Here is a 115343-nt window from a genome sequence, read left to right on the forward strand (position 1 = left end):
GTTCTACAACTTAAAATTACCTTACACTTGTAATCAAAATCTTGTTCAGTTTTCAAAGATCTACTCTTGATTGTTGCCGTTTGATTCTTCCTTAACGCAACATATATAACTATACTACGTTGTGCTTTCAATGTCAACAGATAAACTCAATTATTTTAAATTTATTTGTTAGCAATCGGCAAAACCATTATTGCAACATCAAATATAATACAGTATTTTGCACTTTAGTGCAAGAGCAATATTTATGATAATTAACTTAGTTCATAATCAGTGACTTATTAATTATTATCAAATCATTTTTCTCTCTCACTGAGCATTTACTACTATACATGCGCTCAAATACTTTGTCAACACTTTTGGTCAAAAAAGGTCAAACTTTTTTCAATTTTTATTTTCCATCTAATAAATGAACATAATCGGACAAGTGATCAATCTTTACAAAAGCTACTCTAACAATGTTTCAAATCATTTTTGTACAAATAAAAAGAGATGATCAAAATCATCTCTTTTTCTATCAAACAAATCTATTTTTTATTATCTTCATCCTGTGGATTATCAGAATTATCTTCTGGTCTCATAGTTGGGAACAAGAGAACATCACGAATGGATGGTGCGTCAGTCAAAAGCATTACCAAACGATCAATTCCAATTCCTAATCCACCTGTAGGAGGCATGCCATACTCAAGTGCTTCGATAAAGTCTTCATCGATACCCTGAGCTTCATCATTCCCCTCTTCACGTTCCTTAGCTTGAGCTTCAAAACGTTGACGTTGATCAATTGGATCATTTAATTCAGAAAAAGCATTAGCATATTCATTACCAAGAATATATAATTCAAAACGGTCCGTAAATCTTGGGTCATCAGCATTTTTCTTTGCCAAAGGAGAAATTTCAATTGGATGACCATAGACAAACGTTGGCTTCTTTAGCTTTGGTTGAACGAACTGTTCAAAGAAAGCATTAATGATATGACCAACTTTCCAGTATGATTCATAGTGCACACCGTGTTTATCAGCCAACTTCTTAGCGTCATCATCCGACATCTTAGGCCAAAAATCAACTCCCGTATATTTTTTCACGGCATCAACCATATGAATTCGATCGAATTCTTGGTTCAAATCAACTTCTTCACCCTGATACGTAACCTTACCATTATCACTAACGGCTTTGGCAGCGGCTCTAAAAATTCCTTCAGTTTCATCCATTACATCATGAAAATCAAAGTATGCAGCATAGGTCTCAAGTTCAGTAAATTCAGGATTGTGTTCCTTATCCATCCCTTCATTTCTAAACACACGGCCAATCTCGTAGACACGTCCCATGCCACCTACAATCAAACGCTTCAAATGAAGTTCCAGTGCAATTCGCAAATATAAATCAATATTTAAGGCATTATGATGAGTTATAAATGGACGAGCGGATGCTCCACCGGCAGTAGTGTGTAATACTGGCGTCTCAACCTCAGTAAAGTCCATCTTATTATCCAAAAAGTTTCGAACTGCCTTAATAATTTTACTCCGCTTCTGGAAACGCTCAAAACTATCACGATTTGAGATTAAATCAAGGTATCGCTGACGATACTTTTGTTCCTTATTTTGTAATCCGTGATACTTATCAGGAAGTGGACGAAGTGCCTTTGATAGGAAAGTAATGGACGTCGCACGAACGGTTAGTTGCCCCATGTCTGTCTTAATTACTTCACCAGTAAAGCCAAGAAAGTCCCCGATGTCAGCACGTTTAAAGATATGATACTGTTTTTCTCCAACAACGTCTTTTCGAACGTAAACCTGGATTTTACCCGAACGATCAAGGATATCGGCAAATCCAACTTTACCTTTGCCCCGTTTAGCTACCATTCGCCCAGCAATCGTAGCCTTGACATCTTTTTGTTCTAATTCTTCCTTATCGTACTTATCAAACTCTTTGTCTAAATCTTTTGCCAAATAAGTTGGCTTAAAGGCATGACCAAAAGGATCAATTCCCTCATCTCGTAGCTCTTGCATCTTTTCTCTACGAACTTTTAATTGGTCATTCATTTTCTTCTCTTGTGCCAATTCAAATCCCCCAAACTAGTAACTTACATTCATAATAACATAGTTAAGCATCGTAATTATGCATTTTTCCGTGCGTTTCTCATCGCATCTTTTTCTAGAAAATCATCGAAGATCTGGTCCATCTCTGCTTCAGACTCAGCATTGTTTAACTTCACTTTGGTTCGAGCCGAATGAGAAATTCCTTTCAAGTAATAAGCTGCCTGACCTCTGAATTGTCTTGGTCCAACGTATTCACCCTTAATTCGAACCAGCCCATGCAAGTGTTCCTTAGCAGTGTTGATTTTTTCCTCAACACTTGGTTCCGGGATTAATTCGCCAGTTGCTAGATAGTGCTCAGTTTGCCTCAAAACCCAGGGATTTCCTTCAACGGCACGGCCCATCATTACTGCATCACAACCTACTTCATCAATCATTTGTTTAGCCTGTTGTGGAGTAGTCACGTCACCATTTCCAATGAACGGAATCGTCAATGCATCGGCAACTTCTTTTAAAATCTCCCAGTTAGCATGACCGGTATACATTTGTTTTCTAGTTCGACCGTGCATCGCAACAGCAGAAGCCCCAGCCGCCTCAGCAGCAAGCGCATTTTGCACCGCATAAACATGATCCTCATCCCAACCAGTTCGCATCTTAACCGTTACTGGCTTTTTAACGGTAGCAGTTACATATGACACCATTTCATAAACCTTATCTGGATCAAGGAGCCACTTAGCCCCGGCATCGGTCTTAACGACCTTATTTACGGGACAACCCATGTTGATATCGATAATATCAGCAGCCGTCTTCTGATCAATAAACTTAGCAGCCTCCACTAAAGTTTCTTTGGTTCCACCAAAAATCTGAATACTCATTGGATGTTCATTAGGATCAACGTTAACCATGCTTAACGTTTTTTTGTTGTTATACATAATTCCACGATCGGAAATCATTTCACAGACAACTAATCCCGCACCAAACTTTTTACAAATGATTCTAAAGGCTGAGTTCGTAACTCCAGCCATTGGAGCTACTACTAATTGATTTGGAATCGTTACGTTTCCAATTTTCCACTCCATTTTTTCACCTCATCTAAATTGTTTCCAAACATTTTATATAATACCATACCAGTACAAAAAAGAGCGAACCGTATGACAGCACGCTCTTTGATACTACTTATCCTTCTCATTCAGTAAATCAACTAATTCATCTTCCGAAAAGTTATACTTTTTACCACAAAAATTACATACAACCTGTGCCCCATGATCTTCATCAATCAATTGCTGCAGATCCTTCTTACCAATTCCCGCAATGTCTTTGGCAAATTTTTCTTTGGAACAATTGCAGACAAATTCGACTGGCATATGATCAACAACGTCCAGATTATCCGTGCCAAATAACTCATCCAAAATGTGGTCAGGATTAGGATCCTTTTCTAACATGGACGAAATACTGAGCGCATTCTTTAAAGTCTGCTCCAACTTATCAATTGCCTCATCAGAAGCACCAGGCATAACCTGTATCAAGTATCCCCCGGCACTTTGGACGTTGTTTTCTCCGTCAATGTCAACCGAAACTCCAACGGCTGATGGAATCTGTTCTGACTTTGCTAGATAAAAGGTAAAATCATCACCAATTTTACCGCTTGCGAGTGGAACATCACTAGTGTAGGGCTCACTTGTTCCCTGATTTTTAACGACTTCTAAAAAACCATTCGTTCCTACACCTTTAGAAACATCAACTTTCCCATCCTTTGTGAGTGGCAAGTTAACGTGAGGATGCTGAATGTATCCCTTAATGTGTCCCTTAGCATCAGCATCAATAACCATTCCGCCGACTGGACCACGTCCATTTAAGCGAACGGTCATGCTTTCTTTTCCCTTTAACACTGAGGCCGACAGCATCAAGGTTGCGGCAATCGTTCTTCCAAGTGCTGCCGTTGATGTACTCCAGGTATCATGAATTTTTTGAACATAACTGACAATTCCAGTCGCGTTTAAGCCGTAAACCCGAAACATCCCATCTTTGGTAAGTGCCTTAACTAATACATCATTTTTATCATTCATTTTATTCCCTCCTTAGATTAAAAAAGAACGTGGGCTTTGATCCCAACGTTCTTTTCGTTTATTGATCTTGATTATCAGAATCTTGGTGATCTGAATTACTATCATGATTTTCATCGTGTTTTTCTTCAGAATGATCAATTTCTTGTTCAAGTTTCTTTTCGTGCTCGTGCTCCTTAGCGTCAATGACTTTCTTAGCTTGTTCAAAGGTTTCATTTTCACTAGGGTACTCATCACTATTGGTTGAATGTTCAGGCATTTTACCGGTCTTGTAGAGACTCAAAATTTCCTTTTCATCCAACGTCTCGTATTTAAGCAACGCATCCGCAATTGCCTTGTGCTGATCACGATGACCCTCAATAATCTCCTTAGCTTCACTATGAGCTTCATCAATAAAGTATTTCACTTCATCATCAATCTTAGCTGCGGTTTCCTGTGAGTACTTAGGAGCAGCGTATGGATCTTGGTTAGGACTTTCGAGTTCCACGGTTCCAATCTTGTCACTCATTCCATATTGAGTAACCATGGCACGAGCAAGATTAGTGGCTTGCTCAAAGTCATTTGAAGCACCTGATGATTCAGAATGGAAAACGACTTCTTCAGCAGTTCTACCACCCATTAACCCAGCTAATTGTTCTTGAGCGTTCTTCTTTGAGATCAATTGTTGGTCTTCCTTAGGCAGCATGATGGCATATCCACCAGCACGACCTCTTGGAACAATGGTAACCTTATGAACAACTCGAGCGTCATTTAATACTAAACCAACGATGGTATGACCAGCTTCATGGTTAGCCACAATTTGACGTTCGTGTTCGTTAATAACCTTATTACGTTTAGCCGGTCCAGCAATAACACGATCCTCAGCTTCATCCATATCAGCCGCATTAATCTCATTATCACCATTTCTCGCGGCCAGTAAGGCAGCTTCATTTAGCAAGTTCGCTAAATCAGCACCAACAAATCCGGGAGTCTGTTTAGCAATTTCATGAAGGTCAACATCAGAAGCAAGTGGTTTGTCTTTGGCATGAACTTTCAAAATTGCTTCTCGTCCACGAACATCAGGTTGACCAACTAAGATTTTCCGATCAAAACGACCTGGACGAGTTAAGGCTGGATCTAAAACATCAGAACGGTTCGTGGCGGCAATGACAATAACACCTTCATTACCAGTAAAACCATCCATTTCAACCAACAACTGGTTAAGGGTTTGTTCACGTTCATCGTGACCGCCACCCATTCCGGATCCACGTTTTCGTCCAACGGCATCAATTTCATCAATAAAGATGATGGCCGGTGAATTCTTCTTAGCTTGAGCAAACAAGTCTCTAACACGACTCGCACCAACCCCAACGAACATCTCAACGAAATCAGACCCTGATAATGAGTAGAATGGAACGTTTGCTTCACCAGCAACCGCCTTGGCTAACAGCGTCTTACCAGTACCCGGAGGTCCCTCAAGCAAGACACCTTTTGGTATAACGGCACCCAGCTTAGTAAACTTCTTTGGATCCTTTAAAAATTCAACAACTTCGACCAGTTCTTGTTTTTCTTCATCTTCACCAGCAACGTCACTAAACTTAACATTACTCTTAACTGGTTTAGCCTGGCTCTTTCCGACTTTCATGACACCACCAGCGCCACCACCTGCTCCACCAGCTTGCTTCATCATAATGTAGAACAAGTAAATGAAGATTAATAATGGTAGAACTGATATTGCTAAGTTTAACCAAAAGCTATTCGATTGTGTTTCTTTAGTACTCATCGGCACCTTATTCTTATTAGCTAACTTGGTAATCTGACTAACCGATGAGTCATTCTTTAAAATGCTAGTAGTGAATCCATTTACCTTAGTGTAAGTATTGTTGCTCGACTTGGTAAGTTTTCCATTACTAAAATTAAGCGGAATTCCGTTATTTTTCTGCTTAACATTTTGGGGCTTCTTGTACTGACCAGTTATTTTATATACACCGCCAGAAGGTTGAACAGAGAAGTTTTTAACCTTGTTCGTCTGCAAATCATTTGTAAATTGACTTGAACGAATTCCCTGAGTTTGAGTGCTTTGTGATCCGCTGCCACCACCAGTGACAAGCATAATCACACCCATGACAACCACAAAGATGATGATATAAAATAGGCTACTCTTAAAAAGCCCATTTTTATTATTTTTCATTTGTGCCTCCCAATCTAATTTCTCGAAAAGATAACAAATAGAATGTTATCACTTTTACTTTAAATGGACGACCGTTTAGGCCGAATAAATTGAAGGTTTTAAAATTCCAATGTACGGTAAGTTACGATAAAAACCCTTGTAATCAAGTCCATAACCGACAATAAATTCATTTGGAACGTTAAAACCCACATAATCTGCCTTGGCAGGGACAACTCTTCCCTCAGGTTTATCAAAAATGGTACAAACTTTAATTGAATTAGCTCCTCGATCTGAAACCAAATCCTCAAGAAATTGAAGGGTGCGTCCTGTATCAATAATATCTTCAACAAAAATGATATCGCGGCCACTAACATCACCATCAAGATCACGGATGAGCTCAACTTTTCCGGTTGAAGCAGTCCCACCCTTATAGCTTGAAACATCGACAAAATCAAGATCTAGGTATATGTCCATCTGGCGAATAATATCGCTCATAAATAACACTGCCCCAGTCAGCACACAAACCACTAGTGGCTTTTTGTCTCGATAATCATTACTTAACTGCTTCCCTAGCCTTTTTACTGCAGAAGCAATGTCTTTTTGACTATATAAGACCCGCTCAATATCGTCATTCATTTGTTATATCCTTTCGCGTAATTAAAAGTTCATACCCGTGAGTTGCACCCTTAGGCAACCACTTGCTTTCCTTATAACCAATGACGGCCAACACACTCTCCTTACTGTCCACCAGTACTTGCACGTGACGTCGCTTGGCACTTGGAACTTTCTGATTAATTAACAATCTTCTTAAACTCTGATGACCGCCATTCTTGAGTTCAACGGTATCATCCGGTTTAAAGGCTCTTTTGGACAAGGGAAACTGGGAGTCCGCCAAATCAAAATGACTTCGACGCCAAAAGTTTCCCTTTGGAACATGATTTTCATCAAAAATACCAAAATTAAATCCATTAACGTTGCGGTTCCACTGGTTTAATTCTACCACAAACGAACTTTCATCACGGTGATCATCGTAATTGTTAGGAGATTGTTTAAAAAACATGATTTTATTATAACTTTTTTCAAAAAAATAAGCATTTGAAATTCGCAATTTTCCCTGTGGTTTTCCAAAATCTTTAACTAAAGTCAAAATTTCAGCAATTTGATTATCAGAAAGAGTAACCGTTGACGTCAACTGTTTTAACAATGCGCGAAGTAAAATGGAAAGTTGATTAATTGACGTTGTATCGTACTCGGCACTTACGCAGTCTCTTTTAACCTTTAAGTCATGTCTCAAAAGATCGGCTTGAGCGAAACCACTTGATCCGTCGAGTTCCGACTGCAAATTACTAGCAAACTTAGCAAAATGAGAGATAACATTAGGATTTTCTTTAATTAATTCTGGTAAAACCTGGTTGCGAATCCGATTACGGAGGACCGTATTTTCAAAGTTAGTTTTATCATCATACCATGTTAACGAATGATTTTTAGCATACAAACGGATGGATTCTTTCGAAAACTGTAGTAATGGTCGAACCATCGTTCCTCCATTAAAGGGATGACTCTCTTTAATTCCTTGAACCTCAAACAAATTCCCACTGCGAATGAGTTTCATAAGGATGGTCTCGGCTTGATCATTTTCTTGATGAGCCGTTAACAAGACTGAAGCATTAAAATCATTCATGACTTCCGCAAAAAAATGATAGCGAAACTTACGAGCTTGATTCTCCACCCCACTACTAATCTGGTCGTGATTCCAATTGCCAACCCGCAAATCAAGGTGGTGTTTCTTACAGTAATCAATCAGAAACCGTTCTTCAACCTCACTTTGTTTTCGTAAATGATGGTTAACATGAGCAACAATAATATGAGGTTTAAAATCTTTTAAGTGTTGGAGTAAATCTAACAAAGCCATGGAATCAACTCCAGTTGAGACCCCAATCACAACATTTTCGTCTTTTTTCCACCATTGTTTCTTCTTAACCAACGAATTAATTTGATTACGTAAATTCAAATTAACCTCCAAAACAAAAAAGCCGAGCAATCTGCCCAGTTATTCGTTCATTAACTACGACGACCACCACGACCGCCGCGTTTTCCTTCTGTGTTTTTCTTAATGACGGACATCCGACTTTCGCTTTCTTTCATGAAGTCTGAAAGCAAATCATCAAAGCTTTCATTCTTACCCTTATGGCCATTACGATTGTCGCGGCCACTGCGATGTCCATGATTCCCGTTATTTGAGTGCCCGTAGTGTGAATGCTCATCATGATTATGTTCACCATGATGTTGATGTGATTCTTTTTCTGGATGATCGGAAGCTTTGCGAATTGATAGGCCAATCTTACCATCATCCCCAATACTCAAAACCTTAACGGTCACTTCATCGCCAACCGACAGAATATCATGAATATCTTTTACGTAACCATCAGAAACCTCACTGATATGAACTAGTCCAGTCTTATGATCGCCTAGATCAATGAAAGCTCCAAAATTAGTAATTCCTGAAACTTTCCCAGTGACCTTCTCTCCAACCTTAATTGTCATAAAAAAGCCATTCCTCCTAATAAATGTTGTGTTAATTATAACATAATCCTTTAAAGTAAAATAAAAGAAGATTACATCCTAGTAATCCTCTATTCATTACCAATCTTACTATTCTGTGGGAAACTGTAAACAGTTTCGCCTGGTTTTGTATAATAATATTTAGCTCGCATCAATTCTTGAAGATAATTCTTGTTATTTAAAAGCTTAATTTGTTCATTAAGATTCTTTTCTTTTTGTTTTTCAACCTGGTAATCTTGTTTTTTTCTGGTAATTTGGGCATTCACACCGTGAATTTGATTCATTCCACTAACAATTTGCCACCCGAGCGCCAAAAAAGCCACGGCAAATATTGCCACGAGAGCAACCAGTCGCTTGGTTCTTTTACTTAACTTCTTATTATCTCTTTGATGTTGGTTTGCTTTACTTTTCCTTGAAGCAGAATTCAAGTATTCAACGTTGTTATTTCTGTTCATCAGGAATGCCTCCACGAATTTATATGAACATAGTACCACATGTAAAGCCAGAATATAATATTAATTCAACAATAATTATTCTAATTCATCATTTTCAGCCCGATAGTCACGATCATAGGTTTCACTGATGGTCTTATACATCGTGTCTGAATCAGACTTTTTGGTGGTATCTAACAGTTGTAGCACCTCTACGGTTAAATTTTTATTTCCAAACTTAATCAGAATTTGATCGCCAACCGAAACCTTACTTGATGATTTGGCTGGCTCGCCGTTTACAAAGACTCGCCCTTGATCGGCAATCTTTTTGGCAACTGGACGACGTTTTATAATCCGTGAAATTTTTAAAAATTTATCAATTCTCATTTTTGCTTATCTCCTACAAACCGTTTCATAATTGGAACCATCGCTAACTCCGAAGCAGTCAAAACTTTTCCTTTCAGACACATTCCTAAAAACACGAATGCCCCAATCGGAATAACAATCATTAATTTAATAACATCCACCAGTCGACTGGTATCTCCAAGGACGTGGTTCAATCCGAATTCAGTTAAAACAACGACAATCACCATTACCATACTGATTAATGATACCTCTAATAGGAACTTCCAACTAAAAATGTGCTCATGAACCCGCTTTGGACTAGTATACCAGTTAACTAATAACACGATTAACAGAGCAATGATAGTTGATAATGAAGCACCAATGATCCCGAAATGAATTACGCACCACTTAGTGATCATTATTTTACAAATTAGACCCAACAAAATAGCGGTCACCGTACTTTTAAAGTCATCAATACTCTGTAAAACCGAGTTAAGGGCTGTCACCATCGTAGCGAAGAGGATGCTCAAACAGTATACCGAAAGCGTGATGTCTAAATCATAACTCCCAAACAAGAGATGATTTAATTGAGGCATAATACTAATCAGTCCGAAGGTAACTGCCATCGTCACTACCAGTGTAATGCGCATACTGTGTTTTACAAGGGTCTTAAATGACCTTTCTTTTCCAGCATGATGATAATACGCCATCTGCGGCAAGACGGTTGAATAAATGGCCGTTCCAATCACTAATCCTAGTTGAACAATGGGCTGAGCGCGATCATAAATCCCCTTTTGGGTCTGAGCCATTAGATTACTTACACCACTTACTACCAGCCCATTTTTTACCGTAAATGAATCGACCAACTGCATTAACACCATTAGAGCAGCTAAAACACTAAGCACACCACCCTGTAAGATGATTTGCTTCGCTAATTTCAGGTAGTTAAATTTCAAATCTTGAAAGTGAAAATGAGCAAGTATGTCACGTGCATAATATCCCAAGATAAGTGCTGAAAAAATCGCTGCTAATGGAGCCGATAACATTGCTAACGTCCCCATCTTATATAAGTTCCAATGCTGGACGGCTGCTAAATAGGCTACCACAATGATCATTGAAACCCGCACAAACTGCTCTACCACTTGAGAAGTCGCCGTTGGAATCATCTGCATGCTAGATTGAAAGTACCCCCTCACATCCGCTAAGAGGGGCATCAACAAAAACATCCAGCTTACCGCTTGAATTACGGGTTTTAATTCAAAGTCTCCCATTAAAGCAGCAATTTCTGATGAAAATAACTGTAATCCGCCAAAAACAACCACCGAAATGATCATTAAGATCACCATGATTTGGAAAAACAACGTTTGTTTCTCCTCTTCAGTCTCCCGTTCCACAATCATCTTGGAAACAAACGCTGGAAGACCGGTCAAGGCAAACGCAACCCCAATCCCATAAATAGGATAAACCTGCTGATAGATGTAAAATCCAACGTTTCCAACAAAATTTTCCAGTGGAATCCGATAAACGGCACTTAGTACCTTTGAAATAATGGCAGCTACCGAAAGGATCAAGGTTCCACTAACAATCTTTTTACTTGTCTTTTGATTCATGTTCTTCTTGATCCAATCTTATTTTACTCAAGCTTTTGACAAATTGATAAAGCTGTTTCAACCAATCGGCATCTTTCATCGTTGGTTGAACAACTAACTTAATTTGAAAACACCCGTTAACCACTTTCACTGAGGAACGAAAATCCGTATCAGCAATGGCTTTCAAAATTTCTTTACTAGTGAATTTTTGGGTTCCTACCTTACTCATGGTAACGGTTAAATTATTTTGATCTTTGCGAATTTTATCAATCAGATCATAATCGGCAAGCATCTTAATGCGGTCAATTTCAAGCAGATTAGCTACTTCATCAGGATATTCACCAAACCGATCAATTAAATCACTTTGCAGTTCGGTAAATTGTTCCTCACTATCCATCTGTCGGATTCGCTTGTATAATTCAATCTTTTGTTGCTGATCCTCAATGTAAGTCGCCGGAAGATAAGCTTCAATCCCGAGTTCAACCTTTGAATCAGACTTTTCAACCACGCGATGCTGGCCCTTCTTCTTGGAGACAGCATCAGACAACATCTTAGTATACATATCATAACCAACTGAATTAATAAAACCGTGCTGCTGCTTTCCGAGCACGTTTCCAGCCCCACGAATCGAAAGATCACGCATGGCCACCTTAAATCCTGAACCCAATTCAGTGAAATCCTTGATGGCTTCTAGTCGATTCTCAGAAACTTCGGTCAACACTTTATTTGGCTGATACATAAAGTAAGCTTGTCCTACTCGATTACTTCGACCAATTCTTCCCCGAATCTGATAAAGCTGGGAGAGTCCCATCCGATCCGCATCCTCAACGAACAGGGTATTCGCATTAGGAATGTCAACTCCCGTTTCGATGATGGTCGTCGTAACCAACACATCATAATCTCCGTTAACAAAGTCGTACAGGATCCCTTCCATTTGATTTTCGGACATCTGGCCGTTGATGGAAGCAATCCGCGCATCAGGCAAAAGGGTTTGCAACTTGTCGACCGTCTGATCAATATCTTTTACCCGATTGTGCAAATAAAAGACCTGTCCTCCACGTTGCATCTCCCGTCTGATTCCGTCCACAATCGAACCCTCATTTTGTTCCATCACGTAGGTTTGAATCGGATAGCGATTAGCCGGAGGCGTTTCAATGACTGATAGGTCACGAACGCCCATCATTGACATGTTTAAAGTCCGTGGAATTGGTGTGGCAGTTAGCGTCAACACATCGACATCCGACCTCAATTCCTTGATTTTTTCTTTGTGTTTAACCCCAAATCGTTGTTCCTCATCGACGATTAAAAGACCTAAGTCATTGAACTTCACGTCTTTAGACAGCAAACGGTGGGTGCCAACCACGATATCAATTTTTCCGTCCTTTAGGTCTTGAATGGTTTGGCGGGTCTGTTTGGGCGTGTCAAAACGCGAGAGAACTCCGATTTTAACAGGAAAACCATTAAATCGTTCAACCATGGTCTCATAATGTTGTTGAGCTAGTACCGTTGTCGGCACTAGAAAAGCCACCTGTTTCCCGGCTTCAACGGCTTTAAAGGCCGCTCTCAAGGCTACCTCAGTTTTCCCGTAGCCCACGTCTCCAACCAGTAAACGGTCCATCGGATGGGGACTCTCCATGTCTTTTTTAATTTCATCAGTACTTCGAAGCTGATCGGGTGTCTCCGTGTATGGAAACGCCTGCTCAAACTCAGCCTGATATTGATCATCAACCGGAAAGGCATAACCCGACTCGGCCTCCCGTTTGGCGTACAAGTCAACCAGATCATCAGCAATGTCTTCCACCTTAGAAGCGACTGACCGTTTGGTCTTGGCCCATTCCGTTCCACCAAGTTTATTAATCTTTGGATGTTTATCTTCAGACGAAACGTATTTTTGTACCAAATTCAGTTGGTCAACGGGAACGTAGATCTTAGCACCCTTTTGATAGGTCAAGGTCATATAGTCCTGATGTCTGCCATCGACTTCCATAGTCTTCATCCCATCGTATCGTCCAATTCCGTGATTAACGTGAACAACGTAGTCACCGGGTTTTAAATCGGTATAGCTTTTGATTCGCTCTGCATTAGAAAAGGTCTGTCTTCTAACTCGTTTCTTTTTCCCTTGTTCATTCACCCGTTTAAACATATCTGATTCAGAAACAATCGCTAGGTTAGCGGCCGGCAAATCAAAGCCATTTTTTAGGTTAGCTGAAACAATCTGAGTCTTTCCCTTAATAATGTTATCAGTGGTTGATTGAATGGCATCAACACCAAAATCACTCAACGTTGACGCAACCTTTTCCACTCGTTTTTCATCACTAACGGCAATGACCACGGTTCGTTTCTCAGCTTGATAACGTTGCATTTCTGCTTTAAACATCGGCATTTGTCCAAAAAAACGCTGCATTGGGTGAACCTTGATGTCGATGATGTCAGAAAGCTTCATTCGCCCTAGTCCCTTTTGAAACAGAGAAAATAAAAGGGTCGCATGATGGTCACTGCTAGTAACCGTTCTAAAATTAAGCGACAGTTTCTGGTCAGAAAACAGTTCATGATTATCTTCAACTGAATCACGCCAGTTCTGTTCGTCACTTTCAAGTTGCTTATTAGCATCCCTTATGCGACTGTAGTCATCATAGACTACCATCCCATTTTCAGGTAAATAATCTAAAATTGAGGTTCCCTTTTCAAAAATAAACTGACTATACTCACTCCATTTTTGGTCAATCGATTGGCCTTTGAGCCCGTCAATCACCTGTTGAATGTTATCAACTAAAACGTCACTGCCGTCGTCTTTGATGGTTTGGTTCAATCGTTTGGAAAGTTCCTTGATTCCATGCTTGCGATCGCTTTCGCTGGGTAAAAAATCAGAAGCTGGCAACACACTAATATCATCAATATTTGCCACACTTCGTTGGGTAGCAGCATCAAAATAACGCATGGAATCCACTTCCGTATCAAAAAAATCAATCCGAATTGGATAGTCCGAATTAAGCGGGTAGATATCCAAAATTGACCCACGATTAGCAAATTCACCGGGAGCGGAAACCATGTTCTTCTTCTCGTAACCCATTTGAACCAACTGTTGTTGAAGTTTTATAAGGTCCAAGTCGTCTCCAACCTTGAAGTGTAATTTGGCTTGATTAAAACTAGCTGGCTCTGGTAGATATCGTTTAAGACCAGCCGTTGAAACAATCACCACCACTGGTTTCCCTGACTCAAGCGCGTTTAGGGCCCGCACTCTTTGAGCTCGATACTGCGGAGAGCTGGTTGCAATCTCTGCCGCGACGAGTTCTTCAGCTGGGAACTCAAAGACCTGATCTGAATCCATTACTTCATTAAAAGACTCGGTAATTTGATCCGCATGGTTCATCGTATCGGTTACGTATATCGTAGGTTTTTGCTTATCATTAATTAATTGTTTTAATAATAGAGTACGAGCGGATCCACTAGTCCCAGTGATCAGTTGCTTGGTATCAGGATCAAGGTTTGAACTGATTTTTTCATACTGTGGCATTTCTTTTAACGTTTCATCTAGCTTCAAAAACTCATCTCCTCTTTTATTAATTATACGAATTAATTAAACTGATTTTCTAACTTACTGAATGGAGTACCAGAAACCCACTCGTCTAATGCTTTAACCGCATGATCCTCCGCTTCTAAAAACGGTGCCCGTTGTTCCAGACTAAATTTACTCAAGACATAGTTCACAACACTTTCACGTTTGGGATGACTGGTTCCAATCTTAATCCGATTAAACTGATCGGTCCCAAGGTGCGCAATGATACTTTTAATTCCATTATGACCACCAGCCGAACCGTGGTTTCTTAGCCGAATTCGTCCCACTGGTAAATCCATGTCATCGTAAACAATCACTAAATCATCAAGATCTAATTTGAAAAATTGCATCAAGGGATGAACTGCGCGCCCTGAATCATTCATCATCGTCATTGGTTTGACTACCATTACCTTTTCACCATTGACTATTCCCGTACCATACATGGCATCCATCTTTTGTTTATTAATCGTAATCTGGTTTTGATCAGCAAACTTATCAACCACCATAAACCCCGTGTTATGCCTAGTACCATCAAATTCAGCACCAACGTTGCCTAATCCCACAATCATTTTCATTACTATTGTCTCCCATTTACTTCTAATTAACCTAAAATGGCCGAAATGAATAATTACTCACTCGGCTTAATCATGTTTATTGTATCATAATAGATTAACGATTTGAGCTGATCCCGTACCATTAAGAATATGGTTCTGTATAAATAAATTCGTTCATGATATAATCGGTTTGTGAACAAACTAATTTCAAAAGGGAGAAATATTATGGCTGAAAAACACGAAAAAGTTGTTTTAGTTGGTGATGGTGCCGTTGGTTCATCATACGCATTCGCAATGATGCAACAAGGGATCGCCGAAGAATTTGTCGTTGTTGATATCGACAAAAACAGAACTGAAGGAGACGCATTGGACCTTGAAGATGCCCAACCTTTCACTTCTCCAAAAAAGATCTACTCTGGTGACTACAGTGACTGTAAAGACGCTGATTTAGTTGTGATCACTGCTGGAGCTCCACAAAAGCCCGGTGAAACTAGACTTGACCTGGTTAACAAAAACTTGAAGATTTTGACTACCATCGTTAAGCCAGTTGTTGATTCTGGTTTTGATGGAATCTTCTTAATTGCTGCTAACCCAGTTGACATTTTAACCTACGCAACCCAAAAGATTTCTGGCTTTCCTAAAAACCGTGTCTTTGGTTCAGGTACATCACTTGATACCTCACGTTTCCAAGTTGCCGTTGGTAAGAAGTTAAACGTTAACCCACAAAGCGTTAATGCTTACGTTATGGGTGAACACGGTGATTCAGAATTTGCTGATATTGATGAAGCTTCAATCGGAAACGTTCCATTGGTTGAATTTGCTAAACAAAATGGTGTTAGCAAGGACGACTTATTGAAAATGGAAGACGAAACTAGAAACAAGGCCTACGACATCATTAACAAGAAGGGTGCTACTTTCTACGGAGTTGGAACTGCTTTGATGAGAATTTCAAAGGCCATTTTAAGAGACGAAAACACCGTTTTACCAATCGGTGCCCCAATGAATGGTGAATACGGTTTGTCCGATATTTACATTGGAACTCCTGCCATTGTTAATGCTTCAGGAGTTGACAAAGTCCTTGAAGTTCCATTAAGTGATGACGAAAAAGACAAGATGAGTGCTTCAGCTAAAACTTTAAAAGAAACCATTGCTAAAGGTATGAAGACCATCAACCTTTAAAAATAAGTTTAAAAAGAACAGACATTTATGTCTGTTTTTTTATGCTCCCAGTTATTTTGTGTTAATATTAATTAGAAATTACTTATGTGAGGAGCCTTAGCCATGATTTTGCAATCTTTAGTTAAACCTAAAAGTGACCTGATTACTGTTGATGAAAACACTGATCTCGACACCGCATTAAAATTAATGGAAAAGAATCATTTTCGTTGCATTCCCGTTTTAGATGCCACTCATAAAGCCTTCAAGGGTAACATTTATCGCATGCACATCTACAAACACGAAGCCGATGGCGGCAAGATGTCCGACTCGGTTATGACCCTGATTAGAAACGAAACTAAATTTGTTAACCTGAATTCAGCTTTTTTCAAGGTCTTCTTTACGATTAAGGATCTTCCATACATTGCCGTTCTTGACGAGTTCAACAATTTTTATGGCATTTTAACTCACACGAAATTGATGGAAAGCTTGTCACAATCATGGAACGTGAAATTTGGTAGCTACGTGATTTCAGTTGTCTCACCTGGTGAACGTGGGGACTTAGAAGAGATGGCTCACATTATTACTAGATATACCGCCATTTCAAGTGTGATCAGCTTGGATTCAGTTGATCGTTCTGGTAAAACGGTCTATCGAACCATGTTTACCCTCCCGTCTAAGGTGACTAAGGATCGTCTGGACCGCATCATTGCAGCTCTAGAACGAAAGGGATTCAAAGTTCCAGAAGTTGAAGATCTAAAACAAGAATCAAAAGAAACTCCAATCGAAGAAAATTAGATACAAAAAAGAACGTGGAATAATTCCACGTTCTTTTTTGTATCTTATGTATCATCAGACTTCGTGCGTGCTCTGACTGAGCCCTAGACTTAAACTAAGACCAGCATCAACTTTTCTCATGATATCTTTACTTAAATGAGTGACATGATCTTTAAGACGCTGCTTATCAATCGTCCTAATTTGTTCTAACAGAATCACCGAACTCTTCTCAATTCCGGCATTCTGAGGTGTAATACCCACGTGAGTAGGCATCTTTGGCTTAGTAATCCGAGCCGTAATTGCGGCTACAATCACAGTGGGACTATAATGATTTCCAACGTTATTTTGGACTACCAAAACTGGTCGCATTCCACCCTGTTCAGAACCAACGACTGGAGATAAGTCTGCATAGAAAATATCGCCACGTTTAATTTCAACGTTTTCCATAGACTATTCCTTCCGCATAAATAAACTTACAACCGTGACTTCTCGTCTTCATAATTGTCAAAGAGCCGTCTTGCAATCTCATCCTCACATGGAGAATATTCATCAACAATTATTGAATTTAGATTGGCCATGATTGAGTAGCCATAAATTAAAGAATTAATTAGAGGGTCTTTATCAAACGAGTCACAGTCCATGGCAACTTTGTGGTTGTCAAAAGAAAGTCCTAGTTTGGTGAAATATTCTTCATTTTTCTGAGACCAAATAGCATCAATCGTGTATTTGTATGTCATGGAGAACTCCTCCTTACAAATAGTTACTTCAAATGATTACTTGATTTATACACCCGTGGTAATCGATCCGAATACCCACATGCAATCTCATAGTGAATGGTATGACAGTAGTCGGCAACGTCTTGGAGAGTAATAGTATGACCGTGATCAGTTCCCACCAAGGTCACCTTTGTTCCAATTGGCAACTGATGTGGTAACTTCACCATCAGTTGATCCATACATACTCTTCCGACAATTGGACAATACTGTCCATCTACTAGAAGTGAAAATCCCTGCATCGAGCGACGAACTCCGTCTGCATATCCAACAGGAACCGTTCCAATCCACTCCTTTGAGTTGGATGTATAAGTTGCACCGTATCCAATTGAACGACCAGCATTAACTTCTTTAACGTAAACTAACTCACTGGTAAAGCTCAGTGCTGGTTTCAACTTAAATGGTGAAGCAATCTCAACCCCCGATGGATTCAAACCATAGCCAGCCACTCCAAAGCGGACCATGTTTCCACCCGCTGCTTTATGCCACATACTAGTAGCTGAATTTGCCACGTGAACATAACGAGGTTTATCGGGAATCGCAGTCATCAATTCGTTAAAATTATCCAATTGATACTTAAAATAATCATCATTAGCGCTATCTGCGGTAGAAAAATGAGTAAATACTCCCTCAAAGTCAATATACTCGCTAGTTCGGTTCAACTCAACTATTGCATCTCTAACTTCTGAAACAGTTTGGAGTCCGATCCTTCCCATTCCGGTATCCAAAGCCAAATGAACCCTAATCTTGTTCTTTAATTTCAGTTGCTCAGCTAACTTAGCTGCCTGCTTAATCCAATCAATCGAACTCACCGTAACCGAAACATTGTACTTCGCAATTAATGGAACATTTGAAAGGTCACAAAGACCCAAAACAAGAATGGGTTCAGACACAAATCCAGCTTCTCGAAGCTGAATTGCTTCGTCTAAAATGGCAACACAAAAACCAGTAGCTCCTGCTTGTTTAGCAATCCTCGCCACTTGAACCGCACCGTGTCCATAAGCATTAGCTTTGACGACCATGAATAGATCCGACTTGGCATCCAATCGTTTTCGTTCCTCACTAATGTTATGAAAAATGGCATCTTCATCAATAACTAGTTGTGCATTTCGATTTCTTCCCACTGCCATAACGTATACTTCCTCGAATAAAGTACTATCTAATTATTCTTTGATAATTATTATAACACTTAATAAATTAATTTTCTAAATAAAAGAGAGAACCAAGAAGGCTCTCTCTTTGCTACTTATTCTTAATAACAAAATTCTTTGATTTACCGTGGTTACCACCATTATGACCTCGTGAATCACGACGTCTTGAGTCGTGACCACCGCGATGATTGCCAAAGCGTTTGTGACTGTTCCGGTCATTTCTCTTACCGCGATAACCGCCACCACGATGACCACCAAAGCCACCATGATTTTTAAGTGGTTTTTCGGCCGTAATGTGAACCTTAACCTGATCTCTTGTCATGTCATTCAAAAGAGCAGAAACCAAATCGACACTGTCATACTTTTCAAGGAGCTTTTTTGCGACCTGCTCAAACTTGGCAGTATCCGTCTTCTTTACTAACTTTTCAATATCATCTTCAGCAAATTTTAACTGACCAGCAAGGGCTTCGTCTTCTGAAGGTGGCTTTAAAGGAAGCATCCTTACCTTGGTAAGTCGTTCAATTCCTCTTAAATAACTCATCTCATTTGGAGTGACAAACGTTACTGAGGTACCATGATGACCGGCACGACCAGTTCGTCCAATTCGATGGACATAACTTTCTGGATCTTGTGGAATATCAAAGTTATAAACGTAAGTGACACCCGAAACATCAATTCCTCTAGCAGCCACATCAGTAGCCACTAAATAATTAATCTTGTCGTTCTTAAATTCGTTCATAATCTGAGTTCGCCGTTTTTGGGTTAAATCACCGTGAAGACCGGCTGCCCGATAACCACGCGCAATCAATCCCTTAGAAACTTCGTCGACTCGTCGTTTAGTTCGACAAAATACGATGGTAACCTTAGGTGTTTGAACGTCAAACAAACGGGTCATCGTGTCAAACTTTTCGTTATCTTTAACCTTAACGTAGTACTGATCAACTAGGTCAGTGGTTAATTCCTTCGACTTAACCGTGATCTGCTTTGGATCTCTCATGAACTGAACCCCAACTCGTTTGATTGGTGCTGGCATGGTTGCTGAGAAAAGCAAAGTTTGCCGATCTTCTGGAATGTTCTTAATGATGCTTTCAATATCATCTAAGAATCCCATGTTAAGCATTTCGTCGGCTTCATCTAACACTAAGTACTTAACGTGTCCTAGTTTTAAGGTGCGACGATTAATGTGATCAAGAATTCGTCCTGGAGTTCCCACCACAATCTGTGGCTTCTTCTTCAAATCTCTAATTTGCTGGCGAATATCTGAACCACCATAAACTACTTGAACTCGAGCTCCTTCAACGCCACCAAGACGTTGCATCTCTTTTTGCGTTTGAATGGCAAGTTCTCTAGTTGGTGAAATTACAAGTGCCTGCACATCTGGATTATTCAGATCGATTTCTTGCAGGATTGGAAGGGCAAACGCAGCCGTTTTCCCAGTTCCAGTTTGAGCCTGTCCAATAACATCCTGACCCTTTAACAATAATGGAATTGTCTGAGCCTGAATTGGAGTGGGTTCGTCAAAGCCTGATTTTTCCACGGCTTTTAATAGACTATCAGATAGTCCTAAATCTTTAAACTTCAAATGTGTTCCTCCTATTGAAACTACAATTGTGAATTCAATGATTTGCTTGGAAAAAATCCGTTTTCCATAATGCGCAAATCGTCTGATTCACATTTATTTCTATATTCTTCAGCGATTACGTGTCTAAAACATATTACACCATCTGGCCTAATTTCACAAACCGAAGAACCTATTCTAACGCTTTTAAAACTCGTTCTAAGTGAATTCCGTGACTCCCTTTTAACAAGACTTCATCCCCAGTAGATAACTGGGAGTCTAGGCTTTTAGCTAATTGATCAAGCTGATCAACCGGATAATAATGGAGGGCATTTTGATTGGGATATTTTTTTTGCAACATTTGATATAAAGACTTCATAAGTGGTCCAACTAGGTAAACCTGGTTAATCAATTGCGGATCGATTGCATCAGAAATATCCTCATGCATCTCCACTCCCTTATCACCAAGTTCCAGCATGTCACCTAAAACTGCAACTCGCTTCCCTTGTAAATGAGTGGATTGAAACGCCTTTAAAACGGCTTTTAGAGCTGATGGGTTCGAATTATATACGTCACTTAAAATCATTTCACCATTTTGACCTTTAACCCATTCAGTTCGATTATTAGTAAAACTGGCATGGTCTAGTGCTGATTTCATGTTGGCCGGCAGGATTTCCGCTAGTTCACCAACTTCAATGGAAGCAAGGGCATTGTTGACGTTGTAGTCACCAATTAGCGGAATGGTGAATTTCATGTTTCCAAACCGATTGGTCTTAAACGTCGTTTCGTGGTCGCCGTCATAGACATCCTTTGGGTAAATATCGTTAGTGTCTTTTCTTCCAAAGGTCAACTTTTCAACGTCAAGTGATTTAGCCCGTTCGTTTAATAAGGGTTCATCACCGTCATAGACAAACACCCCATCTGGCCTAAGTCCATGGGTAATCTCCATTTTGGCATCCGCAATCTTAGCACGGGTTCCGAAAAACTCAATATGAGCTTCCCCAATCATGGTAATGACGGCGATGTCAGGCTTAACTAGCTTACTTAAAAAGTCAAGTTGGCCGGGTCGATCCATCCCCATCTCTACCACCAAATATTCTGTGTTAGATTCCATGGAAAGGATCGTAATTGGGACTCCAATCTCATTATTAAAGTTAGCCTGCGTCTTAGTAACATTAAACTGAGTGGCAAGAATTGAAGCAATCATGTCTTTAGTAGTGGTCTTGCCATTACTTCCGGTAATTGCCACCACTTTAGGGTTAATCTTATTTAAATAGTGTCGACTGAGATCCTGTAGGGCTTTTAGTGTGTCATCGACTAAAATAACCGGAAAATCCTTCGGAACATCACTAATTCGACTTTGACTCCAAAACGTTGCGTTAGCCCCGTTTTTGATGGCACTAGCAATGAAATCGTGCCCATCGTGATTCCCAGTGAGTGGAACAAAAAGATCATGCGGTTTTAACTTCCGACTATCAAACGAAACTCCCGTTATTTCAACGTTTTCGTATTTTTTTGAATTCAAGTCACCATTAACGGATTTTGCAACCTCTAAAAGGTTCATTTTCATAACAAAAACTCCTCTTAATTCGATGTAAATGCATTTAAAGTATATCAGAAAAAAATCAATAAAAAAGCGACTCAGCTGGTTTAAACCAAATCGTTTAATTCTCCCTCATCATCAACGTCTCTTTGAAGTTCCCACGTTTTAGTGGAAATATCATAAGTAATTTGACCAACTTTAAAGGCTCCACTTTTCAACTGGTCATAAGAGTTCCAAATTACCTTTGGAGATCGTTTTTTGTGTCTCATTAAGGGAATCTCAAGCTTCGGTCTCTTCACAACTATCATATCATACGGAATAATAACTCCTGTAATTCCCAGTTTTAACAACTTGGTCATGGTACGTTCGTCGATATCCCTAAACGGCACTGACTTTACGAACATTCGTCTACTGTTCCACTGCTTTTTTAGATGCCGTTTAATGCAGACAGCTAAAATTTGATTAATGACACTAAAATGACGCATGTATACCTTTGTAAAGCCAGTGGATTCACCCAAAAACACAAATTGATTCTTCAATTTAACCGAAAACGGACTCGTTTGATTGAGTGGGATACCCATGTGACTCAAGTACAATAAATCTGCGATTTCATCCTCATTTAAAGAGTCCAAATCCTCCCGGTTTCTAAAATCAACCCATTTCTTGGTACTAATTTTATTGTTAATCATGTACTCTCTAATTTCATTTTGACCGGTAATTAAATCAAATTTAGTGGACATATTGAAATCATTTGCGTAACGATAATCATCATTTAACAAAATAATATTTTGGGGATCGTTCTTAATTCCGTTTAAAAAATCCGACGGAAGAATTCCCCAACTGTAGGCAAAATTTTTAACTGGATTAACCTGAAAATACACTGTGTTAATTAACATATTTGTCTTGCTCCAATCCCTATTACCCCTTTCACCATAAAATAAGATTTTAATAACCATTTTTCCAACTCACGTCATTTTCTTACGTTATAATTAGCATTCATTTTTATATATATGGAGTTCAATTACTGTTAATATAGTAATAACGATTTAAATTTCGGGAGTGTGGATTATGAAAAAAACTAACGTTTTATTTGTCTGCTTGGGGAACATATGTCGATCTCCCATGGCAGAAGCAATGTTTAAAAAAATGCTTATAAATAAAGGACTTTCAAATCATTATTCAGTAAGTTCAGCTGCCACCGAAAACGATGAGGCAGGTAGTCGTCCTCATCCTGGTGCTCAAAAAACCATGGACGCTCATCACTTGGATTATAGTGGGAAACAATCCCATCCAATCACCGCTTACGACATCGATAATGCTGATTACATTATTACCATGGATGACTACAATATCAGTGATCTTAAAAAGATGATTCCCAAAAGTCAATGGAATAAGCTTCATTTATGCATGGACATTGTTCCCGGTAAAAAGGGAGTCAACATCGTTGATCCTTGGTATACCCATCGATTTGAGGATACCTATCAAATGCTGGATCAATCTTTGCCCTTGTGGCTAAAGTACATGCAAGAACATCATAACAGCAAACAGGAAGGAAGCGAATCATTTGAATCAGAATAAAGCCCCAATCTCTGATCCGGTTCCTTCAGAAATATGGCACAAAAACCTAGTAGCACTATGGTTTGGGATGTTCATGAATGGATTAGGTTTTAGTGAAGTCATGCCTTTTCTCTCCTTGTTCATCGCTACCCTAGGCCACTATAATTCTAGTCAACTAAGTATCTATAGTGGGCTTGCTTTCTCAGCCTCTTTCATTGTTACCGCCGTCGTCTCTCCCATTTGGGGATCTTTGGCTGACAGATACGGACGAAAAGTGATGCTTTTACGAGCATCACTTGGAATGGCAATCTGTCTAATATTGATGGGCTTTGTTACTGCTGTTTGGCAGTTAATTGCCCTTCGATTTATTCAAGGAATCTTCTCTGGATACATGAGCAATGCCAACGCCTTACTTGCGACTCAGGTACCAAAACGAGAAAGTGGGAAAGCCCTTGGAATTTTAACCACCGGCAACGTCTCAGGAACCCTTTTTGGTCCCTTCATTGGCGGAATCTTAGCTTCTGTCTTTAGTTATCGTCTTACCTTCTTCATTACTGGTGGTTTACTCATTTCCGTCTTTTTTGTCACGCTATTTTTCGTTAAAGAACACTTTAAACCGGTTGCAAAAGAAGATAACCTATCTACCAAACAGGTTATTTTCGAACTTTCAAACGTCAAACTGATTTTTGGAATGTTCTTGACCACCCTGATTATTCAAGCCTCTAATTTCTCCATTTCACCCATTCTGTCACTGTACGTCAAAGAAATCATGCACAATAGTCCTCAAGTTACCTTTTACAGTGGAATTGTTGCCGCAGTTCCGGGAATTGCCACGCTTTTTGCCGCCCCCAAACTGGGAGCATTAGGCGATCGAATCGGGACTTCAAAAATTATGCTAGGCGGTTTCATCTTTGCCATCTTGGTCTACATCCCCATGGCGTTTGTAACCAACGTCTGGGAATTAATGGGACTCAGATTTCTGATTGGAATCTCCAACGCCTGTATGTTACCTGCCGTTCAAACCATTTTAGCTAAAAACACCCCATCTAACGTTACTGGTCGGATTTTTAGCTGGAACCAGTCCATGCAAGCAGCTGGAAACTGTATCGGACCCATCATCGGCTCCATTGTTTCTTCTTTGTTTGATTACTCAAGTGTGTTCATTTCAACCGCAATCCTTGTCTTCATTAACTTCTTGTTAGTATTAAACGAAACCAGAAACGAACAGAAGACCGTAAACTAAATTTAGACAAAAAAAGAGCCAACTAGAAGTTGGCTCTTTTTATTTATTATTATTTGTCGGCAAGACCATATTTCTTGTTGAAACGATCGACCGCACCATCTGCTTGGTTGAACTTTTGCTTACCAGTGTAGAATGGATGTGAATCAGATGAAATTTCAACTCGGATTAATGGATAAGTGTTGCCGTCGTCCATTTTGACGGTTTCATCAGAGGTTGCAGTTGAACCAGTAATGAACTTAAATCCAGTACTTGAATCTTGAAAAACAACTTGATGAAAATCTGGATGAATTCCTTTTTTCATAATATTTCGCTCCTTTTGCCCTAAACACAGTTCAGAGATTGATTATCGAATATAACATCAACCATAATAGCTTAACATTATTTTTTGACGTACGCAATAGGACCCAGGAGTTAGTCGTCCTGGTCAATCATCTGGACGTTAGCGTGTAGATTGGTTAATTTATTAGTAATATTATCATATCCGCGTAAAATATTGTCCGCATTTTCAATGACGGTCTTACCACTAGCCATCAGCCCAGCAATGACCAAGGATGCCCCAGCGCGGATCTCTCCGGCTTGAACCGTTGTCCCATGGAGGTTCTCACTCTTACTGATAATAATTGAATTATCAGTTGGATTGACCTTGATATTAGCCCCCATCTTCTGGAGCTGGGCAATGTGATTCTGACGTTCCGGATAAATCGTATCGTGAATCACACTATCCTCGTCTGCTTTAAACAGCATGGGGGTAATTGGTTGTTGTAAATCCGTCGCAAATCCTGGAAACGGTGCCGTTTTAATCTCGATACCATTTAATTTCCCAGTCTTTGGAACATAAATACTGTCTTCGCCAACTTCTAATTGAACGCCGGCTTCAATCAACTTAGCTGTGTAGGCTTGTAAATGCTCAGGAATTACGTTCTTAACGTTAATTCCCTTCCCAACAGCGGCGGCTAACGTCAAGTATGTCCCCGCTTCAATTCGATCAGGGATAATCGTATGCGTCGCCTTGGCCTGGAGATGATCAACGCCTTGAATCCTGATGACGTCGGTCCCAGCTCCTCTGATCTTAGCTCCCATACTATTCAAAAATGATGCAATATCAATAATTTCCGGTTCTTTAGCGGCATTACTAATGGTAGTAACCCCATTAGCCTTTACCGCTGCCAGAATCGTGTTGATCGTTGCTCCAACCGAGACCATGTCAAAGAAAATTGAAGCCCCATGAAGTCCATTTTCCGTTGCATTAATATCGACCGAATCATCACTTTCATTGACTTCTGCACCCAAGGCCTTAAAGGCGCGAATGTGCTGGTCAATTGGCCGTGGTCCGATATTGTCTCCACCAGGGAAACTAATCGTGGCACGATGAAACTTGCCAAGAAGCGCTCCCATAAAATAATAGGAAGCACGTAGACTTTTAATTGCTTTACCGGGCAACTCACCCTCAAGTATACTAGTTGGATCAATGTTTAAGACACCATCTGAAAAATCAGATGTTACGTTCATCGACTGGAGGATTAGCATGAGATTATGCACATCCAAGATATCGGGAACCATGTCAAGTTCCACTGGACTATCCGCCAAAATAGCGGCCGGTATCAAAGCGACCGTACTATTCTTAGCTCCGCCAACGGTGACGTCGCCATATAGAGGATGTCCTCCTGATATTTTTAGTATCGTCATAATTGGTAATCCTCACTTATATCATATCTTTTAATAATAATCATAGGAAAGTTTTCACCAAAACACAATACAAAATCAGAAATTATTTTATTAAGATTATAAAGAAGCCTGGTTACTTCTTGTGATTATGCATGTGTTCTTTGTCGGCAGCGGCGACAAACGCCTTGAATAATCCCTCGGGACGATTTGGCCGTGATAAAAATTCGGGGTGGTATTGTGCTGCAACATAAAATTTATTGGCTGGAACTTCGACCACTTCAACCAAGTGATCATCTGGTGAGGTCCCAGAAATAACTAAGCCAGCATCTTCCAAGTCTTTTCTAAATTTATTATTAAATTCATAACGATGACGATGACGCTCTGAAATTTCCTTTTTGTTGTCGTATGCGGCGGCGGCTTTACTCCCTGCTTTTAACTTAGTCTTATAAGCACCCAAGCGTTGGGTTCCACCAGCATCAGTAACATCATTTTGATCGGCCATGAGATCAATCACATTGTGCTTAGTTTGCGGATCAAATTCAGTTGAGTTGGCATCCTTATAACCCACAACGTCTCTAGCATATTCGATGGTAGCAATCTGCATTCCAAGGCAAACACCTAAATAAGGAACATCATTTTCTCTAGCATATCGAGCGGCTTGAATCATTCCTTCGACCCCTCGATTACCAAATCCACCAGGAACCAAGATTCCGTCCATTCCCTTTAACTTCTTAGAAACGTTGTCTCTGTTAATCGTACCCGCATCAACCATGTGAATGTTAACCTTATCGTCAGCAGCATAACCAGCATGTTTTAAAGCTTCATTCACGGACAAGTAGGCATCATTTAGATCAACATACTTACCAACAATGGCAATGTTAACCTCGCCCTTGAGATTTCTGATGTGCTTCTCCATCTTCTTCCAATCTTTCATGTCAGCCTCTGGAGCTTTAACGTTAAAGTGCTTTAAAATCTCATCGTCCATGTCTTGTTTTTGAAAACTAAGCGGGATTTGGTACAAGTTAGGAGCATCGATGGACTCGATGATATCCTTAACCGGAACATCACAGAACATGGCAATTTTTTTCTTCATCTCATCACTAACTGGTTTCTCAGCACGAAGAACCAACATATCGGGTTGAATGCCAATTCCCCTTAATTCTTTAACACTGTGCTGGGTTGGTTTGGTTTTCATTTCCTTTGCGGCGTGCAGGTACGGAACAAGCGTAACGTGAATATAAAAAGTATTCTCATCACCGACTTCATGTTTCATCTGACGGATGGCTTCCAAAAACGGTAGGGACTCGATGTCTCCAACCGTTCCACCAATTTCTGAAATAACGATATCAGCGTCCGTGCTTTGAGCGGCACTCATAATCTTTTGTTTAATCATTCCAGTAATGTGAGGGATGACCTGAACGGTTCTCCCAAGATAATCTCCGTGACGTTCTTTTCTTAAAACTTCTTCATAGATTTTACCGGTCGTAAAGTTAGAGTACTTGTTTAAATTGTTATCAATAAAACGTTCGTAATGACCTAAATCAAGATCAGTTTCAGCACCATCATCGGTAACAAAGACTTCTCCGTGTTGATAAGGATTCATTGTTCCCGGATCAATGTTGATATATGGATCAAATTTTTGGATCGTAACGTTAAAACCACGATTCTTCAATAGTCTTCCGATTGAAGCCGAAACAATTCCCTTTCCTAAGGAAGAAACTACTCCACCGGTTACAAAAATATACTTAGTCATGCTTAACTCCTCCATCAAATTTAGGTTACAACATAAAAAAAGCTCCCCATTCATTGAATAGGGAGCGGTTACTTATTCCAAATACTTCACATGTCTGTAAAGTGCCCAAATAGTATGTTAAGTGATTCTACATAATTAGTCAAGTTTAATCATTGTCGTCGTCATCATCTTTTTTATCGTCATCGTCATCTGGATTGACCTCTGAGAGGTCGCCTTCAACACCATCATCATCGTCAATGGCGTCATCATCAGTATCAGGATTTTCTTCATCAAGATCCTTATGATACTTATCCTTGTCGTCAGGGGTATCATCAAAATCATCCTGATCTTCTGGATCATCGTTATCATAGTCGATCACGTCATCATCGTCAGCTGCATCAGCCATAAAAGCATTCACCTTACGATGCTTTTTGGGAGTATTACCGTTGTCTTCTTCACCTTCATTGATGGTGGCTTCGTTAATGGATTCATATGGGTACCAAGTACGAAGACCCCAAACGTTATTGCCAAGGGAAATAAAACTCCCATCAACATTAAGGTCTGTGTAGAATTGAGGTAAACGATCACGAATTACTTGGTTGCTGTCCCCCAAGTATTTTTGTACTTCGTTGGTTAAATCAACGAATGACATGGTTTTACCAGCATCAGCTAAAATTGCATGAGCCACTTCAACCATTGATAATTCGCTTTTATCTTGCTTGTCTAATTCTTTAAGTTCCAATTCGACCACGCCTTTCTAGATTCCTAACAGACTAATAATACTAGTTTAACATTTAAATTGCAATTTGACTCGATAGTCGCCGACTTTCTGTCCGTCGGTGTACAACTCATAGTTAATCTCAATCATTTGCCATCCGTTTTTATCATCTCTAGATTGCTTAATGCTAGTGGTATGTGCCCCAATTTTCAAATTACCAAATGGCGTTCGGTACAAGTCTTCGATTGTTTCGTTCGGTTTAAAATGAAGTTCAAGATGATTTTTGCCAGCACGAGTTAACCGAATCGCATTTTTTCCAATCCGGTAGGTGACAGGAACGTCCGGTTGTCCGTCAACGTGTTCAACGTAACGTAAATAACGATAGCCGTTGAGCATAACTAGTTGCCCATTTTCTTTAAAATGATGGTGTTCGACGTTTTCGTCCTGTTTTATTTCGATTGCAATCTCAACTTGAACTTTTTCGATCTTTTCGTTTTCTGTCAAAAATATCACCTCACAAATTTGATTTTACGCCGTTAGCAATGGAAATGCACTAACTTTGAGTTTGTCATGACGTTTATTTTTATTTCAGTTATAATGAAGAGAGATTAGTATAAGTGGAGGTCTTTTATTGAAGTATTACAATCAACCATTGAAATATGACAAAGTTTTTCGTGACCCAGTTCTGGGTCACGTTTACGTTGAACACCAAGTAATTCTCGATCTCATTAATACACCTGAATTTCAACGTCTAAGACGAATCAAGCAGTTAGGAACTACTTCATTAACCTTTCACGGAGCAGAACACACCCGATTTAGCCACTCTTTAGGAGTGTATGAAATTACTAGACGAATTTGTGATAATTTTAAGCGAAATTATCCGTCTAAAAAAGCGGGTGATGGCTTATGGGACGATTCAGAACGAATCGTGGCCCTGTGTGCCGCCCTACTTCACGACGTTGGTCATGGAGCTTATTCACATACGTTTGAACACATTTTTCACACCAATCACGAACAGATTACCCAGCAAATCATCACTTCAAACGAAACGGAAATTAACCACGTTTTAAGTGAGGTCGGTCCCGATTTTCCCGAACGCGTTGCCAGTGTCATTAACAAGACCTATGACAATCCGCAAGTCGTCCAAATGATTTCAAGTCAAGTTGATGCCGATCGGATGGACTACCTTCTAAGCGATTCATATTACACCGGAGCACAATACGGTAATTTTGATTTGGATCGGATTCTTCAGGTGATGCGTCCGTACTCTGGTGGGATTTGTTTTCGGGCAAGTGGTTTACATGCGATTGAGTACTACATTGTTTGTCGTTTTCAAATGTATCAACAAGTATACTTCCATCCCGTCTCACGTTCGATGGAGGTTATTTTAAGTCACCTACTGATGCGGGCGAAAGAATTAGCGTTACAACCTAAGAGCACCTTTAAGCCTAGTCTTTTAATGCCAATCTTTTCTAATAACTACTCCCTAGATGATTATTTACAAATTGACGATGGGGTGCTTAACACCTACTTCGTCATGTGGCGCAAATCAGAAGATCCGGTTCTCTCTGACCTCGCCAAACGTTTCTTAAATCGGCGTCCCTTTAAATCCGCTAAATACAATGATCAGACGGAATTTTTAATCCCTAAGCTACAAAAGATCATTGAAAAAGCCGGATTTAATCCAAAGTACTACACTGCCACTGACAACAGTTTTGATCAGCCCTATGATGTCTACGATCCCAAAAGTAAACATCAAAACGCCCAGATTGAACTGATGGAAAATGATGGTAATTTGGTAGAACTTTCTCAGGCTAGTGACCTAGTTCGTGCCATTACCGGAAAACTAATTGGTGACAAGCGTTTTTTCTTTCCACGTGAAATGCTTAAGCCAACAAAAAACGTTGAACTTTTTCAACCTTTATACGATGAATTTCAAAAATACATTGATAATGACAACCTTATAATTCCAAAGGAGAACTAACATGGATATCAAATTAATTGCCATCGATATCGACGGCACCCTATTAAACGAAAAAAATCAATTAGCAAAAGCAACCATCGAAGCTATTACTAAAGCCTGCAATCAAGGCATAAAAGTGGTCCTTTGTACCGGACGCCCCATTACTGGCGTAAAGCCATACCTTGATAAGCTGGGAATTGACGGAGACGACGAATACGCCATCACTTATAATGGTGCCCTAGTCGAAACGGTTAGTGGTAAAGTGTTAATCAAAGAAACGGTTAAGTATGATGACTTTTTAGAAATTGAAATGATGTCACGAGAAATGGGCGTCCACTTCCAAATCGAAACGGTTGATTCCATTACCACTACCAATCGTGATATTAGTCCCTTTTCCGTTGAAGAAAGCCATCTTGTTTCGATGCCCATCAAATATCGAACTCCTGGCGAAATCACCCGTGACGTCAACATTTACAAACTGATGTACGTCGATTATCCGGACAAGATTACCAAAGCAAAGGGCAATCTACCAAAATCAATCTACGACCGAATGAGTGTCGTTCAGAGTTCACCGGTCTTTCTTGAGTTTATGAACTCAAATTCAAGTAAAGGCAATGCCTTACGGGATCTTTCCGAAAAGCTTGGTTTAAAGCCAGATAACGTCATGGCCATTGGCGATCAAGGGAATGATATTTCGATGATCAAGTTTGCGGGACTGGGAGTGTCCATGGGTAACGGAATCGATGAAGTTAAAAAGAACGCCCAATTTGTTACTAAACCTAATTCAGAAGATGGGGTAGCATACGCCATCAATAAGTACGTTAATCAATAACAAACGAGCGCAAAAAAATAATCTTAGCATTTTAAGCTAAGGTTATTTTTTATCTATTACTTTTTCTCATCATCCTTACCGTAGTCAAACCGATGACTAAACAGCGGACTAACGGGACGATTTTCGTTAATTCTAGTAATTGCGTCTCCAATTAATGGTGCAACTGAAATTTGTTTGATCTTGTCAATTTTTTTATAATCGGGTAACTGAATGGAATCAGTCACAACCAGTTTCTTAATTGGCGAAGCTTCGATTCTTTCGGTTGCTGGCCCTGATAAGACGGGATGAGTACAGCATGCATAAACTTCTGAAGCACCAGCATCCATTAAGGCTTGCGCACCCTTCGTAATGGTTCCAGCTGTATCAATCATATCGTCAATCATGATACAACGTTTCCCCTTTACATCCCCAATGATGTTCATAACTTGAGCAACGTTGGCTTTTGGGCGACGCTTATCAATAATAGCAATTGGAGCCTTTAAAAACTCAGCCATGGCACGAGCTCGACTCACCCCACCATGATCAGGTGAAACAACTACCGCGTCTTTTGCGAGTCCGTTCTTGATGAAGTAGTCAGCAAGGAGCGGTGCCCCCATCAAATGATCAACGGGAACATCAAAGAATCCTTGAATTTGAGCAGCATGTAAATCAAGGGCTACCAAACGTGTGATTCCATCTTTTTCCAGCATGTCTGCCACTAACTTAGCGGTAATTGGTTCACGACTTCGTGCTTTTCGATCTTGTCTAGCGTAACCATAGTATGGAATAACCACGTTAATGGTTTTGGCACTTGCTCTTCTTAAAGCATCGATCATGATTAATAATTCCATTAAATTATCATTAACGGGATCAGAAGTTGATTGGATAATATAAACGTTATCGCCACGAATGCTTTCTTCAATATTAATTTGAATCTCACCATCGCTAAAGCGACTGACGGAAGCTTTTCCCAAGGGAACTCCCACTCGTTTAGCAATCTTTTCTGCAAGCGGACGATTTGAATTTAAAGAAAAAATCTTTAATTTTGGATCAGCATACTTTTCAGCCATTATAACCCCCACATTTTTTTCCTACCTAATCAATTCCATTATATTATTTTCAGAAAACAATTTCACTATTTAGCTCAAATTAATTAGCGCCTTTAAAGGGAAGCTTTTTATAATAACCCGGCTTGTTAGTTTGGCGCTCTCTAGCAATTCCCATGTCATACTGATCCATGTCGTCGGTAATGGTCGAACCAGCCGCAATAAAGGTATGATCAGCGATGTGGACTGGGGCGATCAAGTTGGAATTACTTCCAATAAAAGAATCATCACCAACTGTCGTAGTGTGCTTATGAGCTCCATCGTAATTCGCAAAAATCACTCCGCAACCAATATTAATGTGTTTACCAAGTTTAGCATTGCCAACATAAGTCAGATGACCCATCTTGGTTCCCTCACCAATGGTGGAACTTTTAACCTCACAGAAGTTACCAATGTGAACATTCTTTTCAATCTTAGCGCCTGGTCTTAAATGACTATCGGGTCCGATATCAGAGCCGGACATCATCTCAGAATCTTCAATTACCGAAGAGAAGACCTTAACGTTATCATGAATTTTACTACCAGAAATTTTAGAGTGGGCACCAATGATACAGTTACTACCGATTTCCGTCCCATTTTGAAGTTGAACTCCTGGTTCAATAATGGTATCCTGACCAATTTTAATGTCACTATCAATATAGGTATCATCGGGATTAACAATCGTAACACCATTTTGCATGTGCTGACGATTAATCCGGGCTTGCATAATTTGAGTGGCACGGGCCTGAGCGACCCGATCGTTTACACCCATCGATTCATTAAAGTTCGCCATCTTGTAGGCAGCAATTGTGTGACCCTCATTTTTTAAAACTTCAATGGCATCAGTTAAATAATATTCACCCTGAGCGTTATCGTTATTAATTTTGTGCAAAGCCTCAAATAACGAATGATTATCAAACACGTAAACGCCAGTGTTAATCTCATGAATGCCTTGCTCTTCCGGCGTGGCATCCTTTTGCTCCACAATCTTTTCAACAATCCCAATGTCATTTCTAACAATCCGGCCATAACCAGTCGGATCAGGAGCTTTAGACGTCAAAATGGTCGCGGTGGCCTTTTTTTGTTCGTGATACTCAAAGAGTTGCTTAAGAGTAGAGGAGGTAAATAATGGAGTATCACCACTAATAACTAACGTCTCACCATCTGAGTTCTTTAAAAGTCCTTCAGCTCGTGCAACGGCATCGCCAGTCCCAAGTTGTTTATCTTGGACGACGTACTCACAACGATTGCCAAGTTCGTTTTCCACATCTTCAGCACCGTAACCAACAATCGTAATGATGTTATCCATATCTAACTTGGATACCTGCGTCAAAACATGGTCAACCATTGATTTCCCACAAATTCGGTGGAGAACTTTATATAACTTGGACTTCATCCGGGTGCCCTTACCAGCCGCTAAAATAATCGTATTCTTTGAACTCATTTTTGTTCCCCTTGTAATTAATTTTTAATTTGTACTCCCAAAAATTTTTTGGGCATAATTGCCAGGTTTAATCTCAATCTGATCATCTTTAATATCCATTTTAAGTAATGAAGTAAAATCAGTAACCTTTCTGTGACCTGGGTCATCGGTTTCAACAAAAACCGTACTGCCCACTAGATGACAATCGAACTCATCAATCAGGGACGTCAGACCAGAAATCGTTCCACCACCACGCAAAAAATCATCAACAATCAAAACGTTAGAACCTGGCTTCAGGCTTCTTTTTGAGATTGTCATTCGTTTAACTTCTTGACTAGATGCCGAAACGTAGTTAACACTCACGGTCGACCCCTCAGTAATTTGAGAGTCGTGCCTAGCAATTACCAGTGGCACATTTAAATACGTGGCAGAAGCTTCGGCAACTGGAATTCCTCTCGTTGCCACCGTTAGTACTGCGTCAACTTTCTGAAACAGGTATTGGGTGGCAATGATCCGCCCAATGGTTTTCAACTTCTCCGGTTGGCCTAAAATATCGGACATATAAACATAACCACCAGGAAGATAACGATCGTTATCGTTTAAGATGTCAGAGACCTCTTTAATAAACTGATCAGCCGCCTCTTTTAAAATGTATGGCGTAAATTTGGCGCCCCCAGAAGCTCCGGGAACGGTCTCAACCAGACCAATCCCACGTTGTTGAAATACTTGCTTCACAATGGCTAAGTCCTCACTAATGGAAGATTTAGCAGAATTGTAGCGCTTAGCGAAAAAAGTTAATGGTACTAATGTATGAGGACGGTTTAATAGATAGTTTGTCATATCTACTAATCGTTCACTTCTTTTAAATTTCATGCTTTCACCTCGTCATAAATTGGCACACAAGGAAATTTTAGCATAAATGTTCGTGTTTTACTTCACTTTATCGAAAAAAGAGTAAAAAAAGAGGGACTAAATCAAATTAGCCCTCCCTAAAGTGATTATAAATCAGTGATCCAAAGTAAATGGCAACCTCAATAACAGCAATAAAGAAACTGACCGGCCAGTTCGTGTAATATCCAAGCGTTAATCCGGCCCAAACTCCGATCAAACCAAAAACAATGGCCAGTCCAATCATTTTTCCGACTGAATGGGCAAAGTATTTAGCACTCGCAGCTGGCAAAGTCAAAAGGATAAAAATCAAAAGTGCCCCGACAATTTGAGCAGCCACGGAGACACTTAAGGCCAGCATCACTAGGAAAATCAATGAGAGGATTCCACTTGGAATTTTCTGGGCTCTGGCTCCCACTGCATCAAACGAATCAAACTTTAAGTCCCGATAAATACATAGGGTCACGATTAACACAATCACCGACAACCAAATCATCTGGTGGACCTCAGCGGCACTGATTCCGACAATACTTCCGAACAAGATATTGGTTGCATAACTAGCACTACTGTTTGAAAGGGCTAAAAATAAGACTCCCAGTCCAATAAAGAGGGCCGAAACAGCACTGATGGTATCTTCTCGTCTTTCGGCAACGGAGCCAGCACTCATTCTCCCAACGAGAACCGAACTAATGGTGGTAAAGAGTAGCATCCCGTTTAACGGACTAATCCCAACAAACATTCCAAAGGAAGCTCCAGCAAACCCAATCTCAGATAAAGTGTGGGTCAGAAACGGCATGTTTCTTGAAACGACAAACACCCCGATGACCCCACAGACCACCGCAATGATGGTACTGGCTAAAAAGGCATTACGCATAAATTCAAAACTAAACATCGGCTTGCCCCTTCCAAAATTCTTCAACATTTAAGTTCTTAATTGGTCCAAATTCATAATTATCAGGACGCAAAAACAGGTATTCGTTTGCGAACTTCTTTGCTAACGGAATGTCATGTGTGACAAAGATGACGGTTAAGTCCCTTTTGACGTTTAGATCGGAAACCACATTAAGCAGGTTCTCCTTGGCCTCTGGGTCAAGACTGGCCGTCGATTCATCCAAAATCAAAAGATCGGGTTTCACTACCAGCGCCTGTGCCAGATAAGCCCGCTGTTTTTCCCCGCCGGAAGTTCTTCCTAATGGTTCTTTGGCAATATCAGTTAGGTTAGTCTCAGTTAGGACCTGATTTAACGTTTCACGATCTTTTCTTGAAAGCCACGGTAGTTTAAACCCACTAAAAGCTAGAGCAACAAAGTCTTTTACCGACAACGGATATTCGGTATCAATATTTCTAAACTGGGGCACATACCCAATCTTGACCTGAGAACGATCCGGGATAAACTGAACCTTTCCACTGGTGGGCTTCAATTGACCAAGAATCACTTTGATCAAGGTGGTCTTCCCTACTCCATTCTGGCCTACAATACTTAAAAAACTACCACGTTTCACGTTAAAGCTCAAATCACTTAAAACGTGTTTATCCGCAAAATTAACGGTTAAATTTTCTACCTTTAAAACTAAGTCATCCATCTTTAAACTCCTACCATTTCGAACTTCAATAGTACTAACGAAGCTTACTAACTAATCAATAGTTCTCAACTAATATAACACTGTTATCTTAAGACATGCAACTAACAACTCGGGGAAATCATGGATTATCTTGACTAATTTAAATGCCCTTATTATCTTACAGACTACTAATAATATAAAGCAAAAAAAAAGACCTTTCGGTCAATTCATTAAACAAAGTTAATCTCGATGTTCTTGGTTAAAATATCAGTATAACTGTATGATACTTGTCCTAACTTCTCGTCTGGATCAAGTGTAATTAAAAATACAGCGGGAAATGTCTCAGCCAGAACTCCATCATATTCGTTAGTTCGTTTTCTTCCGGCTTGTGCAGTTACATGGATTTCCTGTCCAATGTGATTATCTAGAAATAATTTAATCTTAGATAGACTAGTTGGCATCATCAATCACCTCGCGTGGTACTATTATACATTAAAATCAATATAATGTAAAGGTAATGGGTAAATAGCCTGTTATGCCAGCAATCCACTTACGTGAAACTGATTTGCCATTTTCACAAATTGATCAACCGATAACTGTTCGGGACGGTCTGACTTATTAATGCCTAACCGTTTTAAATCCTGTTCAATTTGTTCTTTTACCTCAGGTTTCTTTCCAAAAATACCCTGCAAATTATTCCAGAGTGTCTTTCTTCGGTGCATGAAACATCCATGCGCAAAGCCAAAGAAAGCTTTTTCATCGTAAGCAATCATCTTTTTATCTGTTTTCGGGGTTAACTTGACCACCGCAGAATCAACTTTTGGTGAGGGAATAAAGGACTTGGCCGATACATTAATTGCAATCTCAACGTTTTCTAGATACTGAGTGATAACCGTCAAAGCCCCATAGTCGCGATTGCCCGGCTTTGCGCTAATTCGTTTTGCCACTTCTTTTTGCATCATCAACACCGTTGAATCAAATTTAACGTTGCCCTTTAAAATATCCATCAAGATTGGTTTGGTGACATAGTAAGGCAAATTAGCCACAACTTTTAGGTGGTGTTTTACATCAAAGTTTTCTTTAATTAATTTTGGCAGATTAGCCTTCAAGAAGTCTTCATTAATAATTTTAATGTTGTCATAGGGACTGAGAGTTTCATCTAAGATTGGGAGAAGATTCTCGTCAATTTCAAAGGCCATCACGGCGTGAGCTGATTGAGCAATTTGTTCAGTTAATGCCCCAATGCCAGGTCCAATTTCAATTACATCATCGGCTTCTGATATTTGGGCAACTGCAACGATTTCTTTTAAAACTCCAAGATCGTTCAAGAAATTTTGCCCCAAGCTTTTCTTCGCATTTAAACGGTATCGGTTCAAGATGGCCTGGGTCCGAGCTGGACTGCCGATTGCAGGAACTTTACTCATCTAATCCCTCCTTATCATCAAGTTGCTTTAATGCATTGTTAAACTGTTTTTTCGTGATGCCAAACATTCGTAATCTTTTTTGCATTTGTTTAGCGTTAACATACCCCAAATGAAGCAATTCACCAAGTTCCAGTCGGCGTTCCTTGGCTTCTTTCGTTCCTACTAAACCAGCTTGAATCAAATCCCGCTTGCTAATGACTTCTGGATTCTCATCGCTTTCGGTGTACACTTCAGACAAGGCATTCCGAATTGCTTTTGGACTAGCATGCTCAACTCCAAGGGATCCCTTCTGTGTATCAGGAACTGCTTCCGACTTTTTCAAAAAGGCATGCTTTGCTTCTGGAATCTCATCTGAAATTATTTTTCTGATTTTTTCCCCAGAAAAATCTGGATCAGTAAAAACGATGATTCCACGGGTTTGTGCCAACCGATCAATTAGATCGAGGGTCTCATCCGAAATCGCAGAGCCCCGGGTTTCAATCGTATCAGCATCAACGGCTCGTTGAATTTGTTTGGTATCATCTTTTCCTTCCACCACAATTACTTCTTTAATTCTTTTCATTTTAATTATCCAATCCAAATATTCGATTCGTATTTTCGTACGTCGCCTTTGCGACCACATCAGGATCAATGTCTTTAAATTTGGCAACTGCTTCTAGGGTATACAAAGAATAAGCCGGTTCATTTTGTCGTCCGCGAAACGGCTCTGGCGTTAAATACGGGGCATCCGTTTCCACTAGAATCTTATCCAGCGGAGTTAAACGAGCGGCTTCATGAACCTCTTTGGTTTTCTTGAAGCTCACGACCCCACTGTATGAAACCACCATCCCTAAATCAACGAATTTCTTCATCCATTCACTATCTCCGTTAAAACTGTGGATAATGCCACCGACTTCACCAATATTTTCATCTTTTAAAATCCGATAAACATCCTCAAAGGCATCCCGGTTATGAACTGAGATTGGTAAATGCATGTTTTTGGCAATTTCAATTTGTCGCCGAAAGACTCGTTCTTGCACGTCTTTCGGTGTGACATCTTGAAAATAATCCATTCCAATCTCACCCACAGCGACAACTTGCGGATTTTCTAGTTGCTTTTCGAGCAGTTCTTCCTGCTCGTGATTGTAATTCATAGCGTCTTCTGGATGCCATCCAATAATTGAATACAGATTGTCGTACTGAGCTGAAAGCTCCAAGGAACGCTCATTTAGCTCAGTATTGGACCCGACGTTAGCCATTCTAACAACACCAAGTCTTTTGGCGTGTCGAACGTAGCCCTCAATATCATTTTGGAATGGTTGATCGTTTAAATGAGTGTGGGAATCAAATATTTTCATTGACTATTCCTTTCATAATCGAAAAAGTTTCACTAATCATTGACTAGTGAAACTTTTTTACTACTCTAAAGTACTGCCATTATCTAAAGTTTGGTCAACAGTTGCTACTTTAATTGAACCGTCCTTTTGTTCAGCGGACAAAATCATTCCCTGACTTAACTCACCACGAAGTTTCTTTGGCTTTAAGTTAGAAACAATGATCACTTTTTTACCAATTAACTGTTTAAAATCTGGATACCACTTGGCAATTCCAGAAACAATCTGACGGTCACCGTCATCGCCAGCATCAAGTTGAAACTTCAATAATTTGTCTGCGTTTTCAACTTTAGCAACGTTTTTAATTTCTGCGACCTTTAATTCAACTTTTTCAAAATCACTAAAGTCCAAGGTCTTCTTCTCTGACTTCAAAATCGTTTTTTCTGGGTCAAAAGCTTTCTTTTGGTCAGCACGTTTCATTGCTGAACGACCCTTTGTTTTGTCAGATTGAGTCATCTGATCCTTAATGAATCTAACTTCAACGTCGCGATCTAAACGAGGGAAAATTGGTTCACCATTCTCAATTACCTTTTGTTTTTCAGGAAGTCCAGAAAGAGCGGCATTCTTGATATCAAACCCATCCATCTGATCAAGACCTAATTGACGATACATTTCATTCGCCGCATTTGGCATGATTGGACTTACTAAGATTGCAATCAAGCGCAGACTGGCAACCAAATGACTCATGACGTTTGCTAATTTAACTTGGTCATCTGCGTCATCCTTGTTCTTAGCCAAGGTCCATGGCTCGGTCTGATCGATGTACTTGTTGGTTTGAGAAACTAATTTCCAAATCTCAGCCAAGGCATCAGATAAATGAGTGTCATTCATTAACCGTTTAAATTCTGAAACGGTTGTTTTAGCAATTTTTTGTAAATCAACACTCGGTTGATCATCAGAATCATGATATGAAGGTGTTACGCCATCTTCGTATTTATTGACCATTGCAATCGTTCGGTTCAACAAGTTACCAAGGTCATTAGCTAGGTCATAGTTAACCCGATCAACAAAGTCTTCAGGAGTAAAAATCCCGTCACTTGCAAACGGAATTGCTCTAATCAGATAGTATCTGGTAGCGTCTAATCCATAACGATCGATTAACGTCTCAGGATAAATTACGTTGCCCTTTGACTTGGACATCTTTCCGTCCTTCATGGTCAGCCAGCCGTGGCCATAAATTTTCTTTGGCAGTGGGAGACCAAGGGCGTGAAGAATAATTGGCCAATAAATGGTATGGAAACGAACGATTTCTTTTCCAACCATCTGTAGATCAGCTGGCCAAAATTTCTTAAACAACTCGTCATTATCACTGTCATAACCAAGGGCAGTGATATAGTTTGACAAAGCATCAATCCATACGTAAACCACGTGCTTAGGATTTGACTTAACGGGAACTCCCCACTTAAAGGTGGTTCTCGAAACCGCTAAGTCATCCAAACCTGGTTTTAAGAAGTTGTTAACCATTTCGTTCATTCTAGAATGCGGCTCAATGAAGTCAGGATGCTCTTTGTAGTAATTCATTAACCAATCAGAATATTTACTCATCTTAAAGAAGTAACACTCTTCGTTAACAAGTTGAACTTCGTGTCCAGATGGGGCTTTTCCGCCAATCACGTTGCCTTCAGCATCACGATAAACCTCTGCTAATTGTGATTCGGTAAAGTATTCTTCGTCTGAAACCGAGTACCATCCCGAATACTGTCCAAGATAGATGTCACCTTGGTCTTGTAACGTTTGAAATATTTTTTGCACGGCTTTTACGTGCTTATCATCAGTGGTTCTGATGAAATCGTCGTTAGAAATATCTAAATTAGCCCACAAGTCAGATATTTGAGTGGCCATCTTATCAACGTAACTTTTAGGATCAACACCCAACTTTTCTGCTTTTTGTTCAATTTTTAGTCCATGTTCATCGGTTCCGGTTAAATAAAACACGTCGTAGCCAGATTCCCGCTTAAAACGAGCCAGTGCGTCACAGGCAACCGTCGTATAAGCGTTCCCGATGTGTAACCTTCCTGATGGATAATAAATTGGTGTTGTAATGTAATATGTTGGTTTTTCAGCCATCCCAATTCGCTCCTTTATTCCTATCGTACAAATTAAATCGTACCAATATTATACTACTTTTGCCCTTTAAAATAGATCGAGTTGCATGGGAGCTAACCCACCAAAGTTCAATCCTAAAATCTTTTTTAACTGAAGGGCATTGTCAGCCGCATCATGACCAGAATTGTTATTAAAAATGACGCAAACTACCTTAGCTTTTTGGCGTAGATCATCAACAACTTCGGCAAAATGCTTTAATTCCTCTTCGTTATAACGGTACAGAGTCCGTTTCTTACGCCACTGGGAGCTCTTTTCAAACCAGCCCTTTTGGTTTTGACCGTGCAGTCGAAGCATGACGAAATTCTTATCCGTAACAACGGGTTCAAAGGGCACGCCATCTGACAGGTTATGGGGCTCGTCAGCGATCACTTCACTCATTTTGAGGCTCTTTAGATAATCGTGGACATCATTTGAGATTTCATCACCATACCAGCTAGGATTTCGAAACTCAACTGAGATGGGTAAACTTCCCATCCACTCACGAACTAGTCGAAGGTACCTAATGTTATCATTGTTTAAACGGAAGTACGGTGGAAACTGAAATAAAACGGATGCCAACTGATTACCATCTACTAGTGGCGCAACCATCTCACCATACCGCATAAATTGCTCCCTTCTAACCTGCTCATTATCTTCACCAAACTGTGGCAAATGATGTTTGGTCATCAAATAATTGGCCTTTAAGATGAATTGAAAATTGTTTGGAACCTGCTTTTGCCAATTCTCCACCGTCTTAATCTTAGGGATGCCGTAAAACGGATTATCAACCTCAACAACGGGAAAATGTTCCGCATATTCTGATAAAGTAACTTTGCGATCTTCCCCATTAATCAGTGATGGATGATCAGACCAGGTTGTCAGTCCAATTAAAATCACGTTACCACCTATACTTTCAGTTTATCAAAGAAATCAACGGCATCTTCTTGCACCATGGTGAACGGAAACGGAAAATTAAGTGCCTCTTGGTTAATCGCAATCACATCGGCACTAGGATTACGGTAATCAAGTAATCCGGCAAACGGATAGACTCGCATTGAAGTCCCAACGATCACAATTAGATCACTTTGACTCATCAATCGAACACTATTTTCAATTGTTTGAGGATTAATTCCCTCACCATATAAAACAATGTTAGGGCGCAAAATTCCACCACAGTTTTGATGATACATACTCTTCATATATTCATGATAATCAACGTGTTTGCCACATTTTTGACAGTAAATATCATACAAGTTACCGTGAAACTCATTCAGGTTCTTTGCGTCAGCTTTTTCGTACAGATTATCAACGTTCTGAGTGATAATACTAGCCCGATTTTGACGGGTTAATTCCGCCTGCTTTTTGTGAATAACGTTGGGTTGAGCATCTGGATAGTACATGTTCTTTTTGACGTACTCGTAGAATACCTCAGGTTCATTTACTAAGCAGTCGTGACTCAAGTAATATTCCGCTGGTTTACTGCTCTTGTCATTCGTATACAATCCGCCCTTAGAACGATAATCGGGAATTCCAGAAGGGGTAGAGATTCCGGCTCCCGTTAAAAATACGATGTTTTTAGCATTATCAAACTTTTCTTGAATATTATCTTGATTCATATTGTCACCTTATCTCAATAAATATGGAATCCGTAAGTCTTGATACAACTCTTTAACCGTCTTTGAATATAGTTCTTTGAAATAGTCTTCACTTGCCTTTTTACCAGCTGGACCACTTGTCACAAACGAATTTTGGTCATCCGATTTGGTAAAGCCCACGTACGCTCTTTTGTTAGTCTTGGTCTCCTTTAATTCTGAGTGATAAAGGTTAAAAACCTGTTTCACTTGCAAACCGAGTTGGCGCTTTGAGAAGACCGCCGTTAGCATCACAAAATCATTTAATTGTAAAGCTGGTAGTCCCCAGTTCTTCATTTGTTTGTCAAAATCACGGTATAGTTTGACCACATCGCGTCTGAGGGTAAATGGTGAGTCCACCGGCTTCTCAGCAAGCATTGCGTAAAGTTCCTTAGCGGCCTTTAAAGAAATGGGAAAACTCGTTTGAAATACGTCTTCGTACTGATCAAAGTGGTCGCCAAGAAAAATCATGGCATCCAAAATGGTCACTAATCGTAATGGCATTTCATCGTCGACCTTCCCAGACTCAGGGGTAATCGTCTGTCTGACACCCTTAACATATTCTTTTTCAATCGCTTCATCAACTAAACCGTGTTTTCGCTGTTCAGCATACACGACAAAGTGACACACATCATCGTACAATTCGGTTCCCATGTACATCAACTGTTCGTCAAGTTGCTTGTCACCACTAGTGAGTGGGAAATAAATTTGTGGGAACCCGCGCAAGGTCATTAACAAGTGTAACAACTCATGAGTAGCAGTAAAATCCGGTTCGGTTAGATCTCTAATCTGCACGTAAAGTCGATCACCATCTTGCACGACTTGCGCTTGGTCATGTCGCACATAACCGGACTTTAAGTTGCCAATAAATTGAACCTCAACATCCCCCGGAAAAAAGTGACTGACTTCGTTAATTAAGCCTTGCGTCGTCTTACTTAATTGCACATTATCATTATTTTCGGCCATCTGATCCAAACTTCCCTTCTATAATTTGTTTTGCGTTTTCTAAGTTTCTTTGATTTGTTGGTAATTTCTTTAATGCGTTAATCACCATGTCCAAGTTCTTACTGGAAGCTCCAGCAGACATGGCGAGTGATTTCATCTGAAGGTTCATGTGACCTCTTTGAATCCCATCGGTTACAAGCGCCTTTAGGGCTGCCAGGTTTTGTGCTAATCCCACAGAAGCAATCACCTCCATGAACTGCATGGCAGAGCTAACGTTTAAAATTTGATAGTTAATCCTACTCATTGAAAAGAGCCGAGTTGCACCACCAATGATTCCTGAGGGTACCGGAATGGTAATTTCTCCCTTTAATCCGTCAGGAGTAACTCGCCATTGACTAACTCCACGATACTGACCATCCCTTGCGGCATAGGAATGAACCGCACTTTCAACGGCGCGCCAGTCATTACCAGTGGCAACGAGAACCGCATCAATCCCATTCATGATCCCCTTATTGTGAGTTGCCGCCCGTTTTGGGTACTTATTTGCAATTAATGAGGCTTCTGCGATTTTTTCAGCAACGTTTTTTCCGTCCAATTGACCTCGTTTTAGGGCCCGAAACGGAACGGTTCCTGATGCTGTAACCAAATTTTTATCCCCATAATTCGATAAAATACTCATTAAAGATGATTGACTAGTGTTGATTTCAATGTATGTCGAAAGAGCCTCAAGCATCGAATTCATGATGTTAGCCCCCATCGCATCACCGACATCAACGAACAGTTCAATCACCAGATAATGATCGTAAAGAGGTGAGACGGTCAAATCGTGTATACCACCGTATTTATCAATTGTGGGATGAGCATCGTGTGCAACCTGCATTAATTTAACTCGATGAGTTTCAACCCATTCGGTAAATTGAACCGGATCCGAGACTCCTAAAATGACTTCACCAGTCAAGATGCGACTCTGAGACTTAGCCTGAATGCCGCCACCAACACGAAGCATGTTGGCGCCGTTACTAGCGGCCGCAATGACCGAGGGTTCTTCAATCACCATCGGAATTAAATGTTCGACTCCGTTAATTACAAAGTTAGTTGCAACCCCCTCTGGCAATCCGTAGTCGGTAAGGTAGTTTTCAATCATGTGGCTACTAGCATCTACGAAGTGACTTTCAATCACATCAAGTTGTGTTCGATCAAGATCGGCAAATTTGGCAACCTGCTGTAACCGTTTTTGATATGATTTTTTATAAAATCCATTAAAATCGTTCAAAATGACACCTATTTTCTAAAATGAGGACTATTCTCAATGTATTCATTAATCAGTCCCTCGCGCACGCCACCGTTTGAGAAAATGACCCGCTTGGAATCAATAAAATGCATCATGACAGTTAAACAAAGGGAACCACCAATGATGACGTCGGCACGGTCGTTTTCAAGCCCATTAATCTTTTGACGCTCAGCCAAAGTCTTACTCAGAAACATTTCCATCGTACTGTTGACCTGTTTTCTGGTTAACTGAAAATTTTGGATGTGATCAACATGGCTTAAATGTTGGTACTGCCGATTAATTCTTGCAATTGCGCGGGCAGCTCCACCAATCAAAACAATCGGATAATGAAGGGGCTTCTTAATCCAAGGAATCCGACTATACACTTCGATAACATAAGACTCAGCCGCAAATAAATCAGCTGGAGTCACCTGGTTAATCAAATGAAATTGTTCCGAAATTTTTACTGCCCCAATGGGAACGCTGATACAATGGATATCTTTTTGGTTTCTAACCTGAATAATTTCAACACTAGCACCACCAACATCCATCAAGAGATAATCTTTAACCGCCAATCGATCAGAGATTCCTAGATAATCATAGTAAGCTTCTTCCTTGCCGGTTAACACGCGGATCTTAATGTGAAGCTGCTTATAAACATTGTGTAAAAAATCCTTTTGATTTTGAGCTTGGCGCACCGCTGCCGTAGCAATGGCACGAACCACAACGTTTTTATACTTTGAATACTCTGACTTAAAGGATCGAAGCGCCGAGATCGTACGATTCATTGCAGTTATCTGTAAAATGTTATTTTGTCCGATTCCCTCAGACAATCTCGTATCGTTCTTAACGCGTTTAATCTCATGATAACTTCCATCGGAATCGATGCAATAAATTGCCATTCTGACTGAGTTTGAACCGATATCAATGATAACAAAGTTCTCCATTCGATTCTCCTCCTCAAGTATTTATTCATATTTGGTGCTATGACAATTTATCTACTTAAAATAATTAATCCCCATGGCATCGCGAACTTCTTCAAGGGTGTTTTCTGCAACAATGTTAGCCGCGTCGCTTCCGTCTTTTAAGACCCTGTACACATACTCAGGATCCTTAGCTAACTTTTCTCGACGTTGTCGAATTGGCTTGAGTTCATCTTGCAAAACTTCGTTTAAATACAACTTAATTTTAACATCTCCAAGACCACCGTGTTGATATTGCTTTTTAAGTTCACTAACTTTTTGCTTGTCGTGAGCGAAAATATCCAGATACGTAAAGACCGTGTTTCCTTCAACTTGACCTGGGTCATCAACGTGAACGTGCTTTGGATCCGTGTACATGGACATCACTTTTTTCTTAATGGTATCAGCATCGTCAGCAAGGTAAATGGCATTATTAAGCGACTTACTCATTTTGGCATTTCCGTCGAGGCCGGGAATGCGCCCCATGCCTTTCGGTGGAAAGAAACCTTGTGGTTCAACCAATACGTTCTTGTGATAGGCACTATTAAAACTTCTGACAATTTCCCTGGTTTGTTCAATCATTGGCTCTTGATCTTCTCCAACCGGAACCACGGTTGCCTTAAAGGCGGTGATGTCAGCGGCTTGACTGACCGGATAGATGAAGAAACCAGCTGGTACACTTTCACCAAAATTTTTCTGTTTAATCTCAGTTTTCACGGTCGGATTTCGTTTCAATCGGGAAACCGTTACTAAATTAAGATAAATCATGGTTAGTTCATTTAAGGCTGGGATCTGAGATTGGACAAAGATCGTTGATTGATTTGGATCAAGTCCGACCGCTAGATAGTCCAAGGCTACCTGCAGCAGACTGTTTTGAATCTTCTTTGGATCACGAGCGTTATCGGTCAAGGCCTGCATGTCAGCAATCATGATGAATGGGTCGTAGTTACCCGAATTCTGCAATTCTAAACGGCTCATTAACGAACCAACGTAGTGTCCAATATGAAGTTTTCCGGTTGGACGATCACCAGTTAACACGATTTCTTTTTTTGCCATAGTAATTTTCCTTTCTTTAATAAAAAACGTCCTATTGAATAATCAATAGGACGCCTTGCACGTGGTACCACCTAAATTGCAGAGATTTCTCTGCCACTTAAACTATAAGGTTGTTACCCATTATCCAGTTCGTGTCGTCTGACTAATCTCAGTAAACATAGCCTCTCTGTTATTTGACTCCACTACTTACTAAACTAAATACATATTAATTTCATTTTATGCGATTTATGACGGGTTGTCAAAGCACGAAAAAATTGACAGTACCGGCTTTTCAAATTAGAATTATTCACGAATTAAAGGGAGGAGTATGCACTTGAATAAGGATGAAAAAAACAAAGAGCAAGAGCGGGTCACCTGGGTTGGTTCCCAGTTGGACGAAAAAATCCAAGACACCCAAACCGAATATCAAAAAGCCAAGGCAGAAACTCAACGAGTTCAAAAAGACTACGGGACTAACACATCCGCAAATTATTTGGAAGCTGATGACCGAATCGAAACCAGCGCTGACCTGCAACAACAGCGAAGTTTAACTAACAAAGTGGTTGAGGATCAAGCCATTGTTGAGGGCCAACTAGCCACTTATCAGGACCTTAAAAAATCACCCTATTTTGGTCGAATTGACATCTCAGACGAGGGCTTTTCTGACGTTGATCACCTATACATTGGGAAGGTGTCTTTCATCGACAAAAACGGTGAATTCTTAATCTATGATTGGCGGGCTCCCATTTCAAGTGTCTACTATAATGGTACGCTTGGAAAAGTCACTTACGATACTCCCAACGGTAAACAAGCCACTGACCTTCTAAAGAAACGTCAATTCCAGATTAAAGACGGCAAGATCATCAACATGTTTGATACCAACGAAACGGTTGGTGACGAACTCTTACAGAGTGCCTTAAGTGATGAAAACAACGAAAAGATGCAAAACATCGTGGCTACCATTCAGCACGAACAAAATGACATTATTAGAGATACCACCAGTAATCTGTTGGTCGTTCAAGGAGTAGCTGGATCAGGAAAGACCTCAGCACTCTTACAACGGATTGCTTTTCTGTTATATCACAGTCGGGACTCTTTAAATGCTGACCAAATCCTACTCTTTTCTCCCAACCTTCTTTTTAGTAACTACATCAAGGACGTACTACCAAGTTTAGGGGAACGTAATATGCGTCAGGTTACGTTAGCTGAATTTTTTGCCCACCGACTTGAGGGCATGAAGGTTCAGACCCTTTTTCAACGTTACGAAGCTTCTGATCATGATTCTGATTCTAAACTTCGCGAATTCAAAAATAGTCAGAACTTCATTGATCAGATTGAAAACTACGTCCAAAATCTCACCTCTGATCAAATCAAGTTCGATGATATTCACTTTAATGGTGAAGTTTACTTTTCTAAAAAGGAAATTCGTGAGATTTACGCTAGTCTACCCAGTGGGATGACCAGTAGTGAAAAACTTCTGCAAACGAAGAACCGCTTAATCAAGAGACTGAAGAACCGTATTCACGATGAAACTAAGAAAAAATGGGTCGCTGACATTATCGACACCATGAGCGAAGAACAGTACCACAATCTTCTGGGAGAAAAACACTTAAATGACTTTGAGGAACTAGACGATGAACGAAACTACATTGCCACGCAACTAGTTAAAGATCGACTTAGTACCGTGTACGATGCTATCTACAACGATGAGTTTTTCGATCCGTACGTTCAATACGCCGATTTTCTTGACCACGTTAAGTTGCCTGAAAATGTTGAACCAGATGCTTTTAAACAAAGCAAAAATGATTTCCTAAATCACATTGAATTTCACCAAATTGGTTTGGACGACACTGCCCCATTACTGTATCTGAGGGATCGTTTCAGTGGGGAAAATAAAAACGTTAACATTAAATACCTCTTCGTCGACGAGATTCAGGACTACTCAATTGCCCAGATTATGTATCTCAAGCTCATTTTTCCGAGAGCTAAGTTCAACCTGATTGGTGATAGTGAACAGGCCATTTTCAAGGATGTCGAGTCAGCCCAAACGTTATTGGACAAGCTTAATGATGCCATCCCTAGTAAACATTCCCGGCTAATTCAGCTGAATCGTTCATACCGCTCAACCTATCCCATCACGTCCTTTGCCAAATCATTACTACCAGATGGAAATAACATCGAGGCCTTCAATCGAAATGGAGAAAAGCCTGAGCTAATCGTTAAAGATGGATCAGAAGAACTAACTAAAACCCTTTTTAATGTTATTAGTGACCAACTTAAAAAACACGAAACCGTCGCGGTCATTACTAGGGATGCCACATCGGCCAAACAAGTTTATCAAAAGGTCAACGCTCACTATGATGCTACATTATTAAAAGATAGTGACCGAGATATGACTTCACCAGTTGTCGTACTTCCCGTCTACTTGGCCAAGGGACTCGAATTTGATTCGGTCATTGCCTGGGACGTCTCAAAAAAGAATTACCCTGATCAGCACTCACTTGGAGTCCTTTACACAATTCTGACGCGAGCCATGCATTCGTTAACCCTGTTGTGTAAAGGCGAAGTTTCCCCGTTGATCCCCAAACAAGCCATCAGTGATAATTTAATTAAAGTCAGCAAAAATTCAACAGCTGAATAAAAAAACTCTCATTACGATTACGTAGTGAGAGTTTTAAACTATGAAAATAACCGATAAGCCATTCCCGGGAGTCGAACCCGGCACCTTTTCCTTACCATGGAAATGCTCTACCTACTGAGCTAGAATGGCATTCCTATTTTACCACACCAAAAATGGTACACTAGGATAGAATTCATAAAGATTAGAAAAGGACGATAATATGAAACGACATTTTAAACTTTCCCTCCTAGTCACTTGTCTCGTACTACTGATGATTCCACTCACAGCCTGTCACAAATCGGCAGCCAATGACCCAAAGAAAATTCAGATTGTGAGTTCGGTGAACTTCTATGGTGATGCTGCCCAACAAGTCGTCGGAAAGTATGGTCACAACACGTCCATCATCAATTCAGACGTTGATCCACACGACTTTGAACCAACAACTAACAACGCGAAAGAAGTTGCCAAGGCAAACGTGGTCATCTCAAATGGAATTGGTTATGACGATTGGATGAACGAATTAATTCAAAACGCTGGAAACGATCATCAACAAGACGTAAACGTTGGCAAATTGATGCATAAAAAAGATGGCGACAACGAACACATTTGGTATAAACCAACTACCATGGACCATTTGGTTGATCATCTAGTTACCGTCTACAGTAAGATTGATCCGGATCACCGTGGATATTTTGAGGAAAATGCGCAAACATACAAAAATGAATGGGGCCAAACGCAACGGTTAATCAAGCAGTTATCAAAGAATTCACACGGTCAATCAGTTGCTACCAGCGAGCCCGTCTTTGACTACTCACTTTCAGCCCTTGGTTACAAACTTAAGGACTACGGGTTCTCAAATGCGATCGAAAAGGGCGTCGATCCTTCAGTCAGTGACATTTCTAACCTGCAAAGTGACATGCGCAACCATAAGATTGCTTTCTTTGTTAATAACACTCAATCCGATAGCCCGGTGGTAACGCAAATGGTTAAGTACGCTAAAACACATCATGTTCCTATTTTAAACGTCTCAGAGACTGCTCCAAAGGGCCAGAATTACATGCAGTGGATGAACAATCAATACCAAGAACTTGAAAAAATCCAAAAACAGCAATAAAAAATGATGCTCAAAATTTGAGCATCATTTTTTATCTAGTTAACTTTTAAAGCTTGTTCCATTGCCTTTTGTTCCATCTGATTTTTAGCTTTGTTCTGCATTTGCGCCTTAAATTCATTCTCAGCTTGTTTTTGCAGCTTAGCTTGGTCCTTTGGTGACATCTTTGGATTTTCGGCCATAGCTTGTTGTATCTTAGCTGCTACAAACTGTTTCCCAGAAGCAGCCATCTGTTGCTGAGCTTCAGGATTTTGTTGTGACTGCTTCATTTGAGCAGCCTCTTGTTTCATGGCCTTCCCAAATGCTTTAGCTTGTTCAGGTGTGAATACCATGTAACCTGATTTTACGTGGAAAGTATTCGTACGTTTAATAAAGGCTTCTTTTTGAGCAAACATGAAGAAGACTTTGTAAAATTTATTTTTGTAGACCCAATCTTGTTTCTTCGTAACCAGTTTGTTTGAATCGCCACCTGGTTTGATTTCATTCGTAGTGTCAATCGCAGGTGTTACGGTTGGCTTCTTTTGACTTACATTCTTTTTGTAGATCACAACTTTATCATTAGTCTGACCAATCTTCTTATACAATATCATGTTGGCTTGATTGTTCACTGATGTAAACGAAGTGGTCTTAACCGTGGTCTTCTTTTCCATCCCAAAGTGATTGTGGTAATTGGCAATCATTAGACCAATCGTAATGATAATCAAAGTAGCAAATATAAGGCCTAAAGAGGTTGCCACTTTTTTATTAGCAATCAAATTCCACGTTAAGAAAAAGGCAATTACAAAAATAATTAGTAAGATAAATATCATTATTTTTTACCTCCCTTTTCAAAAACAGGATCTTCAGTAACATGACCCTTTTTCAACGCAAACGTCAAAAGAAAGGCAATTAATGAGATTAAGAATGCGACTCCAAAGGCTGCCATGTATCCTTTCAAATTAGCGTTAATTGCTCCAGCTCGATATGCCAATGGATTAATTTTAAGTAAGTGTTTTGCTGGCATATTATTGGTAGTAACGTTGGCTAGAATTGAAATCATAACGGCCGTTGAAATTGATCCACAAACCTGTCTAAAGGTATTGTTAGCAGCAGTTCCATGTCCCATTTCAGAAACTGGAAGAGCATTCATTCCAGATGTCGTTACTGGCATCATGGACATTGCCACCCCAAACATTCTAATCGCATACAAAATAACAACGTAAATGGTTGGAGTATCCTTTGTTAAAAATAAAAATGGAAAAGTTCCAACCGTCAATAAGAACAATCCACCCATTGCTAAACGACGGGCCCCAAACTTATCAAATAGTCTTCCAGTAATTGGGCTCATAAATCCGGTTAAAAGTGCTCCGGGTAATAGAGTCAATCCGGAATGAAAAGCACTCATCCCTCTAACAATTTGTAAGTAGAGAGGTAAGACCATTTCAACTCCGACCATTCCCATGAAGACCACCGCACTGACAATGGTTCCAAGTCGAAATTCACGTGATTTAAAAACATTTAAATTCAAGAACGGGTTCTTCATGACCAGTTGACGCCAGCCAAAGAGAATAATAAAAATGATTCCAATAATTAATCCCCAAATAACAGTTGGACTTCCCCAACCGTCATTTCCAACTGACGAGAATCCATAAAGTAAACTACCAAAACCAATGGTAGACAAAACTAATGAGAGATAATCTAGCTTACTCTTCTTAGTTGGAAGAACTGGTTTAACAAAAAACAGTCCTAAAACAATGACTATGGCAACAATGGGAGCAATAATCCCAAACAAATTTCGCCAAGATGAAGTATCAATCACCCATCCAGACAAAGTTGGCCCAATGGCAGGCGCTAAACCAACGACGATTCCAGCAAGTCCCATGGCAGTGCCCCGTTTTTCTGCTGGAAAAATTGACAACATGATAGTCTGAAGTAATGGCATGGCAATACCAACTCCAACACCTTGAATCAAACGTGATCCAAATAAAAACCAGAAGCTTGGAGCTATCCATGACCCCACCGTTCCAATCTCAAAGATGATCATTGCTGATAAGTACAGCCATTTAGTGTTAAAACGTCCACTCAACCAGGCACTAACCGGAATCAAAATTCCGTTAACCATCATAAATCCGGTGGTTAACCACTGAACGGTTGAGGTATTAACATTAAAGGCACGCATTAATGTTGGAAAAGCCGTTGACAAAATGGTTTGGTTTAAAACCGTACAAAAAGTTCCAACCAAAAGAATAATGACAAACATGGTTCGATTATACTTTTTGCCATTAGCATCAACAGCAGGAATATTATGCATTATATATGCCCCTTTCAAAAGCTTAATTAATTAATATTTGCTCAAAATTACAACACCAACTACTATACAACCATTCAATGTTTATGTCAATTTAATTGACACGCACATTATTTTACATATAATTAGTATTGTATTATTTAATGAATTCATCGAGTTTGATTAAGCATAGAAAGTAGGTAAACCCTTGGAAAATGAGAATGATCAAGACGTAGCTGACCTCAACGGACGACTCGGAAAAATCATCAAAAAAAATAACATTTCGGTTGGCATTGGTGATATTTCCAAATGCTCCGGTCTTTCCCAAAGTAAGATTCGCTACTGGGAGCAGCGAGGATACATTACTTCTTTACCAGTTCATAAAAATCAAAACAAGCGATATAGCATCTATACTCTAGTAACCGTTTTATTAATCAAATCCTATCTAGAGTCCGGCTTTACTTTAGCCACGGCAGTAGATAAGGCAAAACGTCACGAAGAAATCAGTAAAGTTTTTAAAAAATTAATCCTTGATCGGGTTCAATACGTTAAAACTAAAAATGACGACTACTGCATTAATATGGGACCTCTTTCAGACGACCCCAGTAAGTCTGTCATTATCAAAGTCAGCGATCGTGGTAGTAAAATCACACTAATGGATACAAAAAAGACACTTCCTAATTAATTAGGAGGTGTCTTTTGGTTTAGATTAAATTATTTATTTTCGCCTAATTTAACCTTGTCTAAAATGTTTAAGTCAGAGTCAATATCATAAACAATTGGTTGACCAGTAGCAATCTCAACGTTCATGATGTCTTCATCAGAGATTCCTTCAATGTACTTAGTTAAAGCACGAAGAGAGTTACCATGGGCAGCAACGATCACATTCTTGTTGTCTAACAATTTAGGAGCAATGTGATCTTGCCAGAATGGAATAACTCGTTCCAAAGTAACCTTTAAGTTCTCACCACCAGGGATCGCCTTTGGATCTAAGTCAGCGTAACGACGATCTTTGGCAGCTGAGCCTTCATCATTTGCGTCCAAAAGTGGAGGCAAAACATCGTATGAACGACGCCAGATGTGAACTTGTTCCTTACCGAATTTTTCAGCAGCTTCCGCCTTATTTTGGCCTTGAAGTGCACCATAGTGACGTTCGTTTAAACGCCAAGACTTCAAAACTGGAATCCATAATTGGTCACTTTCATCCAACACATAATTTAAAGTCTTGATAGCACGCTTTAAAACTGAAGTGTAAGCTTGGTCAAATTGAATGCCTGCTTCAGCAATTAATTTACCTGCATTTTTAGCCTGCTTAACTCCTTCTTCACTTAAGTCAACGTCGACCCAACCAGTGAATTGGTTCGATAAGTTCCATTCACTTTGGCCGTGTCTAACAAATACTAATTTAGCCATTGTAATTACCCCTCTTTTGTTTTTATACTAGTTCATTTTACATCATTTAAAACTTTTTTTCACTAACTTACTGATCTTACTAAACCAACCTGGTTTTCGATTTCTCGCCACTTCATCAACGTTTTGGACTCCCAAGACGTCCAGTAAAAAGGTGAAAACAGGAACCGAAACGATTAATCCCCACGTCCCAAAGATGTGTTCACCAACCAGGAGGACTACGAACGTAAAGAAGATTGGTAGTTCGGTCTTAGCCGACATGAACTTAGGGTTTAACACGTATGCTTCAAGTAGATGAACCAACATAATGATGATGAAGATGTATACCACGTATCTAAATCCACCTACAGTATAACCAATCAAGGTTAGAGGAATTAACGAAATAATAACCCCAGCCACCGGAATGAGGCTCAAGAAGAAAATCATGACAGCTAAGATCAAAAGCTGTGGAATTTGCATGATCCATAAACAAATCGTGGTAATGGTCGTGTTACAGATTGCGATAAAGAATTGGGCTTCAATCACTACCCCAAAGGTTTTGACGAAAGTCTTCGCGAAAAACAGGATATCCGAGAAGAACCACCCAAAAGTACTGGTTAAAAACTTCTTAGAAAAGCGCTTCACCTGTTTAAGTTCCAAGGTAAAAAAGAAACTCAAAAGTAGTGACAGGAACATAGCAATCCCAGTTGAACCAATGCTTGTAATGTAACTCCAAATCAGGTTCATACTTCCCTTAATCTGGTTTGGTACATTAAAGTTCTTTAGTAACCATAAAACCCACGAACGTAATTCTGGGTTTTTAATCGAATGGGGACTTTCATAAAAGGTAATTAGCGTCTTGGTTATTTCAACTCCCTGCTCAGCAATCTGGGGGAGGTACAGGACACTTACCAGTACAATGGCTCCCACAATTAATAAGTAAATCACAATGACCAAGATTGGAATCGGAATCTTAATCCGGGCCCGAATCCAAAGTACTAGCTTGGTTATTAATAACGTAAAGATAAAGGTCAAAAGAATGGTGGTCATCATTGAGCGACAGAGATACAGAACAACGACAATTAGCAACAAGACCACTGCCCGTCTTAATTTTGTGTTATTTAAAAATTTTTGCCACCAATTGGTTAAATTCTCCATTTTGGTTTTAATCCATCCCCTCTCCATCCATAATTCGTATTTAACACTTTACTCAAATCAATTTTAATAGTAGTACGTAATATTTTTATTATAGCATCTAATGTAATTTGTTAAAATTCATGTCAGTCTATTTTACGAGTTTCACAAAAAAAGGTTATAATGGCCATATAACTATTGAATTAAAGAGAGGTTTTTATATGCTTGAAAAGACGTTTTACAGTGAATTTATCAAACACAGTTTTAATATTCCATTAAAGGTAACATACTGGGATGGTTCTACCAAGACTTATGGTAAGGGTGAGCCTAAAGCTCACATTACCATCCACAAGGCAATTCCAATTAAAGATATTACCAGTAATGCTTCAATCGCTTTAGGTGAAGCATACATGGATGGTGTAATCACTGTTGAAGGGATTTCTTTAGAAGATTTAGTTGCAGCAGCTTACCTGGATAGCAGCAGTTTCTTACACAACAAGAAATTCATTAAGTGGCTACCAAAGTCTTCTCATTCAGAAGCAGCAAGTAAAAAAGATGTGCAAAAGCATTATGACATCGGAAATGAATTCTACAAAATTTGGCTGGATAAGACCATGACCTATTCATGCGGTTACTGGGAAAGTCCAGAAGATAGCCTGTACGATGCTCAGATGAATAAAGTTCATCACATCATCAAGAAACTAAACCCACAGCCTGGTGGTACTCTTTTAGATATCGGTTGTGGTTGGGGTACTTTAATGTTAGTTGCCGCTAAAGAATACGACCTAAAGGTTACTGGTGTGACCCTTAGTCAGGAACAATGCGACTACGTTAACGAACAGATCAAAAAATACGGTCTTGAAGACGTCGCTGAAGTCCGCCTTCAAGATTACCGTGAACTACCAAAGTCAGAAAAATGGGATTACATCACATCAGTCGGAATGTTTGAACACGTTGGGAAAGAAAATCTTGATGAATACTTCAAGGTCGTTTCAGACCACTTAGCGAAAAACGGAAACGCCCTCATCCATGGAATTACCAGACAACAAGGTGGTGCGATCAATGGTTGGTTAAATAAGTGGATCTTCCCTGGGGGTTACATCCCTGGTTTGACCGAAAACTTAGACCATATTATTGATAATGGCATGCAAATCTACGATCTTGAATCACTAAGAAGACACTACCAGAAGACTACGGAAACATGGGACAAAAACTTCAATGCGCACCGAAAAGAAATTGAAAATATGTTTGACGAACGTTTCTGCCGCATGTGGGACTTGTACCTTCAAGCCTGTGCCGCTTCATTTAAGGTTGGAAATATCGATGTCATGCAGTACCTCATTTCAAAGGGACCGGCTGGTGCATCACTTCCAATGACCCGTGACTACATGTACAAATAACTTAATATAATAGATAGTAAAAGACGTAACTTCATCAATTAAAGTTACGTCTTTTTGTTATCAAATATTCATTAAAGGACAAACGTTAACAGAAACACCGCCGCTAGTCCTGCCATCACTGAAACTAGCATAGATCGGGTCCAGTAAGCAATCCCAATTACCAACACAGCAGCGATTAACTCTGGTCCCTGACCACTAATCGAAAAGGCATATGACTGATTAATAAAAATATCCTTTACTACCAGCGAAGTAAACAGACAAATTGGTACAAATTCCATCCATTCGGTAAACCACTTTGGAATTTTGCGCTTTCTAAAAAATGCTAATGGTATAAATCTTGGAGCTAAAGCAACTAAAAAACACAGCAATATTAACAGAAAGTGTTGCATCGCATCCCATTTCATAACAATTCTCCCAACTTATTCCTTCGGTGTCCCCGCAGGGTTTTTAAACGTCTTAAGAAAAATACTTTTCTTGTTGGTCTTCCGTTTTCGACTCCGAAAGTATTTATCAAGCAAAAAACCGACGAACGATGCAACTAACGTCGCCGCAACTAATCCGAGTGTTGATTTAGTTAACACTAAGAAGAAGATCGCAAGGCCAGCAGCAAAAAGTGCAATAAACACTTTTAGCAAATCCTTTAACTGCATCACAATCATATACAAGAAGAGCGCTGTGAGTGCGAAATGCACCACGGTTAGATCAATTGTAAGAGCTGACCCAATTAAACTCCCCACTAAGTTACTAATGGTCCAGAAAAATAACGTAAAATGTTCTACTTGCAACGCATCCTTCGGGGTCCATTTCTTGTCAGTTGAAAACTTTAAATAGTTCACAGCGTAATTTTCGTCATTTAAAGAACAGGCAAAAAAGAACGTAAAGAGCGTGTTCTGCCCGTGAAGATACTTAGAAAGACTCGATCCTAATAATGCGTATCTAAGCTCTAGGAAAAACAGCATCAACACAATCGTTAGAAGTGGTGAATTAATGGTTAACATGGATGCGATCAAAAATTGGGCACCACCGGAAAAAACCAGTAGTGATACCAAAATCGTGTTAAACGTGTTAAATCCCGCGGCGTGTAGCAAAATCCCACACGCCAAACCAATTGGAATGTAACTCAAGTCTAAGGGAAACGAGACCTTGAAATTGGCTTTCCAAGTAGGTTCATTAGGATTCGGTACTAATTTTGTCAATTGAAATCCTCCACTTGATTTCTTGAATAAATAACCTAAAAAAATTAATTAACTTTTTGCGTACATTGTTCATTATAAGAAAAAATGGCAAAATAACAAACCATAATTTTGTTCTAATGGTAATTATCAGAAAAATTCCACAATTTCACGGAACAATCTCGAAAAGAAGCCAACCTTATCAACGCTTTGACAAGTAACGATTGGTGCTTTTCCACCATCATGATTTAAAAATTCCACCTTCTGATTTTTAAATCCAACCTGATTCGTTCCAACTTCCTGATTTTTAAGCACAGGAGCTGATACCGCATTGTCTTTAGCATGCTTTGAATCAAGTATAATTTGGTCGCTAAATTCATTTGGTTGAGAAACCTTGCCCCACAGGGTAACTGGTTTGCTCATCTTGACTTTAACCGTCCGTTTTTTCCCGTTAATCACCCTTAGATGATTCTCGGTAAATTGATCGTTATCGTACTCCATGGGGCGATAATTCTTGATTACGTGTTCCATTAAGTTCTTAGTAACGATAAACCGTTGATTAGGCTTAGCACCCATAACTACTGTGATAATGCGGTGATCATGGTGATTATCTAAAGTCCCCGCGAAGTTTTCACCCGCTTTCGTAGAAGTTCCCGTTTTTAGACCATCAACGTTTAAGGCTGGATCGTAATATCGTTGTCCCTTCAACATTTCGTTAGAGGTCTTGACAACTTCTTGCGGTTTATTATCAGTATCACCAAAGGTATACTGCGTTTTCTTAGTGGTTTTTAGAACATCAGGATACTGCGAAATAATTTTGGAAGAGATGATTGCCGTGTCTTTTGCTGACATCTCATTTTCAGAATCACCAGTCACCCTTGGCAAATTCATCGGTGCAACCTGTTTGTTAGTCAGACCACAGGCATTATAGAATTTGGCGTCTTTAATTCCCAATTCTTTGGCAGTTATTCGCATGGTTTTGGCAAAATTCTCACTGTTACCAGAGATTTTATCACCAAGCGCCATCGCACTCGCGTTAGCTGAACCAATCAGGGCCGTTGAATAGAGCGCCCTTACCGTGTATTTCTTATGGGCCTCTAATTTAACGTTGGTAAACCCTTTTTTGGTACTTAATTTGGCAACTGCAGGTGAAATATCCACCTTAGTGTCCCATTTCAATTGATGATCATGAACTCGTTTTTGAACTATGTATGCGGTGAGTAACTTACTCATCGAGGCTGCCGGTAAGTTTCTAGCAGCGTTTCTTTGATAAATAATCTGTCCTGATTTAGCGTCCACTGCAATGGCAGCTTTACTATCGATTTCGTTCGAGTTAGCCTTTGCCAAGGTCTCTGGAATCATTAAAACGAGCGCTAACGTCATGATTAAAAATGAAACGAGAAATTGATGACCACTATGATTACTTTTCTTGGTTTGCATTTTTCTCTCCTATCACATGTTTATTTTTCCGTAATGGATGCTTAACATCTAACGGAAGGTAAATCTTAAATGCGGTTAATTTTTTCGTTGAAGAAACGTTAATATAACCTCCCTGATTGGTGACAATCTCACGAACAATGGCAAGTCCTAAACCAGTTCCACCAGTTTTGGTATTTCGTGACTCCTCAACCCGGTAAAAACGATCAAAGATGTGATCTAGCGACCCCTTAGGGATCTGTTCGCCATCGTTTGAAACGATAATTTCAACTCCTTCACTACTAAATGGCTTAGCAGAAAGATAGATGTGACGTCCTCCCTTTCCATACTTAAAAGCATTCGAGATCAGATTATTAAATACCCGACCTAACGACTCCGCATTGGCTTTGATCGAAATATCGTGCTTGAGTGGCTTCATTTCAATCGTCATCTTGTGCTTAGATGCATCAAGTTTAAATGAGGTCTGAAGCTGCTCTAATAGCGCATTCACATCAATGTTATCAATTTTTTGCGAAGGCTTAGACTTGTCGCCCGCCTTAGCATACTCAAAAAGCCGATCCACTAATTGTTTCATTTGTTGCGCCTTTAAATAAGCAATATGTGAATACTTTAAAATGTCGTCTTCATTTTGATACTGACCGTCTTCAATGAGACCAAGGTATCCCAGAATTGAAGTTAGTGGCGTTCTTAAATCATGACTAACGCTAGTGACCAATTTGTCCTTTGAAGCTTCCACCTCTCGCTCATCATTCATGGATTCAATGACACTATCAACAAGCGCGTTGATACTTTGAATGACCCGCTCAGTATCTCCCTTTAATTCAAAGGGAATTCGATGGTCAAAATGCCCGTTCGCAATGTAATGCAATTCCGAAATAATGTGGCGGAGTTGCATTTGATGATAGCGCCGAATCAACCGCCAGTAAATAATAATGACATCGATCACGCCCATAGCAATGATGAAGAGATTCTCCCAGCTAAGTAGTCGAAAATGCATCGGGCCAAAGGTCACCGACTGCTTAATGATGAAGATTCCGTCCCTTAGACCCGGGTTACTCTCGATTGATTCAGTGATAATCACGGTAATCGCCAAGTTTAAAAGGAGTAATAATATTAAAGTAACTACTCCTTCAACAAATAATTCAGTTTTTTCTTTCGTCGTTAATTTCAAACTCAAGATTCCTCTTATTATTTATGCTTCCACTTTGTAGCCGACGCCCCAAACGGTTTGAATCACTTTTTCACCGCCAGTGGCTTCTTCAATCTTGTCACGTAAATGACTGACGTGGACCATGACGGTTTTAGCTGAAATGATACTTTCTTGTTTCCAAACGCGCTCAAAAATCTCATCAGCTGAAAAGACCCGGTTAGGATGGCTGGCAAGAAGGTACAAAATACCAAACTCCAGAGCGGTTAACTGGATTTCTTTGCCGTCTTCCGTCTTAACTTCGTGTGAATCCTTATTGATAGTCAGTGGACCCACGTTTAAAATGTCAGGCTTGTCCTTAGTGACATCGTTTTGACTTCTTCTAAGCAGGGAACGAACCCGTGCCATGATTTCCAATGGGTTAAATGGCTTGGTGACGTAATCATCAGCTCCAGAAACCAATCCCTGAATTTTATCCATATCAGCCGTTTTGGCGGACAACACAATGATCGGAATCTGGGAGTCTTTACGGATTTCTTTAATAACATCAATCCCACTCATTTCCGGCATCATGATGTCTAAAATTACCAAGCCAATGTCTGGCTCAGTGCGCAAAAGTGATAATGCATCACTACCGTTATAGGCTGAGATTGGTTCGTAACCTTCGTTTTTAATGTAGATTTCTAATAATTGTGCGATTTCTTTATCGTCATCAACAACTAAAATTTTCATTTTAATTACCTCGAATTCACTATTTTCTTTCAGTTTATCAGATTGAAAACAGAGATTAACCAAAATTGTTTTAATATTATAAACATTTAAACTTTCACATCAAAAAAATCGTAGATCAGTTGATCCACGATTCATTAATTAATTTCGGTTCCCGGTAAATAGTCCATTGGTAATTGGGAAACGATGACGCATGTACAAAATTCCCGCAATTCCAATCACACCAATCACTGCGTCAACAATCGGACTGGTAATCGGGTTGACCACTCTCGGAATATACGTTCCACCAAAGAAGACTAGCATCCAAATTGCGAACAATAGAACCATCATCAAAGCTCGAATGATGCCATTATATTTATGTTTTACTCCCGGAGCAAACAAGTTGGTCATAAGTGGCATCCCTGCACCAGCAACAATTGAGGAAACGAAGATTCCAGTAATCCCCATTACACCACCTTTTGATGCTTGCGAGGAATTAATGAAGAACATGGCCGCGTACAAGAAACAGAACAGGACCAAAAACCACAAAAAGTTGTACGTGGCATCAATCACGTAGGTGATGGGTGTCATCTTTTGGGGTTTCTTTGGCGGGTGAACCGTAACCTGCACTTTTTGAGCAACCGTTCCATACAGATTCTTTGCGGTAATCCCACTCTTTTGAGCCTTTTTTAGTTCGTTTACCATCGTACTGATCTGAGCAGCTTGCTTTTCTGGTTCCAATTTGGTTTCCGAAAGTTCCTGCTTAAACTTATACATATATTCAGCATTTCTCTTGGTCAAACCAACGTGATCAAATTGTTCTCGTTCAGCAATCTTAGTGTTTGAGTGATGTTGATGCTGTTTTGCTTTAGCATTTCGTTTTCGATTATCTTCCTCGCTCATAATTTCCTCCTAGACGTTGAACCTAAATTCGGCAATGTCACCATCCTGCATGACGTAATCCTTACCTTCAACCCGCAATTTTCCAGCCTCTTTAACGGCATTTTCACTCCCGTATTTATCCAGGTCTTCAAAGGACATAATTTCAGCTCGAATGAAGCCCCGTTCAAAATCAGAATGGATAATTCCGGCGGCTTGAGGTGCTTTAGTGCCCTTCTTGAAGGTCCAGGCTTTGGTCTCTTTGCCACCTGCAGTAAAGAAGGTTTCCAGTCCAAGCAATTTGTATGAAGCCCGAATTAACTTATTTAGACCGGGTTCACTAACTCCTTCAGCCTCAAGAAAGTCAGCTTTGTCATCATCACCTAGTTCAGCAATTTCCTGCTCAGTTTCAGCCGCAATCCCAATTGCCTGGGCTCCATGCTTTTGAGCATAGTCCTTAACTAGTTTGAAGTACTTGTCACTTTCTGGATCAGCCATCGATTCTTCACTGATGTTAGCGACATACAAAACGGGCTTTGAAGTTAAAAGAAACAATCCCTTAACGATTTTCTGCTCGTCTTCATCAAAATCAATATCCCGAACAGCACCACCATCTTCAAGCACCGGTTTAATCTTGTTTAAAACATCCAGTTCTTCCTTGGCTTCGTCCGAGCCTTTTGCTGCTCTTTGAACTTTTCCAATTCGTTTATCAACGGCATCTAAATCAGCAATTCCAAGTTCGACGTTGATCGTTTCAATATCGCCAATGGGGTCAACGGTTCCCGTAACTGAGGTAATATTGTCATCATCAAAAGCCCGAACAACGTGGACAATGGCGTCCACTTGACGAATGTTTTCAAGAAACTTGTTTCCAAGCCCTTCACCTTTACTAGCACCCTTTACAATCCCCGCAATATCGGTAAATTCAAAAGTAGTTGGTACCACCTTTTTAGCCGGGATTAACTCCTGAATCCGGTCCAGCCGTTTATCTGGCACTTCTACCATTCCTACGTTTGGATCAATCGTTGCAAAAGGATAGTTAGCCATTTCAGCACCAGCTTTAGTAATGGCATTAAAAAGTGTTGACTTACCAACGTTCGGCAACCCAACGATTCCCGCTGTTAAAGACATCCTGCTTACCTCTTTTAATTAATTTCTTCGTGTTTTTCTAGTATTTTCTTCAAACGTTTCTCAAATTGTCGTCGACTGATCATCACAATGTGACCACATCCCATGCACTGAACCTTAATGTCAGCACCCATTCGAATGATTTTCCATCGATTGGTGCCGCAGGGATGCTGTTTCTTCATTGCAACGATATCATGCATTTCATACATAAAAATATCCTCCCTAGTCGAGATGAATATCCAATAGGTCTAAAATTCGGTTCAAATCTTCATTTGACATATAATCAATCTGGATTTGTCCCTTACCAAGCTTAGAATTGGTCTCATTAATCAAAACTTTAGTTCCAAATTTATCTTGAAGCTGGTCCTCGCTCTCTTTAATGTAGGGAGACTTGGACTTTTTCACTGGTCGTTTACTCTTGGTTGAGTGAGCCTTATTAGCCTTGGCAATTAACTTTTCTAACTGTCTAACCGTGAGGGTTTCATCCTTAGCCTTAGCAGCTAAATTCAAAAGTTGTGATTTTTCTTTGACCGATAAAAGGGCCCGGGCCTGCCCCATTGAAAGTTGCTTTTTTTGCAGCATATCCTTAACGGATTGTGGCAACCCCAGCAAACGAAGATAATTGGCAATGTAAGGGCGGCTCTTACCTAAACGCTCTGAAACTTGTGCTTGCGTTAAATTCAGTTTCGTCATTAAAGTATCGTACGCTTGAGCTTCTTCTAGTGGATTAAGGTCCTCACGCTGTAAGTTTTCCATTACAGCGATTTCCATCATTTGCTCTTCGGTAGCATCACGAATGATTGCTGGAATTTTGGCCTTCCCAGCAGCTTTAGATGCCCGAAATCGACGTTCACCAGCAATAATCTGGTAATTATGATTATCAACATCGTGGCGCACAATAATTGGCTGAAAAACTCCTGATTCTTTAATGGACTGGGTTAAATCGTCAAGAGCCTTCTGATCAAATTTCTTTCTTGGTTGATAAGGATTAGGCGAAATTTCGGTTAGGTCAAGATCAACAACTGCTTCGTCATTACTATTAACGTCATTGTCCTTAAACAATGCTTCAATTCCACGTCCTAATCCCTTACTATTTTTGTTGGTCATGGGCAGCTAACACTTCCTTTGTCAATTCCATGTATACTTTGGCGCCTTTTGATTTGGCATCATAGTCAATGATCGGCAGTCCATGACTGGGAGCTTCCGATAAACGAACGTTTCTGGGGATGACGGTGGTGTACACCTTATCCTTAAAAAACTTTCTAACCTCACCATTGACTTGTGCTCCAAGATTAGTACGGGAATCAAACATAGTCAATAACACTCCCTCAATCTTGAGGTTGGGATTAAAGTGTTTCTGTACCAAACCAATGGTATTAAGTAATTGGCTCAGTCCCTCTAAGGCGTAATACTCAGACTGAACCGGGATCAAAATCGAATCACTGGCAGTAAAAGCGTTAATCGTGATTAATCCTAAAGAAGGTGGGCAATCAATTAAAATGTAATCGTACTTGTCAGAGATACTCTCAAGTGCCGTTTTCAATCGAGTCTCACGCGCCATCATGGGGGTCAACTCAATCTCTGCTCCAGATAATTGAATGGTAGCAGGGACAATATCGAGATTTTGATGAGCTGAATGTAGAATAACGTCTTCGATCGGCTCTTCATTAACTAAAACATCATAAATATCTTTATTAATTTTTTGCTTACTAAGACCAACGCCACTAGTGGCATTTCCCTGGGCATCGGCATCAACCAGCAGGACTTTCTTGCCCTTTGTGGCTAGGTCAGCCCCCAGATTAACAGCAGTCGTGGTCTTACCAACGCCACCCTTTTGATTTGCAAGCGATATAACGGTTCCCATGTTGTTCCCTCCTTCTTACTTGATCGGATCCTTATTTGGAGTTCCAGCTTTTCTTGGATACTTCTTTGGTGTCTTGGTGATTTTATCAATGACAATTATATTTCTTACTTCATCGTTTTCCGGTAATTTAAACTCAAAGTCACTTTCGACTTTACCACCTAAAGTTGTAATTGCCTTCTGAGCTCCCTTCAGTTCTTCAGGAGCCCTAGCGGCCTTTAACGCAATTAACTTGCCGCCGATCTTAACCAGTGGGAGGCACAACTCAGACATCACACTCAACCGCGCCAGTGCCCGTGCGGTTGCAAAATCAAATTGTTCGCGATCATTTGACCGCTTTCCACCAAATTCCTCGGCACGAGCATGAACAAGGCGCACGTCAGTCAATCCCAGTTCACTAACTAGTTGTTTCAAAAAAACAATCCGCTTATTAAGTGAGTCCACGATGGTGACCTCTAAATCGGGATTAATAATCTTAAGTGGGATTGACGGAAACCCTGCCCCCGCACCAACGTCTACAATTGACCTTGGCTTTTTAAGCTCTGGTATGTAAAAAACGGGAGTAAGTGAATCGTAAAAGTGCTTTAAATACACGTCGTCACGTTCAACGATGGTCGTCAAATTCACCTTTTGATTATAGGACACTAAGAGTTCGTAGTACTTTTTAAACTGTTCTACTTGAAAGTCCGATAGTGAGACATTGTGTTTTAACAATGCCGCTTTAAATTGTTCTGGATTCATTTACTTCTCCTATGTAAAACAAACAATTGGAAACTAATTAAAGTTAAACCAATTTAAATTAGACCCTTTATTCATTATAACGAAAATTTAAAGATTTCGTTACCAAAAAAAGGAAAAAAGTCACCGAGAAATTTACCCCGTTCCGTTTAATCTGGCATCTTTTGAACTTCAGACTTAAACCAGTCATTAAACGCTTGGGCGTCAATGTCAACGGCAACCTTAGCATTGGTTTGACCATGATGATAAGCACCACGAATATCACCAACGGTGGCGCCATTGGCGGGCCCAGTAGTTTGAATATCAATCCACATCTCTTCAGTAGTAAGTAATTCTGGGTGTAACAGGTAGAAAATCGTATTAACATCGTGCATGGCCACGCCTGCATTACTTTGATCCCCATCACTAGTGATAATGGCAGAGAGCATCTCTCCCGCTCGATTCATTTCCTTAATTTCAGCTAAAGTTTCGTTAGTAAGAAGAGCCTTCTTGGTCACATCAAGTCCAATCATCACAATTGAAACACCACTTTGATACATTATTTTGGCCGCATCAGGGTCAGTAAAGACATTAAATTCAGCGGCACTGGTCATGTTACCACGTCCAAGTGCTCCGCCCATGGCAACAATCCGCACTAACTTGGCTTTTACTTCTGGATATTCAGACAGTAGGAGGGCAACGTTGGTATAAGATCCCGTTGCGACCAACGTGACTGGTTCTTCACTGTCCATAATGTGGTCATGAAGGGCTTTCACCGCGGTCATTTTCAATGGCTCTGGCAGTTCACCCGTAAAATCATAACCACGCATCCCAGACTCACCGTGAATCCGAGCTGCATCTTCAAACGGCTTTATTAAGGGATTTGCGGCCCCACTAGCGACTTTGACCCGCTCACCATCATGAAAAAAATTAATAATTTTAAGGGCATTAATCGTCGTTTTATCAACCGTTACGTTTCCAGCGACGGTGGTCACCAAGTCCACATCCAGTTTTGGCTCATTGAGTGCCACTGACAAAGCTGCTGCATCATCAATTCCTGGGTCCATGTCCATAATAATTTTTTGCATAATATCCCTCCGTTTTAAATCCGTCGTTATTAGTCAAGTTTACCACACGCATAATTGAATTAGCTGCTTCAGCTTAAAAGCAATCAAAAAAGAGACGGCCTAAGCTGTCTCTTTTTTTAAGTATGGAAGTAAACTTATTGATGGTCGTTTTACTCGATCAAGGATTCCTAATCCATCTAGAACCGTTCCACCAATCACACTTACTTTATTAACATCTTCAATGTGGCGATCAGTTGATTGGTTATCATACAACATTACTGGTAAAATCTTGTAAGTCGATAATCCATCCTGGGTTTGTGAATCACCAACTCGACTTGAGGTAACAATCAACAAGTCATCATCCTCTAAAGAATCCATCAGTTCTGATAACATGACATCAACTTTCTTCAGTTCCGATGAAAATTGGTCCAAATCACCCTCCATAGCGGAGGTCTGAAGATCTGGAACTTGAACGTAAATAAAACCGCTCCGAACCTTTTCCAGCTGATGATTTAATTCAACAAAAGCAGAGGTATTATCGGGTACCTGAATCCGTCTGGAAAAGTCTTGAACCTGAAGATATTCCACAAACCGGGAAATGATCACGGAACTCTTTTCCGCTTTATAAACCTCTTCAAAGACGCTTGACACACGTGAATTAACGGCACAATCAAACATTTCTCGCAGTCCGGATGCGGGTCGATTAACAACGGAATTAGTTCGAACTAATCCGTAAGCGCCCTCGGGATTGACTTCATCTGATGAAGAACGCTCCCCATCAAAAAAGATGTTAAAAAGGCCCAACCGCCGAAGCGATGGTAAATCTGACTTTGAGGATTGATTCAAAACGTGTGAAAGGATGTTATCGCTTGAAGCATTAAGTTGTTCTGCTTCATTGTCCGAGCGTAATCCGAGTGATGCTAAATCCACAACAATTACCCTTTTATAACTCACGTTTTCATCTCCCATGCGACTTAATAAAATTTAATTATATTCTATAATGCAATAATAAAATGCCCATGTCAATTGACTTAGCAGTAAAATGATAGTATCACAATTCACAACCGAGGTTTAAAAAATGAAATCAATTAATGAAGACAACATCATATTATTAGGTGACTCGTTAACTCGTGGTTTTGACGGAGAAAAAGATTTAGTGCACAATTGGCCCTATTATTTAGGTCAAATTTTACCATTTAACTTCATCAAAAACGCGGGCCAGAATGCCGGTACCATTACCGGAAATTGTGAGCTGGACTTAACCTATCAGGTTAACCACAACAATTTTGGTGACTACGACATCGCCACGATCTTTTACGGTACCAACGATTTTGCTCACCGCTACGATACTTTAGAAGTCGTTAAAAGGATGTTAAATGAAAACATCCAGCAAATCAAGATCGAAAATCCGTCCATTCAAATTCTGGGAATCCTTCCATTGAACCGCTTCGATGGTGGCACCGATAACTACAACATTGAGGGACTCGCCCACTACACGTTTGGACAGCTCCTTTGCGGCTTAACCACCGTCTACCGCCAAAATAACATTCCATACCTAAACTGGCGTAAGGTGGCACCGACCATTGTCGACGACGATAATTATAGAACAAGACTGCATGACCATCGTCTTCACCCTAATTCGACTACTTACAAAATGATGGCCGAAATCATTGCCAAATTTATTAAAGCAAACGTCAACTAAAAGGAGCCATAATTGGTTTCCTTTTTTATTTAACCTCATCCAGACCCTTAAGTTTGAGCTGATTATTAACATCTTGTTTAACATCAGCCCGATAGTTAGTCGTTTTTGACGCTTTTTGGCCCTGATCGTTAGTTGAATCAGTTTGAACCGCAAAGTCAACGGCGGCTTTCCCCTCACCAGTACTTGTAACCTTTTTAACGTTTACCTTAATTTGAAGATTTTTAACATCTGGTTCATGATCCTTTTTCGCAATCGTAATCATCTGATTATAGGCTGGGTTACTTTTTCCTCCAACAAAGTTTTGGTCGTACTGAACTTGACCAGCTGACTTTTCGTCAAAAACGTCATGGTTCAGTGGCTCCCACACGGCTTTAAGCAGACCAGTTGCTGCCTTTTTATCAACGAGCTTTTTAAACGGGAGTTTGATCTCAGAGTGATTATTCTTCATCCCGAGGTACTGAACATCACTTTTCATTGGTTTGCCGTCAGCACTCAGAGTGGCCCAGATTGATGAATCATCACCAATGGGTAAATTATTGACCTTCGCCTTGCCGTTTTCACCAATTTGAGCAACCGGATGATTGTCAACGTAGACGATAGCGTTTGGGACACTTTCAAGCCCAAACGAAACCACGTTAAACGTCAGGTGCGCCGTATCAGATGACTTCATCAGACTAAACTGACCGGAAGTCTTAAGCTGTTTACCACCAGCCGTGGCAGTCGCCTCAATCTGATGAACTCCCGGGATGAGTGATTTCACGTTCAGCTCCCCATTACCATCCGTTTTACCTGCCTTGTTTCCATCAATTGTCACGTTGGCTTCTGAAAGATTGGTCTTAATTTTAGGATCAATTGGTTTAACTACCAGTTGATAACGTGGAAATACCAGGAAATTCTTCCCCGTTTGTTTATAAACCAAGTTGTTTTCAGCCACTTTCTCACCGTTAATCTGCATCTTGAGCCGATTAACTGCTTCGGAATTTTGATCGAAATCGTTAACAAGGGGTTGAAGGGCCTCTTCACTTGGAGTACCCGTTTGCCCGTCAATTTTGATTCCAGCAATCACCTGCTTTTGTTCGTGATTACGCAGGGCATTCACCAAGCGGTCACCACTAGCTTTTTTTGAATAATACTTTGTCCCGGAAACTCCGACCACAATCACGATGATAATTTCCAACACGAGTAAAAAGGCCAAGAATTTATGTGATTTACGTTTTTCTGCCAAACTAATTTCCATCCTTTTATAATATTGAGGAAATCATAACATACACCAAACAAAAAGAAACGTAGCACAGAATGCTCGTTTCTTTTCTAAATTACTATTAATCGTTATCGGTACTATCCGATACTTTCTTAACTGACTGGTTACTCTTGATGATAAACGGAAGATCATCAGAATCATCACTGCCAGGATTTTTGACCAAGATGGCATTGTATTCAAACGTCTGATGACGAACCGAACTATTGTCATCGTCGTCATTGTTATCGAAAGTATAATCAACCTGATAAGTGACTTGCGTCTCCCCACTATCATAAGGTGCTACCGATTCGGTCCTTTCACTAGTTTCAAATGACTCAATTTTATCGTTGTCATTATAACTTTTGACCATTTTAAGCATATCCTGACAAGCGGGACTACCATTTCCACCGTCAAAGAAATGGGAAATATCAACGTCGTTACCGGCACCACTCACCTGAGTCCAGAGCGGATTCAAGACCTGATCAGCCTGGTCTTTCGTGGCAATCCCATCAAACTTCGGTTCAATCGTGTTGTTATTATCACTGTCTTTTAAATTATAGGGTTTACTCTGAATTAATTTACCGGACTTGCCCTTCATCTGAACTTGAACGTTCATGTTCGTACTAAATGGGTAGTCAGAAAGCTTAAAGCTCCCATTGTCACCAATCGTTCCAACCTTCTTGTTTTGAATCAACACGTCTGATCCTGGTTGCCCCTTCACTGTAAAGGTGATAATTCGAAGTGGTAAGGACGCTGAACTGGCACCATCAATCCAGTCGAATTGACCATTATTGTGCAATTCACGGCCATTGACTTTTCCGGCAGTGGTAATGTTATAAAGGCCTGGTGCAAGTGGCCCAATCTTCTTAGCCTTTTGACTGCCCATGTTGCTGGTAATTTGCTTGCCGTTCACACTCAACGAGACGCCATTCAGGTTAGTGGAAATACTAGAATAAACGGGTTTGACCATCAGTTTATACTTAGGGAAAAATAACCAGGTGTTACCCTCCTGCTTAAATTGCAGGCTGTCGGTCACCGGATTATCGTTATCGCGCATGAACTGACTCCTAAGCTTTGATAACTGGTCCTTATTACTAGCATAATAATTAATGGTTGGCTTCATCGCTTTCCCACTAATCTTAAAGTTCGGGTCGTTTGTTTCCGACACATTGGCTAAATTCTTTTCCTGATCATTCTTAATTGCTGAGATGACTCGGTCGACTTGATTAGCTTTTGAATAGTAATTCTTTCCAAAGAAGTAACCACCGATAAGTACCACTACCAAGACAACCACAATTACCCAAATCACTCTAGTAAGTGGTTTCATCTTCTTTTGCTTTCGCGGACGATTAACGTTACTTGTCTGACGCAGGGGCCGACTCCCTGATGTCTTGCGACTTGGTCCTGCTTGACCTTTTGGTGATCCATTAGGAGTTAGTTTATACCCACAATTGGGGCAGAACTCATCATTTGCATTAATTCGGTGTCCACAATTGGGACAAAAAGACGCTTCTTCACTCATTTTGACTCCTCCTAGTATCCCTGACCAAAGTTAGCAGCAAAGTTGTTAATGATCTCTTGAGTCAGCGTTTGAAGTTGAGAGCCCAGGCTATTACCCAAAATAGCTACTAGGACAGCGGAAATGATTGCCACGATAACCGTTACAATCAGTAAAACATAGAAACTATCAATTGACCCAAAATTCTTAGAAAAGAGCATTTCATAAATTAACGCCCAACCAGAAATGGTGATGGCCAAGTCAACCACGTAGAGACTAATTAAAAATAAAATCCCAGCGGGCATGACGGCGGATAGGAGCAGGCCCACCAACAGTAAAATAATTCCAACGTTTAAAAATTTACCGTACTCATTCGTATAATCACTGAGACTCATATTGTTGTTCATAACAAAGTGAACACCGACATAGCCTAAAATCCAAGCTAACAGACCGATTACGGCAATAATCAGTCCTAGTCCCATAACACTCGTGTTAATGACGCCATCCATCTTATGAATCAGTGAGTATGGAACTGATTCAGAGGCCAGGCCACTCTTCATTCTCATTGCTAAAATAAACGAAACTAGCCAGGTCAAAACGGCGAAGATTCCAAGCGAGATATATCCCAGATACTTCTCACTAGCAGCCTCATATTTGACTGGATGTTTAATCGATTCAATGAAATAATTAAACATGCTGGTTAATCCGTTAGAAACGTCAGCCTGTGAATTACGGGGATGTTGCTGCTTTTTTGCTTCATTATGTACCTTGTTACTGCTTGTTTGACTGTTGCCAGTCAACTTAGTTCCACACTTGACACAAAACTTTGCGCCCGGCTTGTTATTAAAATGACAATTAGGACATTCATTCATACTAGTTCCTCCAATTAAATAAATATTAAGATTTTCTTACGTTTACATTATCACATACTGATTAGCTCAATCAAAGGGCTAAGGCACATAAATAAAAAAATCAATTAATTGCGGCACGGGATATCGGTCACTCAACAATTCCCGTTCACCAATTCCCTCAGTGTTCGTGAATTTTGATGAACTATAATCCCATTATTTGATTATTCAACTTATTTAATTATAATTATTATAAGATAATAAAGGAGGCGTGCTTATGATTAATTGTACTGGAAACGATGTTTTTATAAATGACCAAAAATTATACAATACCGTGCAAATGGAGATGCAGGATTCTCATAACTTTTACGAATTTGCTGTCCACATTGCTTATGCCCTAGAGGGTAAAATGGCTGTTAATGACATTGCCAAAATCGTGGAGGCCGCTAGTAACAACCACTTAAAGGTCACCGAAACCATTAACGTTTGTCCTAAAGCTCTTCAAGAAGCACTCAAAAAATCACAGTACCTATAAGAAATTCCTTAGCTTGGATGGGCTAAGGAATTTTTTTGGTTTCAGGTGATGTTATCTAAAACTCATTTGAAGTAATATGATTAGTATCACTGATTAAACTTCAAACTACTATTAATGGAGAAAAAATGAAAAACAAACGCAACGTTCTACGAAACATTAACGATCTCATCTGTGGCATTGCCCTGGTAATTGCCATCATGTTCGCCCACTTCAATATTTTACTAATCACGGTCTTAATCGTTTTTATTGATGAACTCTTATGGGGCATGTTCGGCAAAAACAAGAAGACTACGTGGTATTTAATTGCCGCGATTATTGGTTTAATTGGTGCCATCGGTTACAACTTCATCTAAAATAAAAAAATACTAGGACAATGTCCTAGTATTTTTGAACTAATTTAAATTAGCATTTTTTCATTTCAGTTTGGCTGACCCACTGATGGTTAACGTATTCTTTGCCACCATTAGTTGGTTTGAATGTTACAGCATAGGCAGGACCGTCACAAACTTTAACAATCTTCCCCTTAGCGCCCTTCATGCCGGGCATGTGATCAGCTTCAACGGTGACTTTTTCGCCCTTTTTCAAGGTAGCACCTTGTTTATCAGCCTTAAGTTGGTCTTTAGTAACAAACTCATGATTTTTAACTTCAGCCTTACCATCGGTTGGCTTGTAATCGATGACATAAAGTGGTGAATCATATGCTCCGGTAACTTTAGCCTTAGCACCTTTCATTCCTTTCATGTGGTTAGCTGATAGTTTAACTTCAGAACCAACCTTAAACTTAGGATTTTTAGCGGCAGCTAAGTCAGTTGGTAGGTTCATCTTATGCTTCATTTGCATATTCATGTCCATTGACTTATCGCCCTTGGTTTCCTTCATGTCTTTTTTACTCATTGTTTTTTCGCTACTGCTACTCGACATATTTGATGACGAACTGGACTTAGAACTACTCTTGCTTTCTCCACAACCAGTAAGTACCAATCCCACACTAGCTACGGCAGCTAACGTAAATAATGTTTTCTTCATTTTCATCTTTGAAGAGCTCCCTTGATATTTTTATGATGTTTCAACTGCTAAGATAGCACCGTCGACACCAAAAAGTTACTAAAATGACTTACCGTAAGTATATTTTAAGATTCTTATAGATTCCTTCAAAATTAAGTAATATGTTTGCACATTTAACCCTAAAAGTTCATGCTAAATATATATAATCTTATGTTTGTGAGGTGAAAATTAATGGGTACAGAAAGTTTAATCATTTCAATTGTTGCATTAGTTGTGATTTTGATCATTCTAATCGCTCTAGCATGGTTGTTCTACAAGTTTCTCGGTGGTAGAGACAAGGCAGCCTGGAAATCATCAATGCAAATGGCATTCACAATTGCCTTTGGAATCATCGTTGCATTCATCGTAATGGGATTGTTCAAGATGATCGTCGCAGCCATTGCGGCCATGATCGGTATGCAAGGCGGAATGATGTAATTTACTAAAATAATGCCAAATGGCATTATTTTTTTATTATCACGGTCAATTCAAGAGGAACAACAATAATGAGAGTAAGCATTTTGCAACACACTTCTGATGAGGGACCCGGAGCAATCTCCGACTGGATTCATCACAACCATTACCAGATGTTCGTTTATCATCCTTCTCAGTTCAAGGTGCTACCAGACGCTGCTACAACCGACATGTTAGTAATCTTAGGCGGCCCAATGAGCGTCAATGATGACACAAACTGGATCAAGTCCGAACGAGAACTAATCAAACGGATGATTAGCCAAAGAAAACCAGTCTTTGGCGCCTGCTTTGGTGCTCAACAAATTGCCAAAGTTCTAGGAGCTTCCGTCTTTGACTCGCACACTAAGGAAGTTGGGTTTGCTCCCGTCTACTTAAAAACAAAACTCATCCCCGGATTATCTAAACAACTAGAAGTGCTTCACTGGCATGAGGAAACGTTTCAGATTCCAGATGGTGCCTCGTTATTGTACTCAAGTGATCAACTCGTTAATCAGGGATTTGTAAAGGATAACCTCGTTGGCCTCCAGTTTCACCTTGAACCCAACCACGACAACGTCACCGAAATGGCAATTAACGACTACCCTTACCTTACCGGGTCCGTTTTAAGTCAGTCTAAAAACACCATCATTAACCACCCAATTTCAAAACAGAACCATCTCGATTTATTCAAGATTTTGGATTACATCGCAAACAAATAGCACCCACCTAGAAAAAGTGGATGCTTTTTTGATTTTATTTAAAAGCAAAGTACTTAGAAACAAAGTAATTAATCACAATGGCCATGATTTGTGTTCCAACCACACAGATAAAACTGTTAAACAACGTGGGACTCCCAATCAACCCGTGAACAACGGGAAGTTGGAATAGCCAAGCCGAATAGTTTAAGTGATCTAAAAATAAAATCTTAATGAAAAATTGCGGAAACTTATCGATCATTACGTAAGTCATCAAAAAGTCAAGGACTAAAACAAACAATCGTCCCGAAACAAAGTTAACGATCTGAGCCTGAAGTGTCTTGGACTGCGTTCCACTGTTAAAAACAAAGTATTTGTTCACCACAAAAGCAAACGCAATCGACAGAACTTGGGCAATTAAGACGGGAGTAAAATCACTGGTAAAAATCTTCATCGAAACGAATCGACTGACAAAGTAAACCAGGGTGGTCATGGCTCCCCAAAACAAGTATTCAATTTTTTCATCAAAAACTAATCTTTTTACGATATCTAAGTAGTTAGTAGTATTAGCGTCGTTTGTATCATTCATGATATGCATCAAACCCCTTCTTAGTCATTTTATCACAATCAATTAAGTTATAAATTTGTGATTTCCTTAAAACTTAATCTTTTCGGTCGTGTTAAAATAAAACCAATCATTAACGAAGGGAATGGACGTCATGGATTTAAGCACGTTTATCTGGCTCGTCATAATGATGGTGGTCGTTTTCGTAGTAGTAACCATCATTACCGTCTTAGTGAGTCTTCATCGCGCCAAAAAACGACAGGAAAAAGAGAACCGACATTCTGATTCCAAGTAGCTTAGTTACGTGAAAACGTTAAAGTTACGATTATCAGCCATAAAACTGTATAATGAGTGAAGAAAAAGAAGCGTGATTTTTAATCGGGATGGTGCCATGAATCACATTGTTTTAGTGACTGAAAAATTATCATTAGCACTTAGTTTCAACCAAACTTTTAATGACAATGGATACTTTGTCGACGATTTATACGATGTTTCAAGCCTCCTATCATCCATTCAAAAGTACAAAGAACAGGCCATTATTTGGGACCTAAGTACCGTTGCAGCTCAAAAGTTGATCGAACTTATCCCTAAAATCCGCCAAACGGCCTCACTTCCAATTCTCGCCCTGGGAGAAAAAAAGGACGAGGGCATCGTTGATCAATTATTTAAAGTTGGCATCGACGACTACATCATCCAACCATACAACCCTGACGAAGTCATGCTCCGGATGAAACATCGCGCCCGTTTCTACCAAGACGAAAATAATAGTCTAAAGCAGGAAAAAAATAAGAAGGTCAAACCACGATTTCACTTTTCTGACATCGACGTTGATTTAGATCAGAAGGTTGCCACCAAAAACGGTACTTCGCTCCGACTAACGCCTAAAGAATTCAAGCTTTTAGAGTACTTTCTGACTCACCCTAAACGGATCCTGAGTCGTGAACAAATCCTAAACGGCGTTTGGAACGATCTTTACATTGACCAGTCCTCGCGGATGCTTGAAATGCACATCAGCCATTTAAGGGACAAGATTGAACCTAATCCCAAAGACCCCGTCTTAATCAAAACGATCCGTGGCTTTGGTTATGAATTTGAAGCGAAATTAAATAAACCATAATAAATGACATCCAAACCATTAACGGGCTTGGATGTCATTTTATTTGTTTTTCATTTCATTATTTTGAATTTTGACCACCTGCTGATAGGCATTATCCATCCACTCCAAGTAGTTTTTATCTTCAGGAATCGTTTCGGTCAATTTTACAACCGGCACATCATGATCCTTAGCTAATTTGACGAGGTTCTTGACCATTTTACTGTCAGCCTGCGTGTTATCAACAAAGAAAGCAATCCGATGGTGAGTGATATCATCCCTGATGTTTTGAATACTCTTAGGTGACGGGTCAATCTCCTTCTCGGTCGCATTGGCAAAATCAGGGTCATTTACCTTGTATCCCATGTACTGAAGGGCATCATCGAAAACCGGTTCACTGACGTCGACCTTGCGATTTAACTGGTAATCGTTCAGATTATCTCGTGCCTTTTCCGCCTGCTGCTTAACTGGTTCATATTCTTTTAAATACCGCTTGGCATTATCATGAAAATAACGTTTGTGATTCGGTTGTTTTTTGCTGTAGACGTCTGCGAGTCGGTAGACGAGCTTATTAACGGTGTCAGGATCATACCAAATGTGCTCGTTATCCCCATTTTTTCGGTTCATCACCTTTGAAACGTTGACAACCGACGTCTGATCACTTCCATTCTTTACCAGCTTTTTCATCCAATCGTCGTATCCAATGCCATTTTCAACAACCACGTCTGCTCTTGCAACTTGATTCGCATCACTCGTTGAAGGATCAAAATCGTGTGGGTCACCGCTTCCCTTAATAATCGGCTGAACGCTCCCCTGATTTCCCAAAACATTTTTCGCAATTTGACCATAAAAATTAGTTGAGGTAACCACTCTCAGCTTATGGTTGGCCCGTTCATCTCCTGATTTTTTGCCACAACCAACTAGCACGATGACACAAAATAAGATTAAAATTGCTGTTATACTTAACTTAAACTTTTTTATCATTGTTTTTCTCCTTTGAAAAATCATCCGGAGTTAAGTTGACCATCCTTAAGCAAATAATACTCACTTAATATAACACTGTTATCTTAAATTAAGCAATCAATCCACTGGAGGAATTTTCATGGCAAACGTTCGTAACCAGGATAAAACCCATTCCCTACTACTAGAAGCCGGGTTTAAGGCCTTTCTAAAAAACGGGTTTGATAAGACAAAGATTCGTGAAATTTGCCGAAACGCTAACCGGACAACCGGTTCCTTTTACAAACACTTTGAATCAAAGGATGCGATTCTAGATGAAATTCTTGATCCCTTTATTAAGCAATTAAAAGACGAATATGAGAATCAGTTTAATCAGGGAATGGCTAAAATCAGTCCAGCCAGCGTTCAAACGGTGTGGAAACAAAACATTTTGAATATGAATCCAATCATCCACACCCTTTACGCTAATCCGAAGTATAAGGAATTAATTCTTTTTAAATCAGAGGGGTCGAAGTACGACAATCTAGCCGAAATGCTAACGAAATACTTTACCCAAAAAATTGCTAACGCCATTGGGATCATGCAAGAACGTAACATCATCCTTGTTAGCTTTAAGTTTAACTACCAGGAACTGCATTTTCACGTGTTCTCGTTTTATGCTACTTTTTGTGACATTTTGAAACATCGGTATAACGAGCAAGAGGCCATCATGCTGTGTAACAACCTCTACGACTTCTTCTACCCGGGATGGATGGCATGGCTGTCCATTTAGTTTGTTTTTAATAACACCGTTATTTAAGAACCCTTTCAATAGCACTTGAAGGGGTTCTTTTTGGCTTTACCAAACATTTACATAAAAAGACCGTAAAATTTACTTAACATTTACATTCACCTTATATACTTGGTTCGTAAACAAAATAATGTCCATTTAAACCAAAGGAGATTTCGTCCATGTCATTAGGCAAAAAGAAAAAGGTTGCATTGATATTAACGTGTGGACTGCTGGCGCTGGGACTAGCCGCGTGCGGATCATCTTCTTCCACCAAGGCAAAAAACGGTAATAAGATTACCGCCGTTGGCTCCACAGCACTTCAACCACTGGTCGAGCAAGCGAGTCGGGAGTATCAGGTTAGTAACCCGAAAGTTAACATTAACGTCCAGGGTGGTGGATCTGGAACTGGCCTAAGCCAAATTCAACAGGGAGCCGTCAATGTTGGTAATTCAGATGTCTTTGCTTCCCAACAACTAGGTGTTACTGCTAAAGATTTAGTTGATCATAAGGTTGCCGTTGTTGGAATTGCCCCGGTTGCCAATAAAAAAGTGGGAGTGAAAAATCTCTCAATGAAACAACTTGAACAAATCTTCACTGGTAAAGTTACCAACTGGAAACAGGTTGGCGGAAATAACGTCAAAATCGTGGTGATTAACCGAGTCGAAGGAAGTGGGACAAGGATGACCTTTGAACAATCCGTTTTAAAGGGCAAAAAAGCCGTCAACGCTCAGCAACAAGACTCAAACGGAACGGTGCAACAGATTGTCTCATCGACTCCCGGTGCGGTTAGTTACCTCTCGTTTCCATATTTAAACAATAAAACGCAAAGTATTTCCATCGATAAGGTGCAACCAACCGACCCCAACGTGGAACATAACAATTGGAAAATCTGGTCGTATGAACACATGTATACCAAGGGCAAGCCCAGTGGAACCACCAAAAAATTTATTGATTACATGCTTTCAGATCATGTTCAACAGAAATTAGTCAAGCAGATCGGATACATTCAAGTTAAAAACATGAAATTTGAAAAGAATGCTGAAGGTCAAGTTCAAGCGGTTAAATAATTATGAAAGTGGTTTTTATATGAATGACATTAAAGAAAAATTACTGAAACCATCAAAAGAAACTCATCAAGATAAAGTTGGTCATTTTATCAGTCTCATATGTATCGGCCTGATCGGCATCCTCGTCATTACCATCCTCTTCTTCATCACCACCAAGGGACTGGCGACCTTTACTTCCGATCACGTCAGTATCATCGATTTCTTCACTAAGGGGGACTGGAATCCCAGTCAAACGGGACCAAATGGGAAACCAGAAGTTGGGGCACTTCCAATGATCGTCACGTCATTTGCGGTCACCCTACTATCCGCTATTCTTGCCACCCCATTTGCGATTGCCATGGCCCTATTCATGACCGAAATCGCTCCCAAACGAGGGCAAAAGATTCTGCAACCAGTAATCGAATTACTCGTTGGAATTCCATCCGTTGTTTATGGTTTCATCGGCCTAATGGTCTTGATTCCCATCGTTAGAACGGTGTTTGGAGGGACCGGTTCTGGAATTTTACCAGCTACCATCGTTTTGTTCGTCATGGTTCTTCCGACCATCACCTCAATGTCAGTCGATGCTTTAAAGGCCGTTCCACGAGACTACCGGAGTGCTGCTCTTTCACTTGGAGCCACTAAATGGCAAATGATGTACAAAGTGGTCTTACGGGCTGCCACTCCGGGAATCCTTACCGCGATGATCTTCGGAATGGCGCGCGCCTTTGGTGAAGCACTAGCCGTTCAAATGGTCATTGGAAATGCAGTCCTCATGCCAACCAGCTTGACAAGTCCAACTGCAACTTTAACCAGTCAACTGACGACTCAAATGGGTAATACCATCATGGGTACGTTACCTAACAACGCCTTGTGGACACTGGCCTTAGTTTTACTAGTAATGTCACTAGTATTCAACGTCATCGTAAAACTAATTGGAAAGAGGAGTGCATTTAAAAAATGAAAATAAATGCCAAAAAAATTAATAAGTTCGCCATTGGGACCATCTGGGCCTTAGTCTTAGTCGTAGTTCTGATCTTAATCTTCCTACTCGGTTACATCCTCATTACCGGTCTACCCGATATCTCGTGGAAGTTTTTAACCACCACGTCCAGTTCGATCAGTGCCGGCGGTGGAATTAGAGATCAGCTCTTTAATTCCGTCTACCTGCTAATACTGACGATCATCATCTCGCTGCCAATCAGTCTTGGGGCCGGAATTTACCTGGCAGAGTACGCCAAGGACAACTGGCTCACAACGCTCGTTAAAACGGCCATTGAGGTTCTAAGTTCATTGCCTTCCATTGTCGTTGGTCTGTTTGGATACTTGGTGCTAGTAATCAAGTTTCAACTTGACTACTCCATTCTGTCAGGAGCGATTGCTTTAACCATCTTCAACCTGCCACTCCTTACCAGAAGTGTCGAAGATTCCATCGAAGAGGTGCCAAAGTTACAAAGAGAAGCCGGGTTATCGCTTGGACTCTCCAAGTTTAAAACCATTACTGGAGTTGTGCTACCCCTCGCGATCCCGGGTATCATCACCGGTGTCATCCTTAGTTCTGGTCGAATCTTTGGAGAAGCCGCCGCCTTGATTTATACTGCTGGTCAAAGTGCCCCAATCGTAAGTTACACCAACTGGAATCCTTTCAATCCCAGCAGTTTCTTAAATCCCATGCGTCCAGCTGAGACCCTTGCAGTTCATATCTGGAAACTAAATACCGAGGGAATTGTTCCAGACGCACACGTTGTTTCAAGCGGCGCTTCAGCGGTTCTTATCATTGTTATCTTAGTCTTTAACCTGTCGTCTCGGTTCTTAGGTAACTGGGCTTACCGCAAGATGACTGGGACTTCTAGAAAAAAGCGAGGTTAAAACATGGCTCAACAAAATTACGATTTAGACCACCATCAAATTATTACACCACCAGGAGAAATGGCCCTTGAGACCGAGGACGTGAACGTCTTCTACGGTAAAAAGCAAGCTACCTTTGATGCTTCACTGGCGTTTTCAAGGTTCAAGATCACCGCCCTCATTGGAGCCTCGGGATCTGGTAAATCAACCTTCCTTCGCTGTCTCAATCGAATGAATGATGGTGTGGCAAACGTTACCGGTAGAATCATGTACAGAGACGTAGACATTAACCAAAAAAAATTAAACGTCTACGTCCTTCGGAAAAACATTGGCATGGTCTTTCAACACCCCAACCCCTTTGCCAAAACCATTCGTGAGAACATTAAATTTGCGCTTAGAAAACATGGCGTAAAAGATCCACAGGAACTTGATCAACGAGTAGAACAAAGTTTAAAAGCCGCTGCACTATGGGACGAAGTCAAAGACAAGCTGGATACAAGCGCCCTTGAATTATCTGGTGGACAGGCTCAAAGGCTCTGTATCGCTCGTTCAATCGCCATGCAACCTGACATCTTGTTGTTAGACGAACCAGCGAGTGCTCTTGATCCCATTTCAACCTCTAAGATTGAAGAAACGCTTCTAGAGTTAAAGAAAAAATATACGATTATCATCGTGACCCATAACATGCAACAAGCTGCCAGAGTCAGTGACTATACCGCCTTCTTCCATCTTGGACACGTCATGGAGTACGCTAAAACAGCTGACATTTTCACCAGACCACAGGTCAAAGCCACTGAGGATTACATTTCCGGCAACTTCGGTTAAGGAGAAGTAAATGACAACTAAAACGGAACCAAAAGAGATTATCAAAACTGAAAACGTCAATTTGTACTATGGAAAGCGAAAAGCGTTGCACGACATTAATTTAAACTTCAAACAAAATGAGATTACCGCCCTAATTGGACCATCTGGATGCGGAAAGTCGACATACCTCCGTTGTTTAAACCGAATGAATGATCTTATTCCAAACATTACCATCACGGGAAGCTTCACGCTCAATGGTCACAATATTTATGGTCCAAAAGAAGACATCGTGGAACTCCGAAAAGAAGTCGGAATGGTTTTCCAGCAACCCAATCCCTTCCCCTTTTCCGTGTACGATAATGTCACCTTTGGCTTAAAATTAGCTGGCGTTAAGGATAAGCAATTATTGGACGAACGCGTTGAAGAATCTCTAAAGCAGGCGGCTATCTGGGATGAAGTTAAGGACAAACTTCATAAAAGTGCGCTTTCATTTTCTGGAGGACAACAACAACGAATCTGCATTGCTAGACTCTTGGCCATTCAACCAGACGTGATTTTACTGGATGAACCAACGAGCGCGCTCGACCCTATTTCGAGTCAGATGATTGAGGACACCCTCCTAAACATCAGGGACAAGTATACGATCATCATCGTGACTCATAACATGTCGCAAGCTTCTCGAATCTCAGACAAAACGGCGTTCATGCTGAACGGTCGACTAGTGGAAGTAGGCAAAACCAAAAAAATGTTTATGAATCCTGATAAGCAAGAAACAAGTGACTATCTCAACGGAAAATTTGGATAAGGAGAATGACTATGGGAGCATTATTTGATGATGAATTAAAGAAACTTAAAGGACACTTCATGGAAATGGGATTTGACAGTAGTGAACAAATCTATCAAGCCACCAAATCTTTCATTGATCATGATAAGGACCTCGCACGCAAAATCATTGCGGAAGACCCCAAGATTAACAACGAAGAAATGGATTTAGAGAAACAGTCCTTACAACTGATCGCACTCCAGCAACCCGTTGCCAGTGATTTTCGTCAAATTATCAGCATCCTAAAGGCCAGTACCGACATTGAACGAATCGGCGATCACGCCAATACGATTGCCAGAGAAACCATTAACGCCAAGGGCCATGAACGAATCCCGGCGGTCGAAAAAGTCATCAGTGAAATGACTGAACAAGTCCGTTCAATGTTAGAACAGGTACTAGAGGCCTTCTTTGAGGGCAATGCCTCGGAAGCCAAGAAAATTGCTGACCAGGATGAATCAATTGACAAGTATTACCATTCCACCAGAAAGTTAGTAACTGAATCCCTGAAAAAGAACAGTAAGACGGCGCAAGCGGCCCTAAGCTACTTAATGGTCATCCGATTGCTCGAACGGATTGGTGACCACGTCGTGAACCTCGCCGAATGGTTAGTTTACAATCAAACCGGCAAGATGGTCGAACTAAGTCACAGCACCAATCACGATGAAGAATACTTTGAAAACAACAAGTAACAAAGAAACCACCCTGATATTTCTATCAAGGTGGTTTTCGCTATTTATTGATTACTGGTTCGCTCAAAGAAGTCCAAAAACAACTGTTCCTCTTTTGGATCGTTTTGCCACAATAATTCTGGGTGCCACTGGATTCCCATGATACTAGCATCTTCATTTTCAACCGCTTCGATGACGCCATCGGGAGATTTGGCCGTGACGGTCAAACTCTCTCCGACCTTTTTTAGGGCCTGATGATGAATTGAGTTCACAACGGGAAGATTGCCAACGGAACGGACCAACTGGCTTTTGGCTTTCACTTGCACCTCATGAAAATTATGCTTTGGATCGTCGTGTTTCACGTGTTGAACGTTAGACTTGGGTAAATCAGTGGCAATGTCTTGATAAAGACTACCACCAAAAGCTACGTTTAAGACTTGAAGCCCCCGACAGATTCCTAAAAGTGGTTTTCTCCGGCGCACCATTTCTTTAATCAGTCCCATTTCCCACTCATCATGGGGTCGATAGTGCGCATCGTCTGGTTCGACTGATTTTTCGTGGAATAATTCCGGTTGAACATCTTGACCACCAGGAATAATTAAGCCGTCAACTAAGTCAACGTATTCGGAAATCATATCAAGCTCAGCCATGGGAATAATAACAGGCAGAATGCCGTGTTTTTGCAGTAAATCAATAAAAACTTGAGCAGTATAATTGGCGTAATCAAGGTTATAGTTAGGCGTCTTAATCCGGTTAACGTTTGCCGCAATTCCAATTCTCAAAATGAACCCCTCCATTACAATTTAGTAATTCCTAATGAATAAGAGCCATCCCGAATTAACGGGATAGCTCTTATTTGGTTTAAAAGTTAGTTTGGTCCAACTTCCCTATAATTGCAATAGCTTAATTAATTTTTTAATCTTTATTCGGAACTCAGACTCACAATTGGATCTAACTTAGCGGCCTTGGCTGCTGGAGCAAGTGCTGCTAGTAAACAAATAATAACAAAGACTAGCGCCCCAATAATGGCATTGGCCGGTGAAATTTGAACAATTGCGTACTTAATCGCTCCACTTGAAATTGTATCCGCTCCCCATTCGACCAGGTAAGCGATGATAACCGCAAAAATGGACGAGAAGACTCCCAGAATAAAGGCCTCGGAGAAGAATAGGTTTCGAATGTTGCCCTTGGTAAAACCGAGTGCCCTTAGAATCCCAATCTCCTTGGTTCGTTCGGCAACACTAATGTAGAGCACCACGATGATCATAATTGCTGACACAAGGAGCGAGATTGCCGCAATTCCTGCTAGAACCCAAACAGCGACGTTAATGTAAGTGTTCAGTGTTGATACAATCGCCCCCGCTCCAGTAATTTGGTACTTAGCTTGTTGATTGGGCCCCTTCAACGCCTTAATCTTATCTTGAACCGGCTGAACGTTGGGAACTCCACCAGCAATGTTCACCGCGGCAAAGTTCGGTTCGTACTTCATTGTAGCCCCACTAAACATTGACTTCATTGTGTTGGAACTAACAAGTGCCATTGGGTTCACGTCACTAGTCACCCCACTCACAGTAACCTCTTTTGATAGGACATGGGGCTGCCCGTTGTCATCGGGGGCATTCGCAAACAACTTAATTTTTTGGCCCGTCATGTCGTACGGCTTCTTCTTATTAAAGCTTTGGGCCGTCTTCTTATTAATCAACACCTGATTATCTTTAGTGGGAACCGTTCCGGATTTAATGTTCTTTTTTAAGACCGCTCCCTGATAGTACGTTTGAATGTACTGAACGGAAGCGGTTTTATCGGCCGCTTTAAACTGACCGCCAGCTAAAAACTTACCCAACGTTGAACTTTTGACGTTCTTTAGGTCCTGCAACTGTTGGTTATCTTGGTTGGTCAGAAGTTCATTTTTAGGATTTTGTTCCTCTCCTTGTTTCTGTTTTCGACTAACCTGAATGGTAGTGGGATTAACCTCTGAATAAATTTCATGATTAATGTATCCCTTGACCCCATTGCCGAGACCTAACATGAAAATGACCGAAAAGATGCCGATGGCCGCCCCAAAAATAATTAACAGGTTGCGCTTCAGGTTATAACGAAAGTGTTCAAAGGCCATCGTAAAGATGGAAGCAAGTTTGGCCGGACGCGCCTGAAAGTCCGCCTGCGTTTTATTAACCGGGTAAATGGGTTTTAAAATCCTATCTTCATCAATCTTCCCGTTGGCTAAATGAACGATTCTCGTTCCATAATTGGCAACCACCTGAGAATGGGTGACGGCAATTACCAGTTTTCCGTCTTCGGCAATTTCGTTCATTAGTTCCAAGATGTCATCGGTATTTTGAGCGTCCAAGGCACCAGTTGGCTCATCAGCAATGATGATATCTGGGTCAGAAGCAAGTGCTCGAGCAATTGAAACCCGCTGCATTTGTCCACCTGAGAGTTGATTGGGGTACTTGTTACGGTGGTCATACAAACCAACCTTTTTTAAAAGCTCAGTGGCCCGTGCTTCTTGTTGTTTATGCGTTAAAGTTGTCATTTCTAAAGAGACCATCACGTTCTCTTTAATGGTCAGATGATTCACAAGGTTAAAGTTTTGAAAGATAAAACCAATTGTGTTGCGCCGATACTCATCAAGTTGTTTACTGGTATCTTTTTTTAACGATTTCCCGTCAATTAAAACGTCACCGGAATAATCACTGTCTAGTCCAGCGATAATATTCATAAGGGTCGTCTTTCCACCACCAGATTCTCCCAGGATGGAAACAAATTCCCCACGATCGAAGTTGAGACTGATCCCGTTTAAAACATGAAAATCCTGATTATCCACATAATAGGACTTTTTGATGTTTCTTAGTTCTAAATAAGCCATTTGGTTCTCTCCTTCTTTTTTAGTAGTGTCCATTTTAAACCAATTTAACCAAAAGTAAATTTTAACCTGAAAGTAAGACTGGCCTTAACGGAAAATTAAAAAAATAATTTTGTGAAATATTTTCGTAATTTTTTCATAACAATAATTAAAATTAATTGCTTAATTCCCACTCTAATGCCGTTATCTATTTCACTTATCAAATTTCTTCTTTGTTCAATTTTTATTGGATCTATTTCAGAAGCTGGAATGCTCTTGCAAACAGTTTTCAAACGGTTTACATTATTACTTGGAAACAAATCTGATATTCTTGAAAGAAATCTTTCCATTTTTTTCGATCAGTTATGTTCAGATTGTAACGATATTAATTCATCAACTTTTCGAAAGGAAGTTATCTTATGTCAAAAATGAAAGCTTTAGTTATGACAGCTAAGCAACACATGGAGATTGAAGACAGAGATGTCCCAACCCCTAAGGACGACGAAGTCTTAGTTGAAACTGCCTACGCTGGTATCTGTGGTACCGACCACGCCTTATACAATGGTCTCCCAGGTTCAGCTGATGCTACTCCTCCAATCGTGTTAGGTCACGAAAACTCTGGAGTTGTTTCCGCAGTTGGAAAGAACGTTAAGGACTTCAAGAAGGGTGACCGTGTTGTTGTTGACCCTAACATTTACTGTGACAAATGTTTCTACTGTCACACTGGCCGCTATGAATTGTGTGAAAACCTATCGGCCGTTGGTGTAACTAGAGATGGTGGTCTTGAAGACTACTTCACCGCCCCAGAAAAGGTTGTTTACCACATTCCTGATGAACTATCACTTCAAACTGCATGCTCAATGGAACCACTTTCATGTGCCGTTCACACGATGAAGATCACCGAAAACATTACCCCTTACCAACACGCTTTAATCATTGGTGATGGATACATGGCTAAGTTGTTTGCTCAACTACTTAGAATCTACGGAATCCAGAACATTGACATGACTGGTAGACATGATGAAAACCTTGCTTGGGAAAAGAAAGAACTTAGCTTAAACAAGGTTATCAACACGACTAAGGAAAAAATCACTGACAAGTACGACATGGTAATCGAATGTGTTGGAAAGCCTGAAACCCAAGAACAAGCTGTTGAAGCAACTAATCCTGGCGCTCAAGTTATGATGTTTGGTGTTGGTGCACCAGGTCAAACATTTAACATGAACACTTACGAAATCTTCAAGAAGCAATTAACCATCAAAGGTTCAATGATTAACCCCCACAGTTTCGAAGATTCAATTGCTTTACTTTCAGATGGTTCCGTTAAGGTTACACCTTTCCAACACAACATCCTTACTTTAGAACAAGTACCTGGTGTATTAGCTGGTACTGACAAGGTTCAAGGCAAGTCAATTGTTAAAGTTAATGGTAATCTTAAATAATTGAACCAAAATCTGATCGTGGAGGGAAACTATGGCGAAGAAAACCGCTAATAGAAAAGCCAAACGTACCATTTCCATGACAGCTTCAATTATGTTCTTTATCCTTTCATTAATAATTAACTCTGCTGGAAATGTTTTGACTCTAGTAACAACTGCTAAGATTCATCCATCTTTTCTAGGTTCAGCTTACTGGACCGCAGCCGAAACCAACCTTGGAAATGCATTTCACTGGAACTTATTCTGGGCATTTCTAATCTTGGGAGTTGCCATTACCATTTTGAATGCCTTTTTAGTCGGTCACTGGGATTGGGGACGTGCCATTGGAAACGTCATCTTCATGGTTCCGTTCTCAGCACTCATCCAGGTCTTTGATGACTTCTTCATGGATGGTTCACTTCCAGTAATTGGAAAAGTATCATTTTTTGCTGGATTCCCTGAAGCCAAGGGTTGGATGATGGTCGCTTTCTATGTCCTCTTAAATTTCTTCGGGGTAGCATTGATTGCAACCGCCATCTCAATCTACCAACGAGTCAACTTAGTCTTGCATCCCGCTGATGATTTGATGCAGATCCTGCGATTTAAGTACTTCAATGGTGCTGCTGGGAAAGCCATGTGGGCTTCCTACATCCCACCAACTGTCATGGCAGTGGTTGCCTTTGCAATTACTCGTCAATTTACTAACTTAGGAGTTGGAACGATCTTTGCGTTCCTATTCCAAGGTGGAATCACTGGACTTGCTGATAAATACATCTTCCCTCACCTAAAGCATCAAGCGTTAGATGTTGGTGATGAATCAACGGTTGCCGTTGATATTGACGAAGACGAAAAGACAAAGAAAAAATAAGCAAAAGAAATAACCGATCTCAACCGAGATCGGTTATTTTTATTTAAACCACTATTTCAAACTTTTTAAAATCTCGCTCAATGCTGGTTGACCATAAACGTTATAACGTTTCTTGTACGCATCAATCGTTTTTTGGTCAAAGTTCTCTGGGTCAAGTGGGACAAAACTAGTATCAATTGGGTCAAACGCTTTAATCTTAGCGTCAATCACAATCGGCTTCGTGTTACCTTCAGCCTGCATTCGGTCAATCTCAACCATGACACTATCAAGTTCATCTTGACCTGAAACTTTAAAGCCATGAGCACCCATGCCTTCAGCAACCTGGGCAAAATCCGCTTGATAGAGGTCAACACCATAATCACTAATGCCAGATTGAACGTCTTCGTGTTCAATGTAACCAAAGCGTTCGTTTGACAAAACGACATTGATAATCGGCAAGTTGTACTTGGCCTGCGTAATCACATCCTGCATGACCATTGCGAATCCCCCATCACCTGAAATCGACCAAACTTGACGATCAGGATATGAGAGTTTAGCAGCAATGGAAGCTGGTAGACCAAAGCCCATTGTTCCAAACCACGGTGACATGGCAAACTGCTGCTGCTGATTAAAGGGAAGTTGACGAATGGAATGCATGGTGTTGTTTCCAACGTCAAGTCCATAAACCGCATTCGACTTAGAATGGTCAGCGATTGCTTTCAAAACAGTCTCAGCTCTAAGACCCTCGTCGTAGTCAGTCGCAATGCTATCAAGCCATTTTAACCAATTCTCGCGATCAATTCGAGCGGCTTTTAAGAAATCACTCTTAGGAAGCTTTACATCTGAATCAATTAACATTTCTAAGAATTCCTTGGCATCACCGTGAATCGTGAGGTTGGCCTGATACTGACGACCCAAATCAGCCAGATTGTTATTAACTTGAATGATTTTTTTATCTTTAGGCATGAAGCGAGCAAACGGAAAGTCGTTTCCCAGCATAATAATCAGATCGGCAGCCTGCGAAACTTCAAATCCGGGTTTCGTTCCCAGTCTACCACGAGCACCCATGTAACTCAGATTGTCGTTTGGCATAATCCCAGTTGCAGGAGCCGTGGACAAGACTGGCATGCTAAACTGATCGGAAACTTTCACGATCTCATCTCGGGCACCCTTAGCACCTCTTCCGTACCAAAGAACCGGATGTTTGGCTTTCTTAATCATCTTAATGGCTTCATCAACGTCAGCTTGTTTAGGGTGAACCGTTTTAATGCTACTTGAAACGTTGGCTGTCTTAGTTGGTTCATAGTCAATCTCAGTTCCAAGTAAATCATTCGGTAAGATGACGACTGCTGGCCCCTTCTTTTGATAGGCCGTCCTGATGGCTTCATCAATAATCTTTGGTATCTGATCGGCAGTTGACGCCTGGCGGTTGTAAACCGAAACGTCAGCAAACATTGGCAGTTCATCCATTTCCTGAAAGAACCGCGTGTTCATCATTGGTTGGGGAACTTGTCCAACGAGGGCTAGCATTGGCGTATTGTCTTCCTTCGCGTCGTATAAACCATTAAACATGTGAGTCGCACCAGGACCAGCCGAACCAAAGGCGACCCCAATCTTACCGGTATACTTATGGTCAGCGGAAGCGGCCAAAGAACCGACCTCTTCATGTCTAACCTGAATATATTTAATGTTCTTTTTTTCCTCATCTAGCGCATTCAATAAGTTATTCAAAGAGCCAGCTGTGATGCCATACAAATGGTCGACATCCCAACTCTCAAGCACTTTCACCAGTGCTCTACTTGCTGTCATTTTACTCATAGAATCCCTCTTTTCGTTTTTCCAATTTAACTGTTGACCCAATTGAATTATAAACCACTCCATCAATTTATCCTATCAGAAGCAATAAAAAAGACTCCTAATCAGAGCCTTTACTTATTAATTCATATTTCTAAGCTGGTCATTTTTAGTGTAAAAACTATGATAACCCATGTAACATGCGATGATTGAACTAACGGCCGTAATCCCAAGCAACATGAAAGTTACCATGATCTGGTACTTAATGGCCTTAACCGGATCAACACCAGCAAAGATTAAACCAGCCATCATCCCGGGTAAACTAACCAGTCCAACGGTCATCGCAGTATCAATCGTGGGCTGCATCCCGGTCTTAATGCTGTCACGCACAATGTCAGAACAGGATGTCTTCACGTCGGCTCCCAGAGCTAATTTTTCAATAATCTGCTGTCTCCGGTCTTTAAACATGGAATTCATACTTCGATAACAAAGTCCCAAGGCAACCATTGAGTTACTGGCAACCATTCCGGTAATTGGTACCACTTGAGACGGGATAAATTTAATTGCTCCCGCAAAGACTAATACCGCAAGTACGACAATCGTGCTACTTCCTAACGCAATGATGGAAATGGGCAATGCGTGTTCCATACCGTCACTACGTCCTTTGGCGTTATAAGCGGCGTTAAACAAAATAATTAAGATTAAAATCAGGGTTAAAAAAACGTTATTGATCCGAAAAACGAATCGTAAAACGTACCCAACTATAAATAACTGAACCACACAACGGATGGTGGCAATGATAATTGACTTATCAATGCCCAACTTTTCTTTCCATCCGACAAATAACGCGATTAAGACCAGGAGTCCAGTTAATGCGAGCGCTTGATTTGAAACAATTAAATTAGGCATCTTTATCTCCTTTAACTAGTCGTCCGTTAACAATTGTGACTAACTCGGTGGCATGGTCAATCTCACCTTGATCATGAGTAATCATGATGACCGTGGTGTGATCTTTTTGATTAATGTAGTTAATCATCTTGTGCACACTTTCCTTGGTGTTCTCATCAAGGCCAGTGGTAACCTCATCTAAAATAAGCACATCAGGCACAAACATGATGTTGCGAATTAATGCGACCCGTTGGCGTTCCCCACCAGAAAGATTATCGACCGTCCGATCCAAATCACCATCACCTAGATCGACGGTTTGAAGTGCTTTTAACGCATGTTCTTTATCAAACGGTTTATTTCGAATCTGATATGGGAACTCAAGATTATCCTTGACCGTATTGCCAAACAAGGTGGGTTGCTGAACGGCGTATGATACTTTTCTCCGATACTCAATTGGATTTAAATCAGCGACGTTTTGGCCTTCAAAAATTACTTCACCAGAACTGGGAGTCAAAAGATCCGCCAAAAGTCTCACAAAAGTTGTCTTCCCACTCCCTGATGGACCAGTGATCGTAACGATCTCTCCGGCATCAACGCTCCAGCTGATATCCTTGATAATCTCACGTCCATCAGCGTCGTAGCATAGGTTTTTAGTTTCTAGTACTGCCATTTTGATACCTCTCTTTTCTTTTTAACAAATTAACAGTATGATTATACAACACTTTTGTATCATATATGAGTCTGCTATAATGACGTAGACGTTGTTATGAAGAAAAAAGGAGTTCTAATGAGTTATAAAAGAGTTAGAAACGGTTCAAAAAGATCGTCAAATGTTTCGGTAGAACTCCACCAACGGGTTACGGTCACCATCAAGCGTCTCGGAATTAATGGTGAGGGAATTGGTTATTTTCACCGCAAATTAATTTTTATTCCTGGTGCGCTAGTTGGTGAATTAGTTCAAGCTGATGTAACTGAGATTAAACCTAAATACCTACGCGGAAAATTAGTTCAAATTGATAAGGAAAGTCCCTTTCGGGTTAAACCGCGTGATCCATATGCTGGAGAAGTTGGTGGTTTTGAACTCGAAGACCTCGCATACCCTAAGCAACTGGAATTCAAACGTGATTTAGTTAAACAATCGCTTAGAAGATATCATCCGAGGGCTTATGATCATTATGATGTCAGGGAAACGATCGGGATGGATAATCCCTATGAGTACCGTAATAAGGCCCAGTTTCAAGTTCGAACTGAAGCAAACGGAAGAGTCATCGCCGGATTATATAAAGAAGGAACTCACGAAGTGGTCGACATGGAGACCTGCTCCGTTCAGTATCCGCTTACCATGAAGGTTATGCACGCTTTAGTCGAAATGGTTCAGGATCTAAACATCCCAACGTTCGTTGAATCCAATCACTCTGGCATTTTAAAAACCTTGATAGTCCGAGCAGCCCTCAACACTAACGACGTGCAGGTGGTTTTCATCACTAACACGCCCAAGTTGATTAAGAAAAATCAACTCTTAGAAATGATTTCCGATCGCCTTCCAGAAGTCACTTCCGTCATGCAAAACATCAATCCTGGTGACTCACCTTTGATCTGGGGAGAAAAGACGGTTCATTTAGCTGGAAATGACAGTATTACCGAAAAAATTAATGGTTTATCATTTGAGTTGTCACCAAGAGCTTTCCTCCAACTCAACAGCATCATGACACCAAAACTTTACGATTTAGCTGGAACAGCCCTCAATCTTGATTCTGATGATCGTTTGATTGATGCATATTCTGGGGTGGGAACCATCGGTCTTTCATTAGCAAACCAAGTTTCTGAAGTTAGAGGAATGGATACCATTAAGGAAGCCATCACCGACGCCAATCATAATGCAGCAATCAATCATATTGATAACGCCACCTACTACTTTGGCAGTGCCGAGGATTTGATGCCGCAGTGGATAACCGAGGGTTTTAAACCCACGGCACTGGTGGTTGACCCACCACGCGTTGGCCTTGACCAACACTTAATTGATGCCATTTTAACCGCTAAACCACAAAAATTTGTATATGTTTCATGTAATCCATCAACGCTAGCTCAGAATCTGGTCCAACTAACGAAGTCTTATAACGTGGACTACCTGCAACCAGTTGATATGATGCCACAGACTCCGCACGTCGAAGTCGTCGTCAAATTTACTTTAAAGTCTTAGAAAGGTCCAATTGTCAATGAATCCATTCGATAACGGCAATAATAGTGGGAATAATGGCATGAACAACATGTTCTTGCCACCTAACTACGCCGTCGTGCAAAATAAAGAAACCCAAGAAGTCAAAGTCCAAAAGGTGGGCTTCTCATTCACTACGCTAGTTTTTGGAATCTGGCCTTCTATTTTTCGTGGTGATTTCTATAATACCCTTTGTATGCTAGGGGTGGATTTTATCCTAGCAATGGCACTTACCGTCTTAACTGGATTAAACATCGCATCCTCTGCCTATGAGATTTTTGCAATCATGCCATTAGCATGGAGTTTTGTATACAATATGATGTTTTTCCGGCATTTGCAAAATAAGGGATTTGTTCCCATCAATAAACGTTCAGCTGAACTTTTAAAACGAAGTCATTATTATAAATAATTAGGAACACAAAAAACACTTCACATAATGTGAAGTGTTTTTTTGTTTGAGATTAATGATTTTATAGCATAACGGTAACGGCAGCAGCAACGATGATCAAAGCTAAACCAATCAAAGTAGCAACCATTTCCTTTGGAGTCTTCTTCTGGTGTAAGAAGTAAACACCGGTCAAGGTAGCAACAACTACTGATACCTGTGATAGAACGAATCCAGTTGAAAGACCTAACATGTTTGGTTGTGCAGCAATCAAGTATGAGAATGCGGCAATTGCAAAGAAGAAACCAGCAATAATCTGTTTGTATGAAACACCCTCAGCAAACACATTTTCACTCTTCATGTTCATCAAACCGTAGATAATAGCCATCAAGACCATTCCCATTGCCTGTGGCAAGAATGCTTCCATTGGGGTCATTACTGAAGTGGACTGTGGCAAAACTCCCTTAGCCCAAGTCAAGTTATTAACCTGTGGAGCGGCTGAGTATAACCAGTAACCAATAACACCAATTAACTGTAAGATAACGGCTTTTTCAAGCGCACCTTTATTAACGTTTTCTTTGTTTTGGCTCCAAGTGGTAAGAGTGGCACCGATAATGATAACGATCAAAGCAAGGATTCCAATGATCTTGTGACCAATACCAGGCCAACTACTTAACGCAAATGCACCCCACAAAGCAGTTACAATCAACTGAAATGCGGTCGTGATTGGCATAACTCTTGAAGAACCAATCAAAGAATAACCTTTAAAGGCCATGATTTGACCGAAGCCCCAACCCATACCAGACAAGATTCCGTAGACTAAGTTCCAGCCCATTGGGAAGCCAGCTTGTGTGAATAATAAGACAACAATCGCAAAAATCAATGTACCAACTGTGGCACCAAAGATTTGGTTCGTTGGTTTACCACCAATTTTTGATGAAATAGTTGGAAATAGCCCCCAACCAATCACTGGAATTAATCCAATTAATATTGCTTCAAAACTCATATCCCATACCTTCTTTTCAAAATACTTTTGTAACCCTTATTTACGAAATTAATTATAACACGTCAAAAATAAAAAGAAAACGTTTTCATTAAGAAAAATTTAAAAACTTGCCAAAGCAAGTCTTAATTAATGGGTTTAAAAGCTTGCGTGGCCTTAACCGCTCGCTTCCATCCCTGATACAATTTATCTCGTTCAGCTGCTTTCATTGAAGGGGTGAAAATCTTTCCCTCTTCGTAAATGGACTGAACTTCATCTAAATCTTTCCAGAACCCGGTTGCTAGTCCACTCAAGATGGCAGCCCCAAATCCGGTCGTTTCTTCATCGCTGGCTCGTTGAACCGGAACATTCAAAATGTCAGACTGAAACTGCATTAAGTAACTATTGCGACTAGCTCCCCCATCAGCTCGAATCTGTGGAATATCGAGATCGGTATCGGACTCCATTGTGTTAACGATATCCTTAGTTCCGTACGCAATTGACTGAAGCGTGGCCTTTACAAAATCATCACTGTTAGTTCCTCGGGTAATCCCAAAAACGGCTCCTCTGACATTTTGGTCCCAGTATGGGGCCCCTAATCCATTAAAAGCAGGAACAACGTAGATTTCATTGTGGTCGGTCGATCGTTTAGCCGCCTGTCTGGACTCAGGAACACTGGTGATAATCTTCATTTGGTCTCGAAGCCACGTCAACGCACTTCCAGCCACGAAGATTGAACCCTCAAGTGCATACGTAATTTTTCCGTTAATTCCATACGCAATGGTCGTCAACAAATTCTCGTCTGAGTACTGCGGCTGGTGTCCCGTATTCATCATGATGAAAGCACCATCACCATAGGTGTTTTCAACCATTCCCTTTGAAAAGCCCATTTGTCCGATCAACGCCGCCTGCTGATCGCCAGCAATTCCAGCAATTGGGACACTAACACCATAAAATTGGTAGTTTTCGGTCGTTCCATAAACTTCATCAGAAGCATGAACGGTCGGAAGCATGATCTTTGGAATGTTTAAAATCTTCAAGATTTCGTCGTCCCACTTTAAGTCATTAATGTTAAACATCATCGTTCGACTGGCGTTCGTATAATCAGTAATGTGATATTTCCCACCAGACAATTTCCAGACGAGCCACGTATCAATGGTCCCAAATAACAATTCACCATCAGAAGCGCGCTTCTGTGACCCATTAACGTGGTCTAAAATCCACCTGACCTTGGTAGCAGAAAAATACGAGTCAATGACTAGGCCCGTTTTTTTATGAATTAGGTCCTCGTACCCTCTGTTTTTTAAGTCTTCAGCAATTGAATTAGTTTGTTTTGAAAGCCAACCAATGGCATTGTAAATGGGTTTGCCGGTCACTTTGTCCCACACTACCGTGGTCTCACGCTGATTGGTAATCCCCACTGAGGCAATGTTTTCGGGGTGAATGGAGGCGTCAATCAAGGCACTCGCAATGGCAGAAAGCACGGAGTTCCAAATCTCGTTTGGATCCTGTTCAACCCATCCGTCACTATTGATAATTTGAGGAACTTCCTTGTAACTCTCAATTACTTTTCTACCACTATGATCATAAATGATCGCTCTCGTACTAGTCGATCCTTGATCAATCGCTAGGACGTAATCTTTATTGTCAGACAACTGGTTCATCTCCGTTTCATCGTATTTTTGATACTCATATTAGCACGATTCAATTCATCTCACTACTTGAAAATAAAAGAGAAAGTAGATTAAAATCTACTTTCTCTTTTATGGCATCATTAATTAACGCTTAACTTCAACCCGAATGTCAGCATCAATATCTTTTGGCTCAACCTGTTCGTCATAAGAAAAATCAGCATCTTTAAAGTATTCCTTGATTTCAGCATTAATCTCGTTTAAATCACGAACATCATTATCCTGACGTTTAATCAATAACGTGTACTGCTTGTTATCTTCATCAACGTTTTCAAAATCATAACCAACGTCAACCGTGTTTAAGATTTCTTGAATCATTTGTCTTTCAGTCATTGCCATAATTCATACTCTCCTTAATAATCTTCATACGCTAAGCTTATTCTATTTTCTAATATTTGTAAAATCATATCTCAAAAAATCATGTGGAACACGGGCTTCATGATATAATTATATTACACTGACATTGAAAGGTGGGTTACATGGAAAACATGGAAAATAAAAGAGTTCTAGCCATTCCAACTGGTGAAAATTTTCGTGAGTTAGGTGGATACCAAACTGTTGATGGTAAAACCACTAAGTGGCACAAGTTACTACGTGCGGGACACTTAGGTGAGCTCAGTGAAAATGATCTAAAAACCCTTGAGCATTACGGGGTTCGCTTTGACGTTGATCTCAGAAGTCAACCTGAAGTCGACATGCTGGCCGATCAAGTGGAAACTTCTGCTGTCGACTACATTTTTGATCCGATCTTTAAAGAAGACGCAACTGACAATTCGAAAAGTCCAGCTGAAATGAAGAAAGTCCTGTGCAATCACCCTAATTATGGTCATGATCATATGGAACACGTCTATAAAAGCATGATTAAAACGAAACACTGTCGTTTGGCTTTTAAAAAATTATTTGAAGTTCTACTCGATAACAGGCAAGATGACGAGTCCGTCCTATTTCACTGTACAGCTGGAAAAGACCGAACCGGAATGTCTGCGACCATGATCCTCTCTGCCCTAGGGGTCGATCGTAAAACCATCGAAGAAGATTACCTGTTAACCAATCAGGTGGCAAAACCAGTGATTGATGCTCGATTAGAGCAAGCCAAAGAAGAAGGATATAATGATGCAGCTCTAAAGAGTCTAAGATCCCTTTATAGTGTCTCATTAGACTTTTTCAATGCCGCAATGGACGAAATCAATCAATTATACGGCGGAATGAACCAATTTCTCCATGAAGGTATTGGATTGACCAATGCCGACATTCATCAGTTACGTCAAATTTACCTTGAATAATTTGCATATTGTTAATTCGGCTAGGTAATGATACGATGAGTTTATCAAAAGTAGTCTAATATTTAAGTGATAAGAGAAGTGGCGGTTGGTGCAAGCCACACAGGATATTAGATGAACTACCTAAAATTACACATCAAAATAAGTGCAGGTACTTTTGTATCTGAACGTGGGTGGTACCGCGCACAAGCGTCCCAGTAGTCAATCACTACTAGGACGCTTTTTATTTATCAACAACAGGAGGAAAACAACAATGAATATCATTGAAGATTTAAAATGGCGAGGCGCCATTAACCAAACAACCGACGAAAACGGACTAGAGAAATTAACCAACGAGAAAAAGATTGCCCTATACTGTGGGGTCGATCCAACTGGTGATAGTATGCACATTGGTCACCTAATTCCGTTTATGATCATGGAACGTTTTTCACGGGCTGGTTTTCACCCTTACATCCTAATCGGCGGGGCCACCGGTTCCATCGGTGATCCAAGTGGGAGAAACACTGAACGTCCCCTTCAGACCAAACAGATGGTCAAACACAACGTTAACGCCTTAACAAAGCAAATGAAGCACCTCTTTGGCAGTGACAGTAACATTCACATCGTGAATAACTACGACTGGACGTCTAACGTGTCACTGCTTGATTTTCTTCGTGACTACGGAAAACTCTTTAACGTGAACACCATGTTATCAAAGGAAGTGGTGGCTAGCCGCCTGGAAAAGGGCATTTCATTCACAGAATTCACCTACCAAATCCTACAAGCACTGGACTTTCTCACTCTTTACCTCGACCATGACGTTCAACTTCAGATTGGTGGTGGGGACCAATGGGGAAACATCACGGCCGGAATTGACCTCATTCATCGCGTTGAAGGTCAAGACGCCGAGGTATACGGATTAACCATCCCATTAATGCTTAAATCAGACGGAACTAAGTTTGGAAAGACCGCTGGTGGTGCTGTTTGGCTTGATCCAGAAAAGACCTCACCGTATGAATTTTACCAGTTCTGGCTAAACCAAAACGACGCTGACGTTATCAAATACCTCAAATACTTCACCTTTTTGCCTAAGGATCAAATTGATGAACTGGCCCAAAAAGTTAAAGATGAGCCTTGGAAAAGAGAAGCACAGAAAACGTTAGCACGTGAGGTCACGAAATTTGTGCACGGTGAAGACGCCGTTAAGCAGGCCGAAAATATCTCAAAAATTCTTTTTAAAGGCAACGTTCAAGACCTATCAGTAAAAGAAGTTAGTCAGGCATTTAACAGTGTCTCTACGTCTTCGATTAGTTCTGATCCCGTAAACGTAGTCGATTTAATCATTGCGGTTGGAGTTGATAAATCCAAACGGCAGGCTAGAGAAGACGTTAATAATGGCGCTATTACCATCAATGGAGCAAAGGTTACCGACGTCAATACTGAAATTAACCCCCAAGCTCAATTTGACGGGAAGTTTATCATCATACGACGCGGCAAGAAACGTTACTTCTTAGCTAAGGTTAAGTAAATAAATCCCAGTATCATAAATATGGTACTGGGATTTTTTGGATTCAAAAAAAGGCGCGAAGAATTATTCTTCGTCCCTTTTGCATCTTGTTTTTCGTTTGAGTAATCGTTAACTTGAAATTAAATCTTACCAGTAGTTATGTGATGCTCGAAATTGAGCAGCGGCAGCGATTGAACCGTAACGTGAAACTGCGTATTGACGAGCCACACGTTCTTGGTTAGCTGGAGAGTAATCACCATTTAGATATGATGAAGACAATTGGTATTTACCAATGTACTGACCATTTCGAGCACTGTATGAGTTACCAGATTCAACTTGTGCAATTGATGCTAAACCAGAGTTATCACCGGCATTGCTTGCATTATTGTTACTGCTTGCAGCAGGTTGAGTAGTGGTTGTAGTTGTTGCTTGTTGTTGTGTTTGAGCAGGTTGTGCGTTTTGCTGTGGTGCAGCAGTGTATTGTGCATTGCTACTTACCTGAGCAGATGGTTGTGTTTGAGTATTGTTACTTTGGTAAGTCATGTTGCTTGCGTTAGTAGGTAATGTTAACTTTTCTCCGACATGAATCAGGTTGACATTTTTAAGGTGGTTAGCCTTAACAATGCTGCTGATGCTAGTGTTATGTTGCTTTGCGATTTTTGAGACTGTGTCACCGCTCTTAACGGTAACTTGATTAGTGTTAGTGGCAGCATTGGCGTTGAAGCCTGCAGTCATTAACACACCGGCTACTGTGAAAATAGATGCTAAAAGCACCTTTACGTTTCTAGATTTTAATAAAATGATAAATCACTCCTATAAATTTTTGTTACTTCCGTTTTCTTAAAACTGAAATATACTCAAACAACAATTTCACATTCTAAATACTGTTATTTACATGGCAAAAACAGCAATGTTAAAAAAACCGATTATTTTGTCACGTTGTAACGTCAATGTAACAAAACTCGCAATAATGCCCGTTTTCAGGGATTGATCAACATTTCACAACACCAATTTTTAGCAAAAGAAAAAGCCTTCTGCCATAAAAAAAGTTATTAAAAGCATAAGACTTTACTTAATTTCATCATTTTTCAGCTAATTTTCGATTAAAATAGTGCTCTAATTTACTCTTAGGATACACTCCGGTGACCTTCTCAACGCCCTTTCCGTTACGAAATAATACTAGTGTTGGAATACTCATGACCCGGTATTTTCTGGCAATCTCCTGATTATCATCGACATTAAGCCTTAAAAACTTGATTCGACCTTTGTACTCACGTTCCAGTTCTAAAATCAACGGATCCATCATTTTACATGGACCACACCATGGTGCCCAGAAGTCAACCACGGTCATTGGTCCCGTAATTTCTGAGTCAAAATTATTCTGATCTAGATCCACTTCCATAGTCTTTCCCCCTCTTCACGTTAATCACATGGATAACTAAAGTAGCCACTAGTGTGACAATTACCAAGATGCCAAACCATCCCGCTGGAATCTCAATGTCAATCATTGGAATCGATAAGAAAAGTTTCAACGCAATGATAATGATCAAGAAGTACGCCATCGGCTGTAGTTCGGGAATCTTTTTCATCAACATCATTATGACTTCAGCTACCCCACGCATCGCTAAAATCCCAATCATCCCACCAATTAAGACGATCACTGGATTAGGTGAAATGGCTAACGACGCTAGCACCGAGTCAATTGAAAAGATAATGTCCATGAATTCAATCTGAACTACCACCCACCAAAAGTACTTGCGAGTGTGGTTTTTCTTATTTGGTTTGACCTGATGAGTTCGGCTCTTTTTGTGCTTACTCTTGTGCATATTATAAAAGAAACTAAACGCAAGATAAAACAAATAAGCTGCACCTAAGACCTTAATGATCCAGAACCTAATTAGGTACACTCCGACTCCGATGATCAAAAAGCGAAAGATGTATGCTCCCCACATTCCGTAAAACAAAGATTCTTCCTGCCACTTTTTAGTAGGAAGAACTTGAGTCTGGGCCGCAAGGACAACTGCATTATCAACGGATAAAAGGCATTCAATCACTACCAATGAGAAAATAATCAACCAGTCATTTCCAGACGTTATGACGGTTTCCCAGTTATGTAGATCAAAAAAAGGACCATATAATTTAGCGAGTAGGTCGAACAATCAAAGACTCCTCCATTAGTTAGTTGTAATTAGTAATTAGTAATTAGTAATTGTTAATTGCTTTAACGTCGTATTTCATTAATTGATGGTTCACGATGACACCAATTAGCTTATTAGCGTAATCGGGATCGGTAGCGTAGCCATTTTTTTGCAACAAGTTGGCTTCTTGCCTAAAGCTCGTAATGCCCGTTTTCTTTAAAAACTTGGTATTTAAAGTCTCATTATGATCCTCGATGGCATCAGCAACCGATGGATATTTTCTAAACTGACCCACTTCGGTCGTTTTCTTGTTATTAACGTACTCGGTCGTATCGTACGAGATTGACTGACCATTGTACGTTCCCTTGATTCCAAACGGATTATTGGCTTTCTTATAGAGTTCGGATTGCCCCCAATTCGATTCGAGAATAGCCTGTCCGATCACGATACTTGGCAAAACCTGTTGTTTTTTCTCGTAAATCTTAACGGCTGGGTCACCAATTTTTTGAATAAACTCTTTGTGCTGAGTTTCGATCTCTTTATCACGTTTCTTGGTTGCGTTATTCATTTGCTCTTGTCGAACTTGATATGAATGATTAATCAACATGTGTCTAATCTTAAATGCAGCGAACACAAGTAGTAAGACGACGACTACTCCAATCACAACTGCAATCCACACGTTTTTCTTTTTATTGTGTTTCACGGACAACATCTCCCTATGTGGTTATTATACCTTAGCCAACTATTTTTTGTTGAGTATTTATGATTACTTAAAAAAGTTTCTTACTCATTTCCAATTACGCATTATAATGGAAGAAACACCCACTAAAATCGACTAACTTAGCCATTTAGTGTAGTATGAAGATATCTGACAATATAGTAACGGGAGTAGTTTTGCATTGATTAAAATTGAAAAAATCAACCAAAATATTAACTGGATTAAAACCATCGATTGCCGTCCAGCTGATAAGGAAATTTTAAAAACAGAATACCATTTAAATAACGAAATGCTCTATTATGCACTTGACCGTCACGAACGACCTCGGGTTGAATATTACGATGAAGAAGGAGTCCTCCTTTTCATTTTTGATGTGGCCGAACCGACTCGTTTTAACGGGGATGTTTCTGCTGAACCAATTGGAATCATAACCCATGACAACATGTTATTTACGTTCACGGCCGATAAAACTAATTTCGTTAACGAACTCATTTCTTCCATTATAAAAAAAGCCGGTTCAAAACAACTCGCAGAATTACAACCAATTGACGTAATTAATAAAACGTTGTACCAACTATCCGTCCAATACTTTGATTATATTAACCAAATCAACAGTGTCAGAACTAACATTCAACGTAACTTACGTGGCAAGGCCAATAAAAGTGCCATCAACCACCTGCTTAATCTACAGACCGACTTAGTATATTTCCTAACGTCACTCGGATCAAACAACGATATGATTAACGACTTCAAGCGGCGTTTTACAAGGGACCTCACTGAGGATCAAAAAGCTGCCGTTGAAGATATCAGTATCGAACTTCAACAGGGACTTTCAATGGCAGAGATGGCGAACGCCGCGACTCAGCAAGTAGCAAGCGCTTATTCCAACCTCCTTGATAGTGACTTGAACAACACGATTAAGTTTTTAACCGTTTTTTCGTTAATTCTAAGTGTTCCAAACATCGTATTTGGGTTCTATGGTGAAAACGTAAAACTTCCATTTATGGATAAACCATCAGCGTGGATTATAACCATTATCATCACGATCATTTTTATCATCATTGTGTTGCTGTTTTTACGCGCAAACCATTTCTTTAAGAACTAATTTAATATAAAATGAGCATGAGGGGGTAGTGAAATAAAATGAAAGGAATTTTCTTCGATGAAACATTTTATAAGGACGTTACACGAAAATAGGATTTTCTCTTTAATTATTTGGCTAGTTGTCATTTTTATGGCAATTGTCAGTCTCCCCAACCTGAGTCAGGTTGTGATGCAGGCTGGCAACCCGGAAATGAACTCAAAGTCCCAGATGTATAAAGCACAGAACTTACAGAACCAATGGGGCGAAGGCTTAGATGGAACCACAAGTATGAACATCGTTTACCACGCCAACAAGGGTAAAATTACCAGTTCTGAGCAAAAGGACATTTACAATCGGGTTGGTAAGATTCAGAAAAGTAACGGGGACAACGGTATTAGTCGGATCACCACCGCTCACACGAGCCCGAATGGTGCCTCAAAGTTTATCTCCAATGATCAATCAACCGAGATTGTGAATATTCATGTTCCAAAAAGCAATGCCACAAGTGCAAGTTTTGCTAACACGCTTCAAAAGCAATTCAACGTTGATAATGGACTGAAGACGTACGTCACCGGTCCGCAATTAATTAATCAAGACAACAATGAGAAGATTTTAAGCGTCACTAACATTGTGACCATTGCAATTTTCATTCTTTCCTTAATCTTTATTGCCATTGCATTTAGATCACTATTAGCACCGGTTTTTACCTTTATCATCCTGATCATCGCTTACCTGGTTTCATTAAGTGCAACAGCTTTAATGTCAACTCAACTTAGTCTCCCGTATTCGCCATACATTCCTTTAGTAACTGGCTTGGTAGTAACTTTATTTGGTACCCTTGCTAGTTTCTTTTTGTATCGACGTTTTGAATTGGCACTTAAAAACGAAAGCGTTGACCCCAGTAAAACAGCCACTAAAAGTCTTACATATCCACTTGGGGCAACCGCAATAATTACGTCATTAGCATTTGGATCACTTTACCTGCTCAAGTTTAGTTCGGTTCGGGCCATTGGTAGCGTCGCCATTGTCGTACTAATAACTTTATTAGCCGTGATGACCGTGACCCCAATGTTCATGCAACTCCTTGGACCAACTTTCTTCTGGCCAAAGAAGAAAACTTTAAAATTAGCAAACGAGGGCTTCTGGGGTAAACTTGCCCATGTCTCGCTTTTAAAACCTCTCCTAGGCCTACTAATTGCATTAGTGATTACGGTCCCACTGGTTTTATTCTATCGTTCTAATGTAACCTACCTTACTAACAACAATTTAATTGCTAATGATCAGGCTGAAGTCGGTAGACACATCCTTCAAAATCACTTTAATAAGGGAAAACCAACTCCAGTCACTATTTACATCAAAAATAACCGACCCTTTAATAATGACAACACCATTAGTGCCATTGACCAGGTTACAACGAAGCTTCAGTCCCAAAAAAACGTTGCGCAGGTGTACTCTGTGACTCAACCAGGTGGGGATGAAATTGATAAATACTATTTACGAAATCAATTGAATAAGACCACTTCAACCCTTAATGGCATTAGTAATTCCCTTAAGGGCTCACAAAGAACCCTTAAGGGTGCAAACAAGACACTTCAACAGAAAAACATTAAGAATCAGACTAAATCAGTCGATTCACTGATTAGACAACTTGATCGGATTAGCGATACGAGTGAACAAGCTGACACCAACAATTTCAGCACATTCACTCCACTTGAAACGGCTCAGTCATCTAATCAAGCCCAGAAGTCCAAAAAACTTCGCCAAAATCTCTCACAAGTGTCTGATCAGTTGAGTACCACCAGTCAAAGCTTGACCCAGTTAAGCAACCAAATCTCTGACGCCCAAAATTCTGGACTGGAAGCGCAAGAAGCGGTCCAGCAATACAACGAACAAGCGTCTAAAGTTCGTGGTGAAATTGCGTCCGTTAACCGAACTTTAAGGGAAAGTAAGGATAAGTTAACGCCCGTCACTGGTTATTTAAATGGTGTCAAGCAGTCAAGTGCTGGGAATACCTTCTACATCTCACCGCAACAGATTAATGACACCGATTTTTATCAAACTAAGTATAATTTTGCAAGCGAGAACCAAAAAGTAACCAAGCTCGAAGTAGAATTTAATAATGAGCCCACCGGCAACACGAACTTAAATAACGTTCACAACATGCAAAATACGGTTAGAAACCAGTTACAAAACACCAGCCTGGAAAACGCTGAGGTCGCTTATACCGGACAACCAATTGAAAACGCCAACGTTCAAACTAACTTTGACCACGACTTTATTATTGGAATGATGATGATCTTCTTAATCGTTTTCGCCTCCATCATCATCGTTAGTCGTTCCATTCTCCAACCATTTTGGTGGTTGGTCACATACGTGATGAGTGTCTTTTCCGCACTGAAGGCTACCCAACTTATCATGTACTATGCCGCAAGTGACGGTCAATTAAACTGGCAGGCATCCGTTTCCATGCTGGTTCCCCTTTCCATAACTGGAATATTTGAATTAACCTTTTTGGCCATTTCCTACCGAAAACAAAATCCAGACTTACTAGGATGGTTGACCGGTGGGACAAGTGCATTTACAAAAACAGTTAGTTACGTGATGTTTGCTGTAATTATCATTACATTCGGTCTTTTCGTTAGTCTGCTTCACTCGCTTGACTTCATCGGACTGACCGTCATCATCACGGTTATTATCTTTAATGTCATCCTGCCACTTGTCACGACTGGACTTGGCAAACTAGCAATCACGTTACCTCGTTCCGATTTGCATCATTGGCCCCTTTATAAAAACAAACGAGCCAAAAACAAATAATCAAAAAGCCATCAGTTAAACTGATGGCTTTTATTATGCCCTAAAAATTCATTTTACGAATTGATTTAAAGTAAAGAAACAAGATGACCAAAGAACCAGACATTGCCGTAACACCAAATAATACAAAAATCACCTGAATGTTAATAACCTTTGAAAAGGCACTGATAAACAATGACTCAAGCGCCATCAAAAGAGCCGTAATTAGATTGCAAAAAGACATCAACGTAACTCGAAGTCGTTTCACCACTGTATCCTGCAGTTCAGCGTTTAGTGTCGTATCCCACACTTCAAAAAGTGAACTAAAAATTACAAATGCAATTAAAGCAACGATGAAATTTGAAATTCCTAAGAGTAGTGACATCAATAAGCCAATTGCCATGCTTAAAGAAATTACCCTCATTCGGCCATATTTAGCAACTACTTTAAAGACGTTTGCCGAAAAAACAGCTCCAATGATATCAACAATCGCTAGGATCATCGCAATGTTACCGGTGCTAAATCTTGTAATATGGGATAGATACAACGACCCGTATTGATACATAATCGAAGCCGTAGCCTGTGAAATCGCTACTACTAGGATTAACTTCTGGTAGTTTTTATTACTAACCAAGAAGGTCCTCAATTGCTTTAAGACACTTGGAACATCGGGCTCATTAACCACCGGTCGAGGTTTGATCACTAATACCGTCATGATTGAAAGAACGTGGGCCATAATTGAGGCGGTAAAGACCAGTGGCCACGAAACGTCTGCCAAATACCCACCAACCATATTACTGAAAGCAACCGTACAAATCATGATGGCGTTGTATCGTCCCCAAAATTTCTGGTAGTGTTGTTTTTCATCCGCCTCATAAATAATGGCCTCATCGGTTCCCGAAATTAGCGAAAGTCCAATTCCAAACAAAACAAATCCACCAAACACTAACAAGTGGTTACGTGCGACAAAAAAAGTTGCAACATATAATACACACATTATCTGACCCAAAATCAAAGTGGTTTTGTAGCCAATTTTGTCAGCAATGATTCCGGATGGTAGTTCACAAATAACCTGAGTTGCGTTAATCACAAGTTGTAATAATGCAATTTGGCCAACTGACCATCCCATATGTTTCAAATAAAGCATCCAAATTACTAATTCAAAGGTTAAGTTAGAAAAGAATGCGTACGTATACATTTTCCTGATATTTTTCATAATTTCCCTCATTTCAGTTTAACGATTACTAATGAAGTTGAGGAAATTCAATGATTGATTCAGGATGAATGTTTCACCCAAATAATCGAATGAAATTATGACTCAACTTCATTTCACAACTATTTGGGAAACAGTCTGTCTTTGAATAAATACCGTTACATGCCGTGCTGAAAACTTACTGCCAATTTCTTGAAATTCGCTTTCCATCGTTCACACCTCCGCTATAATTAATGATTATTCAAAAGTATATACTTTTGGTCCCTAAAAACAAGGCTCCTAACAAAAAGGGAATCGTCATCTCTGCCGATTCCCCCACTGGGTTAAATTCTAAAATACTAACAAAACTGCAACTAGTATCAAAATTGATACCAATCCCAGCATTGTCAAAATGACTTTTTCAAGCAATGCCATTATCAAATGACCCTTCCTAGCACTCTACTTTTTCTACTGCCAATAAATATGCTACCGTACATGAGTCATTCCGTCAAAAAACGCCAAAACTAATTATCAGCTTTGGTGTCTTTTTGAGTAATTTTAGTTATCTTTTACGAGGTACTTAACTTCCCCGTCGTCATCAAGGTAGCCATACAAACGCTTCGTGTGCGCATCATCAAAGTATCCCATGTCTGCCATTCGTTTTCCATTTACTTCGTCACAACCATGATCCACTCGCTTAAAAAAGGAATACAAAAAAGCAATTCGTGATTTAAACTGCGTCGCCTTTTGATAAGCAGACGTCAGGGTGTAACCGTCATCTAGATATTCTTTCATTAACTTAATCAGTACAAAATTTGAAAAATTGAAAACTCGTGACGCTAATTTTTCAACCCGGGTACTTCTCACGTATCCCTTTTTCTCCCAGTATCGGAGTTGTCTTGGTGATACCCCCGTCATCTTACTAACTTCACCAATTCGAAAAATAAAGTCCTGCATGTTAAATGAATTGATGATCTTGTCATTAGCTTCATGCATTTGTCGCCTCGCCTCCACTACTTATTGTATTCAGTGACCTTGATTTGATTACCATCAACACTCATCTTAGTAATACTGCCATTTTCGGGACGTTTTGTCATATCATACTGTCCGTCAGAAAAACGTTCTACTAAACTAAGCAGGGTATTTCCGTGACTAATCAAGAGGACGTTGTCGCCATCTTGAACCTTAGCATCGTGAGTAATCATATCTAACCCCTTATCAAGTCGTTTCCAGTAATCAGCTGCATTTTCAGCCATATGGAAAGGATCAGCCTCTTTCATATAGTCCTTAGCCGTATTGATATCATATTTATTTACAATGTCTTTAAAAGTTGGTACTCCATGAGGTGCTCCGGCCTCGTACCACGCTTCATCCATGTTTAATCCTTCAAAATAACCATAAAATTGTTCACGAAAATTGGGAGATACGACAGGCTCATTAATATCTGAAACTAAATTATCGTTTAGAATAATCTTGGCGGTATCTTCAGCACGAGTAGTATCACTGCAGTAAGCTTGAACAAATTTGATGTTAGATAAACGTTTAGCGGTCTTTTTGGCACCAGTAATTCCCTTGTCGGTTAGTGGTGAATTACTCCAGCCTTGTAATTTGTTAAAAATATTGAAATAAGTTTGTCCGTGTCGGACAACGTATAGGGTAAATTTTGCCATTGTATCTCCTCCATTCACACTCTAAGTATATCACTTGTGGGCTTTAACTTTTCTCTAAGATTCTCCCTCAATCCTACCCAAATTTAATAAATCTGATAAGATAGGGGTTGGACTTAAAAAGGGGACTTTATACCTTGAAAACGATCAAGAAAATTCTGTCTAAATGCAATACTAGAATCGGGTTTTTCGTCTTACTAGTAGTGCTTTTTTGGGCTAAAACAATTTACGCATATTTCACTGACTTTAATTTGGGTGTCGACAGTATCTTTCAACTGTTTTTGCTCCTAATTAATCCAATTGCAACCACCGTTATTATGTTAGGTTTGGCGCTTTATCTAAAACCAGCTAAACTTTTTTATCCAGCAATCTTGTTTCTGGATTTTCTAAACACGGTTCTTTTATACTTAAACGTAATTTACTTTCGTGAATTCACCGACTTTATGACGGTGTCGACCATGACCGGTTATTCCAAGGTCAACCAGGGACTAAGCGGAAGCTCATTAGCACTAACTTCGCCCCACGACGTTTTTTACTGGATTGACATCGTGATCGTCATCCTCTTACTTTTGTTTAAAGTGATTAAGATTGACAAACGGCCACTACAGGCCCGAGTTGGTTTTGCGGTTTTCTCACTTGGAGCCCTCATGTTAGTTGGTAACATTACTTTGGCCGACATGGATCGGCCCCAATTATTGACCAGAACCTTTGACCGCACTTACATCGTTAAATACCTGGGTTTGGATTCTTTTACCGTCTATGACGGAATAAAGTCCCAACAAACCAACAACATGCGAGCCAATGCCAATAAGTCTGACTTAACGGGGATTCTTAAATTCAAAAAAGAACACTACGCCGCTCCTAACAAGAAAATGTATGGGATTGCCAAGGGTAAAAATGTCATTATCATTCATCTAGAAAGTTTTCAGCAGTTCGTGATTGATAAAAAGATCAATGGCCAGGAAGTCACTCCATTTTTAAACAAGTTGTATCACAGTAAGTCAACTTATTCCTTTGATAACTTCTTCCATCAGGTTGGCCAAGGTAAAACGTCCGATGCAGAAAACATGCTCGAGACTAGTACTTATGGTCTCCCACAGGGATCCTTATTTGCTCAACTTGGCAGTGACAACACCTTCCAGGGTGCTCCTGCCATCCTTGGTCAAAAGGGATACACGTCCGCCGTCTTTCACGGAAACGTTGCTAGCTTCTGGAACCGAAACAACACTTACAAAAACCTAGGATATGACTACTTCTTTGACGCCAGTTACTACGATACCTCGGGTGATAAGTCAACCGGATACGGACTGAAGGATAAGCTCTTATTTAAAGATTCAACCAACTATCTTCAGCACCTCCAGCAACCGTTCTATGCTAAATACATCACCGTTACCAATCACTTCCCGTATCAACTAGACGCTGAGGATCAGAAGGATTCTGATTTCAAGGCCCCTGATACTAATGATGAAGCCGTTAACAACTACTTTGTAACGGCCCACTATCTCGACCAATCAGTTCAGGAACTCTATGAGTACCTTGACAAAGCCGGTTTACTAAAGAACTCCGTGATTGTCCTATACGGGGATCACTATGGCTTATCGAACTCTGAAAACACCAGCTTAGCACCACTACTTGGAAAAGACCCTAACGACTGGAATGACTTTGATAACGCCCAATTGCAACGAGTTCCGTTCATGATTAACATGCAAGGAATCAAGAATGGTCACGTGGATCATACCTATGGTGGTGAAATTGATGTACTTCCAACCTTGATGCACCTTCTTGGAATCAGTTCCAAGAAGTACATCCAATTTGGGACGGACCTCTTCTCCAAGCATCATGATCAAGTGGTGGCCTTCAGAAATCGAGACTGGGTTTCTCCTGAGTACACTTCGGTTAATGGGACGGTCTACGATAACAAGACCCAAAAAGTAATCCATCCGGATAAAAAGTTGAAACAGAAGTTAGAAAAGACGCAGGATAAAGTCAATCTAGAACTCTCATTATCCGATACGCTGAATGAACAAAACCTACTTCGTTTTTATCATCCTAAGGGATTTAAACCAGTTAACCCGCAGAAGTACAATTATGCTAACGGATTGGACCATGAAGAAAACATTGAAAAGAAGCTTGGAAAAGCCTCAACCAGTCTCTACTCAGAACGACATGGTAAGAGTACGAACAGTTTATACCATACCGATGCTCCTGAGCTTTACCATAGTTCAACTAACTCTAATCGAATTCAAATTACCAACCCTGATTCAAACAAAGAATAACTATAAAGAACCCACATCAGTTGATGTGGGTTCTTTTGTATGACTGTACTAGTTTTTACCTGTGCTATAATACGGGTAAATCTAGGGATGGAAGGTTATAAATTATGACTAAATATACAGTTACAAAAAGAGCCAAGCAGTATAAACAGCCCCGTGGTGGTTTCATTCCCGTCTCATCCCTTCACATCAAGCAGTTTACGCCAGACGAATTTCTGCCGATTGCTAGTGAAAACATCACGCCCAGCTTTATGGGACTGGTCGTCGACTATCTAACACGGTTTGAAGTCACCGGAGACGTCGTGGCAGCATTCAGCATTCCTGAAATTGGTGCCCATAACGTTGACCTACTAGCGGCCGAAAAGACTGGTCACCATTACGATGGTAATATGGACCGTTTTAAACAATTAACCAGTGAAATCAATTCCGGACTTGATGATGACAGCATTCAGTGCGCCATTCAACTCGTTAATTATGACATTGCCTACCGGATGGGACCTAGTTACTACGTTCCTCGTCCCAAGTACCAAGCGAATGAGGTTACCATTGAGCACATTAAACAAATGGTTAACCGGGGCGTTCAGTTCTTGAAGCAAGCATCAGAAGCTGGTCCCATTACAATTGACTTTGATTTTCCCGGTGCGTACACCGACACCGTCGTAAACGGCGATGGTGACTACCTGACCAAGGATGGGCTGTGGGATTTCAAGGTATCAAAGGCTAAACCAACCAATAAATTCACCCTCCAGATCCTGATGTACTACATCATGGGGCTCCATTCAGCAAATAAGTCTTATTTTGAAATGGTTAAGCAGTTAGGCTTGTTTTATCCACGCCAAAATTGTCTGTATTGGATTAACGTAGCCGACATCAAAACCAAGACGCTAGAAACGGTGGCAGAGGATGTCATTGGATACTAAAATACCACTATCATTGAGGTAGTGGTATTTTTGTCATATTTTAGTTTGCGGTTGTCTGAATAATTCGGAGGTCTCCCTTTAACTGATACGTTTTGGCTTGAACTGGCAAGACATACGTACTTCCCTTTTCAAGCGAATACGATTTGCCATCGACAATTAGTGTCCCTGTTCCATCAATAACAACGTTCACTGAATAAGTCTGCATGTCTTTAATCTCGGCTTGACCGTGAACCACAATTTGATAAACGTTAAAGTACTTTGATTTCAATAGACGTGTCCGGGCTGGATTATTTGAATCGACAACCAGTTGGGTTTGCTCGGGGTCTGGTAGAACGTTCGGAGTATTGGTTACTTTAATGGCATCTTCTACCTGGAGTGGTCGTTTCTTCCCCGTCTTTTGATCCACCCGGTCGAAATCATAAAACCGGAGCGTGTTGTCAGAATTTTGTTCCACCTCAAGAGCGACAATGCCTGCTCCCAAAGAATGAAGCGTCCCAGCTGGTACATAAACCATCTCACCTGGTTGAACGGTTTTCGTTTCTAAAATCTGGTCTAACTGGTGGTCTTTAATGGCCTGCCGAATTTCATCCTTACTTTTGGCGGAATGACCGTAATATACCTTTGAATCTGGTTTGGTGTCTAAAATGTACCAGCACTCAGTTTTTCCATTCTTTTCATTAAAGTACTTTTGCGCGTTCTCATCACTCGGATGAACCTGGATTGACAAGTTTTCCTTGGCATCCAAAATTTTAACCAATAGTGGAAAGGAAGCCTTGGCCGGATGCCCACCAAATAGTGCTGGATGTTTCTTCCAAACTTCTTTTAAAGTCTTTTCGTCATAGGGTCCGTTATAAACCACTGACAAGTCATCACCATAAGTCGAAGCAATCCACGCCTCTCCAACGTGATTACTATTTAACTGATAGTGATACCGCTTTAGTTCGGTTCCACCCCACATCTTATTCTGTAAAACGGGCTTTAAAAATAAGGGAAATACTTCATTTGTCATGAACATCATCCTCCAGTTAAAAAATTTCAACTAGTTTCATGATAGCATCATGTTAATGGTTTCACAACATTTATCCTTTCTTGAACCTACTTGCGATGAAGCGAAGTACTGTGAACGGGTCCCCTTCGGTCGGGATAAATTTCTTTCATTAAAACGTTAATGGCGGTGGGAGCCTCACCAAATCCAGTCGCAATCAAGTCTTGTTTGCCGGGATAAGTAATCTGATCCCCAATCGCAAAGACTCCTGGCACACTGGTCTCAAAAGATTGATCAACCTCAAGTAAGCGATGATCAAGGGCTGGTTGGATCTGCCATTCCTTTAACTGGCGATTATTCGAAATAAACCCGTAGTTCACCACGAGATCATCCACCATCATTTCCATCTCGTCATCTTCAGTCTTAACCTTTTTACTGGTAACCCTTAAACGATTATCAACCTCATCCAGTCGTTTAATTAAGTATGGGGTGACCACCTCAACTGATGATTCCTTGAGACGATCAACCATATACTCAAGACCACGAAATTCGTCCCGCCGGTGCAATAAAAACACCTTACTTGCAACACGTTCAAGCATTAAAGCCATGTCAACGGCGGAATCGCCACCACCAGCAACCATAACGTCTCGCCCCTTAAACTGGTTTAAATCATTGATACTGTAAAAAAGGCGCTTCCCAGTGAGCTCTTCGGCATTTTCAGCCCGTAGTTCACGTGGCTTAAAGGCACCGTTCCCGGTCGCAATGATGACGGCTTTACTCTTAGTAGTTCCCTTACTGGTTTCAATCTCAAAATAGTCATCTTTTTTAATCACATCGACTACCTTACTCTCAACCTTTTGGTCAACATCAACGGTGTCAAGTTGCTTTTGCAGTCGTGCAATCAGCTCGTCACCCGTGACGCCCGCAAAACCAGCAACGTCCAAAATGGTCTTTTCAGGATAAAGCGCTTTGACCTGGCCCCCAAGTTCAGGAAGGCTCTCAATGATCTGCGTTTTAGCATCCCGCAGGCCAGCGTAAAATCCCGCAAACATCCCAACGGGACCGCCGCCAATAATTGTTATATCGTACATATTTTCCATTTTTATCACTCTTTATCTAATTTTATCTTTAACCAAAGTTTACCATGCGAAGACAAAATAAAAAAACCAATTTCATATCTATCGCAATTTCCTACATATTAAAGTATTATAAAGTTGTACTGTAACTGAAGTTATATAGGAGGACTTTAAATGAGTACCAAAAAAATGATTTTGGACCTTGATACTGGAATCGATGACTCAATGGCACTAACCTACGCGGTTGGCAATTCTGAGATTGATTTAATCGGGGTCATTGCTTCGTTTGGCAACATCGAAGCCGAACGGGCAGCCGTTAATACCCTTAAAATTTTAGATTTACTTGGTGCTTCAGACGTTCCGGTCTTTATTGGTGAAACTCATCCATTAAGCGAAGATTATGTCAGAATGCAAGTCAGCGCTGACATTCA

114 protein-coding genes and 1 tRNA gene (1 of these 115 running past the window's edge) are annotated in these 115343 nt (G+C 40.3%); 35 read left to right on the forward strand and 80 right to left on the reverse strand.

From position 1 onward, the window contains the following. Nucleotides 1-524: 524 nt before the first annotated feature. The 12 genes from lysS to pth all read right to left on the reverse strand — a co-directional run bounded on the left by lysS (nt 525) and on the right by pth (nt 15300). Nucleotides 525-2054, reverse strand: a complete 1530-nt coding sequence (lysS, locus tag AC6UD8_RS04055; protein WP_500699659.1) for a lysine--tRNA ligase — start codon at nt 2052-2054, stop codon at nt 525-527. A 56-nt stretch (nt 2055-2110) separates the two neighbouring features. After that, nucleotides 2111-3109, reverse strand: coding sequence for a tRNA dihydrouridine synthase DusB (gene dusB / locus AC6UD8_RS04060; protein ID WP_500699658.1), 999 nt, complete (start codon nt 3107-3109; stop codon nt 2111-2113). A 93-nt stretch (nt 3110-3202) separates the two neighbouring features. Next, the gene (hslO, locus tag AC6UD8_RS04065; RefSeq protein WP_500699657.1) at nt 3203-4096 is read right to left on the reverse strand and encodes an Hsp33 family molecular chaperone HslO; all 894 of its coding nucleotides are present in this window, start codon (nt 4094-4096) and stop codon (nt 3203-3205) included. A gap of 58 nt (nt 4097-4154) precedes the next feature. Beyond that, a complete protein-coding gene (gene ftsH, locus AC6UD8_RS04070; protein ID WP_500699656.1) occupies nt 4155-6263 on the reverse strand; it encodes an ATP-dependent zinc metalloprotease FtsH in 2109 nt (702 codons plus the stop codon). A gap of 75 nt (nt 6264-6338) precedes the next feature. Then, nucleotides 6339-6878 (reverse strand): hypoxanthine phosphoribosyltransferase, encoded by a 540-nt coding sequence (gene hpt, locus AC6UD8_RS04075; protein WP_500693970.1) that lies wholly within the window; start codon nt 6876-6878, stop codon nt 6339-6341. Further along, entirely contained in the window at nt 6871-8253 is a 1383-nt protein-coding gene (tilS, locus tag AC6UD8_RS04080) for a tRNA lysidine(34) synthetase TilS (RefSeq protein WP_500699655.1), read from the reverse strand. Before tilS ends, hpt begins: the two co-directional genes overlap by 8 nt. 50 nt (nt 8254-8303) lie before the next feature. Then, nucleotides 8304-8786: a S1 domain-containing RNA-binding protein gene (locus tag AC6UD8_RS04085; RefSeq protein ID WP_500693972.1), complete on the reverse strand. Its 483-nt coding sequence runs from the start codon at nt 8784-8786 to the stop codon at nt 8304-8306. 89 nt (nt 8787-8875) lie between these two features. Next, nucleotides 8876-9259 (reverse strand): FtsB family cell division protein, encoded by a 384-nt coding sequence (locus AC6UD8_RS04090; protein ID WP_500699654.1) that lies wholly within the window; start codon nt 9257-9259, stop codon nt 8876-8878. 75 nt (nt 9260-9334) lie between these two features. Further along, complete coding sequence (locus tag AC6UD8_RS04095) at nt 9335-9622, reverse strand: RNA-binding S4 domain-containing protein (RefSeq protein ID WP_500693974.1); 288 nt, start codon at nt 9620-9622, stop codon at nt 9335-9337. Further along, complete coding sequence (locus AC6UD8_RS04100; RefSeq protein ID WP_500699653.1) at nt 9619-11190, reverse strand: putative polysaccharide biosynthesis protein; 1572 nt, start codon at nt 11188-11190, stop codon at nt 9619-9621. Before AC6UD8_RS04100 ends, AC6UD8_RS04095 begins: the two co-directional genes overlap by 4 nt. After that, a complete protein-coding gene (mfd, locus tag AC6UD8_RS04105; RefSeq protein ID WP_500699652.1) occupies nt 11171-14710 on the reverse strand; it encodes a transcription-repair coupling factor in 3540 nt (1179 codons plus the stop codon). Before mfd ends, AC6UD8_RS04100 begins: the two co-directional genes overlap by 20 nt. Nucleotides 14711-14742: 32 nt before the next feature. Beyond that, entirely contained in the window at nt 14743-15300 is a 558-nt protein-coding gene (gene pth, locus AC6UD8_RS04110) for an aminoacyl-tRNA hydrolase (RefSeq protein WP_500699651.1), read from the reverse strand. Nucleotides 15301-15504: 204 nt separating this feature from the next. On the opposite strand from pth, the gene AC6UD8_RS04115 reads away from it, so the two are divergent. Together AC6UD8_RS04115 and cbpA are read left to right on the forward strand one after the other, a co-directional pair. Further along, the gene (locus AC6UD8_RS04115; RefSeq protein ID WP_500699650.1) at nt 15505-16458 is read left to right on the forward strand and encodes an L-lactate dehydrogenase; all 954 of its coding nucleotides are present in this window, start codon (nt 15505-15507) and stop codon (nt 16456-16458) included. A 102-nt stretch (nt 16459-16560) separates the two neighbouring features. Then, complete coding sequence (gene cbpA, locus AC6UD8_RS04120) at nt 16561-17232, forward strand: cyclic di-AMP binding protein CbpA (RefSeq protein WP_500693979.1); 672 nt, start codon at nt 16561-16563, stop codon at nt 17230-17232. A 54-nt stretch (nt 17233-17286) separates the two neighbouring features. On the opposite strand, the gene AC6UD8_RS04125 is transcribed toward cbpA, so the two are convergent. From AC6UD8_RS04125 to AC6UD8_RS04150, 6 genes are all read right to left on the reverse strand, one after another. Then, nucleotides 17287-17658 (reverse strand): type II toxin-antitoxin system PemK/MazF family toxin, encoded by a 372-nt coding sequence (locus AC6UD8_RS04125; protein ID WP_010022835.1) that lies wholly within the window; start codon nt 17656-17658, stop codon nt 17287-17289. A gap of 26 nt (nt 17659-17684) precedes the next feature. Then, a complete protein-coding gene (locus AC6UD8_RS04130; RefSeq protein WP_500693980.1) occupies nt 17685-17948 on the reverse strand; it encodes a hypothetical protein in 264 nt (87 codons plus the stop codon). A gap of 23 nt (nt 17949-17971) precedes the next feature. Then, the gene (gene alr / locus AC6UD8_RS04135) at nt 17972-19114 is read right to left on the reverse strand and encodes an alanine racemase (protein ID WP_500699649.1); all 1143 of its coding nucleotides are present in this window, start codon (nt 19112-19114) and stop codon (nt 17972-17974) included. A gap of 112 nt (nt 19115-19226) precedes the next feature. Then, on the reverse strand, nt 19227-20717 hold the full coding sequence (cshA, locus tag AC6UD8_RS04140; RefSeq protein WP_500699648.1) for a degradosome RNA helicase CshA: 1491 nt from the start codon (nt 20715-20717) through the stop codon (nt 19227-19229). A 169-nt stretch (nt 20718-20886) separates the two neighbouring features. Next, a complete protein-coding gene (locus AC6UD8_RS04145) occupies nt 20887-22263 on the reverse strand; it encodes a UDP-N-acetylmuramoyl-tripeptide--D-alanyl-D-alanine ligase (RefSeq protein WP_500699647.1) in 1377 nt (458 codons plus the stop codon). A gap of 80 nt (nt 22264-22343) precedes the next feature. Beyond that, the gene (locus AC6UD8_RS04150) at nt 22344-23132 is read right to left on the reverse strand and encodes a hypothetical protein (RefSeq protein WP_500693984.1); all 789 of its coding nucleotides are present in this window, start codon (nt 23130-23132) and stop codon (nt 22344-22346) included. A gap of 172 nt (nt 23133-23304) precedes the next feature. Between AC6UD8_RS04150 and AC6UD8_RS04155 the strand changes: the two genes are divergently transcribed. After that, nucleotides 23305-23814 carry a low molecular weight protein-tyrosine-phosphatase gene (locus tag AC6UD8_RS04155; protein WP_500693985.1) on the forward strand — a complete coding sequence of 170 codons (510 nt, stop codon included), beginning with the start codon at nt 23305-23307 and terminating at the stop codon, nt 23812-23814. After that, the gene (locus tag AC6UD8_RS04160; RefSeq protein ID WP_500699646.1) at nt 23801-25036 is read left to right on the forward strand and encodes a multidrug efflux MFS transporter; all 1236 of its coding nucleotides are present in this window, start codon (nt 23801-23803) and stop codon (nt 25034-25036) included. The genes AC6UD8_RS04155 and AC6UD8_RS04160 overlap by 14 nt, the downstream gene beginning before the upstream one ends. Nucleotides 25037-25085: 49 nt before the next feature. On the opposite strand, the gene AC6UD8_RS04165 is transcribed toward AC6UD8_RS04160, so the two are convergent. From AC6UD8_RS04165 to AC6UD8_RS04185, 5 genes are all read right to left on the reverse strand, one after another. After that, complete coding sequence (locus AC6UD8_RS04165) at nt 25086-25337, reverse strand: type B 50S ribosomal protein L31 (RefSeq protein WP_500693987.1); 252 nt, start codon at nt 25335-25337, stop codon at nt 25086-25088. Between the two features lie 110 nt (nt 25338-25447). After that, nucleotides 25448-26722 (reverse strand): UDP-N-acetylglucosamine 1-carboxyvinyltransferase, encoded by a 1275-nt coding sequence (gene murA / locus AC6UD8_RS04170; RefSeq protein ID WP_500699645.1) that lies wholly within the window; start codon nt 26720-26722, stop codon nt 25448-25450. A 112-nt stretch (nt 26723-26834) separates the two neighbouring features. Next, the gene (gene pyrG / locus AC6UD8_RS04175; protein WP_500699644.1) at nt 26835-28454 is read right to left on the reverse strand and encodes a CTP synthase; all 1620 of its coding nucleotides are present in this window, start codon (nt 28452-28454) and stop codon (nt 26835-26837) included. 145 nt (nt 28455-28599) lie between these two features. Beyond that, a complete protein-coding gene (rpoE, locus tag AC6UD8_RS04180; RefSeq protein WP_500695768.1) occupies nt 28600-29175 on the reverse strand; it encodes a DNA-directed RNA polymerase subunit delta in 576 nt (191 codons plus the stop codon). Between the two features lie 45 nt (nt 29176-29220). Continuing rightward, on the reverse strand, nt 29221-29655 hold the full coding sequence (locus AC6UD8_RS04185; protein WP_500695769.1) for a YwiB family protein: 435 nt from the start codon (nt 29653-29655) through the stop codon (nt 29221-29223). Nucleotides 29656-29782: 127 nt separating this feature from the next. Between AC6UD8_RS04185 and AC6UD8_RS04190 the strand changes: the two genes are divergently transcribed. Together AC6UD8_RS04190 and yidA are read left to right on the forward strand one after the other, a co-directional pair. Next, nucleotides 29783-31135 carry an HD domain-containing protein gene (locus tag AC6UD8_RS04190; RefSeq protein ID WP_500699643.1) on the forward strand — a complete coding sequence of 451 codons (1353 nt, stop codon included), beginning with the start codon at nt 29783-29785 and terminating at the stop codon, nt 31133-31135. A gap of 1 nt (nt 31136) precedes the next feature. After that, a complete protein-coding gene (gene yidA, locus AC6UD8_RS04195; RefSeq protein WP_500699642.1) occupies nt 31137-31946 on the forward strand; it encodes a sugar-phosphatase in 810 nt (269 codons plus the stop codon). A 56-nt stretch (nt 31947-32002) separates the two neighbouring features. Here the strand turns inward: yidA and AC6UD8_RS04200 are convergent, their stop codons facing one another. The 16 genes from AC6UD8_RS04200 to trpS form a co-directional block, all read right to left on the reverse strand. Next, the gene (locus AC6UD8_RS04200) at nt 32003-32995 is read right to left on the reverse strand and encodes a ribose-phosphate diphosphokinase (RefSeq protein WP_500693994.1); all 993 of its coding nucleotides are present in this window, start codon (nt 32993-32995) and stop codon (nt 32003-32005) included. A gap of 79 nt (nt 32996-33074) precedes the next feature. Further along, nucleotides 33075-34454, reverse strand: a complete 1380-nt coding sequence (glmU, locus tag AC6UD8_RS04205) for a bifunctional UDP-N-acetylglucosamine diphosphorylase/glucosamine-1-phosphate N-acetyltransferase GlmU (protein ID WP_500699641.1) — start codon at nt 34452-34454, stop codon at nt 33075-33077. 24 nt (nt 34455-34478) lie between these two features. Further along, nucleotides 34479-35306, reverse strand: a complete 828-nt coding sequence (gene purR, locus AC6UD8_RS04210) for a pur operon repressor (RefSeq protein WP_500699640.1) — start codon at nt 35304-35306, stop codon at nt 34479-34481. Between the two features lie 106 nt (nt 35307-35412). Continuing rightward, nucleotides 35413-36213, reverse strand: coding sequence for a metal ABC transporter permease (locus AC6UD8_RS04215; protein ID WP_500699639.1), 801 nt, complete (start codon nt 36211-36213; stop codon nt 35413-35415). Continuing rightward, a complete protein-coding gene (locus tag AC6UD8_RS04220; protein WP_500693998.1) occupies nt 36206-36904 on the reverse strand; it encodes a metal ABC transporter ATP-binding protein in 699 nt (232 codons plus the stop codon). The genes AC6UD8_RS04215 and AC6UD8_RS04220 overlap by 8 nt, the downstream gene beginning before the upstream one ends. Nucleotides 36905-37113: 209 nt before the next feature. Further along, on the reverse strand, nt 37114-37344 hold the full coding sequence (locus AC6UD8_RS04225) for a Veg family protein (protein ID WP_500693999.1): 231 nt from the start codon (nt 37342-37344) through the stop codon (nt 37114-37116). A 72-nt stretch (nt 37345-37416) separates the two neighbouring features. Then, nucleotides 37417-38307, reverse strand: coding sequence for a 16S rRNA (adenine(1518)-N(6)/adenine(1519)-N(6))-dimethyltransferase RsmA (gene rsmA / locus AC6UD8_RS04230; RefSeq protein WP_500699638.1), 891 nt, complete (start codon nt 38305-38307; stop codon nt 37417-37419). Then, on the reverse strand, nt 38300-38869 hold the full coding sequence (rnmV, locus tag AC6UD8_RS04235) for a ribonuclease M5 (RefSeq protein ID WP_500694001.1): 570 nt from the start codon (nt 38867-38869) through the stop codon (nt 38300-38302). The genes rsmA and rnmV overlap by 8 nt, the downstream gene beginning before the upstream one ends. A gap of 1 nt (nt 38870) precedes the next feature. Continuing rightward, nucleotides 38871-39644 (reverse strand): TatD family hydrolase, encoded by a 774-nt coding sequence (locus AC6UD8_RS04240; protein WP_500699637.1) that lies wholly within the window; start codon nt 39642-39644, stop codon nt 38871-38873. Nucleotides 39645-39704: 60 nt separating this feature from the next. Then, the gene (gene metG, locus AC6UD8_RS04245) at nt 39705-41747 is read right to left on the reverse strand and encodes a methionine--tRNA ligase (protein WP_500699636.1); all 2043 of its coding nucleotides are present in this window, start codon (nt 41745-41747) and stop codon (nt 39705-39707) included. 66 nt (nt 41748-41813) lie between these two features. Further along, nucleotides 41814-42662, reverse strand: coding sequence for a DUF72 domain-containing protein (locus AC6UD8_RS04250; RefSeq protein ID WP_500699635.1), 849 nt, complete (start codon nt 42660-42662; stop codon nt 41814-41816). An 8-nt stretch (nt 42663-42670) separates the two neighbouring features. After that, complete coding sequence (locus AC6UD8_RS04255; RefSeq protein ID WP_500699634.1) at nt 42671-43381, reverse strand: NAD-dependent protein deacylase; 711 nt, start codon at nt 43379-43381, stop codon at nt 42671-42673. Between the two features lie 9 nt (nt 43382-43390). Continuing rightward, nucleotides 43391-44362, reverse strand: coding sequence for an IpaB/EvcA family protein (locus AC6UD8_RS04260; protein ID WP_500699633.1), 972 nt, complete (start codon nt 44360-44362; stop codon nt 43391-43393). Next, on the reverse strand, nt 44349-45614 hold the full coding sequence (locus AC6UD8_RS04265) for a hydroxymethylglutaryl-CoA reductase, degradative (RefSeq protein ID WP_500699632.1): 1266 nt from the start codon (nt 45612-45614) through the stop codon (nt 44349-44351). Before AC6UD8_RS04265 ends, AC6UD8_RS04260 begins: the two co-directional genes overlap by 14 nt. Before the next feature lie 8 nt (nt 45615-45622). Further along, nucleotides 45623-46558, reverse strand: coding sequence for a Ppx/GppA phosphatase family protein (locus AC6UD8_RS04270; RefSeq protein ID WP_500694008.1), 936 nt, complete (start codon nt 46556-46558; stop codon nt 45623-45625). Between the two features lie 51 nt (nt 46559-46609). Then, nucleotides 46610-47629, reverse strand: a complete 1020-nt coding sequence (gene trpS / locus AC6UD8_RS04275; RefSeq protein ID WP_500694009.1) for a tryptophan--tRNA ligase — start codon at nt 47627-47629, stop codon at nt 46610-46612. 307 nt (nt 47630-47936) lie between these two features. Between trpS and helD the strand changes: the two genes are divergently transcribed. Beyond that, nucleotides 47937-50249: an RNA polymerase recycling motor HelD gene (gene helD, locus AC6UD8_RS04280; protein WP_500699631.1), complete on the forward strand. Its 2313-nt coding sequence runs from the start codon at nt 47937-47939 to the stop codon at nt 50247-50249. Between the two features lie 56 nt (nt 50250-50305). Here helD and AC6UD8_RS04285 read toward each other — a convergent pair. After that, a tRNA-Thr gene (locus AC6UD8_RS04285) sits at nt 50306-50378 on the reverse strand. A gap of 70 nt (nt 50379-50448) precedes the next feature. Between AC6UD8_RS04285 and AC6UD8_RS04290 the strand changes: the two genes are divergently transcribed. Beyond that, nucleotides 50449-51342 carry a metal ABC transporter solute-binding protein, Zn/Mn family gene (locus AC6UD8_RS04290; protein ID WP_500699630.1) on the forward strand — a complete coding sequence of 298 codons (894 nt, stop codon included), beginning with the start codon at nt 50449-50451 and terminating at the stop codon, nt 51340-51342. Nucleotides 51343-51377: 35 nt separating this feature from the next. Here AC6UD8_RS04290 and AC6UD8_RS04295 read toward each other — a convergent pair whose 3' ends face one another. Further along, nucleotides 51378-52148: a DUF4811 domain-containing protein gene (locus AC6UD8_RS04295; RefSeq protein WP_500699629.1), complete on the reverse strand. Its 771-nt coding sequence runs from the start codon at nt 52146-52148 to the stop codon at nt 51378-51380. Beyond that, the gene (locus AC6UD8_RS04300) at nt 52148-53629 is read right to left on the reverse strand and encodes an MDR family MFS transporter (protein WP_500694013.1); all 1482 of its coding nucleotides are present in this window, start codon (nt 53627-53629) and stop codon (nt 52148-52150) included. Before AC6UD8_RS04300 ends, AC6UD8_RS04295 begins: the two co-directional genes overlap by 1 nt. A gap of 184 nt (nt 53630-53813) precedes the next feature. On the opposite strand from AC6UD8_RS04300, the gene AC6UD8_RS04305 reads away from it, so the two are divergent. Next, nucleotides 53814-54290 (forward strand): MerR family transcriptional regulator, encoded by a 477-nt coding sequence (locus AC6UD8_RS04305; protein ID WP_500699628.1) that lies wholly within the window; start codon nt 53814-53816, stop codon nt 54288-54290. A 29-nt stretch (nt 54291-54319) separates the two neighbouring features. Here the strand turns inward: AC6UD8_RS04305 and AC6UD8_RS04310 are convergent, their stop codons facing one another. Both AC6UD8_RS04310 and AC6UD8_RS04315 read right to left on the reverse strand, forming a co-directional pair. After that, entirely contained in the window at nt 54320-55018 is a 699-nt protein-coding gene (locus AC6UD8_RS04310; RefSeq protein ID WP_500694015.1) for a 2,3-diphosphoglycerate-dependent phosphoglycerate mutase, read from the reverse strand. 42 nt (nt 55019-55060) lie between these two features. After that, a complete protein-coding gene (locus AC6UD8_RS04315; protein WP_500701226.1) occupies nt 55061-56179 on the reverse strand; it encodes an AI-2E family transporter in 1119 nt (372 codons plus the stop codon). Between the two features lie 170 nt (nt 56180-56349). Here AC6UD8_RS04315 and AC6UD8_RS04320 point away from each other — a divergent pair, with 170 nt between their 5' ends. Beyond that, the gene (locus AC6UD8_RS04320; protein ID WP_500694017.1) at nt 56350-57528 is read left to right on the forward strand and encodes a class I SAM-dependent methyltransferase; all 1179 of its coding nucleotides are present in this window, start codon (nt 56350-56352) and stop codon (nt 57526-57528) included. A gap of 71 nt (nt 57529-57599) precedes the next feature. Here the strand turns inward: AC6UD8_RS04320 and AC6UD8_RS04325 are convergent, their stop codons facing one another. The 13 genes from AC6UD8_RS04325 to AC6UD8_RS04385 all read right to left on the reverse strand — a co-directional run bounded on the left by AC6UD8_RS04325 (nt 57600) and on the right by AC6UD8_RS04385 (nt 68598). Further along, the gene (locus AC6UD8_RS04325) at nt 57600-57932 is read right to left on the reverse strand and encodes an AzlD domain-containing protein (RefSeq protein ID WP_500694018.1); all 333 of its coding nucleotides are present in this window, start codon (nt 57930-57932) and stop codon (nt 57600-57602) included. Nucleotides 57933-57947: 15 nt separating this feature from the next. Beyond that, on the reverse strand, nt 57948-58724 hold the full coding sequence (locus AC6UD8_RS04330) for an AzlC family ABC transporter permease (RefSeq protein WP_500694019.1): 777 nt from the start codon (nt 58722-58724) through the stop codon (nt 57948-57950). A 126-nt stretch (nt 58725-58850) separates the two neighbouring features. Continuing rightward, nucleotides 58851-60140: a D-alanyl-D-alanine carboxypeptidase family protein gene (locus AC6UD8_RS04335; RefSeq protein WP_500699627.1), complete on the reverse strand. Its 1290-nt coding sequence runs from the start codon at nt 60138-60140 to the stop codon at nt 58851-58853. Further along, the gene (locus tag AC6UD8_RS04340) at nt 60121-61308 is read right to left on the reverse strand and encodes a sensor histidine kinase (RefSeq protein WP_500695786.1); all 1188 of its coding nucleotides are present in this window, start codon (nt 61306-61308) and stop codon (nt 60121-60123) included. Before AC6UD8_RS04340 ends, AC6UD8_RS04335 begins: the two co-directional genes overlap by 20 nt. A gap of 21 nt (nt 61309-61329) precedes the next feature. Next, a complete protein-coding gene (gene croR / locus AC6UD8_RS04345; RefSeq protein WP_500694021.1) occupies nt 61330-62016 on the reverse strand; it encodes a response regulator transcription factor CroR in 687 nt (228 codons plus the stop codon). A 138-nt stretch (nt 62017-62154) separates the two neighbouring features. Further along, entirely contained in the window at nt 62155-62895 is a 741-nt protein-coding gene (locus tag AC6UD8_RS04350) for a DUF1129 family protein (RefSeq protein WP_500699626.1), read from the reverse strand. Between the two features lie 9 nt (nt 62896-62904). Then, nucleotides 62905-64002, reverse strand: coding sequence for a redox-regulated ATPase YchF (gene ychF, locus AC6UD8_RS04355; RefSeq protein WP_500699625.1), 1098 nt, complete (start codon nt 64000-64002; stop codon nt 62905-62907). Nucleotides 64003-64016: 14 nt separating this feature from the next. Next, nucleotides 64017-64208, reverse strand: a complete 192-nt coding sequence (locus AC6UD8_RS04360; RefSeq protein WP_500699624.1) for a DUF951 domain-containing protein — start codon at nt 64206-64208, stop codon at nt 64017-64019. Nucleotides 64209-64221: 13 nt separating this feature from the next. After that, nucleotides 64222-65106: a ParB/RepB/Spo0J family partition protein gene (locus AC6UD8_RS04365; protein ID WP_500699623.1), complete on the reverse strand. Its 885-nt coding sequence runs from the start codon at nt 65104-65106 to the stop codon at nt 64222-64224. Next, entirely contained in the window at nt 65090-65863 is a 774-nt protein-coding gene (locus AC6UD8_RS04370; RefSeq protein WP_500699622.1) for a ParA family protein, read from the reverse strand. The genes AC6UD8_RS04365 and AC6UD8_RS04370 overlap by 17 nt, the downstream gene beginning before the upstream one ends. A 15-nt stretch (nt 65864-65878) precedes the next feature. Further along, nucleotides 65879-66601 (reverse strand): 16S rRNA (guanine(527)-N(7))-methyltransferase RsmG, encoded by a 723-nt coding sequence (rsmG, locus tag AC6UD8_RS04375; RefSeq protein WP_500699621.1) that lies wholly within the window; start codon nt 66599-66601, stop codon nt 65879-65881. A gap of 146 nt (nt 66602-66747) precedes the next feature. Then, nucleotides 66748-67665: a ribonucleoside hydrolase RihC gene (gene rihC / locus AC6UD8_RS04380; protein ID WP_500699620.1), complete on the reverse strand. Its 918-nt coding sequence runs from the start codon at nt 67663-67665 to the stop codon at nt 66748-66750. A 99-nt stretch (nt 67666-67764) separates the two neighbouring features. Then, complete coding sequence (locus AC6UD8_RS04385) at nt 67765-68598, reverse strand: alkaline phosphatase family protein (RefSeq protein ID WP_500694029.1); 834 nt, start codon at nt 68596-68598, stop codon at nt 67765-67767. Between the two features lie 124 nt (nt 68599-68722). Between AC6UD8_RS04385 and AC6UD8_RS04390 the strand changes: the two genes are divergently transcribed. Beyond that, nucleotides 68723-69346 carry an SGNH/GDSL hydrolase family protein gene (locus AC6UD8_RS04390; RefSeq protein WP_500695793.1) on the forward strand — a complete coding sequence of 208 codons (624 nt, stop codon included), beginning with the start codon at nt 68723-68725 and terminating at the stop codon, nt 69344-69346. A 25-nt stretch (nt 69347-69371) separates the two neighbouring features. Here the strand turns inward: AC6UD8_RS04390 and AC6UD8_RS04395 are convergent, their stop codons facing one another. From AC6UD8_RS04395 to AC6UD8_RS04405, 3 genes are all read right to left on the reverse strand, one after another. Then, on the reverse strand, nt 69372-70571 hold the full coding sequence (locus AC6UD8_RS04395) for a zinc ribbon domain-containing protein (RefSeq protein ID WP_500694031.1): 1200 nt from the start codon (nt 70569-70571) through the stop codon (nt 69372-69374). 97 nt (nt 70572-70668) lie between these two features. Further along, nucleotides 70669-72108: a zinc ribbon domain-containing protein gene (locus AC6UD8_RS04400; RefSeq protein ID WP_500699619.1), complete on the reverse strand. Its 1440-nt coding sequence runs from the start codon at nt 72106-72108 to the stop codon at nt 70669-70671. 11 nt (nt 72109-72119) lie between these two features. Further along, nucleotides 72120-72956: a DUF6574 domain-containing protein gene (locus tag AC6UD8_RS04405; RefSeq protein WP_500694033.1), complete on the reverse strand. Its 837-nt coding sequence runs from the start codon at nt 72954-72956 to the stop codon at nt 72120-72122. A 253-nt stretch (nt 72957-73209) separates the two neighbouring features. Here AC6UD8_RS04405 and AC6UD8_RS04410 point away from each other — a divergent pair, with 253 nt between their 5' ends. Both AC6UD8_RS04410 and AC6UD8_RS04415 read left to right on the forward strand, forming a co-directional pair. Beyond that, a complete protein-coding gene (locus AC6UD8_RS04410) occupies nt 73210-73467 on the forward strand; it encodes a hypothetical protein (RefSeq protein ID WP_500699618.1) in 258 nt (85 codons plus the stop codon). A gap of 125 nt (nt 73468-73592) precedes the next feature. After that, nucleotides 73593-73820, forward strand: coding sequence for a hypothetical protein (locus AC6UD8_RS04415; protein ID WP_500694035.1), 228 nt, complete (start codon nt 73593-73595; stop codon nt 73818-73820). Between the two features lie 49 nt (nt 73821-73869). On the opposite strand, the gene AC6UD8_RS04420 is transcribed toward AC6UD8_RS04415, so the two are convergent. Further along, nucleotides 73870-74499: a YdhK family protein gene (locus AC6UD8_RS04420; protein ID WP_500694036.1), complete on the reverse strand. Its 630-nt coding sequence runs from the start codon at nt 74497-74499 to the stop codon at nt 73870-73872. 204 nt (nt 74500-74703) lie between these two features. Here AC6UD8_RS04420 and AC6UD8_RS04425 point away from each other — a divergent pair, with 204 nt between their 5' ends. Together AC6UD8_RS04425 and AC6UD8_RS04430 are read left to right on the forward strand one after the other, a co-directional pair. After that, nucleotides 74704-74949 carry a hypothetical protein gene (locus AC6UD8_RS04425; protein ID WP_500694037.1) on the forward strand — a complete coding sequence of 82 codons (246 nt, stop codon included), beginning with the start codon at nt 74704-74706 and terminating at the stop codon, nt 74947-74949. Nucleotides 74950-75017: 68 nt separating this feature from the next. After that, nucleotides 75018-75683: a type 1 glutamine amidotransferase gene (locus AC6UD8_RS04430; RefSeq protein WP_500699617.1), complete on the forward strand. Its 666-nt coding sequence runs from the start codon at nt 75018-75020 to the stop codon at nt 75681-75683. A 34-nt stretch (nt 75684-75717) separates the two neighbouring features. Here the strand turns inward: AC6UD8_RS04430 and AC6UD8_RS04435 are convergent, their stop codons facing one another. Further along, nucleotides 75718-76257, reverse strand: coding sequence for a GtrA family protein (locus AC6UD8_RS04435; protein WP_500694039.1), 540 nt, complete (start codon nt 76255-76257; stop codon nt 75718-75720). A gap of 121 nt (nt 76258-76378) precedes the next feature. On the opposite strand from AC6UD8_RS04435, the gene AC6UD8_RS04440 reads away from it, so the two are divergent. Both AC6UD8_RS04440 and AC6UD8_RS04445 read left to right on the forward strand, forming a co-directional pair. After that, a complete protein-coding gene (locus tag AC6UD8_RS04440) occupies nt 76379-76519 on the forward strand; it encodes a hypothetical protein (protein ID WP_500695801.1) in 141 nt (46 codons plus the stop codon). Nucleotides 76520-76591: 72 nt separating this feature from the next. Next, complete coding sequence (locus AC6UD8_RS04445) at nt 76592-77341, forward strand: response regulator transcription factor (protein ID WP_500699616.1); 750 nt, start codon at nt 76592-76594, stop codon at nt 77339-77341. A gap of 39 nt (nt 77342-77380) precedes the next feature. Here AC6UD8_RS04445 and AC6UD8_RS04450 read toward each other — a convergent pair whose 3' ends face one another. After that, a complete protein-coding gene (locus AC6UD8_RS04450) occupies nt 77381-78301 on the reverse strand; it encodes a metal ABC transporter solute-binding protein, Zn/Mn family (RefSeq protein ID WP_500699615.1) in 921 nt (306 codons plus the stop codon). A gap of 118 nt (nt 78302-78419) precedes the next feature. Here AC6UD8_RS04450 and AC6UD8_RS04455 point away from each other — a divergent pair, with 118 nt between their 5' ends. The 7 genes from AC6UD8_RS04455 to phoU all read left to right on the forward strand — a co-directional run bounded on the left by AC6UD8_RS04455 (nt 78420) and on the right by phoU (nt 84259). Further along, nucleotides 78420-79049, forward strand: a complete 630-nt coding sequence (locus tag AC6UD8_RS04455; protein ID WP_500699614.1) for a TetR/AcrR family transcriptional regulator — start codon at nt 78420-78422, stop codon at nt 79047-79049. 179 nt (nt 79050-79228) lie between these two features. Then, entirely contained in the window at nt 79229-80116 is an 888-nt protein-coding gene (locus AC6UD8_RS04460) for a phosphate ABC transporter substrate-binding protein PstS family protein (RefSeq protein WP_500699613.1), read from the forward strand. 19 nt (nt 80117-80135) lie between these two features. Continuing rightward, a complete protein-coding gene (gene pstC, locus AC6UD8_RS04465; protein WP_500694045.1) occupies nt 80136-81059 on the forward strand; it encodes a phosphate ABC transporter permease subunit PstC in 924 nt (307 codons plus the stop codon). 2 nt (nt 81060-81061) lie between these two features. Continuing rightward, nucleotides 81062-81964, forward strand: a complete 903-nt coding sequence (gene pstA / locus AC6UD8_RS04470) for a phosphate ABC transporter permease PstA (RefSeq protein ID WP_500699664.1) — start codon at nt 81062-81064, stop codon at nt 81962-81964. 3 nt (nt 81965-81967) lie between these two features. Continuing rightward, nucleotides 81968-82768 carry a phosphate ABC transporter ATP-binding protein PstB gene (gene pstB / locus AC6UD8_RS04475; RefSeq protein ID WP_500694046.1) on the forward strand — a complete coding sequence of 267 codons (801 nt, stop codon included), beginning with the start codon at nt 81968-81970 and terminating at the stop codon, nt 82766-82768. 10 nt (nt 82769-82778) lie between these two features. Beyond that, nucleotides 82779-83552 carry a phosphate ABC transporter ATP-binding protein PstB gene (gene pstB / locus AC6UD8_RS04480; protein ID WP_500699612.1) on the forward strand — a complete coding sequence of 258 codons (774 nt, stop codon included), beginning with the start codon at nt 82779-82781 and terminating at the stop codon, nt 83550-83552. Between the two features lie 11 nt (nt 83553-83563). Continuing rightward, nucleotides 83564-84259 (forward strand): phosphate signaling complex protein PhoU, encoded by a 696-nt coding sequence (gene phoU, locus AC6UD8_RS04485; RefSeq protein WP_500694048.1) that lies wholly within the window; start codon nt 83564-83566, stop codon nt 84257-84259. A gap of 44 nt (nt 84260-84303) precedes the next feature. Here phoU and AC6UD8_RS04490 read toward each other — a convergent pair whose 3' ends face one another. After that, entirely contained in the window at nt 84304-85020 is a 717-nt protein-coding gene (locus tag AC6UD8_RS04490) for a gamma-glutamyl-gamma-aminobutyrate hydrolase family protein (protein ID WP_500699611.1), read from the reverse strand. 140 nt (nt 85021-85160) lie between these two features. Next, nucleotides 85161-87107 (reverse strand): ABC transporter ATP-binding protein/permease, encoded by a 1947-nt coding sequence (locus AC6UD8_RS04495; RefSeq protein ID WP_500699610.1) that lies wholly within the window; start codon nt 87105-87107, stop codon nt 85161-85163. Nucleotides 87108-87511: 404 nt separating this feature from the next. On the opposite strand from AC6UD8_RS04495, the gene AC6UD8_RS04500 reads away from it, so the two are divergent. Further along, a complete protein-coding gene (locus tag AC6UD8_RS04500; RefSeq protein WP_500699663.1) occupies nt 87512-88525 on the forward strand; it encodes a zinc-dependent alcohol dehydrogenase family protein in 1014 nt (337 codons plus the stop codon). Between the two features lie 31 nt (nt 88526-88556). After that, on the forward strand, nt 88557-89369 hold the full coding sequence (locus AC6UD8_RS04505) for a DUF6198 family protein (RefSeq protein ID WP_500695811.1): 813 nt from the start codon (nt 88557-88559) through the stop codon (nt 89367-89369). Between the two features lie 51 nt (nt 89370-89420). Here AC6UD8_RS04505 and spxB read toward each other — a convergent pair whose 3' ends face one another. The 3 genes from spxB to AC6UD8_RS04520 all read right to left on the reverse strand — a co-directional run bounded on the left by spxB (nt 89421) and on the right by AC6UD8_RS04520 (nt 92700). Next, nucleotides 89421-91166 carry a pyruvate oxidase gene (spxB, locus tag AC6UD8_RS04510; protein ID WP_500696958.1) on the reverse strand — a complete coding sequence of 582 codons (1746 nt, stop codon included), beginning with the start codon at nt 91164-91166 and terminating at the stop codon, nt 89421-89423. Between the two features lie 117 nt (nt 91167-91283). Beyond that, a complete protein-coding gene (locus tag AC6UD8_RS04515; RefSeq protein WP_500694054.1) occupies nt 91284-92051 on the reverse strand; it encodes an ABC transporter permease in 768 nt (255 codons plus the stop codon). Beyond that, nucleotides 92044-92700 (reverse strand): ABC transporter ATP-binding protein, encoded by a 657-nt coding sequence (locus tag AC6UD8_RS04520; RefSeq protein WP_500694055.1) that lies wholly within the window; start codon nt 92698-92700, stop codon nt 92044-92046. The genes AC6UD8_RS04515 and AC6UD8_RS04520 overlap by 8 nt, the downstream gene beginning before the upstream one ends. Nucleotides 92701-92817: 117 nt before the next feature. Here AC6UD8_RS04520 and rlmD point away from each other — a divergent pair, with 117 nt between their 5' ends. Both rlmD and AC6UD8_RS04530 read left to right on the forward strand, forming a co-directional pair. Continuing rightward, nucleotides 92818-94230 carry a 23S rRNA (uracil(1939)-C(5))-methyltransferase RlmD gene (rlmD, locus tag AC6UD8_RS04525; protein WP_500699609.1) on the forward strand — a complete coding sequence of 471 codons (1413 nt, stop codon included), beginning with the start codon at nt 92818-92820 and terminating at the stop codon, nt 94228-94230. Between the two features lie 10 nt (nt 94231-94240). Further along, nucleotides 94241-94654 carry a hypothetical protein gene (locus AC6UD8_RS04530; RefSeq protein ID WP_500694057.1) on the forward strand — a complete coding sequence of 138 codons (414 nt, stop codon included), beginning with the start codon at nt 94241-94243 and terminating at the stop codon, nt 94652-94654. 61 nt (nt 94655-94715) lie between these two features. Here AC6UD8_RS04530 and rbsU read toward each other — a convergent pair whose 3' ends face one another. The 3 genes from rbsU to AC6UD8_RS04545 all read right to left on the reverse strand — a co-directional run bounded on the left by rbsU (nt 94716) and on the right by AC6UD8_RS04545 (nt 97642). After that, nucleotides 94716-95636: a ribose/proton symporter RbsU gene (gene rbsU, locus AC6UD8_RS04535; RefSeq protein WP_500699608.1), complete on the reverse strand. Its 921-nt coding sequence runs from the start codon at nt 95634-95636 to the stop codon at nt 94716-94718. A gap of 122 nt (nt 95637-95758) precedes the next feature. Next, on the reverse strand, nt 95759-97276 hold the full coding sequence (gene glpK / locus AC6UD8_RS04540) for a glycerol kinase GlpK (protein WP_500699607.1): 1518 nt from the start codon (nt 97274-97276) through the stop codon (nt 95759-95761). 114 nt (nt 97277-97390) lie between these two features. Further along, the gene (locus AC6UD8_RS04545) at nt 97391-97642 is read right to left on the reverse strand and encodes a hypothetical protein (protein WP_010022943.1); all 252 of its coding nucleotides are present in this window, start codon (nt 97640-97642) and stop codon (nt 97391-97393) included. Nucleotides 97643-97791: 149 nt separating this feature from the next. Here AC6UD8_RS04545 and AC6UD8_RS04550 point away from each other — a divergent pair, with 149 nt between their 5' ends. Both AC6UD8_RS04550 and tyrS read left to right on the forward strand, forming a co-directional pair. Then, nucleotides 97792-98586: a tyrosine-protein phosphatase gene (locus tag AC6UD8_RS04550; protein ID WP_500699606.1), complete on the forward strand. Its 795-nt coding sequence runs from the start codon at nt 97792-97794 to the stop codon at nt 98584-98586. 250 nt (nt 98587-98836) lie between these two features. Further along, nucleotides 98837-100090 carry a tyrosine--tRNA ligase gene (gene tyrS / locus AC6UD8_RS04555; RefSeq protein WP_500699605.1) on the forward strand — a complete coding sequence of 418 codons (1254 nt, stop codon included), beginning with the start codon at nt 98837-98839 and terminating at the stop codon, nt 100088-100090. 126 nt (nt 100091-100216) lie between these two features. Here the strand turns inward: tyrS and apf are convergent, their stop codons facing one another. The 4 genes from apf to AC6UD8_RS04575 all read right to left on the reverse strand — a co-directional run bounded on the left by apf (nt 100217) and on the right by AC6UD8_RS04575 (nt 102919). Next, nucleotides 100217-100843 carry an aggregation-promoting factor gene (apf, locus tag AC6UD8_RS04560; RefSeq protein ID WP_500694062.1) on the reverse strand — a complete coding sequence of 209 codons (627 nt, stop codon included), beginning with the start codon at nt 100841-100843 and terminating at the stop codon, nt 100217-100219. Nucleotides 100844-101150: 307 nt separating this feature from the next. Beyond that, complete coding sequence (gene trxA, locus AC6UD8_RS04565) at nt 101151-101471, reverse strand: thioredoxin (RefSeq protein ID WP_500699604.1); 321 nt, start codon at nt 101469-101471, stop codon at nt 101151-101153. Further along, nucleotides 101446-102228 (reverse strand): TerC family protein, encoded by a 783-nt coding sequence (locus tag AC6UD8_RS04570; RefSeq protein ID WP_500695818.1) that lies wholly within the window; start codon nt 102226-102228, stop codon nt 101446-101448. Before AC6UD8_RS04570 ends, trxA begins: the two co-directional genes overlap by 26 nt. A 43-nt stretch (nt 102229-102271) precedes the next feature. Further along, nucleotides 102272-102919 (reverse strand): glycoside hydrolase family 73 protein, encoded by a 648-nt coding sequence (locus AC6UD8_RS04575; protein WP_500699603.1) that lies wholly within the window; start codon nt 102917-102919, stop codon nt 102272-102274. A 187-nt stretch (nt 102920-103106) separates the two neighbouring features. Between AC6UD8_RS04575 and AC6UD8_RS04580 the strand changes: the two genes are divergently transcribed. Together AC6UD8_RS04580 and AC6UD8_RS04585 are read left to right on the forward strand one after the other, a co-directional pair. After that, the gene (locus AC6UD8_RS04580) at nt 103107-104030 is read left to right on the forward strand and encodes a magnesium transporter CorA family protein (RefSeq protein WP_500694066.1); all 924 of its coding nucleotides are present in this window, start codon (nt 103107-103109) and stop codon (nt 104028-104030) included. 129 nt (nt 104031-104159) lie between these two features. After that, nucleotides 104160-106823, forward strand: coding sequence for an MMPL family transporter (locus AC6UD8_RS04585; RefSeq protein ID WP_500723571.1), 2664 nt, complete (start codon nt 104160-104162; stop codon nt 106821-106823). Nucleotides 106824-106863: 40 nt separating this feature from the next. Here AC6UD8_RS04585 and AC6UD8_RS04590 read toward each other — a convergent pair whose 3' ends face one another. The 3 genes from AC6UD8_RS04590 to AC6UD8_RS04600 form a co-directional block, all read right to left on the reverse strand. Further along, nucleotides 106864-108015 carry an MFS transporter gene (locus tag AC6UD8_RS04590; protein WP_500699601.1) on the reverse strand — a complete coding sequence of 384 codons (1152 nt, stop codon included), beginning with the start codon at nt 108013-108015 and terminating at the stop codon, nt 106864-106866. 534 nt (nt 108016-108549) lie between these two features. Next, nucleotides 108550-108987 carry a MerR family transcriptional regulator gene (locus AC6UD8_RS04595; RefSeq protein ID WP_500694070.1) on the reverse strand — a complete coding sequence of 146 codons (438 nt, stop codon included), beginning with the start codon at nt 108985-108987 and terminating at the stop codon, nt 108550-108552. A gap of 17 nt (nt 108988-109004) precedes the next feature. Beyond that, a complete protein-coding gene (locus AC6UD8_RS04600) occupies nt 109005-109661 on the reverse strand; it encodes a histidine phosphatase family protein (RefSeq protein WP_500695822.1) in 657 nt (218 codons plus the stop codon). A 143-nt stretch (nt 109662-109804) separates the two neighbouring features. On the opposite strand from AC6UD8_RS04600, the gene AC6UD8_RS04605 reads away from it, so the two are divergent. Together AC6UD8_RS04605 and AC6UD8_RS04610 are read left to right on the forward strand one after the other, a co-directional pair. Further along, nucleotides 109805-111934 carry an LTA synthase family protein gene (locus AC6UD8_RS04605; RefSeq protein WP_500699662.1) on the forward strand — a complete coding sequence of 710 codons (2130 nt, stop codon included), beginning with the start codon at nt 109805-109807 and terminating at the stop codon, nt 111932-111934. 104 nt (nt 111935-112038) lie between these two features. Next, nucleotides 112039-112851: a hypothetical protein gene (locus AC6UD8_RS04610; RefSeq protein ID WP_500699600.1), complete on the forward strand. Its 813-nt coding sequence runs from the start codon at nt 112039-112041 to the stop codon at nt 112849-112851. 40 nt (nt 112852-112891) lie between these two features. Here AC6UD8_RS04610 and AC6UD8_RS04615 read toward each other — a convergent pair whose 3' ends face one another. Next, nucleotides 112892-113860, reverse strand: a complete 969-nt coding sequence (locus AC6UD8_RS04615; RefSeq protein ID WP_500699599.1) for a type I phosphomannose isomerase catalytic subunit — start codon at nt 113858-113860, stop codon at nt 112892-112894. An 86-nt stretch (nt 113861-113946) separates the two neighbouring features. Further along, nucleotides 113947-114936, reverse strand: a complete 990-nt coding sequence (locus AC6UD8_RS04620; protein WP_500699598.1) for an NAD(P)/FAD-dependent oxidoreductase — start codon at nt 114934-114936, stop codon at nt 113947-113949. 150 nt (nt 114937-115086) lie between these two features. On the opposite strand from AC6UD8_RS04620, the gene AC6UD8_RS04625 reads away from it, so the two are divergent. Next, nucleotides 115087-115343 carry the 5' end (the start) of a nucleoside hydrolase gene (locus AC6UD8_RS04625; RefSeq protein WP_500699597.1) on the forward strand. 703 nt of this gene lie beyond the right edge of the window, so only the first 257 of its 960 coding nucleotides appear in the window; it begins with the start codon at nt 115087-115089; the stop codon falls past the right edge of the window.

The organism is Fructilactobacillus sp. X1R3C1 (assembly GCF_059901545.1).

Excerpts from the sequence above, each read along its gene's own strand:
- dusB (WP_500699658.1), bottom strand. The coding sequence starts at position 3,109 with ATGGAGTGGAAAATTGGAAACGTAACGATTCCAAATCAATTAGTAGTA.
- hslO (WP_500699657.1), bottom strand. The coding sequence starts at position 4,096 with ATGAATGATAAAAATGATGTATTAGTTAAGGCACTTACCAAAGATGGG.
- ftsH (WP_500699656.1), bottom strand. The coding sequence starts at position 6,263 with ATGAAAAATAATAAAAATGGGCTTTTTAAGAGTAGCCTATTTTATATC.
- hpt (WP_500693970.1), bottom strand. The coding sequence starts at position 6,878 with ATGAATGACGATATTGAGCGGGTCTTATATAGTCAAAAAGACATTGCT.
- AC6UD8_RS04085 (WP_500693972.1), bottom strand. The coding sequence starts at position 8,786 with ATGACAATTAAGGTTGGAGAGAAGGTCACTGGGAAAGTTTCAGGAATT.
- AC6UD8_RS04090 (WP_500699654.1), bottom strand. The coding sequence starts at position 9,259 with ATGAACAGAAATAACAACGTTGAATACTTGAATTCTGCTTCAAGGAAA.
- AC6UD8_RS04095 (WP_500693974.1), bottom strand. The coding sequence starts at position 9,622 with ATGAGAATTGATAAATTTTTAAAAATTTCACGGATTATAAAACGTCGT.
- AC6UD8_RS04100 (WP_500699653.1), bottom strand. The coding sequence starts at position 11,190 with ATGAATCAAAAGACAAGTAAAAAGATTGTTAGTGGAACCTTGATCCTT.
- pth (WP_500699651.1), bottom strand. The coding sequence starts at position 15,300 with ATGAAAATGATTGTGGGATTAGGCAACGTTGGTGCTGAATTTGATGGT.
- AC6UD8_RS04115 (WP_500699650.1), top strand. The coding sequence starts at position 15,505 with ATGGCTGAAAAACACGAAAAAGTTGTTTTAGTTGGTGATGGTGCCGTT.
- cbpA (WP_500693979.1), top strand. The coding sequence starts at position 16,561 with ATGATTTTGCAATCTTTAGTTAAACCTAAAAGTGACCTGATTACTGTT.
- AC6UD8_RS04125 (WP_010022835.1), bottom strand. The coding sequence starts at position 17,658 with ATGGAAAACGTTGAAATTAAACGTGGCGATATTTTCTATGCAGACTTA.
- AC6UD8_RS04130 (WP_500693980.1), bottom strand. The coding sequence starts at position 17,948 with ATGACATACAAATACACGATTGATGCTATTTGGTCTCAGAAAAATGAA.
- alr (WP_500699649.1), bottom strand. The coding sequence starts at position 19,114 with ATGGCAGTGGGAAGAAATCGAAATGCACAACTAGTTATTGATGAAGAT.
- AC6UD8_RS04145 (WP_500699647.1), bottom strand. The coding sequence starts at position 22,263 with ATGAAAATGAACCTTTTAGAGGTTGCAAAATCCGTTAATGGTGACTTG.
- AC6UD8_RS04150 (WP_500693984.1), bottom strand. The coding sequence starts at position 23,132 with ATGTTAATTAACACAGTGTATTTTCAGGTTAATCCAGTTAAAAATTTT.
- AC6UD8_RS04155 (WP_500693985.1), top strand. The coding sequence starts at position 23,305 with ATGAAAAAAACTAACGTTTTATTTGTCTGCTTGGGGAACATATGTCGA.
- AC6UD8_RS04165 (WP_500693987.1), bottom strand. The coding sequence starts at position 25,337 with ATGAAAAAAGGAATTCATCCAGATTTTCATCAAGTTGTTTTTCAAGAT.
- murA (WP_500699645.1), bottom strand. The coding sequence starts at position 26,722 with ATGACGATACTAAAAATATCAGGAGGACATCCTCTATATGGCGACGTC.
- pyrG (WP_500699644.1), bottom strand. The coding sequence starts at position 28,454 with ATGACTAAGTATATTTTTGTAACCGGTGGAGTAGTTTCTTCCTTAGGA.
- yidA (WP_500699642.1), top strand. The coding sequence starts at position 31,137 with ATGGATATCAAATTAATTGCCATCGATATCGACGGCACCCTATTAAAC.
- AC6UD8_RS04200 (WP_500693994.1), bottom strand. The coding sequence starts at position 32,995 with ATGGCTGAAAAGTATGCTGATCCAAAATTAAAGATTTTTTCTTTAAAT.
- glmU (WP_500699641.1), bottom strand. The coding sequence starts at position 34,454 with ATGAGTTCAAAGAATACGATTATTTTAGCGGCTGGTAAGGGCACCCGG.
- purR (WP_500699640.1), bottom strand. The coding sequence starts at position 35,306 with ATGAAATTTAAAAGAAGTGAACGATTAGTAGATATGACAAACTATCTA.
- AC6UD8_RS04215 (WP_500699639.1), bottom strand. The coding sequence starts at position 36,213 with ATGTTTAGTTTTGAATTTATGCGTAATGCCTTTTTAGCCAGTACCATC.
- AC6UD8_RS04220 (WP_500693998.1), bottom strand. The coding sequence starts at position 36,904 with ATGGATGACTTAGTTTTAAAGGTAGAAAATTTAACCGTTAATTTTGCG.
- AC6UD8_RS04225 (WP_500693999.1), bottom strand. The coding sequence starts at position 37,344 with ATGCCAACTAGTCTATCTAAGATTAAATTATTTCTAGATAATCACATT.
- rsmA (WP_500699638.1), bottom strand. The coding sequence starts at position 38,307 with ATGAGTAAAGTTCCTGCAATCGGCAGTCCAGCTCGGACCCAGGCCATC.
- rnmV (WP_500694001.1), bottom strand. The coding sequence starts at position 38,869 with ATGAAAAGAATTAAAGAAGTAATTGTGGTGGAAGGAAAAGATGATACC.
- AC6UD8_RS04240 (WP_500699637.1), bottom strand. The coding sequence starts at position 39,644 with ATGAAAATATTTGATTCCCACACTCATTTAAACGATCAACCATTCCAA.
- metG (WP_500699636.1), bottom strand. The coding sequence starts at position 41,747 with ATGGCTGAAAAACCAACATATTACATTACAACACCAATTTATTATCCA.
- AC6UD8_RS04255 (WP_500699634.1), bottom strand. The coding sequence starts at position 43,381 with ATGAATCAAGATAATATTCAAGAAAAGTTTGATAATGCTAAAAACATC.
- AC6UD8_RS04260 (WP_500699633.1), bottom strand. The coding sequence starts at position 44,362 with ATGGCCGAAAATAATGATAATGTGCAATTAAGTAAGACGACGCAAGGC.
- AC6UD8_RS04270 (WP_500694008.1), bottom strand. The coding sequence starts at position 46,558 with ATGGAGAACTTTGTTATCATTGATATCGGTTCAAACTCAGTCAGAATG.
- trpS (WP_500694009.1), bottom strand. The coding sequence starts at position 47,629 with ATGGCAAAAAAAGAAATCGTGTTAACTGGTGATCGTCCAACCGGAAAA.
- helD (WP_500699631.1), top strand. The coding sequence starts at position 47,937 with ATGCACTTGAATAAGGATGAAAAAAACAAAGAGCAAGAGCGGGTCACC.
- AC6UD8_RS04290 (WP_500699630.1), top strand. The coding sequence starts at position 50,449 with ATGAAACGACATTTTAAACTTTCCCTCCTAGTCACTTGTCTCGTACTA.
- AC6UD8_RS04295 (WP_500699629.1), bottom strand. The coding sequence starts at position 52,148 with ATGATATTTATCTTACTAATTATTTTTGTAATTGCCTTTTTCTTAACG.
- AC6UD8_RS04300 (WP_500694013.1), bottom strand. The coding sequence starts at position 53,629 with ATGCATAATATTCCTGCTGTTGATGCTAATGGCAAAAAGTATAATCGA.
- AC6UD8_RS04310 (WP_500694015.1), bottom strand. The coding sequence starts at position 55,018 with ATGGCTAAATTAGTATTTGTTAGACACGGCCAAAGTGAATGGAACTTA.
- AC6UD8_RS04315 (WP_500701226.1), bottom strand. The coding sequence starts at position 56,179 with ATGGAGAGGGGATGGATTAAAACCAAAATGGAGAATTTAACCAATTGG.
- AC6UD8_RS04320 (WP_500694017.1), top strand. The coding sequence starts at position 56,350 with ATGCTTGAAAAGACGTTTTACAGTGAATTTATCAAACACAGTTTTAAT.
- AC6UD8_RS04325 (WP_500694018.1), bottom strand. The coding sequence starts at position 57,932 with ATGAAATGGGATGCGATGCAACACTTTCTGTTAATATTGCTGTGTTTT.
- AC6UD8_RS04335 (WP_500699627.1), bottom strand. The coding sequence starts at position 60,140 with ATGCAAACCAAGAAAAGTAATCATAGTGGTCATCAATTTCTCGTTTCA.
- croR (WP_500694021.1), bottom strand. The coding sequence starts at position 62,016 with ATGAAAATTTTAGTTGTTGATGACGATAAAGAAATCGCACAATTATTA.
- AC6UD8_RS04350 (WP_500699626.1), bottom strand. The coding sequence starts at position 62,895 with ATGAGCGAGGAAGATAATCGAAAACGAAATGCTAAAGCAAAACAGCAT.
- ychF (WP_500699625.1), bottom strand. The coding sequence starts at position 64,002 with ATGTCTTTAACAGCGGGAATCGTTGGGTTGCCGAACGTTGGTAAGTCA.
- AC6UD8_RS04360 (WP_500699624.1), bottom strand. The coding sequence starts at position 64,208 with ATGTATGAAATGCATGATATCGTTGCAATGAAGAAACAGCATCCCTGC.
- AC6UD8_RS04365 (WP_500699623.1), bottom strand. The coding sequence starts at position 65,106 with ATGACCAACAAAAATAGTAAGGGATTAGGACGTGGAATTGAAGCATTG.
- AC6UD8_RS04370 (WP_500699622.1), bottom strand. The coding sequence starts at position 65,863 with ATGGGAACCGTTATATCGCTTGCAAATCAAAAGGGTGGCGTTGGTAAG.
- rsmG (WP_500699621.1), bottom strand. The coding sequence starts at position 66,601 with ATGAATCCAGAACAATTTAAAGCGGCATTGTTAAAACACAATGTCTCA.
- rihC (WP_500699620.1), bottom strand. The coding sequence starts at position 67,665 with ATGCAAAAAATTATTATGGACATGGACCCAGGAATTGATGATGCAGCA.
- AC6UD8_RS04390 (WP_500695793.1), top strand. The coding sequence starts at position 68,723 with ATGAAATCAATTAATGAAGACAACATCATATTATTAGGTGACTCGTTA.
- AC6UD8_RS04400 (WP_500699619.1), bottom strand. The coding sequence starts at position 72,108 with ATGAGTGAAGAAGCGTCTTTTTGTCCCAATTGTGGACACCGAATTAAT.
- AC6UD8_RS04405 (WP_500694033.1), bottom strand. The coding sequence starts at position 72,956 with ATGAATGAATGTCCTAATTGTCATTTTAATAACAAGCCGGGCGCAAAG.
- AC6UD8_RS04410 (WP_500699618.1), top strand. The coding sequence starts at position 73,210 with ATGATTAATTGTACTGGAAACGATGTTTTTATAAATGACCAAAAATTA.
- AC6UD8_RS04415 (WP_500694035.1), top strand. The coding sequence starts at position 73,593 with ATGAAAAACAAACGCAACGTTCTACGAAACATTAACGATCTCATCTGT.
- AC6UD8_RS04420 (WP_500694036.1), bottom strand. The coding sequence starts at position 74,499 with ATGAAAATGAAGAAAACATTATTTACGTTAGCTGCCGTAGCTAGTGTG.
- AC6UD8_RS04425 (WP_500694037.1), top strand. The coding sequence starts at position 74,704 with ATGGGTACAGAAAGTTTAATCATTTCAATTGTTGCATTAGTTGTGATT.
- AC6UD8_RS04430 (WP_500699617.1), top strand. The coding sequence starts at position 75,018 with ATGAGAGTAAGCATTTTGCAACACACTTCTGATGAGGGACCCGGAGCA.
- AC6UD8_RS04435 (WP_500694039.1), bottom strand. The coding sequence starts at position 76,257 with ATGCATATCATGAATGATACAAACGACGCTAATACTACTAACTACTTA.
- AC6UD8_RS04440 (WP_500695801.1), top strand. The coding sequence starts at position 76,379 with ATGGATTTAAGCACGTTTATCTGGCTCGTCATAATGATGGTGGTCGTT.
- AC6UD8_RS04450 (WP_500699615.1), bottom strand. The coding sequence starts at position 78,301 with ATGATAAAAAAGTTTAAGTTAAGTATAACAGCAATTTTAATCTTATTT.
- AC6UD8_RS04455 (WP_500699614.1), top strand. The coding sequence starts at position 78,420 with ATGGCAAACGTTCGTAACCAGGATAAAACCCATTCCCTACTACTAGAA.
- AC6UD8_RS04460 (WP_500699613.1), top strand. The coding sequence starts at position 79,229 with ATGTCATTAGGCAAAAAGAAAAAGGTTGCATTGATATTAACGTGTGGA.
- pstC (WP_500694045.1), top strand. The coding sequence starts at position 80,136 with ATGAATGACATTAAAGAAAAATTACTGAAACCATCAAAAGAAACTCAT.
- pstB (WP_500694046.1), top strand. The coding sequence starts at position 81,968 with ATGGCTCAACAAAATTACGATTTAGACCACCATCAAATTATTACACCA.
- pstB (WP_500699612.1), top strand. The coding sequence starts at position 82,779 with ATGACAACTAAAACGGAACCAAAAGAGATTATCAAAACTGAAAACGTC.
- phoU (WP_500694048.1), top strand. The coding sequence starts at position 83,564 with ATGGGAGCATTATTTGATGATGAATTAAAGAAACTTAAAGGACACTTC.
- AC6UD8_RS04495 (WP_500699610.1), bottom strand. The coding sequence starts at position 87,107 with ATGGCTTATTTAGAACTAAGAAACATCAAAAAGTCCTATTATGTGGAT.
- AC6UD8_RS04500 (WP_500699663.1), top strand. The coding sequence starts at position 87,512 with ATGAAAGCTTTAGTTATGACAGCTAAGCAACACATGGAGATTGAAGAC.
- AC6UD8_RS04505 (WP_500695811.1), top strand. The coding sequence starts at position 88,557 with ATGGCGAAGAAAACCGCTAATAGAAAAGCCAAACGTACCATTTCCATG.
- spxB (WP_500696958.1), bottom strand. The coding sequence starts at position 91,166 with ATGAGTAAAATGACAGCAAGTAGAGCACTGGTGAAAGTGCTTGAGAGT.
- AC6UD8_RS04515 (WP_500694054.1), bottom strand. The coding sequence starts at position 92,051 with ATGCCTAATTTAATTGTTTCAAATCAAGCGCTCGCATTAACTGGACTC.
- AC6UD8_RS04520 (WP_500694055.1), bottom strand. The coding sequence starts at position 92,700 with ATGGCAGTACTAGAAACTAAAAACCTATGCTACGACGCTGATGGACGT.
- rlmD (WP_500699609.1), top strand. The coding sequence starts at position 92,818 with ATGAGTTATAAAAGAGTTAGAAACGGTTCAAAAAGATCGTCAAATGTT.
- rbsU (WP_500699608.1), bottom strand. The coding sequence starts at position 95,636 with ATGAGTTTTGAAGCAATATTAATTGGATTAATTCCAGTGATTGGTTGG.
- glpK (WP_500699607.1), bottom strand. The coding sequence starts at position 97,276 with ATGAACCAGTTGTCTGACAATAAAGATTACGTCCTAGCGATTGATCAA.
- AC6UD8_RS04545 (WP_010022943.1), bottom strand. The coding sequence starts at position 97,642 with ATGGCAATGACTGAAAGACAAATGATTCAAGAAATCTTAAACACGGTT.
- AC6UD8_RS04550 (WP_500699606.1), top strand. The coding sequence starts at position 97,792 with ATGGAAAATAAAAGAGTTCTAGCCATTCCAACTGGTGAAAATTTTCGT.
- tyrS (WP_500699605.1), top strand. The coding sequence starts at position 98,837 with ATGAATATCATTGAAGATTTAAAATGGCGAGGCGCCATTAACCAAACA.
- trxA (WP_500699604.1), bottom strand. The coding sequence starts at position 101,471 with ATGGAAGTGGATCTAGATCAGAATAATTTTGACTCAGAAATTACGGGA.
- AC6UD8_RS04575 (WP_500699603.1), bottom strand. The coding sequence starts at position 102,919 with ATGTTGTCCGTGAAACACAATAAAAAGAAAAACGTGTGGATTGCAGTT.
- AC6UD8_RS04585 (WP_500723571.1), top strand. The coding sequence starts at position 104,160 with ATGGCAATTGTCAGTCTCCCCAACCTGAGTCAGGTTGTGATGCAGGCT.
- AC6UD8_RS04590 (WP_500699601.1), bottom strand. The coding sequence starts at position 108,015 with ATGAAAAATATCAGGAAAATGTATACGTACGCATTCTTTTCTAACTTA.
- AC6UD8_RS04595 (WP_500694070.1), bottom strand. The coding sequence starts at position 108,987 with ATGCATGAAGCTAATGACAAGATCATCAATTCATTTAACATGCAGGAC.
- AC6UD8_RS04600 (WP_500695822.1), bottom strand. The coding sequence starts at position 109,661 with ATGGCAAAATTTACCCTATACGTTGTCCGACACGGACAAACTTATTTC.
- AC6UD8_RS04610 (WP_500699600.1), top strand. The coding sequence starts at position 112,039 with ATGACTAAATATACAGTTACAAAAAGAGCCAAGCAGTATAAACAGCCC.
- AC6UD8_RS04615 (WP_500699599.1), bottom strand. The coding sequence starts at position 113,860 with ATGACAAATGAAGTATTTCCCTTATTTTTAAAGCCCGTTTTACAGAAT.
- AC6UD8_RS04620 (WP_500699598.1), bottom strand. The coding sequence starts at position 114,936 with ATGGAAAATATGTACGATATAACAATTATTGGCGGCGGTCCCGTTGGG.